Source organism: Psychrobacter namhaensis, from assembly GCF_016107545.1.
GTDB classification, from domain to species: domain Bacteria; phylum Pseudomonadota; class Gammaproteobacteria; order Pseudomonadales; family Moraxellaceae; genus Psychrobacter; species Psychrobacter namhaensis.
Map to the genome: position 1 here is coordinate 230,685 of NZ_JABASS010000002.1, position 115,343 is coordinate 346,027.

Below are 115,343 nucleotides of genomic sequence, written 5' to 3' on the forward strand. Positions count from 1 at the left end.
GGTATTATGGTTGGTTGCTGATACATTATCGGCGTTACTACAGAGCCTAGTGCAACTTTTGGGCAGCTATGGTTGGCTACCCAACTGGAGTTATTCTTTTTTACCGATCCTATTTTTGGTGCTGTTTTTATGGCAGACATTAGCCTTACTATGGATTTTTTCTCGTCGCCTGCGCATACCTTGGTGGGAGCGGATTATCGTATTAATAGGTGCTGTCGCGCTCTTGACGATTTGGCAGCGAAATGTCGCAGACCAGCCGATATTTAAGCAGATTCCTGTAGAGCCAGTGTTAGAAGAAGCGGCACTTTATGAGCAGCCGCGTTTGCTACAGCAAGCGTTAAACAGCATTGATCCTAGTATCTCAGGTAAAACGGATTGGTATTTTATGGGTGTGGCTGGGTACGCTGATCAAAATGTTTTTCGTTCTGAAATTAACAAAGTACGAGAGTTGTTTGATGTGCGATTTGGCACCAGTGGGCATTCGCTCTCATTGATTAACAATACTTATAGTTGGCTGGATGAGCCGATAGCCACCAAAACCAGTATTTTACGTGGCTTGAAAAAAATTGGTCAGCAGATGAATGCGGATGAAGATGTGTTATTCCTAACCCTCTCTTCACATGGTAACCAAGACATCCTCCAATTGGCAAACCCGCCGCTGGCAATGGAAAATCTAGACGCAACGTGGTTACGTGAGACGCTGGATGCGTCGGGTATTCGCTGGCGGGTCATCGTGGTATCCGCTTGTTACTCAGGTTCATTTATCGATGAGCTCGCCTCACCGACCACGGTGGTGATTACCGCATCAGCCGCTGACAAGGCATCGTTTGGCTGTACCAATAGCGCTGAGATGACCTATTTTGGGCAAGCTTTTTTTGCAGAAAGTCTGCGAGGCAATACCAGTTTTGAGTCTGCCTTTAAAGAGGCCCGTATCAGAGTTGATGAGCGTGAGCGCTCAATGGGGTTTGAGTCATCAGAGCCGCAAATGGTCATTGGTAGCCTCATGGAGACGGCACTGCCAGCATTCGAGCAAGTGTTATTTGATAAAACGCGACCACCAGTCGCTAGTATTATTAATCATAACAATTCTACCGCCATTAATATCGTACCTGACGGCACTTCCAATCAGCCCGTGGACAACACAGCAGCGAGCGCCCATTAATGCGGGCGCACTACGTGAGTGTTTGGAAGTATTAGTACGGCCTTATCAGTACTTTTTATCAGTCATCGTGTATTTTACTTTGGACAAAAGGAATATCACTCATGAATCGTTCTTACAATCACAGTCTATCTGTCAATTCGCAGCTCACACAAAAGAGTGTGAACCGCTGCTTTGATGGTGAGCAACATTATTATAGTCATCAATCAACGTCTACCAAGACGCCGATGACGTTTAGCATTTATCTACCAGATGAGGCGCTTGCTGGTCGCCGCTGCCCTGCGGTTCTATACTTATCAGGTCTTACTTGTAATGCGGACAATGTCACGCACAAAGCACATTTTCAGCAAAAATGTAGCGAGCTTGGTATGATATTTATTGCGCCAGATACGTCTCCAAGAAGTAGTGACAATATCGAGGTGCCAAATGATGAGCGCTACTTTGTCGGTCAAGGAGCAAGCTATTATGTCAATGCGACGCAAGCTCCTTGGGCAGATAATTTTAATATGCAAAGCTATATCGTGGATGAGCTATACGACTTGCTACGTGCTGAGTTTCCTATTGATAGCATAGGTATTACCGGGCATTCGATGGGTGGTCATGGGGCATTGTTATTGGGCTTTAAATTTCCAGGAAAGTTTGTCAGCGTCTCCGCGTTATCGCCTGTCTGCGCGGCCAGTGAGTCAGCGTGGGGACAAGCAGCCTTTACAGAGTACTTCGGCGATGATAAATCACAATGGGCGCAAGCAGATGCGGCAAAGATGATTGAAAAAGTCGGGCAGCAGTACGCGAGTATCTTGGTCGACCAAGGCGCGGCTGATAATTTTTTGGCAGAAGGACAGTTGCAAACGCCTAAATTACAAGACGCTTGTGCAAAAGCCAAACAGCCTTTAACATTACGCTATCAGGCGGGTCATGACCATAGCTATTATTTTATTCAAACCGTGATAAACGACCATATCGAACATCATTGGCGTATGGCTCAGCTTAGCTAGACTTTGAAGTAGGCTGTGCCTGTGGTAAGACTTAATATAAACAGCGTTAGTGATTTGAGCGTGACGCGTCAGTATTGTAAAAGCTTAAAAACACTTAAGCCGGTGGCAAGTTTTTTTAGTTTGTCAGTATTTTATATAAACCTAAATTAGGTAGCTTCATTATGATCAGTTCTGCTAAACCCTATCTTATTGCACCCTCGATACTTTCAGCAGATTTTGCGCGCTTGGGCGAAGAAGTGGAAAAAGTACTAGAGTCAGGTGCCGATGTCATTCATTTCGATGTCATGGACAACCACTACGTGCCCAACTTGACTTTTGGCAGTATGATTTGCAAAGCGCTGCGTGACTATGGCGTTGATGCGCCAATCGATGTCCATCTGATGGTTTCACCGGTCGATAGTATGATTGAGCAGTTTTTGGAAGCAGGGGCGAGTATTATCACCTTCCATCCAGAAGCCAGCTCTCACATTGATCGCTCGCTTCAACTTATCAAGGATGGCGGGGCTGAGTGTGGTTTGGTGCTGAATCCAGCAACGCCGCTGCACTATCTAGACTATGTGATGGATAAAGTGGATCAGATTTTATTGATGAGCGTAAATCCTGGTTATGGTGGACAGTCCTTTATTGAAAGTACCTTAGACAAGGTCCGTCAGGTTCGTCAGCGTATCATCACCAGCGGTCGAGACATCAGATTAGAAGTCGATGGTGGTATCAAAGCCAGTAATATCCGGGCGATTGCTGAAGCGGGGGCTGACATGTTCGTCGCTGGCTCAGCGATATTTAACCAAGAAGACTATAAGGCTGCTATCGATGCCATGCGTGCAGAGCTGGCATTGGCTAATGGTAGTCATTAGCAGTAGCGCCGGGTCATTAGTGTATAATGTTGAGATACGCCGATAACTTTATGCCATACGAAGGTGACTTATGGACACGCAAAAACCCGTCAACGACTCAGCAACCACTGAGCAAGTACCAACCAAAGCGTCTCAGCCTCGACAACGCAGTTTGGTGCCAAAAGGTATCACTATTGGCTTAGCGCTGTTTGCGCTTGTTCTGAGCCTAGCAGGTTACGGTTTTCGCTTAATGGTCGGCGATGATGTCGAGACCGTACTGCGACACGCTGCCGTCATCGTACCTACCTTTGTGATTGGCATTCCCCTGTTTTTTTGGCTGGGGTCGCGTGTGCTTAACAAAGTCCGCGGTATGCACATTGAAACTCGCAATGCATTGACCCTGGGCTGGCTAACAGCGTGTGTGTCGATGCTGTGGTTGATGGGTACTTATAGTTAAGCGTCTGTCTTGATCTTGTCTACTGATTAAAAATTTTTACTCACCAATAAGTCATGCTGTATGAGCATGACTGGACGCTAGTATGTCAAAAACATTTACCAACATTACCGACACTATCTTTCCCAAAGACCTACCCAACAGTTTGTTTATCGCGCTGATTATTGCCTGTTTACTCATGGGTTTGGCCTCGTTGCGGCACGGTACCGATTTACAAGGCTGGCTCAATGTCATTGAAAACTGGCTAATTATGCTGTTGATATTTCCTACTGCCACGGCTACCGTGGCATTACCGTTTAAATATCGAGATCCAACGTTAGAGTTAAAGCTCATGTATTATTTGGGCATGTTTGTTGCCTTGTTATTTACGATAGCAAAACTTCGATACTGGCGTTAATTTTATGGGCTCACTCACGTTTAAGTGTCCTTTATATAGAAGACTTATGTGACAGCCCTTGAATTTCAAGGTTGAAGCGTCCATTGTATGAGTAAGATATTTTTACCCGCGTTACTGTAAGATGATAGCTTTGCTACAGGATATGCTCTTTGCAAGTATGAGACGGGACAATAAGGAATACATGAATGCCATACGATATCGATAATGAGATAGAAGTAGAAACCGATAGTACTGACCAATTTGCAGGATTTGGAAGAGAGACCACGCTTGAGCTGGTAGAAGCCGAGGATGGGCGACTGCTGTTACGTGATGCCGAACAAGATGAAGCGCCGCTGATGACCATTGATTTTTCTGAAAAACTCAAAGAGCTGCTAGGTAGCGACACCCAAGCGATTGGTCAGCACATGATTCATGCAGCGATTCAGGTCATTATGCAAAAGCAGATGAGCCAATGGCATGCGCATGTTTATGATAAAGAGCCAACACACTATAGTTAAAGTTAATTTGTGATTGGTGTGGCTTCTAAATGGTTTTGTGAGTCACTAATCAACTAAATTTATGACCAAAAAAAGGGTTTATCTATTGATAAACCCTTTTTTATGTTCAAATAAAGCGTGTTTAAAAACAGCCGTTATTTGATTTTAGCTTCTTTAAAGATCACATGCTGGCGTACTTTTGGATCAAATTTTTTGATTTCCATTTTGCCAGGCATAGTGCGCTTGTTTTTAGTAGTGGTGTAGTAATACCCAGTACCAGCTGTTGATACTAATTTAATTTTATCTCTCATGATAGCTTTCCTGTAAATGAGGGGTCTTCAAACGATAGGTATGGGTCTAAAGTATTAAATTGCCACATAAGATGTAGCAGAAAAGCAGCTTAAAGGACGAAAATTATCGTTGTCATTAAGCTGCCAGTCTTTACTTAAACTTTTTGACCTTGTGCGCGTAGATCTGCTAACACTTTATCAATACCAAGTTTGTCAATAATGCGCATACCTTTGGTAGACACACGTAGACGGACAAAACGATTTTCAGACTCTACCCAAAAACGATGGTTGTGAAGGTTTGGTAGAAAGCGACGACGGGTTTTGTTGTTTGCGTGCGAAACATTATTACCCACCATAGGGCGCTTTCCAGTCACTTGGCAAACTCGAGACATGGCGAACTCCTAATCTATGAGGTATGAGGTTTTCTCATACCAGTCTGGGCAAGTTGCACGTTTTTGCGGCATGGACACAGCAAGCGGCAGCTTTGCACCAAACAAAACTATATGAAGGTTGAGCTGGTTTTGCTGTTATCTAAAGGCAAATAACAGGCTGACCAATTCAGAAAATTTTAAAGCCGACATTTATACCATAAAACAGATGAATACTCAAATATTTTTATGATTATTGTTGGTCTAAAGGGTAGCTATTATACCCTGAAATGCACATCCTATGTTGTTGATTATTTAAAAGTAAAGATTAATTTTTAGTTGTAACTTTTGACAAAAGTCAGTAAAGTTGCTGTTATATATTTAATACAATCGGTTAATAAAACTGGCCTGAATGTAAAACTATGTATCATTACCAATCTGTTAGGATCTTGTGTAATGATTTTTGCTACCTGCTCGTATCAATTACTGCCCACGCGGAGTCTAAAACATGTCATACCCCTCACTACCGTTTACTTCTAAGCTGTTTCAGCTGACAGCGCTCACATTATCATTGGCTTTAGCTGGATGCGGCGGCGGTGATGGCGGTACAGACATTCTTCCGCCAGTACCGGACGTAGGTGTGCAGTCTGGCACAGATGGTACGGGTGTGGCCGTTGGTGAGGTGAATATAAGTGCTATTACCTTGACTGATACAAATGGCAATATGACTAATGTAGTAACTTCAGCTGGCGCTAGTGCTAAGGTAACCGTGACTGACGAATCAAGCGCGCCGATAAGTAACGCTTTGGTCACTTTTGCAGGTGATGGTGTCATCTTTGGCACTAGCAATGCCACCGTGTTAACCAATGAGAACGGTGAGGCAAGTATATCTATCAGTCCTATAGATAGCACGACAACGGGTGCTTACCAAATGACGGCAACGGCCAGTTATAATAATGAGACAGCGACGACGGCTGGTTATAATTTTTCTCTACAACCTGTGAACGTGTTACTTACCGATCTAGTGCTATCCTCAATCAATCTAAACTCCGGTGCTAGCACCAACCTGACGCTCAAGACTAAAGATGCAACCAATAACGTGAATCAAAATGGGATTACCGTTGATTTTGATACTACCTGCGGCACTTTTGACAGTGATAGTGTGGTCTCAAGCAATCAAGGCGATATTTCGGTCACTTATAAGTCTATCGATGCTGATGGTAATCTATGTGAGGGTAACCAAACCATTACGGCAACACCTGCGAATAATACAGCTGCCAAACAAACAGTATCAGTTACTATTGCAAGCATAGAAGCCAACTCAATAGTATATACCACGGATAACAGTGTAGAATTGGGTGCTAGCAATAGTGGCTCATCAAGCTCAGGACAGATAGTCTTTACGGTATTTGCAAATGGTATTCCAGCCGCCAATCAGCAAGTTACGATTAATAAAGTATTTGCACCTGCTGATTTAAGCTTTGTGACTTTAGGTAATCGAAGTTCTAAAACAGTGACTAGTGACTCAGATGGTAACGTAACGGTCAATCTTTATCCTGGGGCATTGCCTGGACCAGTTGAAATAAAAGCCTCGCTAGTACTTGACCCAACTATTTTTGCGTTATCTAAAGATGTTTCTGTAGCAACAGGGCGAGCGACACAAAGCGGTGTTAGTATCTCTTTGAGCAAAAACGTACTTGCCAATAGTGTTGACGGCGATACTGCGACGGTTACCGCTCGCTTAGTCGATAGAGTAGGCAACCCTGTGTCGGATGGTACGGTTGTGAGCTTTGTGAGTGAAGGTGGCCGCGTAACGCCAAACTGTGCAACAGCCAATGGCGTGTGTTCGGTTGAATTTAGTACCCAAAATCCACGCCCAGCAGACAGTCGAGTGTCTGTCATTGCGTTTGTCGAGGGTGACAAAAGCTATACTGACGTAGATGGTGACAATCAGTTTAGTGTTGGTGATATATTTACCCACAATATTGGTGATTTTTTCCGTGACGATAACGAAAATAATCAATATGATTCACCAAATGGCGAATTTGTTTATAGAAGAGGCGTTAGCGGTGCTACTTGTGCTCCGTCATCATTCAATCAACCTAATATTTTGGGGACTTGTGATGACAAGCTAACCGCAACGTTACGTTACCAGTTCGTATTGGGTCTCGCGGATAGCGCACCGTTATATTCAGGGCTGCCTTCTACTCTAGCTGCCAGTGCAGGCACGGCTGTCTTTCAGATGTATGGTAACTCAGCGCGGACGATATCGATGGCATCAGGCACTACCATCAGTGTTGAGGGTGATGGCCCTAGCGGTACTTGTGAGGCAGAGATTGTCGCTGGTTACGTCACCGTTCCTAGTATTGTTAATTTACAAGGTGGCACTAGCGTCGTTGATATCGATGCTGTCAGCTACGCCTTTAGTTATTCCGATTGTGTCGCTGGTGATAAAGTTAAGGTCACCGTTCAGACGCCAGCACCTGCTGCAACGACAACGACGACAACCATATCTATAACATAAACAGTAGCTAGTGCGTTATGTTGTAATAGCCCTCAGGTAACGCTGGGGGTTTTTGCGTTACATCTTCTCAAATATATAAATCATCCTAAATAAATAAAAACAACCAACTCGCTCAGCAAAATAGTACAAAAAAGATTAAAATAACTGGTTTACTACGCTGTCAGTAGTTTTCAGCGATAAGTTATCATTTTTTATATTGGGCGTATTATGTCAGACAATACCAAAACGACTTCACTATCTAACACAGCTTCACAGAGCAAACAAGTCACCACTGCTATCGATACCGCAACGCTTTTGATCAAATGCAAAGATCAAGCCGGTATCGTACAAGCAGTATCTGAGTTTATCCATCGTTATGGCGCGAATATCATCACGCTAGATCAGTATTCGACCGCTCACGAAGGCGGTCAATACTTTATGCGTTTAGAATTTGCCTTAGCAGGACTAAGCGAGATTATTGATAATTTTGAAGTCAGCTTTAGCCATACGGTCGCCAAACGCCATAATATGGAATGGCGACTACATAACAATGCGGTCAAGACCAAGGTGGGTATTTTGGTGTCCAAGTTTGATCATGCGTTGTTAGATTTATTGTGGCGACACCAACGCGGCTTGCTTGATTGCGAAATTACTTGCGTGGTCAGTAACCATCCTGACTTACGTCAAGCCGTAAAAAACTTTGGCATCACCTTCCATCATGTTGCTGTGAGCAAAGACAATAAGGAACAGGCAGAAGAGCAGATTCATAAATTGATGGAAGGGAATGATTTGCTGGTATTGGCCCGCTACATGCAGATACTGTCGTCTGATTTTGTGAAGCGCTGGCCGATGCAGGTGATCAATATTCATCATTCGTTCTTGCCTGCATTTGTGGGGGCAGACCCTTATCGCCAAGCGTATGATAAGGGCGTCAAGCTGATCGGAGCGACCGCGCATTATGTCACAGCTGAGCTTGATCAGGGGCCAATCATTGAGCAAGATGTTCATCGGGTGACCCATCGCCAAGGTGTGGCGGAGTTACGGGCTATTGGCCGTGATATCGAGCGTAACGTGCTGGCGCGTGCCGTGAACTGGCATGTACAAAACCGTGTGATTGTCGCAGGTAATAAGACGGTGGTTTTTAACTAAGAAAAAAATCAGTAGTGCATAAAGTAGTAACATGGCGGTCGGTACTATTGCTACAGACCGTCATATTGTTATGACGCTATCCCTATATCAGCATCTCTAACACAAACTTGCTACCAACAAAACCAATGGCCAGCAAAATAAAGGCATAGATGGTCATGTTGGCGGCACGTTTGCCTCGCCATCCCGCACGCCAGCTACCAAATAATAGCGCACCAAACAGCAACCACGACAGCAGACTGAAAACGGTCTTGTGCACAATGTGTTGCGCCATCAAGTCTTCTACATAGACAAAGCCAATGCCCAGCGCGATGCTAAGTAAGACAAATCCGACCAAAAGCATATCGAATAGTAAGCTCTCCATACTTTGCAATGACGGCAGTTTATTGACCCAAAAGCGGTGAACGGTATGATGTTTAAGCTCACGGATTTGTAGACGTAAAAACAGCGCTTGTACCGCCGCCATCAGCAGTACACAATAGGCGGCAAGAGAGAGCAAAATATGAGCCTCAAGCCCAATACTGATATCAGCAATGGGCTGATAAGGGGCGCGGCCAATACAGCCGACTATCATGCCTAGTAGGGCAGTGGGCGCGGCTAAGATGCCAAGGCTCACCACGGGGCGGTATAAACAAAACAGGACGTAAAAGAACAAGAAAAACAAACTGATTAAGCTAATCACATTAAATAAGTTGAAATTTAGACCATAAAGGGTCACAACGTATGGATACAGTAGCGCCGCATGTGCGACCATACCGCCCATCAATACGCCTAAACTGATGCCTTTATGAATCGGCTTATCTAGAAACAGCGCCCAACCAATGTAAACGCTGACTAAGATATAAGCTAGGCTAGCAAGTAAGAATGCAAGGTGCACAGATATAAAGCCTCATCTTATATTGAGCCCATAATGCCCGCTCAATGCAATGCGAAAGTGATATTATCGGAATGATTAGAATAATTGACCAATTTATCATAAAATGGTCACCAATTGAGCACCATCTTGCTTATTCCTTACAAATGCTTGGCTAAGTCAACGTGAACCAAATACGCCATGAATAAATGATAAGCAGAACCCCCAAGCCTTTTGTAAAACGAGTGTCATTTTTGCAGCCTCTTAATGCTATAGTATTGATAGTAGACTGTTTTTTATCATACTTTTATAAAAAATCGGCCTCATATTTGAAAATGTACTCATATGGTTTGTCAGCCATTTTAATGGTGCTACTGAAAATTATTTTAACTAAGAATTATTTTAACTGAGAGTTATTTATGTTTGATACCTTAACAGAACGCTTATCGTCAAGCCTGCGTAACATCGTGGGTACTGGGCAACTGACTGAAGATAATATCAAAGACACTTTACGTGAAGTGCGTATGGCGCTGTTAGAAGCGGATGTGGCGCTCCCTGTCACGCGTGACTTTGTGAAGCGTGTGAAAGAGCAAGCGCTTGGTGCTGAAGTCCTTAAAGAGCTTGCGCCCGGTCAAGCGTTTGTCAAAATCGTTCATGACGAGCTGACCGAAATGATGGGCAGTGCCAACCAACAGCTTGAGATGACAGGCAAGCCGCCGGTTGTCTACTTGCTGGCAGGTTTGCAAGGGGCGGGTAAAACCACCACGGCTGGTAAATTGGCCAAATTTTTACAAGAGCGCCATAAGAAAAAAGTCATGTTGGTATCCGCCGACGTCTACCGCCCAGCGGCCATCAAACAGCTTGAGCAAGTAGCAGGTCAAGTGAATGCCAAGTTTGTAAACTCAAGCACTGAAGAAAATCCGATTGATATCGCAAGACGCGCTATCGAAGAAGCCAAAATACAGTATCAAGATATTTTGATTATCGATACCGCTGGTCGTCTACATATCGACGACACCATGATGGACGAGATCAAGGCGCTGACTGCCGCAGTCAATCCATCAGAGACGCTGTTTGTCGTTGATGCCATGACCGGTCAAGATGCGGCCAATACTGCCAAAGCCTTTAATGATGCGCTGCCACTGACGGGTGTTATCTTAACCAAAACAGACGGTGATGCGCGTGGCGGTGCCGCGCTTTCTGTACGTGCGATTACTGGTAAGCCGATTAAGTTTTTAGGTCGCGGCGAAAAGTTAGATGCGTTAGAGCTTTTCCATCCCGAACGTATCGCTCAGCGCATCCTTGGTATGGGTGATGTGCTAAGTTTGGTTGAAGAGGTTGAGCAAAAAATTGACCGCGATAAAGCCGAAAAAATGGCGAAAAAGATGCAAAAAGGTGGCGACTTTGACCTTGAGGATCTATTGACCCAGTTCCAGCAAATGAAAAGCATGGGCGGTATGGCAGGTTTCTTAGATAAGATGCCAGGTATGGGCGGCTCTGACATGCAAAAAGCGGTCGAAGATGCCAAACCAGAAGAAAAAGTACGGGAGATGGAAGCATTAATTAACTCAATGACACCATTTGAGCGCAAAAATCCTGATAAGATCAATCCCAGCCGTAAGCGCCGTATTGCTGCTGGTTCTGGACGCGAGATTCAAGACGTCAACCGTTTGCTCAAGCAGCACAAGCAAATGGCAAAAATGATGAAAATGATCTCAAAACCCGAAGGCATCAGTAAAATGATGAAGTCTATGCAGGGGTTGATGGGTGGTGGCGCCTCTGGCGGCGGTGGGCCTTTATTTGGCGGCGGTGCTCAACAAGGCGGTGCCAAAGATGTGAATCCAGAGCAGATGGCAAAGCAAATGGGGCTTGATCCTAACAATATGCCGAGCACTGAAGAGATGCAAAAGCAAATGCAAGAGATGCAAAAGCAAGCGCCAAAGAAGTTTAAAACACGTTTTTAGGTAGTCGCTGACTTTATCAGCAGTCACTACGCAGTAAAAACCTCAAAGCTGACACAGTTTGAGGTTTTTATACGTTGGCCCTATTTAAATAAATTCTTATAGATAAAGTAAGAAAAACGTAGAAAGTCACAAAAATAGCCTGTTCCAAGTGCTATGATAGGCGCTGATTTATGAAGCCAGTGCTTTTTTATAATGCTAAGTAGTGTAAGCCGAGGTGATGATGTTTTTAGCAATGGATACCGTGTTTGATCAGTGCTCGGTGGCGATTTTAGATTCGAACGGTCAAGTGCTGTCGAGTCATACCGAGACAGGTAAGCGCCAGCAGACGCAGCAAATCCTCCCTATGATTGATGCGGCGTTGTCTGAAGCCCAGTTGCGCCTTGCTGATGTACAAGCTTTGATATTTAACCGAGGCCCTGGTGCCTTTAGCGGTATCAGAATCAATACAGCAGTGGTGCAAGCATTGTCTGTGGCACATGATCTTCCTTGCGTGGGTGTCTCAAGCTTGCAGGCGATAGCGCAGAGCGCGTATCAACAGTATGGTCTGACTGAAGTATATAGCGCCCTTGATGCGCGTATGCAGCAAGTTTATTTTGGTCAATATGCCATAACAGATAACCATCAAGCAGACCGTACCGTCATGCAGCCTGTGTTGAATAGTGACAGCGACAGTACTGAGCAGTTATTAGACTATGACAGCCAAACCGCGCTTAACATTCCTATCGTGGGTAATGGCTCACTACTGTTAAAAGGACAGGATGGGCAAGTATCTCATGAAGATGTCTGGCCAGATGCGGTGGTAATCGGGCAATTAGGTATCGCCCAATTTATCACCTCTGGCGGTACCGATGCTGCAAATGCGTTACCTAAGTATTTGCGCAATCAGGCATGGAAAACACTCAAAGAGCAAGGTAAAGCATAGTGATGGCCAGTGCTGTCTCGGTATACTAAAAATTAAAACCGTATTACGCAACCAGTAGGTCTGTGTCTAGGAAAGCCATTGTGGATATCATTTTATTAATTCAAGCTGTCATCATGGGTATCGTTGAAGGTATCACTGAGTTTCTACCCATATCCAGTACCGGTTATATGATTCTATCAGCAGATTTGATGGGATTTTGGACCAAAGAGAAAGTTGATTTATTTGTCGTGGTGGTACAGCTTGGCGCTATATTGGCGGTGATTTATGACTACTGGGGCAGATTGTGGCAAGCGTTAATGGGGTTGCTGACTGGTAAAGCAGAAGGCATGACCAACCCAAGGCAACTTGGGCTTAGCTTGATTGTGGCGACTATTCCGGTCATGGTCGTGGGCTTTACCTTTGCAGACGAAATCAAAGCGTATTTGTTTAATCCTATCGTCGTTGCGATTATGCTAATCATTGGTGGTTTGCTGATATTTTATGTCGAGAGTCGGCCTAAGACCATCATTGCGCAAGAAGCAGAAGATGTTGGGTTAAAAACGGCGTTGATGATTGGTCTACTTCAGTGCCTTGCCTTGATACCAGGCACCTCACGCTCAGGAGCCACTATTATTGGGGCGCTATGGCTTGGCGTCTCGCGTAAGGCATCAGCTGAGTTCTCCTTCTTTTTGGGAATTCCGGTGATTGTGGGTGCAGCACTATTGGACTTGATCAGCCATGGCGATGTATTGACCAACAGTGAAGATTGGCTGGTGCTGGGAGTCGGCACGGTAGTGTCTTTTATCGTGGCGTTATTGTGTATCCGTCTGTTAGTGGCGTGGGTGAGTCGTCGTGACTTTACTATTTTTGCTTGGTTGCGCATTATTACTGGCATCATCGTATTGGTTGCTGCTTGGGGCTTTGGATATCAGATGGCAGGCTAAATGTTTATGGTGGGTTGATGGCGCGTTCGATAATAGAGGTAAGTGGTAAAAAGGATGATGGTTATGACGGCTTTGCCCCAAACGTGCAATAAGACGAGTGCGCTTATACATTGCCAACTGCTTTATGTTGATGACAATCAGCACGCACAGATTGAGAGCCTACAAGCATTGATCACTGAGCACAAACTGCCACTTGCTTTACACACTGAGCGTTACACAGATAAATTAACGCAAAAACAGCGCCAACATCTTAGTCAGACCGCAACGCACCCTATATTGTTGTTGGATAAAAAAAACACGCTGTCATGGCTAAGTGGTGGACTGAGCGTCTCACCTGAATGGGATAAACTACAACGCCGGGTGGTGAGCGCGGGGCGTAAATCCGAGTTATTGCTACAAGCGGCGAAAATCACATCGGACAGCCGCGTTATAGATGCGACTGCTGGTTTTGGCCATGACAGTTTGATACTAGCCAGTACGGGTGCTCAGATAGTCATGCTTGAGCAGCAGCCCTTGATGGCGTTGCTATTGCTCGCAGAGCAGCAGCGTATGAACGCATTGGCAAATTGGCAAAAGCTCATGGCGCGTTTACAGATTATTAACACCGATGCTCTCGCTTATTTTGCAAGGGTGAACAACGCCTCTGTCTCTGACAATCACAAGGCAGTTGACGCGGTGTATCTAGACCCGATGTTTCCAGAAGACAGCTATCAAGATAGCAAAACGGGTAAAGGCGCTAAAGTGGGTAAGCACATGCAAGCGCTGCATCAACTGGCACAACCTCCCACAGCAGACGAAGAGCTGCAATTGCTGCAAAGCGCGCTCGCAGTGGTAAGTCAAAATGGGCAAACATCTGGCCGAGTCATCGTAAAGCGCCCGCAATTTGCGCCGCTACTTGCTAATCAACCAGTCAGTGAAAGCTGGCATAATGAAGCAGTGCGTTTTGATGGTTATTTTGTCTAGCGGTTATTTTGTCTAATGGTTATGGCGATGAACGATGACGCATCATGCTTAAATAATATAGTTAAAAAGCTTACCGTTAATGGATGTAGGAGCAAGGAATGTCAACGCTAATCATTTGGATCATGGGCGCCATTTTATTACTAATAAACATCATGTTACGTACTCGAATTCTGCGGCTGGAAGCACGTCTAAAAGCATTGAGCAATCCACAAGAGCAGTTGGCATTTTTGCGTCAGCAAGCATCAAAAAAAGAGAAGGTTGCCGCTATCAAAGCGTTACGAAAACAGTATCCTGAGATATCGCTGATTGAAGCAAATCGGTTATGGCAGCAAATATAGAGACCCGCACACAATGATACAAACTCGCGCCCCCCTGATGTCTAAAGAAAAAATCTATGCCTACCTACAGCTGACGCGCTTCGACAAGCCAGTAGGTATTGAGCTGCTCTTATGGCCAACGTTATGGGGGGTGCTGCTAGCAGCAATGGGTCAGGCCCAGCAGCAAGGAGTGACGGCAGGCCTACCCAGTCTTAAGATATTTGTGATATTTGCGCTAGGCGCGACTTTTATGCGGGCGGCAGGGTGTGCGATTAATGATTTTGCCGATCGTAAAGTAGATGGTCATGTGACTCGTACCAAAGGTCGACCGTTAGCCGATGGCCGTTTGTCTGCTCAAGAAGCCATCGCGGCTTTTTTAGTATTGGTATTACTGAGTGCCAGCCTGCTATTACTATTACCTGTTGCCGTGTTTTATTGGTCACTTGCGGCCGTCATACTGGCGTTTATTTATCCCTTTATGAAACGCTACACGCATTTGCCACAAGTGTTCTTAGCGGCGGCGTTTGGATGGGCGATACCGATGGCTTATGTGGCGGTGCAAGGCGCCCCTGATGTTTGGTGTTGGCTGTTATTTCTCGCGTATATGTGCTGGACAGTGGCCTATGACACCCAGTACGCCATGGCTGACCGCGAGGATGATTTAAAAATTGGGGTTAAATCAACGGCGATATTGTTTGGTCGCTATGATGTGGTCATTATCTCTATACTACAGACCTTATTTTTACTAATGATGGGGGCGGTACTATGGCACTATTTTGCGCCCACCAGCTTGGGTATTACGCCCATATTTGGTTTGGCGTTAGTGGCCATGATGTTTGCCAAACAAAACAGCGCTTGTACCAGTCGCCAGCCTTTGGCCTGTTTTCGGGCGTTTTTAGCCAATATCTGGGTAGGGCGCTACATCTTTGCGCTCATAGCAGTCGCTTGTATATGGACGAGCTTTAATGGATAGACTTTCAAAACTAAAAAAGTCCTCTAACCCTCATCCCTCTGTCATGGATTATCAGGCCAAGCTCGCTGAGCATGGGTTAACACGTGAGCAAGTCATCGCCACCGAGCGTAAACTGGCGAAGTTTGCCAATACGATGGATTCTCTCGTGCGCATTCCTTTTACCAAGCAAGGGATGGGTGCCGATGCAGCGCTTTCAACCATTCCGCTGGCAGGAGATATAGCGGGGTTGGTGTTAACCGGTTATGCCTTTATATTGGGTCGTCAACTGGGGGTGCCCACGCACAAAATGACGCCTGCCGTTAGACTGGCGCTGATTGACATGGTTGTTGGTATCGTGCCTGGGATTGGTACGTTGCTGGATATTTTTATTCGTCCCAGCCGTAAGACCTTGGGCATCGTGCATGAGCATCTTCAAGTCGAGTATGGCATCACTGAAACCATGCATATGGATCGACCATTTTTGCATGAGTCGCTAGAAAGTAAGCAGCAGCAAAGTCGTTTTTGGCGCAACCCAGTCATTGCTTGGTTATACTTGCATATTCCTGATATGCTGGGATTGATCGTTATTGTGTTCGTTGCTTGGGGATTGTGGGCCGTTATCAGTTGGCTTGTCAGCCTGTTTGGGCAAACAACGGGATTTGGTTCAGTGAAAATCACCTACTAGTAAGCATAGTCAGTTGAAAATAAAATCGATACGTTAATATCATCGTGCGAATGGGATAAATTTTTCTTGCTTGCTGTTCGCAGACGTGACAGAGGCTGCAAAAAATTCATCCCATTCACTCTGTATCGGTTTTAAATAGAATCGACTATAAGATGACAATAAAAAGGCGACAACGATAGTTATGGTTGCCGCCTTTTTTTGGTCTAAAATATGGTGGTCATAGAAACGTACGCGCAGTGATTATTCAGTGATGACTTCTGCTTTAGCACTAACGGCATCAAAGCTGGTGACGTTGTTGTTTTGAATAAAATCGATGGTGCCACCACCCGCATGACTGATCAGCTGAATACTCTCATCACTTGAGCGATAAGTAGGGTTGTTACCTTGGCCTTCGGGTGCGCTTAGCGTTATTTTGGGTTTATTGGGTAGCGTCACAATGGCATTAAGCAGGCCCGCTGCTGACGTCTCGAAGACAACGGACAAAGACTCTCCTGCGGCGCTTTTATAGCGCACATCAGTGATTTGTGCGCCTTTGATGGCTTGCTCAGGATTGGGCGCAGCACTAGTGTTACTTGATGTTGGCTCATTAGCCTCAAGGTTGTCTTCTAGTTGAGTTAGGTCGATATCGCGCTCAGCATCTGGTACGGACTGAGCTGAGTTGTCCGTTGTATTTTCACCATCACTATTACTCTCAGGCACATTGATATTGGTTGTTATGGGTGTCGTTTTTACTTTTGGTTCAGCGTGCGTCTTATTGGCTGTTTCAGATTTTGGCGACTCTTGGCAGGCCGTTAGCAGGAACAAGCTTAAGAGAGCTGCAAGGAGTGGTGGATAAACGGACTTAGAGGCTAGGGGGTTGGTGTGACTCTTCATGTTAAGGTTTTCGTCCATTAAGCGCGCTTTACGCGTTGTGTTAGCAGCACAGTACGGTGTCTACAAGTGGTTCATCTACCCTAAGTGCTAACCGTGATCACCAGCTTGCGCCCGCCACCATGTTTTTTCATATGGTCTCTATGTTCACACAAATAAATACCTTGCCACCTTCCTAATCCTAACCTACCGTTAATCAGTGGCACGGTTAAACTGACCCCAAGCATCATGCTTTTAAAATGGGCTGGCAGGTCATCCGAGCCTTCTAGCGTGTGACGATACTCCGGCTGATTGGCGGGTGCGATTTTATTGAGCCACTCTTCGGTGTCGAGCCTGACATCTGGATCGGCATTTTCATTGATCGTCAGACTGGCTGATGTGTGCTGCAAAAACAGATGTACCAACCCTGCTTTAGAAAAAGGCGGTATCAACTCCTCGAGTGCCTCGTCAATCATTGGGGTGATGATATGAATACCACGCGTATAGGCAGGGAGAGTAAGGGTGGTCTGATGATAGGGCATGTAGCTCTCGCGTTATTACAATCAATATCAATACTACAAGATCGTCGCAGTCGTTGAAAGCGGTGGCACAAATAATTCAAACGCTACTCAAATTTCTCTAATCGAGCGGCGTCTGCAAACGCGTACGATGGGGCGATAGACGTGCCAACATTGCCGTTGATAAAGGTGTAAACGTTCCCAACATCATGTCTGTCAGCGCCTCAGCGCATAGTGGCGCGATGGCATATCCTTTAGCGCCCATCGCGCTCATGACCCAAGTCCGTTTGCTGTCGATTAGTGGGCCCACTATTGGATGATAATCGGGTGTTTGAGTACGAATGCCCGCGCGCCCTTGCCACACGCTAACGTCGGTTGGAATAATAGACGCCATTTCAGGAATGGCGGTCACCAATTTATCGCGGCTAATCTGATGCTCTTCACGGCGGATATTTGTATCGGTGTCATTGCGTATAAAGCTTGCGCCTAATAAAAACTGAGGCTGACATTCTTCAATATCGTTCAGCTGTCCGTCCCCCGTTTGCGCGGTAAACAGCGCACAGTAACCGCTATATTTCAGTGGTATTTTGGGTAATTTCGCGAGTTGCTCAATCGTGGGCGTAAACCAAGAAAGTTGACCACGAATTTTACGGCAATCAAAAATACGTTGGTCTAGCTGATGGCTCTCAAAAGCTGCGCAAATCACCACATTATCAGCAGTCATAGACCGCTCAGAATTGTCCGGATCACTCCCGTGAATACAGACATGGTGCTCTGACTCGCTAATACGATTGACCTTTAATGGCTGAAAGCAGATGAAAGGATGCGTCAGTATGATGTTTTTTAACGCTTGTGGATTGACCAACCCAGACTGTGGTAAGTATAAGTTTTCTGATAAATCTTGCTTTTTTAAGCCAGTAATATTCTGTGCTCGTTCACTAGGTAGCGTGGTGGCCATGTCATCGGGATAATCAGCGATTTGCTCTGGGCCAATATTGGCTTTAATCAGCAGGTCAAGGGCGCCAGTTGGTTCAATTACGGGTGCTAATTGCTGTTTTTCAGCACTTTTATTAAACTGACGATATAGTCTGCTGCTATAAAGATAACCCATCGTATGCAGGTGTTCATCGACATGATGAATCGGTGTCATCTTAGGGGCGAGTAGGGCGCGAGGGTTGCCTGATGCGCCTGCCAACGGAGCAGACTTGTCTAACAAAGTGACGTGAATACCACGATTGGCGAGCGCCCAAGCCATGAGCAAACCTGAAACACCAGCGCCAATAACGACGCTATGAGTGGGCAGACGATCAGCGTTGTCGATAGAGCCTGAGTCGCGGGTACTATCCTCTAAGCTGGCAGCATCAGCCATGATTGCGGTTAGCATCTCACGCTTGCGCCCAAAGCCTTTGACCTTAGTAATTTGAAAGCCACATGCTTTTAACGCACGCTTAACCACACCGGCACAGCTATAGGTGGCCGCAGTCGTAGTGGGACGTGATAAGCGCTGTATTTGGGCAAAGATACTGTCAGCCCACAACGTACTATTACAAGAAGGGGCAAACCCGTCTAAAAACCAAGCATCAACATAGGGGGCAGGTTTAGTCGACTGATCTGATGCCAATTTGCTCAAGCTCTCAGCGGCATCGCCAAACCACATATCCACGGTTAGGTTATCAGCAAAGAAGTTCAAACGATGACAGCCTGCGATAAGGGGCGGGTAAGCTGCTAAAAGTGGCGCAATAAGCTCTGTAAGTTCAGGCGCGCGCTGCCCCCACAAAGCAAGTATCTGCGTTAATTCTACAAGTGGTATAGGGAATTTTTCAGTGGTGATAAAATGCAAGCGTGCGCTCGCTAACTGTGGATGCGTATCGCGCAGCTGACGCCAGAGTTGCCACGTTGCCAAAAGATTTAACCCAGTACCAAAACCCAATTCAGCAATCGTAAAGCATTGCTTCGGTCCAAGCGTTGCCAGTCGTTCTGGCAATTGATTGTGTGCTAAAAACACATGACGTGATTCTGCTAGGCCGTCCGCGTGCGAGAAGTACACATCATCAAACTCACCTGATACCGGCACTCTATTGCCCGTGTCATCCATTTGCCAGTCAATATTGGCAGGAGTAATGATGTTTAAGGGGTCACGATTTGGCTTTTGAGTGGTAGACATGGGGCGTTTCTTAGGAGCGTTGGTGACTTGGTTAAGGGAGCTTAGGCTTGATTAAATATCAGACTGGCAAATACAGCCCTTATATAGAATGCGTTCATAAAAACGAGCCATACTACCAACGTTCACGGCGGACAAACACCAGCCAAGAGATAAAGATGCCGACCAACAAACTGATTAAGACAGTAAAGGCACCGTACAAAAACAACTGACCTTTACTCTCATAGACTAAGATGTTTGCTTGGGTCTGTAAGTCGTTCACTTGGCGTTGAAGCTGGGCGTTACGGCTTAGTAGTTCTTGATTGGCGTCAGACAGCGCCTTATTAGAGGGCTGTAACTGTGCCGCTAATAGTGTGTTGACCGTGTTTGGGACAGCGGGCGTCGGCGTCGCGGTGCCCTCTTGTTCTGCTACCGTAGGCGGCGTCGACGAGGGGGCGGCATTATCAGTCGTATTGGCGGTTGGCGCCGCATACACTGATAGAGTCGCCAATAAGATCACGCTTGCGAAGCCGGTTTGATAGACACGACGGTTTAGTGAAAATAACCCCTGACTCACGATGCGGCTACCTTTTCTGACGGCTTATTTTTAGGTGGATTTTCAGGCTGATTACTAGGTGCTGGTAACGCTTGAACAAAGGGTTTGACGTCCACATGACTGTAGACGCCATCACGCAAATAGGGTTCGGCGCTTGCCCAAGTCTGGGCGGCATCGAGGGAGTCAAAGTCAGCAATAATCACACTGCCTGACATCTCATTTTTACCGTGTTCAATGGGGGTTGGACCGGCAATGATTAATCGTTGCTCGCGACCCAATGCTTGTAAACGCTCAACATGCTCAGCCCGTGTCACTTGACGTTGCGCACTGCTGCCGGCGACATCGTGACCGATAATGGCAAATAAGGACATGGTGCTTCCTCAATAAATAGGTAAGAATAAAACGCTATCATCCTTAACAACACGTGTAATCAATATTTATGATTAATCATTGTCGGTATTAGAATTTAGAAATAGCTGGCTGTTATAAGACAATATAAAGTAATACAAGTTATTTGACGGTTTTGTCAGTCAGTGCGGGGTTGAGATGCTTTTTTAACACAGCAAACTGAGCGACAACGAATACCAGCATAATTGGAATCCAGCCGTAGGTCTTAAAGTTAATCCATGCCTCATCTGACATCGTAAACGCTGTGATATAATGCAAGAAGCCCATAAAGGCAAAAAATAGGGCCCAAGCGACCGTGAGTTTTTTCCAGCCGCTTAACGTCAGCGTAAATACCTCTTTCATCGCAAGCTGCATCAGAGGCTTATTAATAGCGGCACTGATGAGTAGTGTCAAAGCAAATATACCATTGATAATTGGTGACTTCCAGCGCAGATAAATATCATCGCGCAAGAGTAATGTGCCCCCACAGAACAAGATGGTTAGGAGTAAGACAACCCACTGCTGCTTATCAAATTTGCCTTTTTGGCGGATAAAGTGAATCGCATAAACAACAAGGGTGGCAACGAGCAACGCGCCAGCTGCTGCTAAAATACCGTTATAACGAGCGGCAACAAAAAAAGCAATTAACGGAATGAAGTCTAATAAGGCTTTCATAGCAAATAGGATGTCCAACAAAAACGTATGGGGTAGTTTACACGTCTACTGCACCAAAAAAAAGCAGTCAACACTATAATCGTCTTATATACCATACCTTAGCCTTTTTCCACATATTTTGCCGCAGTACTACTCATTGTCGCCAGTACCTTTAACTTGACAACCCACTTAAAATCTTAAGGCCAGCTTTATGAAAATCGATTTACATTGTCATAGTACTTGCTCTGATGGCACCTATAGCCCAACGGAGGTGGTACAACGTGCCCATGCGGCCGGCGTCAATGTATTGGCGTTGACCGACCATGACACGCTGGCAGGAATTGATGAGGCGAGAGCTGTGGCTGCTGCCTGTGATATGCAGCTCATCAATGGCGTTGAAATCAGCTGTGAGCACACGCTAAGCGGTGGTTATGGCAAAAACAAATCCACCAATAAAATCATCCATGTGCTTGGGCTCGATTTTACGGATCGCGAAAAAATGCATGCAACCTTACAGCAGTTGCAAGACAGCCGGGCGTCCCGTGGGCAGCGAATTACCGAAAAGCTCAGTGAGTTATTAGACATCAACTATGACGAGCTATGGCAAGCCGTCCTTGATAAGGCAGGCGGCAATGCACAGGCAGTAGGGCGTGCTCATATTGGGCAAGTATTATTTGAGCGCGGTGAGGTAAAGACCGTCCAAAAGGCATTTGATAAGTATTTAGCTGATAATAAACCCGCTTATGTGGCCATAGAGGCGCTGACGATGCAGCACGGTATCGAGCTGATACATGCTTGCGGTGGTAAGGCTGTGCTTGCGCATCCAACGCGCTATCAGCTTTCAGCGACGAGAGTTCGTAAGCTTATTGAGGAGTTTGCACAACTTGGTGGCGATGCTTGTGAGCTGCCTGCCAACAGCGAGCCGGTAAGCACTCGAAGAATGGTCGATCGCAGTATCGCTGAGCACAATCTTGGCGCATCGATTGGCAGCGACTTTCATGGTAGTAATATGCCGTGGCGGCGTCTAGGCGATGTTCCTGTTTTGAACGCTGAGCAGCAAGGGGTTTGGCAGTCTTTTGCGCGACTGTCTTAGTGACATCTATAACAAATTGTCATTAAGCGTAAATAGCCAGAACGCAGTCTCAACATTGGCACGGATTAAAAGAAGGCGGCATGTGTTGACGCATGAATCAATGAAGCGTATTGATAACTAAGACAAAAGTTGCCACACTAAATATATTAGCTTGCAAAGACAGGACAATTTTACCAATTCTCTGTTAAACACACTCGGTTAAAATGACTAAACTGATTGTTTTAACAAAGATCCGTCTAAAAAAGAGTCGCTGTCAGTGCTATGGTTGAACATTCAAGACCTCTCATAACTCTCACTGTCTGTGGTAGCCCTATTATGGCTGTATCAATATCTCATCTCGGCTACAGAAAACTCTCTCGAGTGATTTTTGGGTGGCAAGCTGCTGATAGGACCTCACTGCTGGCACTGTTTATATTGATGGAAGTCGCCTCACATTGGCTCTGGTGTTTGGTCGTCTGGTGGCGCCAAGATGTGTATGCCCCTTATGTGAATGTGACACTGCTGTACCCTTTATGGATTGGGGTGACACTGATGGGGGCGTACTCTTTTTGGATGGTTAGCCGCTTATCGCCCATTCGAAAAGACAATGACGCGTTGCATCAATGGCAGGCCATCTTAGTGACACTCTACAGCACTTATATTGCTGTGGTCATTGTGGTCATGGGTCATAGTAGTTTGGTGGCTGGGGTTTCGCTGGTCGGTGGGGCGATGTTGGCGATGATGCTAGTACAGCGGCGCTATGTATGGCGCGCGTTTTTAGGGCACGCTGCTGTGATCTTAGCGGTCACTCTCCTGCCTTACTTCGGCGTGACGTTACCCAATCTACGTCAAATGTCCATTAGCTCTTTTCCCTTAGGTACTTATAGCTATCTCACCTATAGTGAGATGACAGCGATCGAAAATGCGGTCTCTGCTGCTGCTTTGCAAAAGGGTGCGCTCAGCTGGGACAGCTTGAGTCAACTGCGCTACTCGTCCGCATTTTTTTGGCGCGCCACTCACATCTATATGGCGCTACCAAAAGCCATTTTTATCATTTATATATTTCGTGCGCTGTTGTCTATATTAGATGAAAGTAAAAAAGAGACGCTACAGCATGCCAATCAAGATGAGCTGACCCAGCTCAACAGTCGCCGTTATGGTTTGACCCAAATGAAACAAGCGTTGAAGTCGGTCGACAATCAGCAAGACTTTAGCGTGATTCTACTGGATTTGGATTGGTTTAAAGACATCAATGACAATTATGGTCACGATGTTGGTGATTTGGTGTTGGCGGAAGTGGCACAGACGCTACGACAGTTTTTCACTGATGAGGCGATCGTTAGTCGCTATGGTGGTGAGGAGTTTTTGATTGTGCTGCCAGACACGAAGCACGATAGCGCCATGCTCATTGCTGAACAACTCAGGCGCAGCATTGCTGAGCAGGTGATAACGGCCGATGACGATATCACCTTTAGGGTGACCGCCAGTTTGGGGTTATATACCCTGACGCATGGCGCGCGTTCCTGCATCAAGCAAGCACACGCAACGCTGGTCCAAAAAGAAGCGGAGAGTGAGCTCAATCAGTCCCAAAAGGTTAAGTTGCGCCCCAATAAACGCGGCGCTAGAAAAATCTTAACCGCGCAGTTGCCTCAAGATATTTGTCAGCGCTTAATCAGCACTGCCGATAAAGCACTGTATGAGGCGAAAGGCCGTGGTCGTAATCAAGTTGTGAGTGCCAATGCGATGTTGGCAGAAGAAGATGTTGGCAGAAGAAAAAAACAGTGTGGAGGCACTTTATAATAACTAAAGGGCTGATGTTACTGACTTTCACACGTTGTCTTTGCCGCTGTGACCTGCTTAATTAGGACGTCAGTTGCTGTACCAAGCTTGCCAAGACGCTGGTCGCAAAGCTACCGGTCGTTAAAGTAAAGCTCAATACAAGCGTCTGCTCGTCTGACCACTCCCAGCTCATTGCGGCAACAGGCAATCGCAGTGGTCGCCGTTGTGCTTTGATATCGCGCTTCTCTAAGCCTGTGGCTAGTTGTGTTAATAGGGGACTGTTCTGCACAGTGTCATTTTCGATGGCTGCCGCTGTGCCACTGACTTTATCGTTACCCACGCCCCATAAAACGCCCGTTGGATGAATGTCACCACTGGCAAGCCGCGCCCGCAGGGTCGCGTCTACGTCTTCACTCGTAAATATCGATCCCGAGCCATCTAAGTTAAACACTTCCCCTGTTAGACCCTCATTCCAACTGTCATCTCTGACTCGTGCTGCCAGTATCTGATTAAATATCAAACTCCGCGCAGCCGATAGCTCCATGGTGTTTTGCTCACGCGGCGCGCGCTTGCGTTTGCTTTTTTTGGGCTGCGGTCGACTGTCTGGTAGAGGCCGCGCAAACAACGCCAGTGCCTCTCTAATATTATTACCGTTACGTCCAAAGCGCTGCGGGCCAAAATAATTGGGCACGCCACTTTTAGCGATGTGCTTTAAATGCTGCTCGACGCTTTGCTTATCAGACAGTCCAGTGTGTTCCTCGTTAGCACTTGCAAACTGGATATTGCGCAAAGTGATGACAAACTCATTGGCTTTGTGGGTGCCGCGATTGAGCTTTTTGTTATGCCACTGTTGGGCGAGAATGGTGACTGATTCATGCTCTGCGACATCTAGCGGGGCAAACTCAGAGGCTGGCAACTGCTTTTTGGGAATGCGCAGGCTAAACCACTGCGTGGTCAATGCATGGCGGTCCTTGAGTCCTGAGTAACCCACATCACGTAATGGAATCTCGGCCCACTCTGAGAGTAATTTGGCAAGATACGCCGTGTTCATTCCTGACTTTTGGATGTGTAGCCATAAATGCTCTCCCTCGCCAGTGAAGTCTAATGGCAAGAGTTCGTTGACCACAAAGTCGGTTGCATAGGCTTTATAACGTGCTTGTTTTAACGGCTGCTGCGTCGGCTGGGGTAGGTGTGCGGTATCAGTGACGGCTGCAACATCGATATTTGAGATATCAAATGCCTCATCCTCAAAAGCAGACGGAGAGTGGGCGGTAGGGGTTATGTTTTTATCTGGAGAAGTCATAAAAGGATCTTTTATTTTGATGATGCGTTTTAAAGAGAGGGCGTAAAAGTAAGAATGAAAAGTCAAGCATTACGTTTTGCAACGCAGTCAGCATACAAAAAAACATCGCGCATGAAGTGGGCTTGCTACTATCAATGCATCGCGTGTGTAAAAAGTCGGTGAAGAAACAATCGGATAAGTTAAAAGTGTCTGGTTCAGTGTGCTTATTTTTAATCCGACTAAAGAGGACATTATTATAACGGTTAAGGACGCATTATGACCAAGGCAATGATCAATACAGTCACTATTAATAAAGCCGATATACCAAGTGGCGGCATGAAATCCTACAAACAAGATGACGATAGTATCATTTTGGTCACTCGTGATGAGAATGAGTTTAGTGCATTTGATGGCAAATGTCCGCATGCTGGGGCAGACTTAGGCGACGGCTTACGCTGCGGCAATCGCGTGATTTGTCCTTGGCATCATGCGACTTTTGATAGCCGCGATGGCACATTGCTAGAGCCTGTTGCCACTATAGGGCTTACCCAATACGAGCTGACTGATGAGGGTGATAGCTTGACTGTACATACCTCAGCGAGGATAGATAAGACGGTGGCAAATGACAAGCTGGCAGACACACATACTATGATCGTTGGTGGCGGCGGGGCGGGATTTATGACAGCCAATCAGCTGCGCCGTACCGGTTATGCGGGTAAAATCACCATCATTAGTGCGGATGATAAAGCCCCTTATAATCGCCCATTATTATCCAAAATGTTTTTAACCGGCGACATGGATGAGCAACATTTAATGCTGGGCGGGGCAGACTGGGCCAATAAAAACAACATTGAGCTGCGTTTAAATCAAGTGGTGAGCGAAGTATTGCCGAATGAGTGCGCCATAGTGATGGAAGACAATAGTGGTCATAGCGAACGACAAACCGCCGATTTTTTGGTGGTGGCGACAGGGGCTGAACCCAAGATACCCCCGTTTAAAGGGAGTGAGCTTGATGGTGTGTATACACTACGCAGTATGAATGACGCCAAAGGCATCAAAGCGGCAAGTCGCGGCAAGCACGTCGTTATCGTCGGGACTGGCTTTATCGGTATGGAGGTGGCCTCATCGCTGATGCAAGTAGGAGAGATAGCCTCTATTACGGTCGTTGGTCGTAGCGCGCGGGTACTGAGTCATATCGTCTCCGAGAGCATTAGCAATGCTGTGATTGATCTGCATAAAGAAAAAGGTGTTATGTTTGCATTCGGCGCGGACGTTGACGAAATTCATGAGGATGGTGGTAACGTCAGCGGCGTAACCCTGTCTGATGGCACCAAAATGGACGCCGATATGGTCATATTAGGTACAGGCGTGACCCCGCGTACCGCTCTGCTAAATGAGGTCAATGATCCAGATGGCGTGCAAGTAAATGAGCGCCTGCAACTGCGCGATGGCGTTTATGCGTTGGGCGACATCGCCCACGCGACCAACCAGATGGGGCGCATGCGTATTGAGCATTGGCGCGTGGCTTTGCAGCATGGCATGGTAACGGCAGCGGCTATCTTGGAGGAAGATAACGTAAACGCTTTAGAGGAGCGTATTCCGTTTTTTTGGACCGCGCAGTACGGTAACAGCTTGCGTTATAGTGGACATGCAACGACCCATGATAAGGGGATTTTGTTTGGTACACCCAGTAAGTTCGACTGTATCGAATACTACTTTGATGATGAAGAAGAGAACACACGGGCAAGCGCTGCCCTCTCACTGGGACGCGACAAAGAGCTGGTTGCCTTCTCTGAGCTACTCCGCCGTGGTCATGCCCCAACGCGCGCTCAAATTAAGGCTGGATTTGACATGATTGACCAAGCGCATGCGTTATCGCGCTAGCACTCAAAACGGATAAGGATTAGTATTTAGGCGGGCTTAGTGAACTGAGCCAGTTTTTTACTATACAGATAAAAAAGGAAAATCATCATATGGATAAGGATTCGGTATTTTTACGTCAGGCCAAAGCGGATGACATGGAGGCACTTGAGCAGTTACTCAACCGTTGTTATCGGCAGACAGAAGGGTGGACCAATGAGGCGGATTTAATCGGTGGTATCCGGATTACGCCAGAGGAGCTGGCGAATACCATTGCTAATCCAACGCATTATCTCTTCGTCTACCCGAAAACGACGACAGGCAGTCGTGATGGCGAGGAGACAGGTGCGTTATTAGGCTGCATCGCGGTCGATATAAAAGCCGATCATGACGTAAATAACAGTGTCTGTCATAAAAAAGCCTACATCGGCATGTTTGCGGTCCATCCTGAACTGCAAGGGCAGGGCGTTGGTCATCAGATATTGCAGGCAGCAGAGACGTTTGCAGCGCGCCATTTGCAGACAGAGATGCCAACGCCTCATAAAAAATCTGCGCGTCTGACCATGTCTATATTAAGCCATCGGCCTGAGCTTTTGGCTTATTATCAGCGCCGTGGCTATCAGTTGAACGGTAATAAGATGCCGTTTCCAAATGATGGCAACAATGGCGAGCCAAAGCGTCAAGATTTAGAGTTATTAGAATTAGAAAAATTCGTTCACGCATAAACGTGTGCTTGGTTAACCCCAAAAATGGCCAAAAGTCATAAACAGGCCAATACTCAGCAGGATAAATGCCACAATAATTAAGCGCTTAAACCAGTTAAACGCTGGCAAGCGCGTGGCATTGTCGTCAGACATAAGATAAGCAAATAAAAACAACAAGCTTGCTGCCAAGGTCATGATTCCAAGACCAATCGGTAATATAAACAAGTACACCTGCCACACAGTCATCTCTCAACGATCATTATTAATCGCATCATAGCAGTAACGTGATTGTGCTGTCAGTATGAATAGCACAAAACCAAGCGCGTGCTATTATCCCGCCAAAAACCGCCCACCCCCTAAACGATCGCCCGACGTCTATAAAACAGTAGGCCAGGAATGGACAAGCCCAGCACCAATCCTGAGGTCACAAACAACGCCTCAAATAAATACACCATCATTTGGCTAAATAACTCATCTGAAAAGCCAAAATAGCCAATCTGCACCATACTGACCATCGCTTTATAAGCGGCGATACCGGGCATCATACAGATGACGCTGGGTGAGATTAAGGCTTTGGGCGGTAGGGTGTATTTCTTAGAAAAGTACACGCCCAAAAAGCTGGCAAGCATCGCCCCAAAAAAGCTGGCAACCACGATGTGTACATGCTGATAGACAAGGGCAGTCTTTAGTCCAAAGCCAAAAGCCGTCATGAGCAAACACGGCAAAATATAGCGTCTGGGGAGCGTAAACATAAGCGTCCAGCCAAGGGTAATGATGCAAGACAGTACAACGGTTTCAATGAACCACATCTCAAAACCCCCAGTGCTGTATTTGCAGTAAAACCAGCGCCATCACGATGCCAACGCAAGCGGACAAAGTGAGCATATAAGTAAATACCGCACGGCCAACGCCAATATTGACATAGCCTTTTAAGATATCTGAAAAAGAATTAATCAAAGGAAAGCTTGGTACCAGTAGCAGCACGCTGGACGCCACGGCAATATCGGCATTATTGCCAATATCAAAATAATAGGTCGTCGCCCCAATTAGTGAGGCAATGAACGCGGTCGCGATGACTGCTATAAAAGGATTAAAATGGTGTTTGGCCAGATAGATACGAGTAAACATCGCGACCATACCCGCGATAAACGTCACGGCGGTGATCGACCAACTGCCGCCGTTCAGATAGGCAAACGCCGCGCAAGACGCACCAACAAACACGCCCACCAGCCAGGTTGGATACACCGTCTTATCTAGCTCATCAAACGCAAGCGTGGTGTGGTCAGTCAGTTCAGGCGTGAGCTTGTCGTTATTTATAGCAGCTTCGGTTTTATTGACGATTTGCTGTATTTGCACCAATAAATTGACGTTGATGCTCTGATTGATCGTGTCCCGAGTGGTGGTAATACAGCGTTCATCACAGATAGTGGTCAGCGTCAGGGCATTGAAATTGAGCGAACACTCTACGCTGTTCATCCCCAAGGCCAGCCCTAGGCGTTTGGATAAGTCCACCACCACGGCAGACTCAGCACCATACTGCATAAGGAGTAATCCGCAGCGCACGCACAATCGGGTAATGCGCTGCTGCTGGACGTAGCTGATAGAAGTCATGGATTGGATACGCAACTTGGTTATTGATACGCTATTATAAAGGGTCTAGGTACTGACGCGCAGACAATATCAACCATTATCAGCCATTATATTTGATGCTACTATAAAAGTATAAATGGTTTTGGCAAGGAGCATAAAATGCATATCGCTATTTTGACACTGACGTTTTCGTTGCCCGGATGCGGCTCGCTAAAAGAAAAACGCCAACGTATGGGCGGCTTACATGCGCGCTTTGGCAATACGCCAAGTGTCGCGGTATGTGAGAGCGGCGGCCGCGCGCGCCATGATGCCAGCGAATGGACGTTTGTGATAGTAGGACTGTCCAAACGTGAGGTCGAGTCGCAGTGTAGTCAAATTGAAGAGAAGCTAGAACGTACAGTAGATGCACGGGTGATGAATGTTGAGAGGGAGTATGTTTAGGAAGTGGCTTTGTATCTGTAGAGAGCCTTTTTTTCTCTAGACAACTATTTTAGTCGAAAGCTATAATAACTATGACTAGAACAGGTTTTTTGTTAAATTATCAGTACTACTTAACCACATTTTGATAGGCGCTTCACTCTCTGGACTCATACTTATTTTTTCGTCCAAAAGCACTATTATCCACTGTCTTACTTCTTCTCTTTTTCCTTCAATTTCATTTAGCACTGGATGTAAAAGGATTGAATGAATAAAATGCTTTCGATATTTTTTATCATCAAGGTCTGCCCAAACTAGTTCTTCTAAAATGTCCTTATCTATCATTGATATGATATCTTTATCACTAGAATTCCACCCGTTACGATTATTGTCATGAAATTTTAAGAATATGGTAGAAATAAGGCTAGATTTGATATTTGGTATCCTATAATTTTCAATTTCATTTTTGATGAAATCATAGAAGCGGTCGTGGGGCTGCCTGCCGAACCGGTACCAGTCATCAATAGAAGGTTTTGATTGTGATGATTTTATTCCATTTTTGATAAACTGCTTAGTGTGACTCTCTAACTGTTGCGCTAAATCTGCCCTGTTACAGTTTTCAAGTATGTCACAATAAAAGCTAATATTATTCATCTCAGGTTTTTGGATTTTAGTACAGGCTGAATAATATAGGCGTTCACAGAAATTAGGCCGAAGCTCAAGGCTATGAAATTCATCTATAACTTTTTCATGAGCTAATTCATCTTGAAGTTGCATCTCTGATAAGACGTCTCTTCTCAGTAAATCTTGTATAGACTCTTCTGAGATATCATGGTTGGTAAGCATACTTATAATATGCTTAGCCCAATTATCAAACAAAAATAAAGGATAAAATGCATCGAGGTAACGTCTAAAAGCTTTGAGCTCATCACTCTGATTTAAAAAATCATCATCCGACATTATGATGAAACTTCTATTACTATCATGAAATAAATCTAAGGTAGCTGTAAAAAAATTCTTATCATCATCTAGCGGTATTTCTGGTTGAAATTCATCTATCCATCGGATAACTAGAAGGTTTTTCAGTATATATTCTTTACTGGTTTTGCTTAGTGAGTTTATAGAGGTGACAATCTGCTTATAATTAATAAATACCTTATTATAAAATCTTAAATTTTTGACATTCAGTGTACGATAGAATAGTTGCATAACATCTAGTGCACGTTTATCTGTTATAAAAGTTTCTAATATATCTAAGTTATCATCAAGAACGAGAACATCATCAAGCACCTTTTCTTTATATTCTTGAAATTGTTCATTCGCTTTAACATCATGTAAAATTATAATGATTTGGCAGTCTTTCTCTAGCTTCAAATCGTTTAGTAAACCCATGACATCTTTTAGTGAGAGACTGTCTGAAATTCTTTCGACATCATCAATACAGATAGTAGTCTTAGATACCAAGCTAGAAAGAGCACTAGTTATTAGGCTTTTACCTATATTAAGGCTTAATCCTTTCCCTTCTACCTTAGATAGATCTACATTGTCTAAAGCTTTATTGAATAGTGATTTAGCTCCTTGCATTCTGTCTTCTGGCTGATCAATTTTATGAGTTTTAACTGCTATTTCATACTTCAAAGAATCTAAAGAGTCAATACCGAATAGAGATACATAGGCATATTTTCTTAGTTTAAATTGGTTATGATACTTTTCCTTAAAGTTATTCCAGAAATGAGTCTTACCAATTCCCCATTCGCCAGTCAATGCAATAGAAAATGGGCTTTCTTTATCAATTAAATCTGCAAGTCGTTTTTCAAGATTTGCTACATTTGCCATTGCTTATTACCTTACAGATGTTCTTCAGTTAATAGTTATACTAGCACTTAACTTAAGACTCGCCCAACAAAAAAGGCCACTCCCTAAAGAGCAGCCTTTCAATCACTATTTAACCATTAACAAACTAGCTTACGTCCTTTAACCCTTGCTCTAGCATCGGCTTTAAGAATACACCCGTATAGGATTCTTTGACTTCCGCCACTTCCTCAGGCGTGCCTTCAGCGATGATCAGTCCGCCACCTTTACCGCCTTCAGGGCCAAGATCAATCACCCAATCTGCCGTTTTGATGACATCAAGGTTATGCTCGATGACCACGATGGTATTGCCCTTATCGCGTAGGGTGTGCAGAATATGCAGCAGCTTATCAATATCATGGAAATGCAAACCTGTGGTTGGCTCATCCAAGATATAGAGCGTCTGTCCGGTATCACGTTTGGCAAGCTCACGCGCCAGTTTGACCCGCTGCGCTTCACCGCCTGATAGCGTCGGCGCAGACTGTCCAAGACGGATGTAGCTGAGACCGACATCCATTAAGGCTTGCAAACGGCGATAGATCGCTGGAATGGCTGAAAAGAACTCAGTGGCATCTTCAACGGTCATATCGAGCACATCAGCGATGGTCTTGCCTTTATAGTGAATCTCTAAGGTTTCGCGGTTATAGCGTTTGCCTTCACAGGTATCACACGGCACATACATGTCTGGTAAGAAATGCATCTCAACTTTGATCAGACCGTCGCCTTGGCACATCTCACAGCGTCCGCCTTTGACGTTGAAACTAAAGCGTCCCGCTTTATAACCACGAGCACGCGCTTCTTGCGTTTGCGCAAACATTTCACGCACAGGGGTAAACACGCCGGTATAAGTCGCTGGGTTTGAGCGCGGCGTACGGCCAATGGGGCTTTGATCGATGTCGACCATTTTATCCAAATGCTCAAGACCGCTGATGCTCTCAAACTTATCTGCAATCAACGTGGAAGCGTTATTTAACTGAGTCGCTGCCAACGGCATTAAGGTGCGGTTGATTAGCGTCGACTTACCCGAACCGGATACCCCAGTGACACAAGTCATCACGCCGACTGGTATGGACAAATCCACATCATGCAGGTTATTGCCGGATGCGCCTTTTAGCTCAATCGTCATCGGTGCTTTTTTGGCTTTGGCTTTACCTTTGACTTCGACATCCATGGTTTTGGCTTTGTGTCGAACGGTTGGAATCTCGATTTTCTTCTCGCCAGACATGTACTGTCCAGTGAGCGAGTCTTTATTTGCCATGATGTCATCGACTGTGCCTTGGGCGATAATATGACCGCCATGGACACCCGCGCCGATACCGATATCGATGACGTGATCTGCTTGGCGAATGGCATCTTCATCGTGCTCAACGACGAGGACGGTATTGCCCAAGTCACGCAAGCGCGTCAGCGTCTTTAGCAGGCGATCATTGTCACGCTGATGCAGACCGATGGACGGCTCATCGAGCACGTACATCACGCCCATCAGACCAGCACCGATTTGGCTGGCAAGCCTGATACGCTGTGCTTCACCGCCCGATAGCGTCTCAGCAGAGCGAGCAAGCGTCAAGTAATCAAGTCCAACACTGACGAGGAAGTTTAAACGCTCATTGATTTCTTTAAAGATTTTTTCGGCAACTTCGCCTTTATGACCGCCAATCTTTAGCGTTTTATAATAGTCAGCCGCATCGCCGATAGACAGCTTGACGATTTCGGCGATGGTTTGATCATCGACACGGACATTGCGCGAGATTTCGTTTAGACGTGCGCCATCACAGACGTTACAGGTGGTATCTGCTAAGTATTTGGCCAGCTCATCACGCACCAGATTGCTTTGCGTTTTGGCATAGCGACGCTCTAGATAAGGCAGTACGCCTTCAAAGGGTACGGTTTTATTGGTCTTGCGGCCACGCTCATCGGTAAAGTTAAAGGTGAGCTTTTCTTTGCCGGAGCCGTGCATGATGATATCTTGCTGTTCTTTTGACAGGTCTTGCCACGGCGTATCCATGTCGATTTTGAAATGCTTGCAGACGGTGCTCAGCAAGCCAAAGTAGTAAGCATGACGTTTATCCCAACCATTGATTGCACCTTGATTGAGCGATTTTTCATGATGGGTGATGAGCTTTTCGGCGGCGAAGTACTGACGTTTACCGAGACCGTCACAGCTTGGGCACGCGCCATACGGGTTGTTAAAACTGAACATACGCGGCTCAAGCTCAGGCACCGCACGATCACAGACAGGGCATGAGTGCTTGGCTGACATGACTTGATTGTCATCCCCGCCTTCTTTGGGATTGCCATCCATAAAGTGTAGCGTGACCAGTCCTTGACCTAAACGTAGGGCGGTCTCTAAGCTCTCGGCCACACGGTTGCCCAAATCATCACGGACTTTAAAGCGGTCAACCACCACTTCGATGGTATGTTTTTTCTTTTTATCGAGTGTGGGTAGCTCATCGGTATCGTAGACATCACCATCGACGCGCACACGGACGAAGCCTTGACCAATCAGTTGCTCAAGCAAAACGGTATGCTCACCTTTACGCTCACGAATCACGGGTGCCAAAATCATGATCTTGGTGTCATCAGGCAAGGCCATGACCTGATCGACCATTTCGGTGACCGACTGTGCCACCATGGGCTCGCCATGTTCAGGACAGTATGGCGTACCGATACGCGCATAGAGCAGGCGCAGATAGTCATAAATCTCGGTAATCGTACCGACGGTCGAGCGTGGATTATGGTTGGTGGATTTTTGCTCGATAGCAATCGCCGGGGACAGACCCTCGATGCTATCGACATCAGGTTTCTCCATTTGTGAGAGAAACTGGCGCGCATACGCCGATAAGCTCTCGACATAACGGCGCTGCCCTTCGGCATACAGCGTGTCGAATGCTAATGAAGATTTACCAGAGCCAGATAGACCCGTGATCACCACAAATTTATCCCGTGGAATATCTAGGTCGATGTTTTTTAGATTATGGGTACGTGCGCCGCGTATTGCGATATGGTCATGTGCCATCGGTGATAGGTTTCCTATTTGCTAAAATGGTATTTAAAAAGATATCTAACATATAAAAAGGTCAATTAAGCTAAGTGAATGAATTCTTCGAAAGCGTGAATGAGTATTTACGTGTGGTTTATTTTAATTTTTAATTTTACTAAGCGATCTTACTAAGCGAATCTAAAACAAATAAATGTTAAGTAACAGGTGGTGTTTGTTATAGATTTAACCCAATCCTGTCATTTTATCGAGGCGTTCGTCATAAAGCAGATGAGGGAATAGCATTTATGACGCCTTACTTTATTGTCATGATGGAGGCATTATTCAAGGTATGATCCAGCCTTAGATGCACTTGGTAACAAAATTATCGCGCAATATGAATGACTTGGGTGGCTGTCATGTGCGATACCGAATCAGCAAGACAAAAGTCTCGGCAACCAAACGATGAATGTCTTATACTAGGGGCTTTGATTTATAGGCTGATGCCTTGATAAACCAGTAGTGCTAAATCAGCAGTACAGCCGTGATAAACCAGTAATGATCAACCAGTGAGGCGAGTATGAATAGCGTAGAGAGACGAGCAATCCTCGGGGTCGGTGGTATTTTTGCCTTGAGGATGATCGGCTTGTTTATGATTGTGCCCGTGTTTTCTGTGTATGGTAACAATTATGCGCACGCGACGCCGTTTTTGATCGGCTTGGCAGTCGGTATTTATGGATTGGGGCAGGCTATTTTTCAAATACCAATGAGCCTTGCTGCTGATAAGTTTCCGCGTAAACCGATCATATTTTTGGGTTTAATTCTGTTTGCCATCGGCGGTATGATCGCCGCAAATGCGACGGATATTTATGAGGTGATTATTGGTCGTGCGCTGGCGGGTAGTGGCGCTGTCTCTGCTGTCCTCATGGCGTTGTTGGCAGATGTGACACGGGAAGAGATGCGTACCAAAGCGATGGCGACGATGGGATTGACCATTGCAACCTCTATCATGCTGGCCTTTGCCTTTGGTCCTTTATTGGTCGGGTCGCTCGGTATCTCTGGGCTGTTTTGGTTAACGTCGGGCTTTGCTGTGTTGGCAATGTTATTATTACTGGTGGTGCCCACACCCCTACGCGTACTCAAGCACAACTTAGACAACAAATCGATTGGTCAACAATTAAAGACTGTGCTTAACATAGGGGATTTAAACCGCTTACACATCGGTGTTTTTGCCTTACATCTAACGATGACCGCGATATTTGTTATTTTGCCGCACCAGCTTAATGAGGTGATGGGGTTATCGGTACGTCAGCAGGGCTTGGTTTATTTGCCATTATTGTTTATTGGCTTTGCCGTTGCGATACCGTTTATCATTATCGCCGAAAAGAAACGCAGAATGCGCCAAGTGTTTTTGGGAGCGATTGCGCTCATGACTAGCGCTTTAGTGTTGCTTGCGCTCGGTAGTCAGATGGGTGTCGGTATTATATTGGGCTTGCTGCTGTACTTTATGGGCTTTAATTTGCTTGAGGCGACGATTCCTTCGTGGATCTCGAAGCGGGCCCCAGTCGCTAATAAAGCCACCGCGATGGGGCTTAACTCCTCTAGTCAGTTCTTTGGAGCATTCGTCGGTGGGGCGATGGGTGGACTGTTATTGAACCAGCCTAACTTGTTGGCATGGGGCATACTGGCCATTATTATGGGTGCATCACTACTGGTTATTATTCCGATTGCCCAGCCCCCTTATCTGTCAAGTACGACCGTGACTATTCCTAAAAACATCAATATACAAGACTGGTCACGCCAAATATTGGCGGTAGATGGGGTTGATGAGTTGGTGGTGATGGCAAAAGAACAGGTCGCTTATTTGAAGCTGGATAAGACGCAGCTGACCGATGATTCGCGACAAACCCTGTCGCGTTTGGCACAAAGCCCCCTAGATATTTAAACAAAAATTGGTTAAAGTAAAATCATATTATAGATAGTATTTATTGGTACTATTAAATAAACATCAAACAGATTCATCAGATTACTCATAAGTAAGAGGACGGTACCATGCGCGGAGTTAATAAAGTTATCATTATCGGTAACCTTGGAGCAGACCCTGAGGCACGTCAATTCAATAATGGCGGTAGCGTGACCAATATTTCGGTTGCGACATCGGAGCAGTGGACAGACAAACAAAGCGGCGAAAAAAGAGAAGCGACGGAATGGCATCGTATTTCACTATTTAACCGTTTGGGAGAGATTGCTGCACAGTATTTACGTAAAGGCAGCAAGGTCTATATCGAAGGCAGTTTACGGACGCGTAAATATCAGGATCAAAACGGACAAGACCGTTATATTACCGAGATCCGTGCTGAACAAATGCAAATGCTAGATGGCATGAGCGGTGGACAAGGTGACAATGCTTTTGGTGGTCAAAACCAAGGCCAAGGCGGTTATGGCAATCAAGGTGGTCAAAGCAATCAAAATAACTTTGGCCAACAAGCAAACCATCAGCAAGGCGGCTATAATCAAGCAGGCAACGCCGCTCAAGGGATGGCACAAGGTGGCAGACAAAATAGCTTTAATAACAACCAAAGTGCGCCTGCTCAGCAAAATCAATTTAACCAACCGACGCAGCAGCCTGCACAGTCAAAACCTACTGCCATGCCAGATGGTCCCGTAGATGACGATATTCCGTTCTGAGGAATACATAATTAAGTAATGTTGTATTTATAACTATGTAGCTCATTGATAATAATATCATTGAGCTATTTTTATATCTAAAGATCAGGTCTTAAAATAAACGTAAAAGGTAAACTAGGAGCGTCATGTTGAGAAAAGCAATTGTGTTTAATTAATAGAGTGTATTATCAAGAAAAATAAAACCTTTGTTTATTTTTAATTTAACTCTCTTTTATTTACTATCAATAGTTTGTCATAAATTTATTCTTAAACAGTTTAGTTAGTATAAAACACTAGTAAACATTTATTTACAAAGTCAAAGCTATCACACGTCTATTGATACTATCTGGTCAGGTTGAATAGAAAATCTATAGTCATTACAGTGAGTTATTGACCTAAATTTTCTGTGCGTGCTTTACAACTGCGACCCATCAGAGACTGTGTAAATCCTGTCCCCGCCGCCCTATATTTTTTTATGCTAGTTAGCATTTTTTATATTGAAATTTAGAAAAACTACCACTCATATCCTATATCAACCGTTCATTCTATTGGTAATGATTAATGCTAACAGTCCATTAAAAGAGATTGATATACTCCCTTCAAATTAATGGCGCAAACAATATTAAAGGTTGAACTACCAGTTAAAACCACTTTTTATTACGAATAGAAAGTCAGAGTTTGACCATCAAACGGCTTAAAACATAAAAAATATTTGGTCGGCAGCTGACGATAAAGGTGCCTACTTTACGGTTAGGGTTGGGTATAAAGCATGAATGACAGTGATGTGTTTCGAAAAACGGATCTAGGTAGAAAGGAAGTGAAATCTCAAAGTCTAGGGATACTACCGCGAGACGCCAGAACATTACTCATTATGATTGATGGCAAACGGAGTTATCGCAGCTACCTTGATACGCTTGATAGCAGCAAGATGTTTGCGAGCTTTGGGGGCGTGACGCCAATTTTTGAGCTGCTTTTAGAGCTTGAATACATTGAAGTTGCTGGCGCTGATAATGCTGCTACCCAAACGCCGATAGCCTCTCAGTCTCAATCGTCGCCACAATCTACTACTACAGACGTTGATACGGAGATTGATCGCACTTTTCGGAGTAAAGCTGCAAGCAAAATGTCAGCAATAGGCAGAAAGTCAATTGGTAGCCTCTTCAAAAACAAGATGCCGTATGCCAGTTATGAGACGATAAAGTCAGATTTGGCTGCCTACATCGAAAGACATGCGCCTCCTGTAGAGGCGTGGGGTTATTTACTTATGTTAGAGCAGTGCGAGGGTAGCCGACAATTATTGGTTTTGGTACAAGAGATACAGAGTACCAGTAGTGGAGAGCTGGCGCACGGTATGAATGAGTTTACCCAAAGAATTCAATATTAATGGTGAGACGATCATAAGCAAACAGACGTGATTCATTAAAGGGATCTTTCTCTTGATAAGTGGCCACTGTTATTAAATGCAGTAAAAAACGATTATAAGCAAGGCAATGGCTGATCTATAAACGTTATATTTCTGGACTGTTTTTAGTTTGATGGAAGCGTCATTGGTCGTTGTTTTAACAGAGTAAGGCTGCTAACAGGGTTATAATTTTTAACCTTCTATGGATTTATGTTTATTTATAGATAAGACGTACGGTCTTTCAGTGTCACTCCAAAAATAATATTTTTTGAATTTAAAAACAACAGTACGTTTTTATAAAAAGGCTTAACTAAAAAACGGATTTTTACTTAAGTTTACTTTCTACTGATAGTCAGTGTAAAACTATAATAATTTACTATTGTTTTAATATCTGTTTTTGTTTATATTGTCTGCGCTTACGAATACTAGGATTGATCCTATTTTCATCCACAAAAAAGACATTCATTCACAAAGTCTATCATTCTGTTTAATGAATGATGAATGAGCAATTCTTAGTTCTTAATAGTTAACAATATGCCTATTAAGGTTATCTCTCTTATTTTACAGTTGGATTCACTATGAGCAAAAATAACGCAATTGATTTAGACAGTCTAAACGTTGATGAGCTACGCGCCATCACCGAAAATGCCCAGCAGCTTATCGCTCAAAAACAACATCAGCGCTTGTATGATGCTTACATGCAGTTTGAACAAATTGCCGAAGACAGCAATGCGACTATCGAAGAGATTTTAAAAGCTGGTGAAAAGCTAGAGAAAAAACGCAGTATTAAATATCGTAATACCAATAATAACGAAGAGACGTGGACTGGCCGTGGTCGCAAGCCAACGTGGTTGGTTGACGCTCTAGCAGCCGGTCGTGATCTTGAAGATTTTGCTGTTTAACACGGCTTACTTAGCCATGCAAGATTGCACATGCTGTGTTGCTTTTTAGGTTGATATCTAGGGATTTATTTAAAAGTATTAAGCGGTATTGTAATCAGCCCCAGAGCTTATCAGTAGACAGAAGCCAGTATCTTTATTACCAGTATTTTGGTAAAAAGATACTGGCTTTTTTGCTGTCATCTATAGGCCATTGTTTGTTATGATAATGACGTTTTTGTCTTATATAAGAGTTGTGCCATCGTGCCTCAAATATCTGCGTCGTCTCATAAGCGTCCTCGTAAGCTGTGGTGGCTAGTCGGGTTTGTATTGTTTGCGCTATTTGTCGTGTTGCAGATGCCAGCGGTGTGGCTCCTTGAGAAGTATGCGCCAAATACGCCTTATGTACAGCACGTGTCTGGTAATGTGTGGCAAGGCTCAATCATTTGGCAGGTACCTTTATCAGCGACAGCGCTCACAGGTACGGCTGAGTGGTCGTGGCAGCCATGGCAGCTGTTATTAGGTAAGCTGGGGGCAAAGGTCGATATCCACTCAGGACAAACCCGTCTCAATGGCCAAGTCAAAATAGGGTTTAATTCGTGGCAAGTAGATAACATGAGCGGAAAAATTGCCCCTGAAACGTTAGCCCGTATGGTCAATTGGCAATTGCCCAATACGCCGATTCAGGTCAATAACGTCGCGCTAAAACGCCAGACAGGCTCAAATGCAGCAAACAACGACGCAGACAAAAAAATCGCTGGATTTAGTCAAGCGGATGGTCAGTTGACATGGGTTGGCGGTGAAATGGGGTATCCTAGCGGTAATAAGGTCTTTTACATCACGATGCCTACGATGCGTGCTGAGCTAAGTGTGGAACAAAAGAATCATCAAAACCTGTTGCACATCAATCTGTTAAACAACCAAGATAAGCGCTTAGGGGACTTATATATCGATGGCGACAATATGCTAGATGTCAGTTTGACGCAGCGTCTGTTAGAAAATATGCCTGAGTATAAAGGACAAGCGCCGCAAGATACGCCAGTCGTCAGTGTCCGGCAGCCGCTACTAAGTGGGTTGGGGACACGCTAGATGAGGAATGTTGCCACCAGTGTAAAACCCCTGATTAATATCCTTAACCGCTGCTCAGGCTGGTTGCTGTTATTAGCCATTGCTTGGTTATGCTGGACCGCCGCGCGATTGTTATGGTTATTGTTGGCCGCGCCATTAGCCCCCGCATTGCCATTAGCGCCTTTACAAAGCAGCTCTGCCTCTGACAAAGACTACAGTGGCTTGTTCGCTATTTTTTCTGATCCCGATCCTGTCACGGCGGCCGTGCAGCCGCCGCCTAACGTGGGTTTAAAAGGGGTATTATTGGCCATACCAGAGAGTCTGTCTTCAGCATTATTAGACGTCAATGGTGAGGTAAAAAATTATCGCATCGGTGATGACTTAAAAGACAGTCACTATACGCTTGTCGCTGTCGATTGGAATTCGGTTATTATCGCTGATGCGAACGATAAGCAAACCGTCATTAGCATGCCAGAAGCCATGCCACTAGACCAAAGTGCGATGCTAGCAGGCGCAGTGAGTAACCAGCGTTTGCCAGATACCAGCATGCCACCGACCGCTCCTCAGCCTGCGCAAGATATTGGGGCTGAATCGACCGAGACAGGTAGTGAAAGCAATCCGCAATCGGCCATTGAAGAGGCGGTCACGGCATTGCAAGAAAATCCAGCCAGTTATCTGAGTAGAATGGGGGTGATGGCTGCAGGGGAAAGTTATCAAGTCACAGCGGCCATGCCCTCTAAACTGCGTAACCGCCTAGGGCTTGAGCCCGGTGATAAGGTACTAACCGTAAATGGGCAGAGTGTGGGTAACAACCCTGCACAGGATGCTGGGGTACTCCAACAGGTACAGCAAGCAGGTGAAGCGCAAATAGAAGTGCAACGTGGCGAGCAAGTTATTACCATTCGTCAGCAGTTTTAGACCCAATAAACTGCAGACAGCCCCTATGTTAAATAAATAAGCAGTGGGTTCGTGCTGCGGCAAGCGGGCGAGCGCTTAGTCATTTCAGCACACAATAAACTCAGTACATACGAAGCATCATCACGGTAGGTAATCATCCATATGGTCAGTTTTCATAATTTTTCAGTCACGCCTTTGCACCATGTTTTGCAGCGTCTGATGCGGCTGTGTCGTCCTCTTTGCCTAGCCGTGCCATTGTGGGCCGCCAGTATAGGGCTTGCGAGTGCTGAGAGTTGGAAGGTTAACTTACAAGACGCTGATATCAAAGCCTTTATCAATGAGGTGGCCACCATTACTGACCAAAACTTTGTCCTTGATCCACGTATCAATGGCAATGTCACGGTGATCTCCAATAAAGCCTTGTCCCGTGATGAGATTTACCAGCTGTTTTTGAGTGTGATGCAAGTGAACGGTGTGGCCGCAATCGAGTCGGGAACCACTATTAAACTGGTACCAGACAATATTGCTAAGCAATCAGGCGTGGCTGTAGATTTGCGCGGTGACAGTGTCGGGGAGGCTCTGGCAACCCGCGTTATTTATTTGACCAATACCCAAGCTGCTGAAGTGTTGGGTGTTATTAGACCACTGATGCCGCAGTCCGCTCATGCCGCTGCCGTGCCTGGAGTCAATGCACTGGTGTTATCCGATCGTGCAGACAGTCTTAACCAGCTGACAGCACTTATTCGAGATTTGGACAGTAATGTTAATGATAGCTTGCGTGTGATACCACTGCGTCATGTCGATGCTGAGCGTATGATGGATCTGATCAGCTCACTGGTAGCAAGTGCTGCTGGTGGTCAGGCACAAGGGGGTAATCAGCTAAAGGTGATTGCTGATACGGCCAGTGATAGGCTGTTGGTTAAAGGCAGTCCTGAGATGATTGCTAAAGTTCAAGAAATGGTCAACGAGTTAGATACCACGCCCACAAGACGGTTAAGTGGTCTGCGCGTCTTTCGATTAAAATATGCCAGTGCCGGTCATATTGCAGAAATGCTACGTGGATTGCTTGCCAATCAGTCAATTAATAGCAAGGGTGCCACCTCTTCGTTAGAGTCGGCGTCACTGAACGATGCGAGTAGTACAGGAGCGGCTTTAGCTAATGATGCTAGTACCCTTAATAGTAGTGCTACGACCTCAGCGACATCCAGCACAAGCGCAAATAGTACGGGTACAGGGGTGGGTGGCCGTCCCTTTAGTATTATCGCTGATGAAACGCAAAACGCCATCATCGTCAATGCGGCACCTGAGCTGATGTTTGAGATTGAAGAGGCGGTCAATCAGTTAGACAATCGCCGAGCGCAAGTATTGATTCAAGCCGCTATCGTCGAAGTCTCAGGTGATGATGCAACCCAGCTTGGCGTGCAATGGGCGCTAGGCAATGCCAATAGTGGCTATGGGGTGATAAACTTTAACAATGTGGGGGCAAGTGCCGCCTCCCTTGCCGCCGCTGCCTTATCAGGTGGAGGTACAGCCGGCATCAGCGCAGCAGCAGGCTCGATAGCTGGGGCGTTAATTGGTATCGGTGATAGCAGCAAAGACAGCCAAGGGAATACCCAGTTTTATGGGGCTATCTTGCAGGCGCTTGATTCTTCTACCAGTGCAAACCTGTTGTCTATGCCATCGATTTTGACGTTGGACAACGAAAAAGCCAGTATTTTGGTTGGGCAAAACGTGCCTTTTGTTACGGGCTCCTTTACCACCAGTGGCAACAATTCAAATAACCCGTTTCAGACCATTGACCGTCAAGACATTGGTATTAACCTAAATGTCATACCGCACATTGGTGACAATGGCACAGTTCGTTTGGAGGTCTCGCAAGAAGTCTCGTCGGTTGTCCCTGGCAGTACGGGCAACGCGAGTGGTTTGATCACCAATAAAAGCCTTATTAACACAACGATTTTAGCCGATGATCAGCAGACCATTGCGCTCGGGGGGTTGATGCGTGACAACACCACCACACGTCAACAAAAAGTTCCGGGCTTGGGTAATGTACCCGTCATTGGCCGCCTGTTTCGCTCTGACAATGATACGACGCAAAAAAGCAACTTAATCATCTTTTTACAGCCAACCATCCTTCGAGATGGCGGGGCGGTCGCTAGTGTCACTGAGCGCAAGTTCAATCAGATGCGCGTACTGCAGTTGGTCATTGATAAAAACGGTACGATCAAACAACTGCCATTGAGTGGTACAGAAGGCTGGGATGGTAAGGTCAGTGCGGATTATGAATTGATGCCGCTTAACCCGCTTATTCCTAAGCGCAATCAGACACCAAAAGCCGCCCCTCAGGGCTTCACTAAAGTGGATAGCCCGAGTGGTGGCATAACCACTTATCCTTTGAACCGTTAATGTCTCAACAAATGGCTGTTTCATGCTCCTTTAATTAAATGACCGTCTCTTCTTGCCACCACCTTTAAAAGTATGGAGTAATGTGACAAGACGCCTTGAACGTAAGTGATATCGCGTCTTGATTTGCGTATTGATAACACAGATAAACACAGTACTTTTTATTTCCCCGTATACTAGCTACTAGTTAGGCATTGATGATGAACACTTGCTGATAAATCCTATAGATAATGATATAAAGGTAGAGGTGAAGACATTGACAAGCCATCCTAATACAAAAAAGTGGTTGATTTTAGGAGTGATTGCTACGGGTTTATTGGTGATTCCTCGGCGTAGCAGCCAAAAAGCTGATATCAACTTATCTGAAAAAAATACTGTAAAAACCAAAAGTAACATCGTTAATGGTGATCAAAGAGCAGCTAAATAGCGGCGTAGAAAAAACGCCTTTAGTAACCGTGACGGTTTTGTGGTTCACATAACGCCGCACCTTGTGAAAAAATATTAATTTGGAGTCTAACCATGACCCCTAACGACTTATCTACCGTGTCTACACAGACGCCACCTGATATTTATCCTCTCATCGACACTCATACTCATTTTGATATCCCAGTGTTTGACGACGATAGAGAGCAACTCATACAGCAGGCCTATAAGCAGGGTGTGCGACACCTTGTATTAGTCGGTTATTTATATCGGCATTTTGAGCGTATGTACGATACGAAGCAATTACTGAATAAGCGGTTGCCATCTTCTACACTAGAAGCTAACGGACAAGATCAAACCCATACCAACATTCATATTGCGCTAGGTTTACATCCTTTTTATATTGAACAGCATCGCGAAGACCATTTAAAAGAGATGGCAAAAATGATTGCTGAGCAGCGGCCGCTCGCAATCGGTGAGATTGGTTTAGATACTTTTACTGATGTTATGAAAACGCCGGAGATGTTTGCCAAGCAAGAGCGTTTTTTTAAGGCGCAATTGGATATGGCAGTGACTCATAAGCTGCCAGTGATGTTGCACATTCGTAAGGCCCACGCAGAAGCACTGGCCATACTAAAAGCACATGACTATGATGCTCATAAGATAGGCGGGATCGCCCACAGTTTTAGTGGCGGCGAGCAAGAAGCAAAGGCGTTTGTGAAGTTGGGATTTAAGCTTGGGGTTACTGGTCAAGTCACCAACCCAAACGCTAAGAAACTGCGTCGCGCTATTCAAGCAGCCGTTGACAGTTATGGTATCGAGTGCTTGGTGATAGAAACCGACTGTCCGGATATGATGCCTATTATGTGTCAGACATGGGAGGAGGATTCATCAGCGCTTAGCAGCAGTCCGACCAATGAAGAGCGTGCTACGCCAGCACATAATAGGAATGTACCAGCCAATCTAGCGTGGGTGGTGCTGAGCCTAAGTGAGTTACTTGATGTACCACCGTCTACTCTGGCCGAACAATTATGGCACAACAGTTGCAACGCTTTGCAAACGACATGGGTTTATTCTCCCTAGGCGTTGCCATCACTACCAATAGCGGACACTACCAAACGTGATTTATGAGGAGCCATTTATTGGGAGTCACTGAAACGCGAATGAAGTAGTAACGAAAGCCAGTACAACCAGAACCAGAGTAATCAACACAATCTAAAAGAGCCTATAATCTGTGATGAGTGAAACCCAACCATTTGACCAACCAATGACAGAACCTGTCGACACTGACTCTTCTGTCATGCAAGATACCAATACAACTGCAGAAAGTGAGCAGTATGAACGCCGTTTCCAAGGAACACGGACACTCTACGGCGCGTCTACAGTGGATACTTTTGCCGCCGCCCATGTCTATGTTATTGGCATCGGGGGCGTTGGCTCTTGGGCAGCTGAAGCGTTGGCTCGAACGGCAGTCGGTACGGTTACGTTGATTGATTTGGACGTGTTGGTGGCCTCTAACGTCAATCGGCAGCTACCAGCGCTAGACAGTACCTTTGGTCAAAGCAAAATTGCAGCGATGGCAACGCGTATGCGTGAGATTAACCCAAAGGTAACCCTAAACTTAATTGATGATTTTTTGACGGTAGACAATGTAGAGAGAATACTGCCCAGTCGTCATGAAGCAAAATCCGCTGCAGCAGCAGGCAGGCCTATTGTGGTGCTAGATTGTGTCGATGATATGCATGCTAAGCTCGCCATTGCCCTGCATTGCCGTTTTAATAAACTAAAGCTGGTCTGCGCCGGCGGGGCTGGTGGTAAAACAGACCCGACTCAGATCAGGGTCAGCGACTTACGCGAGAGTTACCAAGATCCACTGCTTGCCAAACTACGGAATAAGCTACGCCATGAAAAAGGCATCAATAGCACGCTAAAGGAAAAGTTCGGTATCAAATGTGTGTATTCTGTAGAGCCGCCGCGCGTAGATAAACACTGCCAAACAGGTGGCCTGCACTGTGGCGGTTATGGCTCAGCAGTCGTTGTTACATCCGTGGTAGCGATGATGATGGTGAGTGAAGCGTTACAGTTGCTGATAAAACAGACGGTGTGAGGCTGCGCGCCTGATATTATTTAATGGAGTCTATCTTGTCTATGTTTAACTCACCTACACACAGTTACCCAGTAGCGGTAGATGAAGAAGAACGCATTAATAAGCTGAGGAAGTATCGGGTACTCAATAACAATGATGAGCCTGCTTTTGAGCGCCTTATTGCGCTGGCAAAGCTGTTTTTTGACATGCCAGTAGTTGCCATCTCCTTCATGGATGAAGATACCCAATATTTAAAATCTGCCCTTGGACTTGATGGGGTGTGCCAAACGACGCGTGAAATCGCTATTTGCAATTATACGGTACTCTCTAACGAGGTTTTTATAGTACCGGACTTAGCAAAAGACAGTCGGTTTAGCCAAAATCCGTTAGTGACAGGGTCTCCTTATTTGCGGTTTTATGCGGGCGCGCCCATCATTTTGCATGAGAACAATAAAAGCTACCGTTTAGGCTCTTTATGTGTGATGGATATGAAGCCGAACCATCACTTTGATGACCAACAAGCGCAGGTATTGGCTCAATTTGCGATGATGGCAGCCGATGCCTTGCAACTACAGGATAAGCAGCGCGAAGCTAAACATGCCAATGAGATGAAGTCAGATTTTTTGGCCAATATGAGTCATGAAATCCGCACCCCAATGAATGGTATCATTGGTATGGTAGAGATGCTAGGGGAGACTACACTTAGCACTGAACAACAAGAGTACGTGGATAACATCAAAGTGTCTAATGAGCATTTGATGGCCATTATCAATGGGATTTTAGACTTATCGAAAGTAGAGTCGGGAAAAATGACCATTGATTCTGTGCCAGTTAATTTGTCTGCATTGTGCAATGAGGTGGTCAGCCTCTTTGCGGTCAAAGCCCGTCAGCGCGGTTTGATTTTAGACTACCACTATACTGAGTCGTTATCGACTTATGTGCAAGGAGACCCAGTACGCCTCAAACAAATCCTAGCAAATCTCGTCAATAATGCCATTAAGTTTACTCGTGAAGGTGGGCGAGTGAGTATCGATGTCAAACACGTGCCCAACTGCCATTGTAACGATCATGATGACCAACGTTCTAAAGAGTATGAATTTACGAGCGCTCAAAAAAGCAGTTCGGGTAAAGTTACCACTACCAGTGTGCCTAATGAAGCCATGACCTTATGTATCGAAGTCACAGATACGGGGGTGGGTATCAAAGCCGAATCATTGGAGGCGATATTTGATGCCTATGATCAGGCAAATAAATTCACCCACCGGCTCTATGGCGGTACTGGTCTTGGGCTGTCTGTGTGTAAATCGTTGGTTGATTTGATGGGGGGCTATATCGATGTAGATAGCAAAGTTGGGGTCGGTACGACTTTTAGTGTTTTATTGCCGCTACCTTCTATCGATGAGCATCAATATGAGGCGTGGCAGGGCTTAAACGATTTGTCCATCATTGCGCCCACCCATGAGCGTGCGGGGCATATATTATTGGTTGAAGATGATACGGTCAATGCGATTATCGCTAAAAAAGCGCTAAACAACAGTGGTCATACCGTCACTCATGTCACGGATGGACAACAAGCCATTGAGATTTTTGCTTTGTCGCCTGAGCGCTATGACGTTATTTTGATGGACCATCACATGCCAATTTTGGATGGTGTACAGGCCACAATCAAACTGCATGAACTCTACGATCCCCAGACACTACCGCCCATTATTGCTTTGACTGCCAATGCGATGGATGGCGAGCGCAAAAAATATCTAAACGTTGGCATGCAGGATTATTGCACTAAGCCTTTTAAACAAGAACAGTTGAATGCGTTGGTTCAATACTGGCTGATCCAAAAACAATCCTCAGCAGAAGAATAGGGGCAAAGTGCTCTATTAAGGGGCATCCATAGTGACCGCCCCACGTAAAAAAAGCGGAGCCACTTATCACGTGGTTCCGCTTTTTTATTGAGAACTAGAGAACAGCCATTTATTGTTTAAAGGCGATGCTATAGTTTACAGGTGATTAGTTGACGCGAGTTTGGTAGTCACCAGTGCGAGTGTCGACACGTACAATTTCGCCTTGTTGTACAAACAAAGGTACACGTACTACCGCACCGGTTTCTAGCTTAGCAGGCTTACCACCACCGCCAGAGGTATCACCGCGCACGCCAGGATCCGTTTCCGTGATTTGTAATTCAACAAAGTTAGGCGGGGTGACTGATAAAGGCGTGCCGTTGAATAAGGTAATAACGCATAGGGCATTGCTATTTTCTTTTAGCCATTGAGGCGCATCACCCATCGCATTTTTGTCCGCTTGGATTTGCTCAAAGCTCTCTGGATGCATAAAATGCCAAAACTCACCATCGTTATATAGATAGTTCATTTCAGTGTCCATCACGTCAGCAGCCTCTAAGCTGTCGCCTGATTTAAACGTTTGTTCCAATACTTTACCACTACGAAGATTACGCAACTTGACGCGGTTAAAGGCTTGGCCTTTACCAGGTTTGACAAACTCGTTTTCAAGGATGGCGCAAGGATTGCCATCGAGCATAACTTTTAGACCAGCTTTAAATTCATTCGTAGAAAAACTTGCCACAAGAGACTCCTAGGGGTTGTAAATATGATGATAGGTCGTGCTTACTGTACAAAATGCTGTGGTTACGCCAAGTGCTTAGAAGGTAACGGCTATACTTTGATAGGGTACACCGTAAGGGCGTATAATAACGCCTTTTAGGCACAGATAGTAGGCTGTCATGATAAACCATTTAATCACACAAAAAAACTGGCAAACGCAATTATCCGAAGCCATTACCTCCGTTGATGAGCTGCTAAGCATCCTACAGCTCGAATCCCTACGCGCAGAGGTCTATGTGCCTAAGCACTTTGAGCTGCGAGTACCGCGCGATTTTGTGACAAAAATGACCATTGGTGATCGTAATGATCCTTTATTAAAACAGGTTTTGCCAGACCAACGTGAGCAGATCAAGGTAACGGGCTATGTGGCGGATCCCCTAAGCGAGAACACGCAAAATCCAGTAAAAGGGATGCTTCATAAGTACCAGTCGAGAGTGTTATTGACCATTACGGGCGCTTGTGCGATTCACTGTCGCTACTGCTTTCGTCAGCATTTTGACTACAGTGCCAATATGCCAACGGCGGATGCGAAAGAGAATATTATTAACTACATTACCGCCCATCCTGAGATTAATGAAGTGATTTTAAGTGGCGGCGATCCGTTAAATGTGACAAACAGGCGTTTATTTGCGTGGTTAGATACGCTAGAGGCCATACCGCAGCTCACCACAGTTCGGCTACACACTCGTCTGCCTCTGGTCATTCCAGCGCGTTTAGACGAGGCACTATTGGACCGACTGTCTCAAAGCCGCTGTCATATCGTGATGGTGATTCACTGTAATCATGCCAATGAAATCGATGTCATGACGGCACAGTACCTACAGCGCGCTCGGGTAGCTGGCGTTACTCTGCTCAATCAAGCGGTCTTATTAAAAGGGGTTAATGACAGCGTTGAGGCTCAAACACAATTGAGCCAGCGTTTGTTTGCCTCTGGGGTGCTGCCTTATTATTTGCATGTCTTAGACAAAGTGGCGGGTGCAGCTCACTTTGATCACGAGGTGCGCTCGGCAGTTGCGCTCTATTGGTCATTGCTGGCGGCACTGCCCGGTTATCTAGTACCTAAGCTGGTCAGAGAGCTGCCCAATAGACCTTTTAAGGTGCCGATTGATATTTACAGTGACACTTAATAAGAGCGCTGTGTTATATTAAAAAAATTAGTCAACAAAGAGTGGTTATTAGGAAGTAGGTAGATCAGTTTGGTTGTAAGGCGCGCGGGTTCAACAGTAGTATTCTCTACGAGTAGCCAAACCTTATGTTATGACTAAAATTTGTCTCATTTGTAGGTTAAAATGAGGTCACGCCCTAGTTACTAGGAATACTGATGATCACTTTATCGACTTTGCAAGCGTATCTATCTGCTCCAGAATCCCTATCCCCTTCCACGAATCAGTCGGTCAATGGCCAAGCGCATTATTTGCTCAAGTTGTTGACCACCTTACCTTCACAAACACAAGCGAGACAAGCTGAGCACTTAGAAAAAGTACTCACGATATTACGCGGGACCAATATAGACGAGCAGCAACGTCTTAAACTCACAGCGGCTGTGATCGCAGCCTCAGACCAACTGATTGCCACGCTACGGCAGTACTATATTTACGAAACAGGAGCGCTCAGTGATGCTCAGTTAGCGTATGTGGCTCAGACAAAGTCATTGTACTATCTCACTATTATGGTCTATGACACAGTGATACGCCATAAAACAGCACGGCTAAAATCTCAGCACAAACCCTCCAAAAACAAAGGCTGGCAGCGCTACTTTAAGACCGATAAGCCGGCATCAATGACGCTTGCTGTTGCTATTTACCAAACACTGCTAATGTACCAAAAACTACTGGGTGAAGATGCGATTTGCTATCAAGCCGCCTCACCTTACTTATGGTCAAAAATCAATCAGCTGTACCATCTTGCTTATCAGTACCACCTAGCTGACATTGATGTGAGAGCAACTGGGATCATAGTCACCCACGCTGCTAACACGATACATCAGTTATACTGCCAAATTTGTTTGCACAGCTTGTTAAATATGTGTGCCATGCGTCGTCCGCATATCCTACTCGCACAACGTTTGTTACCTGACTGGGCCAAGCACCTCGTTGCAACGATAGAGCCAAAAACTGAGACACGGGTATTTGTAGACTTGCAAGGTAATCATCCGCCCACCTATCTGACGGCCAATTCCGATATCAATCCATACGACGATTGCTGCCACTATTTATTTATAGACTTGGTACCGATGGTTGAGTATTTTGAATCCCGTATAAAGGCCTTATGTAGTGAGAACAGCGAAGGGGTTGAGTGTTATTTGTTAAATAAAATATCGATGATGATCGCTTATCGATATTTACAGCGACCATTCACGCAAGCGGCTAAGACTCAGGCCAAACGAGCGGCCACTTTGGTTACAGGCTTTAACAACATTCATTACCGTGTGAGTTGTTCGCCCAGCTTTGCAAGCTTGATTGCTACGGAGCAGCTGCCGGAAGAACAGCGCCCTCGTTACGATACCGTTAGTCAGAAACAAGCCAGTATTGACGTAGTCATCAGCGAAGCTGTTGATGGTCACGGTGATAACTCCGTGTTTCGTACCCTACAATTATCAGAAACATCAGACAGGGGATTGGCTGTTAAAAAAGGGGTATTACAGACAATATCAAGTTGTGCTGATGTCGTAGCGTGTGACACAGGTGTGCTGAATAAAGAGCCGCGCCGCAACGAAAAGGTTAATGCTGTGGTTGTTGATAATGATGTGGCTACGACGGCACCGCCATCACTATACATGATGAGTCTGTTTTTAGTTTGCCGATCTGACCCGATCACACCACCTGATTGGACACTGGGGGTCGTGCGCTGGCTGAATCTTGATACTAAGCGTCCAATGATTGAGTGGCAAGTGCTGGGACATAAGCTAGTGGCTTGTGGAGTGCGCTTAGAAGGTAGAAAAACGCGTGGTCGTCATTTTGTCCCAGCGTTTATTGTTGGTAAGAGCGAGCAGCTACAAACCACGGGTACCCTGATAGTGCCGACCTCCTACTTTCAGACGGATGATAGAGTCATCATGCGTGTTAACACGAAACAAACCCCGCTGCGTCTGGGGCCCAGATTGTTTATCACGGATGAATTTAGCCAGTATGAGGTGGTCAGACTATAGACTGTTTATGGTTTTATTAAAAACAGCCATGTAGTGATATAAAGAAGTGACTCCTTAGATTTTCTTTTATACTCTCCCACTAGATAATGATGATAAGTTAACCTGCAACCCGTTGGATTATTGTCTATAATGACTGGTAGTATTACGCCAGTCTATGTGTTGCCTTTGGCTGACCAGCATGGCATCCTAATCTCAACAAGCATGCCCGTATGATAAAAGTCGCTTAGCCTAATTCCCATAGTGCTTGCTTGATTTTTGCCAAAGGTATCCGGTTTTAATAGTCAGACATAAAAAAGATCACAAGATTCAAAAGGCTTCTTATGCGCACTCAGTCCGTCTTAAACCTATTAGTCATCGATGACGATCAGCTCTACGCTGAGCGCCTTGTGCACTTGTTAGATGGTTATTATGACACCATAAACTTGGGGTTTTTAGACGATAAAGAGGAGCTGTTAAAGCTGCTGCGGCAACCTTGGGATGTATTGGTATTTGGCAACGCCTATGATATGAGCTTTACGGATGTCGTGGGCATCGTACAAGAGCAAGGTGTTGATCTGCCGATGATCTGCCTGATGAATGAAGAGATGGCAGCGAGTGCTAATGATGACGAAGGATTCCCTGATATTATTAGCGGTACGATGGTCAAGGCTCTTAAAGTAGAGCAAGAAATGGCCGTGGTGATGTCTATTTGTTTGCAGCACGACAACTTACGTAGTCGCCGCGAGCTCAAAATGTTACGGCGTGTACTCTCTGAAGCAGAGCAACGTGCGAATGTCTTGATTAAAAACTCTAAAAGTGCGGTTGCCTACATAGACCAAGGTATCCATATCTTTGCCAACGATCCTTATCTGCAGCTTTTTGGTTTTGAGTCGATGAATGATGTCATCGGCGTGCCTATTATTGATCTGATTGCTGGTGGTGATAACGTTAAGGGTTTCAAAAAATTCTTACGTCAATTCGATAAAGGCAGCCGTCAAGAAGTCGAGTTTGAGTTTGAAAGCGTGCGGACGGACGGTAGTACCTTCGAGGCGAAATTACAGCTGGCCGCTGCGACCTTAGATGGCGAGCCGGTGACTCAGGTCATTATTCAACAGAATAACACTAACAGTGCTGAGGTTGCTAAGCGGTTGGCAGAGGCTGAGCGTAAAGACAGCTTGACTGGCATTGACAATCGCCGCGGCTTTGAAGAGGAGATGGCAAGAGTACACCAGCAAGCGCGGCAAGGTCAGCTGACGGCGGCACTATTATATATACAGCTCGATAATATCGGTAAGATTAGCAGTAGCTTGGGTTTGCAAGGAATAGATGCGACCGTGAAGCAGGTCGCCTACACGTTAGATGAATTGATAACAGACGGACATGTGAGCCGTTTTAGCGACACTGGCTTTACTGTATTGGTAGAAGATAAGACAGCCGCTGAGCTTAAAAAACTGGCTGAGGTTATTGGTTCGCGTATCCGCGACATGCTTATCGAAGTGGATAAGCGTACGATCAGTACCACTGTTAGTATTGGTATTGTCAAAATTGAACAAAATACAGCAGAGCCTAGTGTGGTGCTTGAGCGTGCTATGGATGCTATTCATCAGGTCATGGTGGAAACCTCTAATCATGGCGGCACTTATCATATGTACGACCCAAGCGAACATGCCAATAGTGATGATCACGCGCTTGCTGAGTCTTTGATTGATGCCATTGCCAATAATCGCTTTGAGCTTTCATTTCAACCAATATATGACATTAATAATGATCGTAGTGATTTCTTTGAAGTGTATCTGAAATTGCCGCTGGCAGATGCTGACAACACAGTATTGACCCCTGATCAGTTTATGGGCGTTGCCAAGACCCATAACTTGCTCGAAAAGATAGATCGCTGGGTGTTGATTAATGCGTGTAAAAAAGTCAATGAGGTACGTAAGAACCATCCTGAAGCCCGTCTGTTGATGCAATTGACCAGCGCTTCATTAATCGATAAAAAGCTTCCCAATATTGTCAGTCAGCTGATAAAAGCGGTGGGCGGTGCCGCTGGTACGCTAACTCTTCAGTTTAACGAAAAAGCTATCTCGGATCATTTAACCGTCGCGAAAACGCAGTTTTCCGCACTGAGTCAAGTCGGCTGTCAGATGGGTATTAACAACTTTGGTTCTTCGGCCAAATCTATAGAAATCGCCAGCTTTGTACAGCCAGACATGGTGCGTTTGGCCCGCAGTTATACAGAAGGTCTTGAGTCAGCGGATAATTTGGAAGCGGTTAAGTCCCTTATCGTGCGTACCAACGACATCAATGTCGATGTGTTGATGCCTTATATTGAAGATGCCGCGACCATGTCCATTTCATGGAGCGTGGGCGCGCGTTATCTGCAAGGGTATTACTTAGAAGAGCCGAGCAGCACTATAAAGGTTGTGAATTAAACTAAATATTGCCTAATAGTTTGGTGGTCAGGTCCAGCCAACCAGTATTACTGCTGTCGTTTAAGCGTTATTTGTTGGTGTAAATACTGATAAATAACGCTGTATTTTTATAAAAAGTTATTGATAAGTGACAAATGATTTTGCTTTATACGTGCTTGCTCATGGCATCATGATTTATGTCGCTCACTCATGACTGACACTCCTCAACCAAAGATTGCCAAAAATGTTTAAGATCAGTAATTGTCAAGTAAGCGCTCTTTTTGCCGCTGTTTTATTACTCACTGCTTGTGAGCGTGTGCCCCCTGATCACCGTGCTCCTGTGACATTGCCTCTATATACGGAGGGTGATGTTGATAATGGGGCGATCATCTATCAAGACGCCTGTGGCCAGTGTCATCAGCTCAATGCGGGTCTCAATAAAAAAGGGCCACAGCTGATGAACATATACGGAGCGCCAGCCGCTGACTTAGAGGATTTCACCTATAGTCAAAGCTTAGAGCAATCAGGTTGGGTCTGGGACGCAAAAACCCTTGATCCTTACATTGCCGATGCCCAAAAAGTCATGCCAGACTCAAAAATGCTGTCAAACCCTATGCCTGATGCCAAAGAGCGTGCCGATGTGATCGCTTATCTGTCCTCGCTCCGTGCTGCGCCGCCGATCGTAGAAGACAGTACAAAGTAACCTTTAATTGATCCTTCTGATTCCCATAAATAAATGAGCCAGTAATTGACTATGACCCATGCAGCGACCGACTATCACCACAATCAGCAAAAAATCGCACAGCTAATGGCGCAGTTAAATCAAATTGTGCTAGATAAGCCGCAGGCGGTTAAGTTGGCGCTCAGTGGCATACTGGCCGGGGGGCATCTGTTACTGCAAGATTTGCCAGGGATGGGTAAGACGACTTTAGCGCAAGGATTGGCACAGCTGCTGGGCTTGAGTTTTAGCCGAGTGCAGTTCACCAATGATATGTTGCCTGCAGACATCTTAGGCATGAGTATCTATGACCAAAGTAAACTGAATTTTGAGTTTCGTCCTGGACCCATTTTTACGCAGCTGCTGCTTGCCGATGAGATTAACCGCTCTAGTCCTAAGACGCAAAGTGCGTTGCTAGAAGCCATGGAGGAGCGACAAGTGACGCAAGACGGACAAACCTATCGTTTGCCGCAGCCATTCTTTGTGATAGCGACGCAAAACCCGCTGCAGCAAGCGGGTGTCTATCCCCTCCCTGAATCGCAACTTGATCGTTTCTTACTGTGTCTATCATTAGGTTATCCATCACCTGCGGCGGAGCGCGAACTGTTAAAAGGCCAAGATCGCCGTGAACTGTTAAAAGAGTTGGACACTGTGCTTGATACAGAGGCTGTTTTGTTAGCCCAGCAAGGGGTCAAGCAAGTGTATGTCGCGGATGTGGTATTGGACTATCTACAAAGGCTGGTTGCCAAAACGCGCACCAGCCAAGAGTATCATGGCTTATCACCGCGTGGTGTGTTGTCCCTGCAGCGTGCCGCCCAGGCATATGCCTATGTATCGGGACATATGGAGATGACGCCTGAAGACATTCAAGCGGTATTCGCAGCGGTCACTGACCATCGTTTGGGACAGCGTTTTGTCCCTGCGCATGTAACGGGTGGACAAGCACCGCAGACCATCGCGCAACGTATCTTGGCAGAAGTGCCCGTTATTGTCTAAAAGCTTGTTGTCTAAAAACTGTCGCCAAATATCATCATTATCGTCAATTCTAGGGTAAGGGTAGGGTCGTCATGAACTTTTTACCAAAAGCCTTAACCGTCCCCATTTCCTCAGCATTAAGTCGTTGGTTTGCCTCGCGCGCGCCCAAAAAGGACAGTGCGACGCTCAATTTGCGTAATGTCTATATATTTTTTAGCCGTGAAGGTATGCTGTTTGCGGTGTTATTGGTCATCACCTTTATTGCAGGTATCAATTATGGCAATAATTTGGTGCTGGGTTTGTGTTTTTATCTTGTCAGTGTTTGGCTCATCAGCTTTCATGTGACCTTTGCGCACATCTCAGGCCTGCAAGTACGCTTGTTAGAAGTAACGATGGCTGAAGCAGGTGCGTCTATCTGGGTCACTTTGCAAATACGTAGCGATAGCCGCCAGCCAAGACGACAGTTGTTGTTCAGTTTCGAGCAGTCCCATCATAAGACTGATAAAAGGGCTAAGAAAAAGACTAAGAATAATGAGGATAGTCAGCATTCTGTCTTGGTGACACAGCTACAAGGTGAGCAAGTGATTCGTTTGTCTGTGCCGACTCATACTCGGGGACAGCTTGAATTACCACGGCTAACAATAAAAACGGTTTATCCTTTAGGTATCATGCGTGCGTGGTCCTATGTGTATTTTGCGCGTACCACTTGGGTCTACCCAAAGCCAGAAGCCTTTGATTGGCAAACGCCGCACACCGTGGCACACTTAGAGGATTTGCCAACTGGCGGACAGTATCGGCAAGGGCAAGATGATTTTGAGCGACTAGACAATTATGTCGAAGGGGAGTCGCTGGCTCGTGTTTCCTGGGGGCATGTGGCACGCGGTCAGGGTATGTTCACCAAGCATTTTGCTGATCCTGTCGGTCATGAGCAAACCTTAGATTATGTTGATATGCCCGCAGCGCATCATGAGCAAAAACTGTCACAACTGGCCTATGGTGTGATAACACTAGGACAGCTAGGCGTCCCATTTACAGTGCGTTTACCGAATGACGAGCCCTCTGCTGTACCGATGGGTGAAGGCGACGGCTTTGCGCAAGCTTGTTTGCTAAGATTGGCGAAAGTACCATGACCGACTCTCAACGTTTCATAAATACGCCTGCTACAAACGCATCTAGAGAAGTATCTGCTGTCAGCACGGCGGGTTTTGAGCGTTTGGCACTGGGTCAAAGCCCTGTTGAGCGAAGCAACCTTGCTAGCGAAGACAAATGGTATCGCAAGCTATTGGCGTTGCCTGCCTATTATTGGGTGCTAATTACTCAAGTTGTGGTTGTTTTACCTCATGCTGCTCACTTGCCATTATGGCTAATGGGGTTTGCGGTCGTCAGTATCATGGCCCAAATGCCACAGGCGAAGGCACGGTTTAGAGAAATACGCCACTTAAAACGTGTGTATCAAGGCATGCAAATGCTTGGATTTTTATTGGGCTTGGTAGGCTTATGGTTGACCTATAACACGGCATTTGGGCTGGACATGGGTGTGGCGTTTTTGGTGCTATGTCTTATCAGTAAGCTTTGGGAGCTCTATAAGCGCCGTGATGCCTATGTGATATTGAATTTATCGCTGTTTGTGCTTGCTGCGCTGTTTTTAATGGATCAAGGCCTGGTGACTACGCTAGAAGTGATCGTCGGTGTGGTGATTGTGTTGTTAGCATTCATTGCGCTAAACGACGACGGCAATACTCGCGGTGAGGGCCGCTTGCGTACTTTAGGCGTACTGGGTATTGGGGCATTGCCATTGTTGGTTGTGCTGTTTTTGTTCTTCCCGCGCTTGCCACCGCTATGGTCAGTACAATTATCAGGACAGCAAGCGACCACGGGTGTGTCCGATAGCATGTCGCCTGGTGACTTTGCCAGCTTAGGTCAATCAACGGAGCTGGCTTTTCGGGTGGCGTTTGCAGATGACCGTCCACCGCAGCAGCAGCTTTATTGGCGAGGGTTAGTCTTTAGTGATTTCGATGGCGTCACATGGCGCCCAAGCTCGCAGCAGAGAAAATGGCAACCTTCACGGCCAGTGCCTACTTGGATCGAGAATGCATTGACGACCGTCCCTGACGAGGTAAAAGCCGCCCCTACCAGTTACGAGGTTATTTTAGAGCCCACGCAACAAAGCTGGCTATTTGGACTCGACTATCCTTTTACTCAGAGGCAAGACGTCAGTATCACCTCAAACTTTACCTTGCTCAAAGATCAACCCGTCACCCAGCAGCTTCGCTATGATGTCTTACAGTTTGCGCCGATGCGTATCGACCCCATTCTAGATAGCGAGTCACGGCAGCTAAACCTTGCACTGCCAGCTGATGGTAATCCACAAGCAAGAGCACTGGCTAAGCAGCTTTTTGCCCAGTCAGGGTCAGATCCAGTTCGCTATATGAATGCTATTGAGCGCTGGATTCATCAAACGGATTTTCGCTACACGCTATCACCGCCCCGACTAAATACCAACCGTATCGATGAGTTTTTGTTTGAGACCAAAGCGGGGTTTTGTGAGCATTATTCTTCCAGCTTTACCTTTATGTTGCGGGCAGCGGGTGTCCCAGCACGAGTAGTCGCGGGCTATCAAGGTGGTGAGCTGAGCCGCGGCGGCAATGTCTGGGAAGTGCGACAGAAGGATGCGCATGCTTGGACGGAGGTCTGGCTTGAGGGGCAAGGCTGGATGCGGGTAGATCCGACGGCTTTTGTTGCGCCTGAGCGCGTGGAGCAGGGTATGGATGCGGTGACTCAGTCACAAGGAGCCGCCATGTTTGGGGATGGCGCTGAGGCCCAAATCAGTTATCAGCAGTATCAAATGCTCCAATCCTTGCGGCGTTTATCGGATCAGGCCAGCTATTATTGGCAAAAAGACGTGGTCGGCTATGATCAGGATATGCAGGCAGATTCGTTGTTAAAGTGGTTCAATATCCGCTCAATCATGCAGCAAGTTGTCTGGTTAGCTGCTAGCGCGATTATCGTCATGGTGGTTTTGATATTCATCATTTGGCAACGTCGACGCAAACGTTGGCATCCAGCAGACCAGCCGCTCGTGCAGCTCTCTAAACGTCTGAGTAAGCGTGATACTTTGCTGGCGCGAGAGGATCACGAAGGGCAATTGGCTTGGCTTGAGCGCTTGATAGCAACGGTTGATAACCGCGACAGTCATGCAAATACTAAAAATGATGCCGTTAATAAGTCAGAAAAGCGGGCTAATCCAAAAGACAGGCAAGCAAAAATGGTGCGCATTCAACAAGATTATCGACAGTTACGCTATGGGCGTCTAAGTACGCTTGAAATCAGTCACAGTGAGTACCAAAAAGCGCTAAAGCAGCTAAAGAAAAATGTACGCGAATTACGCTAAGCGCTTTGTTTTACGTTAGATCATAAACAGCTGCTGCTGATGACTGTATGTAATCAATAATGTGAGCCAATAAACCCATTAGGAAGTTTTATGCGTACCACTAAAGACCGAATTCGACATGCCTTAGGGTTCGAAATTATAGGTCTGCTGATCTTTGCCCCATTAGCCAGCTTGGTGTTTGGCTTCGAGTTACATCTAATGGGAATGATGGCCTTGGTGGGTTCTATCGTCGCTACCATTTGGAATTATTTTTATAATATTTTGTTTGACCGCGGCATGCTCAAACTGTGCGGTACGCTACAGAAGACGGTTCTAATTAGAGTGCTGCATGCGATACTGTTTGAAGGTGGGCTACTACTGTTATTTTTACCCGTCATCGCTTGGTATTTAAATATTAGCCTCTGGGAGGCATTCAAGATGGATATCGCAATGGCAACCTTTTACCTAGTCTATGCCTTTGTCTATAACTGGGTTTATGACCAGATATTTGCTATCCCAAAACACAGTTAAAGGGTGTTTTTGACGTTAAATAAGATGTATATGAGGGGCTGTGTTATGGCGATATATGTGGATTTTGTCCGTATAGAGTTTAGAGGGTTTAAGTGGTGTCACATGCTGGCCGATACGTTGCAAGAACTGCATGACTTTGCGGCATGGATTGACGTCGATAAGCGTTTGTTTCATCGCAATGCCAGTTATCCACATTATGATATTACGGTACAAATGCGCGAAATAGCGATTGCGCACGGTGCTATCCCAGCCGATAGACACAAGATCATCGAGTGTGCCAAGAAGCTAAAGGTAGAGTTAAAGGGTCAAACAGGGCTATCCGAGCTTTCTGAGGTCAGTTATTCTGCGAGAAATCGGTAATACGGCTTCGCTTAAATTGGCAATCAGCTTTAACGATTGTCTAATTATTGTCTAAAGATTTTCCTAAAAATGTCTAATCTAAATGTTCTGCTAAATAGTCAACGAGTACTCTAATCTTTGGTGATAGATGACGGTTGTGGGGATAAACGGCCCAAATACTTTCCTCGGGCTCCCTATAGCGATCCAACACACTCACCAGTTCACCGGATGCGATATACTTTTGCACATAGTAATCAGGTAGTTGCACAATCCCCAAACCTTTTAAAGCCGCATCAACCAGACTATGACCGCTGTTATATTGCACGGTTCCAGTCACCCGTAGATTTCTTTCTTTATCTGTTTTTTGACTGGCACCTTTAGCCGTGTCGATAAAATGCCAATAATCACGAGTACCCAACAAACAGTTATGCTGATTCAGTGCGCTTAGCGTATGCGGAGTACCGTGTTTTTCAAGGTAAGCGGGCGCTGCACAGACAAAGTTGGTGCGATGACTGAGCTTTTTGGCCATCAGGGTCGAATCGCTTAATTTGCCGATGCGAACCGCTAAATCGTAGCCGCCCTCAACCAAATCAATCTTTTGATTGCTTAAAAAAGCCGTCACTTCGATATCGTGATATTGCCTCATGAAGTCATTTATCAGCGGCAGTAATTGCTGCTCACCATACGTCACAGGTGCGGTCAGTTTAATCCTACCTTGAGGTTTTGATTGTAAGTGACCGACGGCTTGCTCGGCCGCGTCTAAGCCATCGAGCACCCCGCGGCAGTGTTGATAAAACACGCGGCCTTCTTCTGTGAGTGAGACTTTGCGCGTTGTCCGATAGAGTAATTTGATGGCAAGTCGCGTCTCTAACGCACTTATCTGCCGACTGACTTGCGCGGTGGACAACCCCAACTCTTTTGCCGCGCGGGTAAAGCTTTCGTACTCCGCGACATAAACGAACTCGCTAATACCATCCCAGCGCATGATTATTACCATTATGTAAAAGACATTTGCAAATATAGCATATTGTTATCCTCAGAGAAAAAACTATAATGGTCACTATTAAAGCAAAGCACAAAACGCTACTGCCTGGCAGCTTGCCTACACTTGCCTGTGCTTGGTAAGCAAGATAAGCTAGCATTATTATCAATTGAGCCAGTCGCTTTGTAGCCCTTTTAAAGTGACACGACTATATCCCATAAAAACAATCCATTAAAAAAAGAGAGCATTGATATGTCAGATAAATTTATTAAATCCAAAGCCGCTATTGCATGGGGCCCAAAGCAACCACTATCGATCGAAGAAGTGGATGTCATGCTGCCCAAAAAAGGCGAAGTATTGGTAAAAATCGTAGCCAGTGGCGTTTGTCACACGGATGCCTTTACCTTATCTGGCGAAGATCCAGAAGGCGTATTCCCAGCGATCTTGGGTCATGAAGGCGGCGGTATCGTTGAGCAAATCGGCGAAGGCGTGACCAGCGTTGAAGTTGGCGATCATGTCATTCCTTTGTACACAGCTGAATGCGGCGTCTGCAAAATGTGCCGCTCAGGTAAAACCAACCTGTGCTCTGCGGTACGTGAGACGCAAGGTAAAGGACTCATGCCAGATGGCACCACGCGTTTTTATAAAGACGGTGAGCCAATCTATCACTACATGGGTTGCTCAACTTTCTCAGAGTACACCGTTTTACCAGAGATTTCTTTGGCTAAAGTCAACAAAGAAGCACCGTTAGAAGAAGTGTGCTTGCTAGGGTGCGGGGTCACCACAGGCATGGGTGCGGTCATGAACACAGCGAAAGTTGAAGAGGGCGCAACGGTTGCCATCTTCGGCCTAGGCGGTATTGGACTGTCAGCAGTGATTGGTTCTGCGATGGCAAAAGCGCGCCGTATTATTGCGATTGACATTAACGAAAGCAAATTTGAGCTGGCCAAAAAATTGGGCGCCACTGATTGCATCAATCCTAAAGACTATGACAAGCCGATTCAAGAAGTCATCGTGGATCTAACCGATGGCGGTGTTGATTATTCATTTGAATGTATCGGTAACGTCGATGTCATGCGCTCAGCGCTTGAGTGCTGTCATAAAGGCTGGGGCGAGTCGATCATCATCGGGGTCGCAGGTGCGGGGCAAGAAATCTCTACTCGTCCATTCCAGCTGGTCACAGGTCGCGTCTGGAAAGGTTCAGCATTTGGCGGTGTCAAAGGTCGCACCGAATTACCGGGCTATGTTGAGCGTTATTTAGCGGGTGAAATCCCACTTCAAGATTTTATTACGCACACCATGCCATTAGAAGACATCAACGAAGCGTTTGACTTGATGCACAAAGGTGAGAGTATTCGCTCTGTGGTTCATTTTACAGAGTAAGCGATCACTACAGCATCAACGCCATAAAATAAAAATGCTACGCCTATTATTGGGGTAGCATTTTTTTGTTTTAGGAGAACGTTGTTGTGTTGTTGTGAGAGTACAGCGGCGCGTTTTACAGACGTTTTTAGTCAGTCTCTAACGCTGGCTGATATTTAACTTTGTTTTTGAGCAATGATCTCATCGGCAAGTGCGGTCAAAGTTGCTGCCGTAAAGTCAGGCACTGGCACATTGGTTGCCGGAAGCATGGCGTTATGCGGCCGCGTCAGAAAAGCGGCAGAGCAGCCAGCCGCTTGTGCGCCGATGGTGTCCCACAGATGACAGGCCACAAGACACAAATCGGACATGTCAACAGACAACGCTTTGGCGACCAGTTGGTACGTGTCAGCTGCAGGCTTAAACTTACTGACCGTCTCAACGCTAAAAGACTGCTCGAAAAACTCACTCAGTCCCGCTTTTTCCAGAGGCGTTGGGGAGGGACTGCTTGCTGAGTTGGTCAAAGTGACCAAGCGAAACCCCGCTTCACGCAAGCGAGTCAATGCTGGTATTACGTCGGGATGAGCGGGCATACTGCTCATGCGCTCTTTTAGCTCAGCAATGTCGTCCTCTGTCAGCGTCGTCTGATGAATATCAGCGGTCATGCGTAACGCGCCGACGCCAAGCTCACCAAAAGGGGTATAAAGACCGGATAAGGTCATGGTTTGTGAATAAAGCACCATCTGCGCAAACCATTCTCTGAGAACAGTCTGAGTACCAAAAACACGTGTAAATAAAGGCGCAAGCGTATTGATATCAAGTAGCGTTTCATTAACATCGAACACAATAATCGATGGGGCGTGAATAGAGGGAGAGTGGTCAGAGGCCATAAAAAATCCTTTTTATCATAAATGATGTTTTAGTCAGACATATTAGCCAGTTGCTCTAAAATATTAACGTAATTATCGACCCCTTGCGCCCCGCTGACCAAATGGCGCTCATTAAAAATGATTGCTGGCACGCTTTGAATGCCTTGCTGTTGCCAATGCTGCTCCGCCGCTCGTACTTCCTTAGCAAAAAACTGACCTTCTAACACTGCCAGCGCCTCACTACGATCAAGGCCAGTCTCTGCTGCAATATCGGCAAGCACGTTGATGTCGGAGATATCTCTATTATTGGTAAAATGCGCTGCAAATAATGCTTGTTTCAAATCATGCATGCGTCCTTGCTGATCAGCGAAATGTAGAAGCTGATGCAAGTTAAAGGTGTTGTGCATACGCGTGTCGTCAGTGAAGTTGAACTCAAAACCAACCTCTTGACCGGCTTCAGTCATTCTCTCTCGGCTGGCGTCTGATTCTTGCTTGGTTGAACCATATTTCTCAATGATATGTTCACGCAGATTTTGACCCTCGCTTGGCATATTGGGATTTAATTCAAACGGATGCCAATGAATGGTATGAGCCGTATTAGTTTGCTCAAGCGCTTTTGCCAGTTGACGATAACCAATGACGCACCATGGGCAAACGACATCTGAGACAATGTCTATGCGGAGTGGCTTTTCTGATTGTTTCATAATTCCTCGCAGGTGTTGTTATTTGTTTTTTGTCTAAGACGTCTGTCTAAAGTGATCTCTATCTAAAGTGTTATTAAGCCATCCTAAGAGAATGTGCAGACTATTACAATGCCATCTAAGTTACGACTTAAGTAGTGCAAATGTAACCAGTAATAAGGCGCTGATAAGCCGCATCTCTAAGGTTTTTATTTGTGAAAATAGCGATGCTTTAAGCCGCCATCAATAGGCATACTCACTCATTGAAAGTCTGCCTAATAACAAATCAGCGGCCAAAAAGTCTTCTGTTTTAGGGACGTTTTAGATTAAAAACTATACCTTAAGGACTACAAAGTAAAAACAAAACCCCCTTTTTGTTCAGTCATAATAAATGGATCAGCGCGACTGTTGAGGCGCGTTTATCACCATTCTTTTATGTTTATCTGCCAGCGAGAAGCCAGCATGTCTACTTTGACGTTAACCATTAATAAGCAGGATTATCAGCTCGATAATCTCGACACGCGCACGACACTGCTCGATGTCTGTCGTCAGCGCCTACAAATCACTGGACCCAAAAAAGGGTGTGACCACGGCCAATGCGGGGCCTGTACCATTCTCATCAACGGACGACGGGTCAATTCTTGTTTGACACTCGCTGTCATGCATGAGGGCGATGAGATTACGACCATTGAAGGTATTGGTATGCCTGAGTCGTTATCGGAGTTGCAGCAAGCCTTTAAAGATCATGATGCTTTCCAATGTGGTTACTGTACGCCTGGGCAAATTTGCTCAGCGACCGCGTTGATAGAAGAGATCAAGCAAAACTGGCCAAGCTATGTGACCACTGATCTGCAAAATCCTAATGGGTTGCTGGTACAAGAAATTGCTGAACGTATGAGTGGCAATATTTGTCGCTGCTCCGCTTATCCCAATATTATCAAGGCCATCTCACAAGTGCTTGAAAACCAAGTCAACGATCAGTCTCCAAGCTCTGAGACTCGGACAATGCAAGGGTCAGAAGTCACGGGCATTTGGTCACCGCCGCCTAGTGAAGCGCAGCTAAGCAGTTCATCGCAGAATACCGCCCACACGAAGGTAGCAGGAGGCCGCTCATGAAACGCTTTGAATATAGCCGTGCCGACACACCAAAACAAGCCGCCACTTCAGCGAGTCCAAAGGATGCCGCATTTATCGCTGGTGGTACCAATCTGTTAGATTTAATGAAGTATGAGATTGAGACGCCTATTAAGCTGGTGGATGTGACACGCTTAGAATTAGAGCAGATAGAGCCTACTGCTGACGGTGGTCTGCGTATCGGTACGCTAGTGACCAATAGTGATTTGGCGGCGCACCCTGATGTTGTGGCCAACTATCCGGTGTTATCAAGAGCGATTTTGGCTGGTGCCACAGGGCAGCTGCGTAATAAAGCGACTACCGGCGGTAACTTCTTACAGCGCACTCGTTGCTATTATTTTTATCAGACAGACAGTCCCTGTAACAAACGGGAACCAGGAACCGGGTGCCCCGCAATCAACGGCGAGAACCGAACCCTGGCTATTTTAGGTACGAGTGAGGCGTGTATCGCTCAGCACCCCTCTGATATGGCTGTCGCTATGCGGTTACTCGATGCGAAGATTGAGACTGTTAAAACAGATGGCAGCACTCGCACCATTCCTGTTAAAGACTTTTATTGTCTACCAAAAGACACCCCGCATATCGAAAATGTCTTGGAGAGCGGCGAGCTTATTACTCATGTGGTACTCCCAGCGCCTATCAAAGGAGTACACACTTATGACAAAGTCCGAGACCGCGCGTCTTATGCCTTTGCGCTAGTTTCTTGTGCTGCCGTAATAAACGTGGATGACAGTGGCAAGCTAACCACCATCCGTTTGGCGTTTGGCGGCATTGGCACGGAGCCTTGGCGTAATGAAAAGGTCGAGGCGCTACTAACGGATACAGATGGCAACAGTGATGTTATTAGACAGGCAGCAGATTTACTATTAAAAGAGGCCAAAGGTAATGGCCAAAATGATTTTAAAATACCACTGACGCGACGTTTATTAAAGCAAGTCATTCAGCGCGCATTAGCCGGCGAAGGAGCATAATCATGTCATTATTGGACTCAGTACTTCCATCAGAACCTACCAAAAAAATGATGATGAATGAGCCTGTTGGTTCCTTGTTTAGCGAGACGGCAAGCAATTTGGTTGGCAAACCCATTAATCGTGTGGACGGCTCCCTAAAGGTCAATGGTCAAGCGCCTTATTCAGCAGAGATTCATCGAGACAATCAAGTTTATGGCGTCTTGGTGAGTGCCAAGATTGCCAAAGGGCAAGTTGAAAATATCGATAGCAGTGCTTTAGAGGATATTCCTGGCATCATAAAAGTTGTGACGGATCCCAAACAGTTTTTGCGTAACCCCCAGCAGGGCGGCGAAACCAAAGCGCCAACGCAAGGTGTCAGCGAGATTTTTTATCATGGTCAGCCGATTGCCGTGGTCATCGCGGAGACTTTTGAGGCGGCAACAGAGGGGGCGCACGCTCTCGAGGTCAGCTATAAAGACGAGACGGAGCAAGCAGCATTAAACTTTACCAAAGAGCTGCCTAATGCGCATGAGGTCAATGAAAAAAAAGGCTCAGATAAAAACGCCGTAAATGGTGATCCAGAGCAAGGGCTGGCAGATTCTGAGGTGACGCTCGATCGCTTCTATCATACCCCAAGCCAGAGCAACTCTCCTATGGAGCCGCATGCGACCTTAGCCTACTGGGAAGAAGACAAGCTCATCATGTATACGTCCAATCAAATGATTGCTTCTTGTAAGCAACAAGTCATGGACGCTTTAGACTTAAATAAAGATCAGGTGCAACTGATATCGTATTATGTTGGTGGCGGCTTTGGCAGTAAACTGGGCATTGCGCCTGAATCGATTGCAGCGGCTATTGCTGCGAAAGAGCTGGACCGTCCTGTACTGATTTGTATGGCTCGCTCGCAAGTCATGGAAGCAACCGTCAGACGTTCAAATACTCGTCAGCGTATCGCGATTGGCTGTGATAAAGACGGTATTATCAACACTATGATTCACGATACTGTTAGCAGCAACTTGCCAGGGGAGGCTTTTTTTGAACCCACTGCCTTATCGACTAAGTATTTATACCGCGGTGAAAATCGCCGAGTAAACTACAAACAAGTTGATGTCAACCAAGTGCTATCAGGCTCTATGCGCGCCCCCGGTGAAGCGGTGGGTATGATTGCGGTTGAGTGTGCGATGGATGAGTTGGCCTCACAGTTGAATATCGACCCCATTGAGCTGCGCCGCCGTAACGAGCCTGAAAAAGACCCAACTCAAGATATTCCTTTTTCAACCCGGCAGCTTATTGCCTGTATGGAGCAAGGGGCCAAGCAGTTTGGTTGGGAGAAACGCAATACTAAGCCCGCCAGTCAGTTGGAAGGCGATTGGTGGATAGGGACGGGGATGGCAGCATCTGCGCGCGGTAACCAATTAAAACCTTCAGAGGCGCGAGCAACCTTACAAGTCGATGAAACAAAAGCGCTGGGTGTCAAAACCGTTATTGAAACGGACATGACTGATATTGGTACCGGCTCTTATACCGTGTTTTCGCAGGTAGCGGCTGAGATATTGGGCCTACCGATAGACCATATCGAGATGAAACTGGGTGATAGTAGTTTTCCTCCTGCTTCAGGTTCGGGCGGTAGTGTGGGTGCTGCCAGTGCGGGTAGTGGGGTTTATCTCGCGTGTGAGCAGCTGCGTGACATGCTGGCAGAAAAAGTCGGTCTTTACCCCGATACCATTCAGCTTGATAAAGGCCAGATTAAACGATCAGGTGAGCACCATCTAAGTAAGACAGAAGCGGCTGTTGAGGCGGTTAAAAATAAGACAGAAGGGTTAAAGCAGAAGGTCAATAAAAAAACGGGTATCGCGTTACCAGAGCCTGCCACAAGAGTATACGACTTTAGCAATTTTCAATCCTATGCTTTAGCAGATATCGTCGCTGAATATGATGAGCAAAAGCTCAGTGCCAAAGGACAAATCAAACCGGGCAAAAATGGCAAAAGCCATCGCCAATCGTCTTTTGGTGCCAACTTTGCTGAAGTTGCGGTACACAAAGTCACTGGGGAAATACGTATTAAACGTATGACAGGTGCCTTTGCAGCAGGACGTATTCTCAATCACAAAACAGCGACCTCGCAGTGCTACGGTGGTATGGTGTTTGGGATTGGTTCAGCCTTGATGGAGGAGATTATTCATGACAAGCGCGACGGCCGCATATGTAACCATGATCTTGCTGAATACCATGTCCCAGTCAATGCCGATGTACCGCAACTAGAAGTGATCTTAGTAGAAGAAGACGATCCTTATACCAACCCAATGCATATTAAAGGCATTGGGGAGACGGCGATTTCGGGTGCTGCCGCTGCTATTGCGAATGCAGTCTATAATGCTGTGGGTGTTCGGGTTTATGACTTTCCTATTACCCTCGACAAGCTGCTTTACGAGATGCCAGAGTGATTTTCGATCCCCGTTATTTTATAAAAACCCGCTTACTTGGCGGGTTTTTATAGCCTGAATATTTGTCACCCACCATTAAAATGAGAGGCGTTATGAACCAAATAGCTGACATTCTTAAGCTGGCAAGTGAAGCGCAGCAACAAAACGTTGATGCGGTACTAGCGACTGTCGTGCGTACGGACGGGTCAGCGTATCGTCGTGCTGGTGCCATGATGCTCATCTGTGAAGATGGCCGCTCAGTTGGGATGATTAGTGGGGGTTGCTTGGAGCCACATATCATTAAGCGCGCTTTTTGGCTCACTCGTCATGGCGCTACTGTACAAATCTATCAAACGGGTGAGGACATTGAGTATACGGAAAATGGCGACCCAAAAGAAGCTACTCAGGACAATGAAAAATATAAAAATGAGCATGAAGAGACAGAGTTACATGATGGCTTAGGGGATAACAGTGATAGCGAGTTAGATGAGTTGAATTTTGGGCTAGGCTGTAATGGACGGGTTCATGTATTATTCGAGCGGTTGGCGACTGCACAGCCGTTGTTGAATACCATCACCCAAGTTCGTCAAACGCAGCAGTCTGTCACAATAGCCACATTAATTCGTTCTAATGGCAGTCAACGTCAGACTTCTGAGTTAAAAGTTGGCACGCGATTCAATCTAGACGACTATCGTCATTCAGGAAAACTGGCAGCGCTTACTTCTGATAGTGCTCTTTCTCTAGCGGAGTCTGATGCTCCGATCAAGCTTAATAATGTGGTGGCAAAACTGCTGGAATATGAGCTGTTTGATAACAACGCTGAGTACGTTGTCTTAAGCGACGCGGCTGTATCTACCGAATGGCTAGTACAACGACTGCGCCCACAACCCCGCTTGTTGGTTTGCGGTGCTGGCAATGACGTAGTACCACTCGTCACTATGGCAAGGCTGCAAGACTGGCACGTGACGGTAGTAGATAGTCGCATACAATATGCGACGCGCGCGCGTTTTCCGCAAGCAGATAGGGTGATACATCTACCGCTGCCGAGTACGGAACAACTACTTAAACTGAGTCGTAATGCTGCCGTCGCTTTGATGTCGCACAGTCTGAGTCAAGACCGTGCTCGTCTCGCCGTACTGCTAGAGCATCCCGAGCATTATAGATATATGGGACAATTGGGCCCCCGCTATCGCACGGAACGCTTGATTAATGAGATTAGCGTGAGCAAAGCCGATCCGACCACTTTGGCTGAGGGTATTAATAAACTGCATTATCCTATAGGTTATAAGTTAGGTGGAGACGGGCCTGAAGCACTGGCACTTGGCATCATGGCACAGATAAACGCAGTTATGTATCAGCGGACGGCACCCGCAGAGTTTTTAGACACTGACCCTATCAGTGAAAAGGTCGCAAATACAGCTACTAGCAGTGATACGGCAACAAGTCTCGCATGATTAGTAACCCTTCCATGCAGATACCTGACAAACAATCGGCATCAAATCACGCCGTTATTGTTTTGGCGAGTGGTCTTAGCCAGCGTCTCGGTCAACCTAAACAGCTCCTCTACAAAGGTGGTGAGCCATTAATACGTTATATGACCAAACTGGCAGTGACGACAAATCCGCAAGGAGTCTTTGTCGTCATTCCTGATAACCATCCCGCGATTACTCATGCCATTTCTGACTTGGTGTTTCAGCATCCAGCAAGTCAAATATTGGTGAATAAAATGCCTCAAACTGGCATGGCACACAGTTTGTCTCTGGGTATTGCGGCGATAATGGACACAAGCTCAGCTATTGATCGAGTATTAATCATGGGTATCGATCAAATATTGCTCGATGCGCACCATCTAATGAAGTTGCTGGCAGGTAAGACATCTGTGGTGGCGAGCGGTTATCACAATTGGCCTCATGCAGATGAGGCAGGTGTTAGCGACATACTCAAAAAAGACATCATCGGATTGCCTTTAGTAATTGATGACGAGCTACTAAAAAAATGGCAGCCAGCACTAATAGGGGATAAGGGTTTGCGTCATTTGATTAGAAGCTTGCCGCCCAGTCAAATAAATACAGTTACCAATGCGCAGCTGAGCTATGATATTGATATACCCGAGCAGCTTGTTTATGCGCAGCAAAAAGGCTGGCTGGATAACAAGCCTTAACTGTACCAAAGTAATATCAACCCTTAAGGGAAAACAATGCCTGTGATAGAAACAGATCGCCTTTATCTTAGACAATGGCACACAAGCGACTTTGCGATATTCGCTGAGATGAATGCCGACCCTGAGGTGATGCACTACTTTCCTCAGGTACTATCGACTACTGTGAGCAACACCATTGCCAAAAAGTGTCAGCAGCTTATTAAAGACAAGGGTTGGGGATTTTGGGCGGTTAGCTTAAAAGACGCTACAGAGCCACGTGATGCTTTTATTGGTTTTGTAGGCTTGAATGAAACGCATGCGGATATGGCTTTTGCCCCTGCGGTCGAGATCGCTTGGCGACTCCATAAAGCTTATTGGGGACAAGACTATGCGACAGAAGCGGCACGCGCGGCGTTACATTTTGCTTTTACCGAGCTGGCACTTGATGAGGTTGTCTCATTTACCGCTGTCATCAATAAGCGTTCACAATTGATTATGCAGCGTATTGGTATGACCAAAACACAGGGCAATTTTTACCACCCTCTGCTTGATGCCAAGCATCCACTTGCTGAGCATGTGTTATATAAAATAACACGGCAAGAGTGGCAAAACGCTGTCGCAATGTAAACTTACTCACACGTGCCTTTTATGGTTTTTAGTTAGTATGATCCCGTGAAAACGTTAAAATGTGCCCCTTAAACGGCAACTCTAGATAAGTCGTATTTTCAGGTTTGACGTGCGCGCTGCTAAAACCAAATTCTATCATCTTACTGGTCAGCTTGTTTTTGCGTCCACGGCCAGGGTCTACCACGATGACCTCACAGGTTGGCCGCGCATGACGCGCGATGAATTCGGCCAAGATATCGATATGTTGATCTTCATAGAGCAAGTCGCTGCCGATAATGATATCAAATTGACCAAGGTGGCTATTGTCTTCTGCCCAATCTAGGCGCTCAAAACTGATTTCTTTATTGTTGTTTAGCGTGGTGTTGCGATCGAGAAAGTATTCAACCGTTGGATGATAGTCGGTCGCTGTGATATCTGCATGTCGGTGGTTAAGGAGTAAACTCGATAACGCCATACCGCAGCCCACTTCCAAAATCCGCTTGCCTGCAATGTCATAATCAAGCATATGATTGGCTAGCACCAAGCTTGACGGCCATATGACCCCAAACATCGGCCAAGAAGCCGAGCAAATACCCAGCTTTAATGCCTCATCGTCAGGGTCACTAAATTGTTGATTGTCACGCAGGGTACAGAGGTGGATATCAGTGTTGCCAATTTCAATCGTTTGATAACGCACGCGCACAGTGGTCAGCGAAGTCATAAACTGTCCTAAAAAAGAAGCAAGAGTGCAAGGTCTGGCAAGAGTTGCCACTTTCAAGAAGGTGTGTTTCTAAACAAAGTCATGTAACGTTGAAACTTTAATGCAAGGGAAGGGGTGGGTTTTACACGGTCATAACAGTATGACCTAACATGTGATAAGTTGTTGTTAATTCTCAGGGTATTCTTATTGCTATGAGTCAGTCGCCCACTGTATCTATTTTAAATAGAATGGACGATAGAGCACAGGGTTTTAAAGGAGGGTGATGCGCCTATTTTAAAGTTAGGCGCATTTGCTATGGTGATTGATAAAGGGGGTGAGGTGACATTAAAGCGCGCGTAAAGCCCTCGCTTGGTTTAATTGAGAAATCTTAAGCCAGACGTTTTTAGTGCCCATACCAATTCCACAAAGGCACGACTGTTGGTCAAAGGCTCACCATCGATGATCAATACGTAACCTGAACCGTCAATCCATAAAAATACAAAACTGGTCTCAGGAATGAGCAAATCGACTTGCTGAAAAAACGAAATCGCTTGGCTTTCTACTGCCCAGCCCCGTTGTTTTTGGCGGAGCATAAAGCCTGAAAAATCGGCAGCCGCCACACTTAGCATGTCCGCTTCTTCTTGGCTGTAGCCAATCCGTGCGAGGCAGAACCCTTCATCAGAGCCGATGGCGGCACGGCGCTTACCAGACAGACTGGCTACTACATAAGGCAAAAACTGGTCTAGGGGCAGGTTGGGGGCAGGTAAAAATAAAGACAGCTTTTCAACCCAGCCTTTTTCTATAAAGCTCTGTAGCCATTCGTCAGAATAACGCTCAAGCCAGTTGGCGGCAAGCAGTGTCTGCTCATAGGACAATAAGTCTTGTAAGGACAGCTGTTCATCAGTGGGTTCACTTTGTGAAAATGCCTCAAAAATACCGGCTGGAGTTAGGGTCAAATACGTTTTATCAGCATTTAAGTAAGAGGACATAGCGGCTACCATTGTGATGAAAGTTATAAATAGGCGATAAATTAAGGTTTGACGGTTTGATCAAGGCTTTGTTGACAGTTGTTCCAACGTTCATCGAATTGCCAGTCGCTTTTGCCCAAGCGAAACCATACTAAGGAGAAGGCCAGTCGATCATTACGAGCGATACAGTGAGCAAAGAACTCATTTTCGATATGCTCAATCGTGCCCCAGTCTTTATCATCACGCGCTTGCATCAGCTCGGTGGCGATATCTTTAGAAATTTCTTTGGCATCGTCACTACTGATCCGTAGGCGCTGTTTTTGTTCATTGAGCGAAGGGGATACCAATACACTCCAGCGAGTTGCCAGCATACTGTTGCGCTGGATATACCTTTTTTTAGCAATACAATCGCGAAACCCTTGTTGAACGTGAGGGTACAGGCGATCCTTGATACGGGTAAACAGATTGTTTACATCATAAGGAATATCATACCAGCAGCCATAAAAAAAGTCTGCGACAGCCCCTTGCAGTGGCTCTTTTTCTGTTAACAGTAAGGCTGCATTGATACGTTGCTCATGAAAATGACGGTTATTGGGTGCCAAAAACACTTTACGCGAGTACAAGCGAAACACTCGGCGCGCTTCCATCTCATTTTCTTTGATGAGGTCCAAATCAGACATAATAGTGTCCTTTAAGTCATAGTGGCTATGCTATCGCTAATATTATATAGCCACTATTGAGCTGCTGTAGGGTATGACCTAACTAAACAAGATGCGGCAAAATGTTAACTGATGGCTAATCAAGTAAGGTCTGCATCAAATCTATCATAAATTCAGCATCTTCTTCCGTCATTGCTTCAAACCCTTGCGGCATACCAAGTTCAGTCAAGGCTTCTTTGCCTTCGTCATCGTTATGCAAATTAAGTATGGCATCCATAAAAATCTGTGTATCAGAAAACCCATCTTTGATCAAAAGCACATGGCTAATATCAGCCAAATCACTTTCGATGAGGACGGTTAGCTGAGTTTTGGTCAGACGGGAGAAGCTGTGAAAAATCTCTGCCAAGAAAAAGGCGGCTTGGGCGTCACCTTTGATGACTTTACGGGCGGCGGCTTGATAAGTTTCAGTGACGTCCCACTGCAGGTCGGCTTCTTCTATGTCGACGGCTTCTAACAGTCGCAAACCGATCAGCTTAACATCGCGGTTATCTGCCATCGCTACGGTCGCACCAGCCTGAATATCTTCTAGGCGATTGATCTCGCTGTTTGCCCCCGCTGCAATGACCATCTCATCTGATTTTCCGATGGGGCGTGCAACGGCGCGGTATCCTTGCTCACGGATCAGGGTTGCGGCATCAAACGGATTGGCGTAAATGACCTGAATATCGCCTGCATTAATGACTTGCTCTTGTTCGGCATGTGATGCTGGGATGTTCAGGTGCATATTTAGATTAGCGCGTTTCTGAATCAACGTATTAAACATGTGCCAGCCTGCAAAACGCTCAGGCGAAAAATCTGGGGCGATTAACATATTGTGTGTCGTCATGATTTAGCCTTCCTCATTTTGTTTCATTTGGGCATACTGAGCCATCGCAGCTTCAATTTTACTGCGTGATGGCTTGCGGCGTACAGAGGTATAACCCACTGTTTCGCCGCGACGAATATTTGGTACGACGGTCGCATAGACCCAATAATGGCTACCATCTTTGCACAAGTTTTTGACATAGCCGTGCCATTTTTGTCCAGCGGCGGCAGTGTCCCACAAATCTTTATAAGCGGCTTTGGGCATGTCAGGATGACGCAAGATATAGTGCTGTTGACCGATCAGCTCATCAACATGGTAGCCGCTAATCTCGACAAACGCATCGTTGACGTGTGTGATGACACCGTTCAAATCGGTACGTGACACAATCAGCTTGCCATCAGGATAGGCGCGTTCAATACCAGTGTCGTAGACAGGCCGTGACGTACCATCATGGTAAGTCAAGGTAATCTGTTCAGCTGGCAACTCAGGTTTATGTGCATCAGGGATTGGAGAACCCATCGTAATCTCCTTCATTTATCGTTATATTCACAATGATTAAAAAACCAATCTGGTATGGTACTCGTCGATAACATCACTTATTGTGAATCGGGTGTTTAGTGACTAGCAGCCCTCAGCACACATTCGCTGTTCATCTGACATAAATAGTGTGCGTTACCTTAAATAGTTTTTATAAGACAGTCACACAGTTTTGATTTAAAGTAGTACGGATTCAGTCAGGTGACATAGCGCCTAATACTAGTGTGCTATCGACAAAAATCTGACGTTACCAATCAGATAAGTTTGGCAAGGGCTTCTGAGGCACGTTTGATGTCCAAAAATATCAAACCAAGCTTCGCATTTGGCTTCGCCATAATAGTGAGCACCGCTTCATCTCCCGATGAGGTCATGATCACATAGCCTTTTTCACCTTGAATCATAATACGATCGATACCACCACGTGCCAGCTCACGACCTGCACGGTCACCCAATGACAATAAAGCCGCTGACATAGCACCAACGCGATCTTCATCAACGCCGGTCGGTAGTGCTGAGGCAATCATAAGGCCATCGTTAGAAATGAGGGCAGATGCTTCTACATCCGCTGATGAGCTGTTTAGGTCTTCCAAAATTTGCTGGAACGAATCTGTACGCATATCGATTTCTCTATGACGGGTTATTCAGTTGATAAAATAACTGTTAATAAGGGTGGAAATAATGTTGACTAAGTTCGTTATTATAAACCCTTACTGTTAATATTGATATAGATTGAGACAGACAAAAAGCTAAGTTTTTGGATTTTTATACCGTTCGAGTTGGATTATTGACCGCTCGTCCGTTTTTCATGTATAAAGGTAGATGCTATGTATACGTTCAAACAGGCTCAATGATTAAAAAGAGCTCTACAGTACCGTCAGGCTAAATGGATACAAGCCAATCCATCATCGCTTTAGAGTTATAAGACCCAGCACCAATCAGCTTTATCAATCCCATCGTCTCTGTACTAAATAGCGTGTAGAGGCAAATCCAGTCTTATATTGGCGTCCACAATCCTCTCGTTGTCTGTTAGACGAGACGACGTTGATGTAAGTAAACATGTTCACCATTTTTACCTTAAGGAAGATATATGAGTATCAGTCAGGCCATCGAAAAAGTCGAAGCACGTTATGCCCATCAACCTGAGTTTGTGCAAGCGGTAAAAGAAGTTGCCATTACTATAGCGCCGCTATATGACGCACATCCAGAATACGATACTTTTAAAATATTCGAGCGCCTCGTTGAGCCTGACCGTATTATTTGCTTCCGTATTAACTGGGAGAATGATAAAGGCGAAGTTCAAGTCAACCGTGGCTGGCGCGTACAGTTCAGTAATGCCTTAGGCCCTTATAAAGGCGGGGTTAGGTTTCACCCTACCGTCAATCAATCTGTTCTCAAGTTCTTAGGTTTTGAGCAAATATTCAAAAACGCTTTGACTGGCTTGCCAATGGGCGGCGGCAAAGGCGGCTCTGACTTTGATCCAAAAGGCAAAACGGACAGTGAAATCCGCCGTTTTTGTTATGCGTTTATGCGTGAGCTGCATCACTACGTGAATAAAGACATTGATGTGCCCGCAGGTGACATTGGTGTGGGTGGACGTGAAGTCAGCTACATGTTTGCGATGTACAAAAATTTAACGCGCGAATACGGCGGTGTATTAACGGGTAAAGGCGTAGGTTTCGGTGGTAGTTTGATGCGTACGGAAGCGACAGGCTATGGTGCCGTGTATTTCCTAGAGAACATGCTGGCTGTGCAAAACGATGATATTAAAGGCAAAAGAGTACTAATCTCAGGGGCGGGTAACGTCTCCTTACACGCAGCGGAAAAAGCTCACATGCTTGGCGGCATAGTCGTCACTGTTTCAGACTCACAAGGTACCTTGTACGATGAAGCAGGGCTGAATCAAGAGAAAATTGATTGGCTTAAAGCGCAAAAAGCAAAAAGTAAGCCATTGGCTGATTATGTGGATGTCTATGGCGGTGAGTGGCTTGCTAAACAAAAACCGTGGCAAATTAAAGGGGATATTGCCATCCCATCAGCGACGCAAAATGAAGTCAATGAAGGCGACGCTCAGCTCATGGTCAAAAATGGCATCAAATACGTGGTCGAAGGCGCTAATATGCCCCTGACTGCTGAAGCGATTGACTACATTCGTTTGCACCGCGTTCACTATGCGCCAGGCAAAGCCGCCAATGCAGGCGGGGTGGCTGTATCTGCGCTTGAGATGTCACAAAACTCAGTCCGTCAGTATAAAACCTTTGAGCAGATAGACTTGCGCCTCAAAAACATTATGAAAAATATTCATGATAGTGCTGCCGACGCCTCAGAACAGTATGGTCAAACCGAGAATGGCTATATCAACTATATGGCGGGTGCAAACATTGTAGGTTTTAAACGCGTGGCCGATGCACTGGTCGCTTATGGTATTTTAAACTAAGCAGCATATAATCTTGAGCATGATATAACTACCACGACATCATACCGCGTCTACTAAAATGAGTAGGCGCGGTATTTTTAATACTGTCCGATTGAGCGTTGATGGATCAACCCAGATGGTGTCTAAAAACACGTCATTGGAATAAGGTACGCTTATAGCTACGCAACATGGTCGAGATGACGCATACCGTCCATCAAAAATACGCGGCTTAAGTTCCTAATCGCAAACTATGTGCTTAGCGGCGACAAAGTCTTTTATGCTTACCAATAGCAAAGCCCCAATCCTATGATGATTGGGGCTTTTTTGCTTTGCCTATTTTTTTGCTTGCCTGCCTTTTTTGCTTGGTCTATACGGCCTTACGCCATTGTCCTTGCGACATAATACCTTCAATAGGATTAAGCCCTATCTGATAGGCCAGATCGGCAGGGCGAGTAATATCCCATAGGGCCAAATCCGCATCGCAGCCCACCTCTATTTTACCTTTATTTGACAACCCTAATGCTTGTGCGGCATGTAGCGTTGTCCCCGCCAATACTTCCTCAGGCGTTAAGTAAAATAACGTACAGCCCATGTTCATCGCCAATAATAATGACGTGAGTGGTGAAGTGCCAGGATTGCAATCGGTTGAAATCGCCATCGGGACTTGGTACTTACGCAAGGCGTCAATCGGTGGCAATTTGGTATCACGTAAGGTATAAAAAGCGCCCGGTAATAGTACCGCCACGGTATTGCTTGCGGCCATTTTTTTGATGTCTGCTTCTGATAAGTGCTCTAGATGGTCACTTGATAGACCTTGGTACTCGGCGACCAAGGCGCTACCGCCTATATCAGACAACTGCTCAGAGTGCAGTTTGACTGGCAAATCCAATGAGCGTGCAACCTCAAACACTCGCTTGATCTGTGCGGTGTTAAAGGCAATGTTTTCACAAAAGCCATCGACCGCATCGACTAAACCTTCTGAATGTAGTATTGGCAGCCACGCGCAGACTTGTTCGATATACTCATCTGCACGGTCCTGCATGTGAGACTGATATTCAGGGGGCAGAGCATGGGCGGCCAGATAGGTGGTGCTCACATGAATCCCGTGTTTGTCACCAAGCTTACGAGCGACTGTGAGCATTTTGCGTTCAGTGTCTAAATCCAAGCCATAACCGGATTTGACTTCGATGCTGGTGACGCCTTCTTGAATGAGCGCGAGCAGACGTTTTTCACTTTGGGCAAACAGTGTCTCGATGCTCGCCTCGCGTGTGGCACTAACGGTTGCCACAATACCGCCGCCTTGTGCAGCAATATCTTGGTAGCTGACCCCTTGCAGACGTGCTTCGAACTCATTGCTACGGTTGCCGCCATAGACGATGTGAGTGTGACAGTCGATAAGCCCTGGTGTTAGCCATTTACCATTGCCATCTGTGATTTGCTGGTCTTGATATTGAGACAGGTGAGGAGTGATTTGCTCATGTGCGCCAATCCACGCAATCTTGCCGTTTTTGATACCGAGGGCTGCATTCTCTAGCTGGCCGTATGGACTGCTATCAGTGCGATCACTTGCATAAATATCGAAACCATACTGTGCTGAAAAAGTTGCGATATTGGCATTGATAATGATGTGATCAAACGATGCGACACTGATATCGTCGATAGGTGTGTGTTCCATTGTGTGTGGCGTCATTGGGTTTGTCGTATTCGTCATACTATGCTCCTGATTATTTTGCCAGTGCGTTTAGCTGACAAGTAAGTGCTGTTCTACAATAGTTGCCAATAAACGAGCAGCGACTTTACAGCTGCGGTTATCAACATCAAAGGTAGGGTTAATCTCGGCAATGTCTGCCATTTTTACTTTGTTTGATGCCATGATACGTTTGACCATGCGCTCAACGAAACTGAGCTCAATACCATAAGCGGCTGGCGCACTGACACCAGGGACGACGCTGGAGGGGAGACAATCCATATCAATGGTCATATAAAGCACATCAACCTGACTGATAAAAGTATCAATCTGCTTAGCTAAGCTCTCCCAAGGCTGATAATGGCAGTCCTCGTCACTGATGACCTGTACGCCTAGTTGCTCGGCGCGATCAAAGAGGGCGGCGGTATTCGAAAACCGACTGACCCCAATGCAGCAATAATGAAACGGCTGATCATGGGTATCAAGGTGCTCAGCAATTTGGCGAAACGGCGTTCCAGAGGTGGCTACATCCGACTGGCGAATATCGAGATGCGCATCAAAATTAATAACTCCGATCGTAGGTGTTGTCCTTGTGACGGTTTTACTATTTATAGCGCTCTCATTAGTATCATCATGCGTCTTCGTTAACGCCTGCCACAACCCTAAAAAACTGCCATAAGCGATGGCGTGACCACCGCCAAGTCCGATGGGTAAGCCGCCTTGTTTAATAATGTGGCTGACCTTATCGGCATACGTGGTTTGAGCCGCCTCAAGGATGCTCGCCGCAAAATCATCATTGTCATGGCAGTGGATATCGCCTGCATCACCCAATAAGGTTGGCAATTGACCATCAAAGCGTTGTTGTAACTCTTTGATGACAGGGAGCGCAGCAAATGCCTGACGGATGAGTGGCGGTGCTGCTCTTGCACCCACGCGCCCTTGATTGCGTCTGACACCTTGGTCACAAGCGAAACCAATCAGCCCAACAGGTTGCTGCTCATAAGGCTGAGCTAGCTGATACCAGTAGCGGGCACGCGCCGTCTCAAACGGCTCTGCGCGCCCTGTCCAGCGAGTCATATCGGCGACAGTGTGGCTAACAGTTGCGATGGTCATTGTCGATCTCCTTAGCATAAGCTCAATGAGCCTTTATTTTGACTCATACCAATTACTGCGTAGTGCTTGCCAGTGCTCAGTCAGCGTGCCATCTAATACCAGCTGTTTGGCCGCTTCGATATCAGGCGCTAGGTAGCGGTCTTTGTCATAAAAAGCCACTTGCGCGCGTAGTTTTTGATGTGCGGTCGTCAACATCTCTGAAGTTTCTAGGCCGCGATGAAAGTCGATCCCTTGTCCAGCCGCCAATAGCTCAATACCGATAATGGTTGCCGTGTTTTGCGCCATCTCGTATAGACGTCGTGCGCAATAGGTCGCCATCGATACATGGTCTTCTTGGTTGGCAGAAGTCGGGATACTATCGACACTGCCGGGATGCGCGATGGATTTATTTTCTGAGGCCAGCGCTGCTGCTGTGACATGGGCAATCATAAAGCCTGAGTTCACCCCAGCATTATCAACCAAGAATGGTGGTAGTCCACCGGATAAAGTTGCATCAATCAGCAAGGCCACACGGCGCTCAGACATAGAACCAATCTCGGCGATTGCCAAGGCTAAAGTATCCGCGGCAAAGGCAACGGGTTCAGCATGAAAGTTACCCCCTGAGATGGCAACAGGGCCGTCTTCATTATTAAAAATGAGTGGGTTATCGGTCACGGCATTGGATTCAATGAGTAAGGTTTTGCCAGCTTGATTGATGATATCAAGGCAAGCGCCCATCACCTGCGGCTGACAACGCAAGCAGTAAGGATCTTGTACTCTATCGTCTTGCTCGCCATCATGCGAGGCGCGAATGGCACTACCTTTGATGAGCTGGCGGTGTGCTTTGGCGATTTCAATTTGACCATGATGGCCACGTACTTCATGAATACGGGCATCAAATGGCGAGTCTGAGCCTTTGGCCGCGTCAATAGACATGGAGCCGACGATGGTTGCTGTCTCAAGTAGGTCGCGCGCTAAGAAGTAGCCACGTAGGGCGAGCGCCGTTGAGACTTGTGTACCATTGATGAGGGCAAGACCTTCTTTGGCCGCTAGAGTGATTGGTTCAAGTCCGTGCTGGGCTAAAGCGTCGGCCGCGAGGACTTTTTTACCATCAACGTAAACATGGCCTTCACCCATCATGGCAAGCGTCATATGGGATAGAGGCGCTAAATCACCAGACGCGCCAACTGAGCCTTTGGCAGGGATATTGGGGGTAATTTGATGGTTGATTAAGCCAAGTAAGCTATCGACCACAGCGCGACGTACGCCAGACACCCCTTGCGCTAGGCTGGCAACTTTCATCACCATAATGAGGCGAACCACACTGTCTGGCAGCGCCTCGCCCGTACCCACTGAGTGAGACACGATCAGGTTACGTTGCAGCAGCTCAAGCTGGTCATCACTAATACGGGTCTTTGCTAACAGGCCAAAACCAGTGTTGATACCATACGCGCTTTTGTCACGCGCAATGATGGTCTGTACATCTGCATGGGACGCATCTATCGCCTCATAAGCGCTATCAGGCAGGGTCAGTACCACAGGCTGCTCATAGATATCGCGTAGCATCTCAAAGCTAAGCTTACGCGGGTGTAGTGTGAGTTTTTTGATATCAGTCATGGGGGTAATCCTAATTTTATAAGCGATAGTAGTGATTTGCTATCTATACAGTGGTTGCAGGTATGGTATCTCAGTTTTTTGTCCAATCTGGTGTTTCTTATCCAATCCAATTTAGGTACATGGCCAGCTGTCCAAATGCGGCAGCCAGTAAAATACTGAGAACCACGCGCTCAAACCAAATGATGACCATTTTGCCAACAGAGACTGGGATTTCGGTTGCCAGTACACACGGAATCATGGCAGAAAAAAACAGCACACTGCTAATGGAGATAACGCCTGCCACGTAGCGTGTCAATATATCGGCCTCACTGAGTAATAAAGCTGGCAAGAACATCTCCGCCAACCCTGCTGACATACCTTTGGCAGCCACCAGCGGCTCTGGTAACCCGCCAAGCCATGTAAAGGGGTAGAGTAGTAAACCTAATGCGTCAAACACTGGCGTGTACTTGGCCAATAGTAATCCTGTTAAGCCCACAGCGATAATGGAAGGCACAATCGCCGCTGCCATGGTGAGACCGTCACGAAAGTTCGACCATAAAATCTGTTTGAGATCTGTTGCGCGACGTGACGTCGATAAACCCAAATCAAACGCTGCTGCCAGTCGGGTGCCACGTGTATGGTCGAGGTCGGGACGCTCAACCTCGTCATCAAAAAGGCTGATCGGCGGAATACGGGCGGTAATGGCAGTGACAATAAATGTAATCACCAATGTCGACCAAAAGAACACATTCCAAAATTCCATCAGACCGAGCGTTTTTGCCACAATCACCATAAACGCGGCTGATACGGTCGAAAATCCCGTTGCAATGATAATGGCTTCACGCGCTGAATACTGCTTTTGCAGGTACACGCGATTGGTGATCAGTAGACCAATAGAGTAGCTACCCACAAAAGACGCCACCGCATCGATTGCCGATGACCCCGGCGTTTTCCAGATAGGTTTCATAATGGGCTGCATAAGAACGCCAACCATCTCTAACAAGCCGAAACCGACGAGAAAGGCCAAAATTAACGCCCCAAGCGGCACAATCATGCCGACGGGTAATGCCAGTTTTTCAAATAAAAACGGCAGCATGTCGGTTTCCATCATAACGGCAGGCGCGGTACCGGTAATATACATCACTGCTAGTATGAGACCGATGACTTTGAACACAGTCATAATCATATGGGTGATGTTTTTGCGCCATGAGCCATCTATAAATGGTTTACTGACCCCATAAAGCATCAATAAAAATAGCAAGGTGACAGATAATGTATGCTGCTGATTTACTAAGTAGGTCGCGCCATGATCGAACAAGATCGTGCTTTTTTCACCAATGGTAAACGGCACGAAAAACATAATTAAGCCAATGGCACTAAACACAACAAGCTGTATCAGCGCCACAGGTTTGGACAGTAGTTTTTCTGGTGGGGGTGGCGCTGCCGCAGCGCCGATCGTGGTAGCCGTATTTTGCTCGATCATGTTATCCTCCTTGATAAACGGTTTTAGATGATCTACTTAATCATCGGCAGGTTTAGACCATACTCTTTAGCGGTTTTGATGGCGAGCTCATAACCTGCATCTGCATGACGCATGACCCCTGAGCCGCAGTCATTGACCAGTACGCGTGCTAAGCGTTTGGCGGCGGCATCCGTACCATCAGCGACGATGACCATGCCAGAGTGCTGCGAGTAACCCATGCCAACGCCGCCACCATGATGCAATGATACCCAAGTCGCACCGCCTGCAACATTGAGCATGCCGTTCAATAGCGCCCAGTCAGATACTGCATCTGAGCCATCTTTCATGCTTTCTGTTTCGCGGTTGGGGCTAGCAACCGAGCCTGTGTCTAAATGGTCACGACCGATGACGATAGGGCCTTTTAGCTCACCATTTTTGACCATCTCGTTAAAGGCGAGGCCTGCTTTGTCACGCTCACCCAGACCTAACCAACAGATACGCGCAGGCAGACCTTGGAATTGAATGCGCTCTTTTGCCATGTCAAGCCAACGATGGACATGGGTGTTTTCAGGGAACAGCTCTTTGATTTTTTGATCGGTTTTATAAATGTCTTCTGGATCACCTGACAGTGCCACCCAGCGGAACGGGCCTTTGCCTTGGCAAAACAGCGGGCGAATATAAGCGGGGACAAAACCGGGGAAATTAAAGGCGTCTTTCACCCCTTCATCAAACGCCACCTGACGGATGTTGTTGCCATAGTCGGTTGCAGGAACCCCCATCGCTTGCAGATCTAAAATCGCCTGTACGTGTGTGGCACAAGAAGCCGCGGCGGCTTTGGTGAGGGCTGCGTGTTGCTCAGGGTCTTCTTGAGCGGCTTTCCATTCTTCAACCGTCCAACCACTTGGCAGATAGCCATTGATCAGGTCATGCGCTGAGGTCTGATCGGTGACCAAATCAGGCTTGATGTCACCTGCGCGGGCGCGTTTGACCATCTCAGGCAATATATCTGCGGCATTACCAAGTAGCGCGATGGATATGGCTTCACCAGCAGCCGTATGCTGTTTAATCAACTCATAGGCGTGGTCCAGATCATCCGCTTGCTTATCGACGTAACCGGTGCGCAAACGAAAATCGATACTAGATTGTTGGCATTCGATGTTTAGAGAAGTCGCACCAGCAAAGGTCGCGGCTAGTGGCTGCGCGCCGCCCATGCCACCAAGACCAGCGGTCAAAATCCAACGTCCTTCCCAGCTGCCATCATAGTGCTGACGACCCGCTTCGACAAAGGTTTCATAAGTACCTTGAACGATGCCTTGCGTACCGATATAGATCCAGCTGCCAGCAGTCATCTGACCGTACATAAACAAGTCTTTGCGATCCAGCTCATTGAAGTGCTCCCACGTCGCCCAGCGCGGTACAAGATTGGAGTTGGCAATCAAGACACGCGGCGCGTTTTCATGAGTCTGGAAGACACCAACCGGTTTGCCTGACTGTACCAATAAGGTCTCGTCGTCTTCTAGCTCTTTGAGAGACGCTAAAATTTGGTCATAGCTTTCCCAGTTACGCGCAGCACGTCCGATACCGCCATAAACCACCAGGCTTTTTGGGTTTTCAGCGACATCAGGATGCAAGTTATTTTGTAGCATGCGATAAGGGGCTTCGGTCAGCCAGCTCTTGCAGTGAAGTGTACTGCCAGTGGGTGCGGCAATATCACGACTCTCATCACGGCGGGTGAATTCAGCGCTGTTACTCATTCCGTTCTTGGTAGTCATGCTCGGTCCTTGTGATTGTTTATAGAGGGGTTGTTTACACAGTTTTTAGAAAGATTATTTGGTACAATGAATAAGTTGTATATACAAATTATCAAAGATTATTTTTTCATGCAAGGATTTTTTTATTGATGCCCTCATTATTTTTGTGATCGATTTAGCAAATACCGAGCGCTTTGGGGTATTGGCTGAGGCTTGTGGCGCAGTCTCATGATATTATGGCGCTATTCTTACTAGCAGAACTGACGGTTAAAGACGGATATGAAAAAAACGATACCGGCGTATCAACGAATAAAAAACGCCATACTAGACAATATCCACTCTGGTAAGTGGCAAGCGGGCAATGCGATTTCTACAGAAATGGCACTGGCTGAGGAGTTCGGGGTGTCGCGGATGACGGTCAACCGCGCCTTAAAAGAGCTGAGTGAGGAGCGGGTGCTGGAGCGTCGGCAAGGGTCGGGGACATTTGTCGCACAGCAACAGTTCAATCACACCTTTGTGGAGGTGCGTAATATCGCGCAGGATCTAAAGTCGGCCAATCGTGACTATGAAGCGAAGGTTGTGAGCAAGCGTGCGGTGACGGCTGATATGCTCGATGAGGAGCTGCGACGTAAATTTGATATAGAGAAAGATCATGGCGTAGATAACAGCAGTCATGCGCCCGTGCTATATGAGGTAAAAATCATCCATTTTGCGGATGGTCAGCCCATCCAGTTCGAAGAGCGCTGGGTCGACGCCCATAAAGTCCCAGAATTTATGGCGCAAGATTTTAGCGTGGTCAATACCAGTGAGTATTTAATTGCCAAAAGTCCATTAGAGCGGGGCAGCTATACCATTCGAGCAATAGCAGCACCTGACGAGATCGCCCGTTTTTTACAAATCGCACCGCAGTCGCCGACCCTAGTGTTGCGTCGCCAAACCTACTCGGCAGGTCAAGTGTTGACCTTTGTCAAAATGTGGCATGCTGGTGATCGTTATCAATTCTCAGGCGAACTGTAAGCACCTGACGCACGCTCACGGTTTTTGTACGTTTATTCTCACTTAAGTGCGCTATAGTCGTTTTAATTAAAGAACAATACCGTGCCTCTGAGATGAATGGTTCGCAGCCTCTGTTTGGCCGAGTGTTGAGGACGTTCTAATTCACTGGCGCTAAAGTTAAAAGATTGCCTAAAACGGTCTAAAATTTCACAATTAATGTAAAAACAGCATTGAAAAATATGCTGTGTATCCTCAAATCGGGCAGCCAAAGCCAAATATTGTAGGACAAATATGTGTTTTAATATCTGTCTGGGCGGGTTTTCTCCTTATTAGCTGTTATTTATACACGCCGATTTACTCATTCACTCTTATAAGGACGTCTTATGAAACGTCGTACTCTTTTAGCCCTAGCCGCCAGTACACTGTTACTTGCTGCTTGTGGCCAGTCTACTAGTGATACCGATAACAATACGACGGACAGTGCTGCGACAGGCGGTTCGGACTTGCTGCAACGTATCAATAATGGTGGCACCATCAACGTTGGTACAGAAGGGACTTATCCACCGTTCACTTATCATGATAAGAGTGGAAAACTCACAGGCTATGACGTCGAAGTGACACGTGCCGTTGCTGATAAGCTAGGCGTAGAAGTCGAGTTCAAAGAAACCCAGTGGGATGCCATGCTGGCAGGTTTGGATTCAAAACGCTTTGATATGGTGGCCAACCAAGTCAGCTTGACCACGCCTGAGCGTAAAGCGAAGTATGATAAAGCCATGGCTTATAGCTGGTCAGGCGCGGTGGTCTTGGCCCCAACTGATGACAATCGTTATGGCTCTTGGGAGGACTTAAAAGGCCTACGCACTGCGCAATCACTCAGCAGTAACTATGGTGAGCTGGCAGAACGTTATGGTGTAGAACTCGTCCCTGTCGATGGTATGGCGCAAGCAATCCAGTTGGTCAAACAAGACCGTGCTGACTTTACCATGAACGACAACCTTGCTGTATTGGATTATCTAAAAAAATTCCCAGATGCGGAGCTTGAGATTAAATTGACAGCGCCTGCGAGCGAGCAACGTGGTTCAGGTTTGGTGCTCATAAAAGGGGACGATGCCGTTGTAGCAAAACTGGATGAAGCGATGGCAGAGTTGGCGGCTGATGGTACGCTCACCAAACTTAGCGAAGAATTCTTTGGTGCTGATGTAAGTCAACAAAAATAATGTCAGGGTCTATCATGCCAGCTTCTATTATGTCTGTGTCGTGGTTTGCGGATTTATTGGCATTATTGCCGTTCATGAGCCCTGATCGGGCGCAGATTGTTATCTCGTCTTTTTGGCCCATGCTCAAAGGTGGTATCTATTATTCGATACCACTGGCATTGATCTCGTTTGCTATTGGTATGGTGATTGCGCTGACAGTGGCGCTGATTCGTATCGTTCCACGGGCAGGCTGGTTTCATGAGATTGTTTACAGACTGGCGCGTATTTATGTGTCCGCCATTCGCGGGACACCCATGCTGGTTCAGCTGTTTATTATCTTCTATGGTCTGCCAAGTGTTGGCGTCAAGCTTGACCCCTTTCCTTCAGCGATTATTGCCTTTTCGCTCAATATTGGCGCTTATGCGTCAGAGACAGTGCGTGCCTCAATTTTGTCTATTCCAAAAGGCCAATGGGAAGCAGGATCGACCGTTGGTTTGACGTACTTACAGACCTTTCGTCATGTCATTTTGCCACAAGCACTCAGAGTATCGGTGCCGCCTTTATCCAATACGTTTATTAGTCTGGTAAAAGACACCTCATTGGCGTCATTGGTGTTGGTGACTGAGCTGTTTAAGCAAGCGCAGATAATCACGGCGCGTAACTACGAGTTTATGCTGGTCTATACCGAAGCGGCGATTATTTACTGGGGTATCTGTCTGTTCTTAACCTTTATCCAAGGTAAGCTTGAAACCCGTCTTGATCGTTACGTGGCAAAATAGCGGATGGCTCACCTTTCAATATTTTTAATTATTCCATAGTTTCAGTATCCTTTGTAGCACAGGAACCTTTATGATCAAAGTCACTAATATCCACAAAGCCTTTGGGAGCAATCAAGTGCTCAAAGGCATCGACTTGACGATTCATAAAGGGAAGGTGGTCGTCATATTAGGGCCATCAGGTTCGGGTAAAACCACTTTTTTGCGTTGTCTCAATGCGCTTGAGATTCCGGATCAAGGCGTTATTGCCTTTGATGATGGCAGCTTAACCGTTGATTTTGCCACCAAACCTAAGAAAAAAACCTTACTGGCGCTGCAACGTAAGTCGGGTATGGTTTTTCAGTCTTATAATTTGTTTCCGCACAAAACAGCAATCGAAAACTTAATGCTTGGTCCTACGGTGGTACAAGGGCAGAGCAAAGCGCAAGCCCGTGAGCAGGCATTAGTGCTGCTGGATAAAGTGGGGTTGTCGGATAAAGCGGATCTCTATCCGTTTCAGTTGTCTGGTGGTCAGCAGCAGCGTATTGGGATTGCCCGTGCGCTGGCTATCGAACCGTCGTTATTACTGTTTGATGAGCCGACATCTGCACTTGATCCAGAGCTGGTACAAGATGTCCTTGAAACCATGAAGCAGCTGGCCTCTGAAGGCTGGACGATGGTGGTGGTGACTCACGAAATCAACTTTGCCCGTGACGTGGCGGACCATGTGGTGTTAATCGAAGACGGGCATGTGGTTGAAGAAGGCAGTGCTAAGCAATTATTTGAGGACTCAAAACACCCAAGAACGCAGGCATTTTTACAGCGTATCGAGCAGTAACCCGCTTAAGCTTGGTCGCATGGTTGAGCAAATCACTGATGCGTGGATCCTTGATGGGTACGGTCAATCTTGAAAAAAGAAAGCCCCAACTGTGCTGGCACGGTTGGGGCTTTTTGACGAAAGCGGCTATAGAGGCTTTCTAAGTAGTGAGACCGCGTGACTAAGCTTTTTGCCGTCTTTTTAGCCACCGTGGTACGCGAGTTGTGCTGCCATTTAGTACCGCATTCAATAACGCGGCTAACAAAATTAACACCACGCCCAAATATTGAACCAACGACAGGGATTGATGGAGTAGTAGGATGGCAAGGGCAATCGCGGTCAACGGCTCAAATATAGTAAACACCGATGCACGAGTGGCAGGGAGCTTTTCTAACGCTTTCATATAGAGTGCAAAGGGCACGACGGTGCCAACCAAAGACAGTCCCAAGGCGTATCCCCACGTGTGCAATGGTAAAGTCAATAACTGTTCATAAGTATGATAGGTTTCTGGTAGTAATAACAGCACGCTGGCACTGATGATAATAGAGGTAAAAAACACCAAAGGTGCCGGGTGTGCGTAGTGCATGGCGCGCTTGCCCAGCACCCCGTATAAGGAGTAGCACATACCTGACAGTAGCCCCAATATAATCCCCCAGTTTACCTGCGCCTCATCGCCTAACATCGTCAAGCCGACACCAGAGACTGCCATGAGTGCCAATAATGCTGACTGCCGCGTAATGGTTTCATTGAGTAAAAAGGCTGAAAACAATAAGCTAAAAACTGGGGCAGTGTACAGCAAGGCAACGGCAGGGCCAGCGCCGACGTAGATCACGGCAAAGAAATAGCATACCGACATACTCAGGACACCTATCAAAGATTGAAGCGCCAGCCCAAGCCATTGCTTTGGACGGAGTTTGATAAGATGGGGCCACAGCTTGGGTAGCATAACTAAAACAAGCAACGCGGCAGTGACGATGCGTAAGATGGTGATTTGCCAGCCACTAAAGCCGATCTGGTTGAGGTAAGTCGAAAAGATACCTAAAGTACCCCAGCAGATTGCTGCTGTAATGATCTGAATGGTGCCGATCCATGACTGCCGCGCTGCCGTTGCGCTGTGGGAGTTTGCCATATCCTGTCTCTTGTTTTTATCTGAGTGTCGCAATGCTCCACGATGTTATAAACGGTTTCAGTCCTCTAAGACAAGACTGAAGACCACACTAAAATAAGAAAAAAGACAACCCGGTTGAGGGCTGCCTTTTATACGTTTTTTCAGTGTCTCATTAAAGCGTTAATCAAGTCCTAACGCAAGTCCGTTTGGTCTAAAATCTGCATAACATGTTTTGAATGGCAGTCTGCTCTTTATTGCCCTTTAACATCACGTTTTAAAATTTGAATGTCTCGCTTTATACCTGCAATAAAAAGTTACTTAGCAAACGCTTAGCGCCTTCGGTGGCAAAAGACTCTGGGTGAAACTGTACGCCTTGAATCGGGTAGTCTTTGTGCGCCAGTCCCATTATTTCATCACCAGCCAATGCCGACTCAGCCAAGCTTAGCTCTGTACGCGCCTCATTGGCGACGACGGCAGTGACGGTTAGGCAGTCCGGTAGCGTGTCCGCTTGTACCATTAAAGAATGATAGCGCATGATTTCAACCTCTTGTGGCAATCCTTGATAGATGCCTTCACCATTGTGGCGAATCGCTGAAACCTTGCCATGCATCGGCACACTGGCACGTATCACGTCGCCGCCAAACACATGCGCAATACCCTGCATACCTAAGCAAACGCCCAATATGGGTGTTGTTTTACCCAGTGTTTCAATCACGTCTGCACAAATACCAAAATAGGCGGGATCATCAGGTGCGCCAGGACCAGGTGAAATGATGATACGGTCAAGATTCATCGCCTGCACCTCTGCTAAAGTCACCTCGTTATTGCGTTTAACGATGACGTTGGCAGCTTTACTCCCGTCCATTGTCTGCAAAATCTCGCCGATATATTGGTAAAGATTAAAGGTAAACGAGTCGTAGTTATCGATAATTAAAACATTCATGGGTTATAAACTCTCTAATAAAATATAGTCAATTTACGGATGCATAAAACTGTCTAACACCACTTTCATCGCCGACAGTTTGCGGTGAATCTCTACATATTCATCCGCTGGATTGGAGTCATAAACATTGCCACCGCAGGTTTGCGCGTAAGCCGACTCGCCGCTGATAAATAAGCTGCGGATGGGAATGGCAAAGATACAATCCCCATTAAAATTAAAGGAGCCGAGTGCACCGCCATAAGCGCCGCGACCATCCGGTTCTAACTCATTGATGACTTTGATGGCTTCCACCTTGGGCGCGCCTGACAGGGTGCCGGCGGGGAAGTTGCTCGCGAGGGCGCTAAACATATCTTCGTTAGGGTGTAAGATGCCAACGATTTCAGAGGAGATATGTTGTACGTGTGAGAAGCGTTTGATGTCCATTAAGCTACGTACTTTTACGGTGCCAAACTGTGCCACGCGGCCAATATCGTTGCGATGTAGGTCGACTAACATATTGTGCTCAGCAATCTCTTTAGCATCATTAAGTAAGGCGCGGGCGAGCTTACGATCTTCGACCACATCCGCGCCGCGCTTGGCAGTACCAGCTAGGGGATAGGTTTCCATCTCACCTTGACGCAAGCGAAAAAGCAGCTCAGGAGAGGCACCGATAATGCATTGCTGGGCAAATTTCATAAAGTACATATGCGGTGATGGATTGACCGTTCGCAGTTTTTCATAAATTGGCATCTTGTCACCAGTAATACGGTATTTAGATTTAAAACCCACCTCGCATTGAAATATACGTCCAGAGATAATGTCTTCTTTTACTTGCATGACGGCCCGGGCATGCTCCACTTGACTCATGCCATCACCCAAAAATTCAACCTTGGGTGGCTCATAGTTTGGTGTTGGCGCATCAAGTAAGGCTTTGATTTGCTTGATACGGTTGTCTTGCTGAGCGGTGGGATAATAAAAATAGAAAATCTCACCGGTCATCTTATCAAGCGTTAAGCCATCCAAATACACACCAAATTTAAATGGCTCAAAGTCATCGCTGGCTTTGGCATTGAGACTCGGCTCAAAAAAATTCACACTGTCGTAACCCAAATAACCGACCAGACCGCCACTTTGATCACGAGCAATGACGTGCTGCGGCGTAATCTTGCGCAGTAATTGATAAGGATTGTCGGTTTGATAGTGGCGTGTTTCAGCCGTTTTATTGTCAGTGATGGCAAGGGTAGTGCGATCTAGGGCGGCAACGGTCATGACAGGATCAAAACCAATGGCGTGGTGACGTGATATGTGACTCTCTTCGCCCAATGATTCGAGCAAATAACACGTCTCAAAAGCCCGCTCAATACGTTTGAACAAAGCAAAAAAGTCAATATCTTGCGTAAGCTTTATGCGCTTCGGTTTGCTGGGAATGTCAATAGGCGCAGGTTGGCTGTGCTGGGGCGTCGTAGAAGTCATAACAAAATCCGAAATCATTTAAATGGGTGTCAGCTAAAAAGAAGAAAAATGTCGACAGAGTGCTTGCGTGCCTCAAGAACCTTGCCTATGGGTCGCGAGCAAGGCACTGACGTCATGACTTTGCATGGCTTTAGCGCCTCGCGAGACCGTGGCAATACCGACGCCTAACTGCTCAGCTATATCACGCTGGGTTGCACCGCACTCTAACAAGTCAAAAATACGGATACGATTGGCAATCTCGTGTTGCTCTTTGTCCGTCAATAGCGCCCTGAATAGCACTTCGATATCGGTGCTGTCATGACAATTGGCTAAATGTTTCAATAAACTGTGATAGGGGTTAGTACTCATAATAGGTGTGCTTCATAAAAGAAAAAAATAGAGCGCTAATCATTAGCTTGTTTCAGTATTCTAGTACAATAGTACATGAAAAACAAGTCATGAGTAAGGACGCTCGTAAACTACCGTCATAAAACCGCTTATTCCTCTCAAATGAGTGCCACTCTACAGTTTTAAAAAAAGCCATCACGCCTCTAACTTTACATAGCTGTCTGTACCTGTGCTTCTATCCTTATCGTCTCAAGAGTTAAGTAAGACAAGGTAGGAAATTTCTCACATTAATTATTGCCATATTGTTAATACTTCGTTATTATGCCTCTCTTTATTGAATGCTAACAATTATCATTAACATTGCTATTTGTGTGCAAAGTTTGGTGTTATCAAGACGCCAAACTGTCTAAAAGACAGTTCTCAAAAATAAACAGACCTCAAAAATTCTAATCCTGATAATAAAGCGAGTGTGTGATGCGTGAAGTAAAGCTAGCTAATCAATTGACGGTATTGTCCATGGGCGTGGCAGCGGTACTATGGTCACAAGCAGCCAGTGCCGCCACGGCAGAAAACCTACCAAATACCACCTTACAGACCATCACCGTGACTGCCAATAGCTCGGTACGTGACAATGTGCAAGAGGGCTCTGTTTATATAGATGATTACACTCCAGCTGCTCAAGCAAGCCATTTGAGTGATTTTTTAGAGGTAGTCCCAGGTGTTAGTGTCGGTGGCACGTCGTCGGTTAACCAGCGTATACGGGTGCGCGGACTTGATGACACCAATCTAAAAGTAACGATTGATGGCGCTCGTCAAGAGGGTGCTTTGTTTTATCATATGGGCGACGTCACGATTGATCCAGATTTGTTAAAACAAGCCGAGGTCGCGGTTGGTAATAACTCAGTGACACTTGGTAACGATGCCATCGGTGGTGCCGTGGCTTTTGAGACAGTGGATGCAGCAGACTTGCTTAAGCCGGGTCAAAAAATTGGCGCCAAATTGCACGCAGGCTATGGCAGTAACAATGATGAGCTATTGACCTCTGCCACCGTCTATGGTGCCCCAGCAGAGAACGTCGATTTACTCGCGTATTATGGTAAGCGTGATGCCGAGGCGGGCGAAGACGGTGAAGGTCGCAAGATTCAAACCGAAGACAGTGAAGGCGAAAACATCCTATTAAAAGCTGGTGCTCATATTGCCAATGACCATCGTGTTGGTGCTAGCTTTAGCCGTACTGAGAACAAAGGAAAGTTCCCCCTACGTCCTGATTTTCCTGCCGGTGGTTGGAACCCCATTATTCCGCAAGAAGTCAAGCGTGATACTTATGCACTCGATTATACCTATAACCCAAGTAATCGCTTAATCGATGTTGATACCAATGTGTATCAGTCAAAGACTCAGATTTTACGTGATTCTGATTATCTGAAAAATCCTGGCTTTGAGTTTGATGCACAGGTGAAAACCACAGGCGCTAAGGTACAAAACACCAGTGTGATAGACAGCAGTATTATTGATGGTATCACTGGTACACATAAGCTGATTGCTGGTATCGAGCATTATAAAAAAGAGTCTGACTATAATAGTGTCCAGCGTGGTACCACCATACCTGTCAATGGTACGGATGACGCAAAAAACACCTCCGTTTATTTAGAAGATCAATGGCAGGTGGGCAAACTGACACTAACGCCAGGTGTCCGTTACGATCGTTACGAGTCACCTGAGTTTGTCTCTGGCGGCAAGACTTATGACAATGTCGTCGGCGCGCTCGCTGCCAGTTACGAAATTGCGCCTCGTACACAAGTTTTTGCCAGCTATACCGAGCTGTTTAATGGCCCAGACTTAAGCCAAGCTATTTTTAACTCAAATGGTGCCGGCACTTATGTCAACAGTGACCTAAAAGCAGAAGAAGGCGCTAACGCGGAAGTGGGTATTACCACGACGCTACGCGACTTGACCATCGCTGATGACGCGCTCCAACTAAGTGCTAAGTACTTTGAGACCGATATTGAAAATTATATTGAGTTTGTGCGCGCAGGGGACGGTAGAGTTGGTTTAGATTGTACGACAGGACAATTAAACGGTAGCTGCCAAGGCGTCATCAATAAAGACGAAGATTATAAGATTAAGGGCGTAGAGCTTGCTGCTGACTATAGAACGAACAATTTTAGCATGGGTCTAAGCTATGAACGTGCCCGTAGTGAAGGTGAAGATACTGGTTATAGCATCTCCTCAGTAAGCGGAAGCAGCTCTGAATCAGGTGACAAATACATGGTCAACCTTGGTTACGCGCCAACAGACACGACAGAGCTTGGCTGGCGCAGTACCTATGTTGCTTCATTGACGCCTAACACTGGTGGTGATGATATTAAAAAACCCAACTATGATGTGCATGACATTTTTATGAGTTATTCACCAAAACAAGTTGAGGGCTTAAAAGCGACGGTTGGGGTGTATAACCTCTTTGATGAAACCTATGCCAGCCATGCATCACGCATCGTTAAGCCTCGGGAAGATGGTGCTTTAAGAACTGACTTTGAGATGGGTCGTAACATCAAAACCTCTTTAACGTATCAGTTTTAGTACCACGGTAACCTAATGGTAGTTAAAAAGTCAGCTGTCTTTATAGGAGAGCTGGCTTTTTTATTGCCAGTGAGTTTTTAACGAGGGGATAGCCGTTATAAAAACCATTTTTAACAGCCCATTAAAATAATCACTTAATAAAGAACCAAGATCAATGATTTCATTTCATATGCGCCAAAGCTGCCTTTGGATTCATCGTTATACCGGACTGGCTATGGCAGCCTTTTTAATTATCACTGGTATCACAGGTACGCTTTTGGCATTTCATGACGAGCTGGATGAGGTGTTTAATCATAAGCTTTCTCACATCGAAGCGCAGCCAAAGCCGCTGCTACCGATAGCTGTACTGCATGATGGTGTGATCAGCGCCTATCCAGACTATAAGTTTTCTAGCATGCCAACCTCACTATCGACCACCCAATCAGCAGTGTTTTCGGTAGATAGGGTGCGAGGGCAGGCTGCTAAAAACACTGTTAAAGCGCCATTTCAGGAAGTGTATGTCAATCCTTACGACGGCCATATCATTGGTACACGTAATAAGGATGAATGGGCATGGCAAAACACCATGTGGAAAGTGTTTTGGTTGCATCGGGATTTATTGCTTGGCGATATTGGCAAGTCGGTACTGGGTATTGTGGCGCTGGTTTGGACGATGAACTGTTTTATCGGCTTTTATCTTACCTTTCCAAGAGCGGTTAAATCACACAAGTCCAAGCAAGATGCGCGTCAGACTTTATCTGGCAAAAAGCGCGCTTCTTTACTGAAGCGCTGGTTGCCTGCGTGGAAAATCCGGCGTAAAACCAATATCTTTAAGCTGAATTATGATTTGCATCAAGCGTTTGGTTTATGGCTGTGGCTCATGCTATTTGTCATCGCTTGGTCAAGCGTTGGTTTTAACTTAAAGTCGGTGTATCAGCCAGTCATGCAAGCAGTAGTAGGACTAGAGGGGAGAGAAGGGAGAGCACCCCAACCAAGCGCCCCCGTACCAACAGTCAAGTCGCCCAGCAGGACAACGGTCGCTGGTACGGATGTGGTGGGTAAGGCTGATAGTATCGCGTATCTCAGTGCCCAGGCTGAGATCGTCGCTCACCGTCATGGGGCTCGCGTACAAGAACTACTGGGTATACGCTGGATGGAAGAAGACAGACAGTGGCAGATGCGTTTTAAAACGGATAAAGACATCGGCACGCACGGCGGGGTCTCATCAATTACGGTGAATGCAGCAACGGGTAAGGTTGAGCGTGTTCATTTTGGGGATCAAAGCGTATTTGGTAATAAAGTAGACCAATGGTTAGGGGCGCTGCACATGGGCCACATTGGTCAAAGGTGGGGACACCGATTATATCAAGTGTTTTTAGCGATGATAGGTTTGGCCGTGACGGTGTTATCAGGTACTGGGGTTTATCTGTGGTGGAAAGGTCGACAACAACGGGCAAAAGCGTTGCAAAAGGTGACGAGGTAAATGCAAAATAGGGCTGGTGCCAGATACGCCAGTCCTTACACGGTATCGACAATCACCGGACGATCTTGATGACTCAAGACGGTCACATCGACGTTATATAGCGCTTTCATGGTTTCTTTGGTCAGGACATCGGCGGGTTTACCAACCGCCATCACTTGACCGTCTTTCATAGTAACGACGGTATCCGCGAACTGCGCAGCTTGATTGATATCATGTAGGACAATCACGACAGTTTTTTGTTGACTGTGGCTCAACTCACGTAGCTCACGCATCAGACGGCCAGCGTGGTACATGTCCAAGTTATTCAGCGGTTCATCGAGCAATAGATAAGGCGTGTCTTGACAGACAATCATCGCAATTAATACCCGTTGGCGTTGCCCACCCGACAAAGTCGATAAAAACCGCTCGGCTAGGGGCTCAAGCTCAAAGCGTTCGATCACTTCCTGTACTTTTTGCTGATCATCACTTGTTGGTTGCCCTTGATGATAAGGATAGCGTCCAAACATCAATAGCTCATGCACCCGCAAGCGCCCTTGTACTTGATTGTCTTGCCCGAGCATGGCGACGGTTTTAGCCAACACTCTTGCATGACAGCTCGCAATATCATGCTCACCGAAACTCACTTGTCCCGTCTGTAGCGGTTGCAAGCGTGACATGACGGAAAATAAGGTAGATTTACCCGCCCCATTGGGGCCGATTAGGGCAATGATTTGGGCACTTGGTAAAGACAACGTCACGTCATGTAGGATTTGCTGTTTACCAATGTGGTGCGAGATATTATCTATTTTAATCATAGCGTTTCTTGTGTTTATCGAATGGTAAATGGTCTTATTTTTAAGGCAGTTATGAAGTATGAGCGGCGCTGTTTATTAACGACGCTGTTTATTAACGCCGTTGGGTCATAAAAATCAATAATAAAAATACTATCCCGCCTGCTAACTCAATGACGACCGATAGTACCCCGGCCATGCCCAGTACTTGCTCAAATACAGTCTGACCGAGCACTAAGCATATCATTGCCACCAAGCTGACCAATATCAGGCGCTCACCATGATACATATGGCGAGCGATACGGTTGGTCAACGCGCAGACTAATAAACCAAAAAAGGTCACAGGTCCGACCAGTGCGGTGGCAGTGGCGACCAACACCGCGATGACGGTTAGTAGCCCAAATGCTAAGCGTTGATAGTTGATGCCAAGGTTGGTGGCTTGTGCCTTACCTAACATCAATACATCGCACTGATAGCGCCAACGCCAAATAAACCACCCACTAGTGAGACAAATAAATAGGCTGATACCAAGCAGTTGTGGATTCACCGTATTAAATTGGGCATAACTGGCAGACTGTACCACGACGAAATCATCGGGATTAATCAATCGTGCAATCAAGGCCGATAAGCTGCGAAACAACACCCCAAAGATCACGCCTACCAATATCAATCGGGTCAAATCTTGACTGCTTTTGGCAAACAACAACTGAAACAACAGCAATGACGCGCCAAACATAAGGACAATTTCAAGCGTAAATTTGGCAATGGGATTGATACTGGTAAAGCTAATCGCACCCAAAAAGAAAACCAACAAGCTTTGCAGCAAAACATACAGCGAGTCAAAACCCAATAAAGAGGGGGTTAAGATGGGGTTGTGCGTCAAGGTTTGAAACAGTAATGTTGAGACACCAATCGCATATCCGACCACCATCAATGCCAGTAGTTTTTTGCCTCGAAGCGGCAGAGCAAAATCCCAATGCCCATTGACATTGAGCGTTAAAAATAGCGTCATTGAGATAAGCAGTATAACGGCTGCAATTGATTTTGGATGGTTGGCGATAAATGCCCAAAATTGGGTTAAGTGACTTTGTCCCGTAGCCGATGAGTATTGATCATTTATCGCTGGGCTGGTATGGGTAGAGTCAGACTTTGTAGAGCTAGGCCTAGACGGTGAAAGCATGTTAAATCCTATGGTGCCAAGCTTATCTAATCAAACAAAATAACGATAAAATAAAAAATAATAAGCGGCAATAAGTACTTATCGTTCAGAGGGGGCGCGCAGCAATAGCCATAAGAACAGCACCGTACCGACCACACCAAAAACAGTGGCGACAGGCACTTCAAATGGATAACGGATAGTACGCCCAATAATATCGCACAATAAGACTGCCGATGCCCCTAACAGCGCAACTGCTGGCAGGCTACGGCGTAATTTATCCCCCATCACGCGGCTAACAATATTAGGAACGACCAAGCCAATAAAGGGGATCATACCAACCGTCACGACCACCACAGCGCTCATCATCGCCACCATGCCGACCCCAAGCCACGTGACCTGTCGTTTACTAATGCCTAAGTTTAGCGCGATATTATCACCCAGACCGACGATGGTCAGCTTGTCAGCAATAATGTAAGCTAGGATGCACAGTCCGCCCGTCAGCCACAAAAGCTCGTAACGCCCTGCCAAGACCCCAGAAAAATCACCAAATTGCCAAACACTAAGCATCTGTAACGACTCGGTTTGATAAGCGATAAACGTGGTCACCGCCTCAATGATACCGCCAAAAACAATACCAATCAGTGGGATCATCAAAAAATCAGTCGGTGGAATACGGTGAATCAGCAGCATAAATAACATCATGCCAAACACGGCTGCGATGGTGGCCACGCCCATTTTTATAATGAGTGCGCTGGCTGGAAACAGCAAACTGACCACCAACAATCCAAGTGCCGCGCTTTGGGTCGCACCGACCATCGATGGCTCAACGAAGCGGTTTTTTAGTACCACTTGAATGATCATGCCTGCCACTGCCATAGCAATACCAGTCAAGATAATGGCAATGGTCCGCGGCATGCGGCTGACAAGCATGAGTGAGCTATCAGAGTTCGCACTATGGCTGATAACGCTTTGCAACATACCTGCCCACGAAAAATCCGCCACACCAATAGACAAACTTAATAACACTAAAAGCCCCATAATAATGAGGCTACCTGTGTTCATTAACCACGGCGGTATCGCCGCACGTCGATGTGTAAGGCTCAGGCCGTTACTCGCTCTTTTTTGCCAACTTGATGAGGCTGTTGCCAAAGAAGAGCTCTCTTTAACGCTGGTATGAGCACGATGTGAAAATAACGACATAGTGGCTACTGGCTTAGAAAGTGAAATTTATAACGGAAGTTCAGAGCAGGGGCTCGAACAGTGACAGTCTTTATTTAGCGCCAGCAAACGCGTTCTTAATAGTGGTCAAGTCTTGTATCCACTGATAATAGCCACCGAATGCTAGGTAAGAGTCTGGGCTAAGGTATACCACTTGATCTTTACTCCAAGCATTGGTTTGTGCGACCAGTGGATTGTCTAACACCGCTTTGGCACCGACGCCATCTTCGCCAATTGCCGCACTACGATCGAGGACAAATAACCAGTCTGGATTGGTCTTTTGTATGTACTCAAAAGAGACGGGTTGGCCGTGGCGAGCGTCTTTGATTTGATCATCGGCCATGGGGACACCCAGGACAGAATGGATAAAGCCATAGCGTGATTTATCACCATACGCCGACATTTTATTGCCATTGACCATAATGACCAAGCCTGTACCTTTGTTTTTGGTCACGGTTTTAGTGTCGTCAATAAGGGTATCAATATTCCCTTGCAGTTTTGCCGCTTGATCACTTTTACCAAATAACGCCCCCAAATCATGTAAGCGCTGCTTGCTTGATTCATAAATGTTCGCTGTATCAATCGTCATATCTAGCGTTGGCGCGATATTTGATAACTCATCATATTTTTCTGCCATACGTGAGCCGATCAAGATAGCTTGTGGCTGCATCGCGTTTAGGGCTTCAAGATCTGGCTCAAACACGGTGCCGACGCCTTTTGGTTCAGGCTGAGTTTTTGCATGTAAGTTGTCTAACACCAGATTGCTTGGGGCGCCATCGACAGCCACATCAAGTGCGGCCAAATCTTGCATCAAAGTCATGTCATAAACGACTAGCGGCGAGGGATTGATTGCTAAATCAACATCCCCTTTCACCGTATTGACCGCGATGGTCTCAGCAGAGACGGCGTCATTATTGGCAACATTTGAGGCGGCATCAGCGGTTTGGTTTTCAGCCTTGCTTTCTGCTGGCTCAGAGTCGTTCGACTCAGGCGAGCTACAGCCTGTCACACTAATGGTGGCCACAAGCGCTGTCATGATTGCAGTCAAGAGCGGGCGTTTAAAGAGAGGGGCAGTAGAGCGGTTAGAAAATAAAGTCGTAGACATAAATAACTCGGTACATTAGATGATTAGGAGAGATGTGAATAAAACAGTGGCCATGTAAAATAAAAAGCGTTGGTTTGGTGCAGCTGTCCACACCATGGAGAGCTTGTTGTTACAGTATTAAAAACTATCCACTTTTATGACTTGGTTTTTTTGTATTTATATTTTTGGCGCTTGTGTTTTTATCATCGTAAGAATTTTTAACATTATAAGATGAGCATCCAAGAGGTGTTTATGATAAATTAATTGAGACTCATTATCAATACAAATGATAATGATTTTTATTAACGCTGTTGCTGTATCTAAAGTGAGCCAATACAAAAAAGCTACGCGCACTTGTATCAGCAGTCGTTAGCTTTATTATACTGACCGAGCAAAATTTTTATAATTTATTATTGATAATAATTATCGTTTGCATTATTATCTACGCCATTCTATTTCAGTTAATTAATATTAGGGTGTTATGAGTTCAACGGATTTAGGGGCGCCACCACTTAGACTGATACTTACAGCTATTGTTGTAGCTGTGGGGTTGCACTTATTGACGGCCATAGCACTAGTGGCGATCAAAACACCTGAACTAAAAATTGCGTCAGAAAAGAACCCGTCGCCTATCGAGATAGAGCTGGTCACGTTGCCTACTAAAGAGGCCACCTCTGAGGTGGAGGTGAAAGAGGTAACTCCTATAAAGGAACCCGCCCCTCAGGTTACAGAGCCAAAACCAAAGACCGTACCAGAAGTAAAACCCCAACCAAAAAAACCAGTCGTGCCAGTAGTAAAAGAAGAGAAAGTTAAGCCTAAAACAACACCGGTAGTGCCAGTAAAAAAACCAAAGGCTGAAGAGCGGCCAAAAGAAACCCTGGTAGAACCCAAAGCTGATGCGAATGAACAACGTAAAATCATAGCGGCACAGGCTAAAGCGGCGCAAGAAGCGCAAGCTAGGGCAGCACAAGAAGCCCAAGCGAAAGCAGCACAAGAAGCGGCAGCCAAAGCGGCTCGTGACGCTCAAGCCGCCGCTGATGCCAAAGCAGCAAGAGAAGCCGCCGAGTCGGCTGCTCGAGCCAAAGCAGCAAAAGAGGCCCAAGCGGCTGCTCAAGCAAAAGCCCAAGCGGCTGCCGCTGCCAGTAATACGCCTGTGAATTTTACAGCGAGCGCTGCAAATTGGGCCTCTGCGCCAAACTTTAGCTTTCCGGATCGTGCTGCCCGTAGAGCTCGATCAGGCGATGTGTTAGAGGTGGTGCTGGTATTAAGAGTGAATAAGCAGGGCGGTATTGATAGCGTACGTGTGGCTCAATCCTCAGGCAATACTCTGTTAGACAAAGAAGCCCAGCGTCAGGTCCGTTCTGGTACATTTAGACCCTTTACAAAAAATGGTGCACCCGTTGTGGGCAATGTCACCTTACCTATCGCTTATAAGGTGCCGTAATACATAGCTGCATTACTTTAAGTAATGCCACTTTAAATAACGCCACCGCGATAGACAATCAAGTAACAGCAATGAAATAACAACTCAAGGAGTCTGACATGGACTTTACAGCTTATTGGCAATACAGCGACATGGTGACCAAAAGCCTGTTCTTTGTACTTTTGGCCCTATCCGTCATTTCATGGGTAACTGGCATCATTCGTGTGTTGCAAAGCCGCAAATTGGCTGCCAATGTTGCAGACGATTTGAGTCAGCAGATTCAGCCAAAACAAGCCGAGCTAACAGAGTCGGATGCTGCTACGCGGCGTTTGGTCACTGAGCAGACCTTGCTCAAGCACATTGGTCGCTACCGTTTTGCCAGTGAGCGCGGGCTGCCTATCCTTGGTACGACAGCAGCGATTGCGCCATTTATTGGTTTGTTTGGCACGGTGTGGGGGATTTTTCACGCACTGCACAATATTGGTATGAGTGGACAGGCAGGATTGGGACAGGTGGCAGCACCAGTAGGTGAGGCACTTATTATGACTGGTCTTGGTATCGCGGTCGCTATTCCAGCTGTGGTGTTTTACAACCTTGCGGTACGCATCAACCGCCGTGTGATGTACCACGCCAACGACAGAGCGCACGATCTATTAGCAAACTCTGCAAAATTGGCCGCTAGCCCCCAGTCTCGAGCAAACAGTACGCCCATCGCCACTCAAGCTCAGTCAGCCAAAGATCAGCATATAATGGCAGAGGGTGTGCAGCAAGCCGGACATTATAGTCGCTCAGCTTCGTCATAGTCATGGCAAGAAGCGATTGATCAGGTTGTCAGTCAAGAGAGAAAACAGCTAGCAGTATTGTGAATAACGAATTGTATTGAGAGTAACTATGGCATTTCAATTGGGTGATGATGACGTACAAAGTATGAATGAGATGAACCTCATTCCGCTTATCGATATCATGCTGGTATTGATGATTATATTTCTACTGACTGCGACCGTACTAAATCCGACGGTGCCATTAGACTTGCCGAAGACCAGTGCGGCGGTGAATGAGACCCCACCAGAAGCCATTCAAATTAGTATTGATAAAGACGCAGGAATATTTTGGGACAGCGATCCGATTAGTATGGAGGAGCTAGAAGCACGGCTACAGGAACAAAGTGTGGCTGGTAAAGACCCCTCTGTACAACTGCGAGCTGACAAAGAGAGTAAATACGATACCGTCGCTCAGGTGTTGGCAGCCACCAGCCAAGCTGGACTTACCAAAGTAGCCTTTGTCAACGAGTAGCTATCATCAGTAAGCCGTGTAGGCAACTACATGACAACGGTTTTATAGCAACGGTCTAATAGTGACAGTCAGACCTTCTATATCAGTAAGCTGCCCAACAAAATCAGTAAACTGATTAAGAGAAAAATCAATAAAACAATAAGAAGAACCATTAAAATAATAAATTTCTCCTTCAACCTCGTTTGGGTAACCTTGCGAGGTTTCCTTAGTTTTTAAGGTGTTTCTGGTTTTTAGAGACAGTCGATAATCCCAGTGCATCTATGTCTAGAGTCTAGCATTTACCAGCCGAAGCCAAATGGATGGTAGCCGTAACCAAAACGCCCAGGCCCATAGCCAAATGGGTAGGGTGAACGTAAATAATCGAGATCGCGCTGGCGGATATAATAGTAGCGTCCTTGAGCGTAAGCCTCTTCTAGCTTTTCGATCCCCTCGAGTGGGCAAACAGGCTGCCAATCATATCCTTCACGTCCGAGCTTATAAGCATTGAGTTCGGTACAGTATTTTTTGAGGCCCTGCAGGCGACCTTGCTCCCATTGTATGCGGTTGGGCATGACGCCGCCGACACGCGCACAGCGATCGGCATAGTGTCCAAAGTAAGCTCCTGAGCGCCCCTGTAGGCCGTCCGCATAGCCGACTTCTTGCCAGTTGCTGTCCTGACACTGCTCAGGGGTTAGGCTTTGGGTCGTGGCACAGCCTGATAAGGTCAGCAATGCGGCGCTTATTAAGGGTATGGTCATACCAGATAGGCTGACGGATTTATTGGCCAATTTACTAGAAAAATCAGCGATTGATGAGTTCAGCTCAATAAGATAATTCATAATAAACCTGCGCGCGTTTAAAATTATGGTTTATCATAGCACTTTTTTATACTGACAATTTTTTATATCTTGTTATTATGTTGGTATTTAGTGGCGCTAAGTGTTTGATATATCGTTATAAATAGCAGCGTTGGTGTGGGCTGAGTGAGGGATGTTTTGAGGATTAGACAGGCACTGTGCTTGATTTTTAATGGTTCATGCTCATTATAAGTCCCTATATACTAGCGACTTCTCTTATAGACAGATGGTTAAATAATGGCAGTTGTGTGGTTAGCGTTACTTTAATTTAGTCAAAAGGTCAGACTATCATGGGAATATTGATTGGCGTTGTCATTGTACTATTCGTATTAGGGAGTATGATGGCGCTCAAACCTAACGGTATCGATCAGCGTTTGGATAAGCTGCGTATGACCGCGCGTCGACTACAGCTAAATCCAAAGCTCGTTGCGTGCCCTGACTGGATAAAGGGCCGGGACAATGAGTATGGTCGCGGCATGATGGGGCAATATTGTTTGGTTCTAGAAAATACGCAGTTGCCGCACACACGTTATCAAGTAATCGATGGACAATGGCGACCAGACAGCAGTTTTGTTGATACCACTAAAGAGGATGTCAGGCTCAATATTCCAAGTGCCATTCGTTCGACTCAAGGCCATACCAATACGGTACTCAAGAAGACCAATTTTAGTCTGGACAAAACACCGCTGGACTTACCAGTCAGTGTTGAGCCGTTCGTCAAGGGCTTATTGACTAAGGCAAATAGCATCATTATTTATTGGGAAGATATTGCCTACGTGCGGCCCTCAACCAACCCCGCTTATCAGCAAAAATTGATTGAAACAGACTTGTTGGTGCTGAAGCAAAACCTTGAAAATTGGGCGCTACAGATGCAGAAAAAGACTGCGGAGTAATAAAGTGTTTTTAATCTCCAATAATAAGCAATATGCAAGCACTTTTGGCAAACGCCCAGTCATTTACAGTTGACAGTTTAACGCTTAGCAGTGTAACGTCTTTATAACTCACTCTTTAACTTATGGTTATTGTTTGTTTTTTAACCGTTTTTATGAGTCACTATTATTACAATAATTCGCTGAGCTGTTATAACTAACGATTATAAATTGCCATGCTGCTGAATTTATCCTTACTTTTAATCTACTTATATTATGGTGTCGTCACATATGGCAAAAACCACAACCAAAAAAAGTCCAGCCGCGGCTGCTGACAGCCCAAAGGGTAAGTCTTTGGTGATTGTAGAATCACCAGCCAAGGCAAAAACGATCAACAAATACCTTGGTGATGACTTTATCGTACGTTCCAGTATCGGTCATGTCCGTGATTTGCCGGTCAATGCCAGTAAAAGCGCTAAAAAAACAGCCGCTGCTAAAAAAGATGACAGTCTGAGCAAAGAAGAAAAAGCACAGCAAGCATTGGTGCGGCGCATGGGGATAGACCCAGAGCATGATTGGGCGGCCGTCTATGAAGTACTGCCAAACAAAACCAAAGTCATCAAAGAGCTCAAAGCCTTAGCCAAAGACGCTGACAAGATATATCTCGCAACGGATATGGACAGAGAAGGGGAAGCGATTGCTTGGCATCTAAAAGAAGTCATTGGTGGCTCTGACAGCAAGTATCAACGTGTGGTCTTCAATGAGATTACCAAATCGGCGATTCAAAATGCCTTTAAGCAGCCATCAAAGCTCGATATCGACCGCGTCAACGCGCAGCAAGCAAGGCGCTTTTTAGATCGAGTGGTCGGTTTTATGGTATCACCACTCTTATGGCAAAAGATTGCTCGCGGTCTGTCGGCAGGCCGTGTACAGTCGGTTGCCATGCGTTTGGTGGTTGAGCGTGAGCATGAGATTCGCGCCTTTATTCCAGAAGAGTATTGGCAGATTCATGCCGATACCCATATCGCTGATAGCAAAGCCAAAAACACCAAAGACGCTGAGCAAATCGGTATTCGTTTGGAGGCGACCAAGCAAGGTGGTAAAACGCTCAAGCTCGTTAATAAAGAGCAGACCGATAAAGTATTAGCAGTGCTTAAAGCAAGCGACTTTATCGTCAAAGAACGCGAAGAAAAACCAACGCAGTCACGGCCAAGCGCGCCGTTTATCACCTCGACTTTACAGCAAGCCGCCAGTACACGATTGGGTTTTTCTGTTAAAAAGACCATGATTTTGGCTCAGCGTCTATACGAAGCGGGTCACATCACCTACATGCGTACCGACTCGACTTTTTTGTCTGGAGATGCGTTAGCGGCCGTGCGTGGTCATATCGAAGATAGCTATGGCGCTAAGTATGTGCCAGAAAAGCCTAACTTTTATGGCAATAAACAAGGCGCACAAGAGGCGCATGAAGCCATTCGTCCCTCTAATGTCAATATGAAGTCAACCCAGCTTAAAGGGGTTGAGCGTGACGCCATACGTTTGTATGAGCTGATATGGCGTCAGTTTGTTGCCTGTCAGATGCTACCTGCAAAATATCTATCAGTGAATTTATTTGTGGGTGCAGACGATGTTGAGCTAAAAGCGCGCGGTCGTACCATGGTATTTGATGGCTATACAAGAGTCATGCCACCAGCCAAGACCGACGATACCTTATTACCTGATGTCAAAAAAGGCGATAAATTAACGTTAGATAAGCTCGATCCGAGTCAGCACTTTACCAAGCCGCCACCGCGATACACTGAGGCAAGCTTGGTAAAAGAGCTTGAGAAAAAAGGCATTGGCCGTCCATCGACCTATGCTTCTATCATCTCGACCATTCAAGATCGCGGTTATGTGAAGCTTGAAAATAAGCGCCTATTTGCCGAAAAAATGGGTGATATCGTTACCGATAGACTGACGACCAGCTTCCCAGACTTGATGGATTATACCTTTACGGCGGCATTAGAGGACAAGCTCGATCACGTGGCAGAAGGTGATAAAGACTGGAAAGATGTGCTTGATAGCTTCTATGGTGAGTTCAAAACCACCCTTGAGCACGCCAAAGAAAAAGACGGCATGCGTCCGAATGATCCAACCGATGTGCCAGATGTCCATTGTGATATTTGTGACCGTCCTATGCAGCTGCGCACTGGGTCAACGGGAGTGTTTTTAGGGTGTACGGGCTACAACCTTCCGCCAAAAGAGCGCTGTAAAGGCACCAAGAATTTGATGCCAGTCGAGGCTTTTGCCAATCTTGATGAAGGCGACGCGGCCGATGAGACTGCCGAAGTCAAAGACTTGATGGAGAAAAAGCGCTGTCCGAAATGTGGAACAGCGATGAATGGCTATATCGTCGATGGTGGTCTCAAGTTGCACGTCTGTGGTAACAACCCTGATTGCGACGGTTATATCTTAGAAGAAGGCAAGTTCGAAGTGCCTGGCTCAGACGCACCGACCATCGACTGTAACAAATGTGATGGGCAGATGGAGCTAAAGACGGGACGTTTTGGTCCTTATTTTGCTTGTCAGAAGTGTGATAACACTCGTAAAGTCCTCAAAACAGGCGAAGCTGCGCCGCCGCGTATGGATCCCATTCATATGCCGGAGCTAAAGTCGACCAAGCATGATGATTACTTCATTTTGCGGGAAGGGGCGGCTGGTATGTTTTTAGCGGCATCTAAGTTTCCAAAAGTCAGAGAAACACGTGCGCCAAAGCTTGCTGAGCTGAGAGAAATTAAAGATAAGATGGAAGATAAGTTCCAGTATCTGTTTGAAGGCCCAGATGAAGATCCGGAGGGGAATCCAACGATACTGCGCTGGTCGCGTAAGAAAAAAGAGCAGTATATTGGCTCTGAGAAAAACGGCAAGGCCACCCGTTGGGGTGTGTATTGGCGTAAAGGTGAATGGGTAGAGGAGTAATTCTCCTTTGTCTTTCGGCTTCATATCGAATGTATAGCCTGCCATATTGTTATTGTTTGAGCCACAAAAAAACCTCTTAGGATACTAAGAGGTTTTTTCTGATTAAAGTAGTAAGTAAATATACAAATTTTGCTTAATCTTAAATCACTGTGCTTAATATTAAGCCACTATATCTTAAACCATTATGAGAATTAGGTTTTTTCGATGATACCACAAGCGATGCGTTCACCAGCATTACCAGATGGCTGGCTCTGATAGTCGTCAGCGTTAGCGTGGACGATAAATGCCAAGCGATTGACGCTGTATTTGCCTACTTCAGCGGCAGAGACTTTTTTATTCACATAATTAATCGTAGCAACGCCATCTTCATTGGCAGTTAAGTTTGGCAAGTCGCCAGCGTGCCCATTCATATCATCTGGATGGGCGTGTGGGTTGTTATCTGGGTTAAAGTGGCCACCTGCCGCTTTGCCCATATTGGCACAGCTACCCGTTTCATGAATGTGTAGGGCAACTGTTTTGCCCGGTTGTAAGTTCATAAGTTTGCCGTACACTTGGACACCGCCATCAACTGGGCGTAAAAATACTTGACCAACTTCATTTTTATTACCATCAACTGCTTTGATCGTTGACTTTAAAACAGGCTGGCTCAAAGGATTGCCAGTTTGCATTTGATCTGCCACTGTTTGGCAACCAGTCATCGCTAAGGCTGAACCACATAGTAAGGCACTTGCAAGCATTGTCTTATTCATTGTTATCTCCATTTATCGTTAATCATTATGACGAATATATTTAGCTATAATTTTATTTAAAATGTTCGAACATTCCTTATTGTCACGGATTAGTATAGCCAAGCGCTCGCTATAGTTATTCATCAAATGCGCAACAGTCGGTTAATAAATGTAAGTAACGTATGGGTTTGAAAATTGTTTTAGAAAAGAGGTATCAGCATCACCTACTCATATTACGACCACCATTTTTATTTAGTATCGTAAACTCTCTTTGGTAGTTCTTGGTTTTGCCAGACTAAGGTTTCACCTGATTCCATCGTTTGCAATAAATTATAGCTAGGCATGTCTGTTTGGTTTTTTGATGATGTTGACATTTCCTCTGAGGATTGCAGACTTAAGCTAAGCTGGCTACTGCTATCACGCATTAGATTAAAAAGAGCAGTTTCAATGCGATTGCCCGTCTCACCGCAGCCCATCATCGTGCTGATAATCATGCCAATTTTTAGCGTATTATCGTCCAGTAGAAAATAAGGGGCACCAGAGCCGTTACAGCCAGAATTAAATGATACGTATGTTTGGTCAGAATCGTCTCTAAAGGTAACAGAAATAGGCCAGTCAGAATGATAGAAATTACCTATAGGTTTTCTAGAAACAAGCTGCCCTTTGTCATCGTAATGATTATCGACAGCACTGACCAAATGCCAGTCATAGCGCTTTAATAGTTCAGCATTTATCGGTAAACTCGTAGGTGCAGGTAGCGTTTTTGCCATCCCTGTAAAGACAAGTTGATTGCCGTTTTCCATGATAAGTGCAAGGCGCTTTGGCGCAGCAAACGTATTACCTTGTGAGGTTGATGGTACTGTAGGTAGCAACTTAATCCCAAAAAGATACGTGCCGTAGTCCTGAAACAGCGTGCGGATATTGTGGTCATCAGGCCTACTTGTCGTGCAGGTCGCTGGTAACTGTACAATATAGCTGGCATAACTGTATGGAGGCGCGCCAGTAAATAGATCGATTTTATCGTGATTGCAACCTTGATAAAAATGCAGGCTACCTGGGTCAATAGCCAAACGGATAGGATCTGTACCGTGGATAGTGATGGGCTGACCGTCATATCGCGTTACCTCTGACAGTTGCCAGTTGTAGCCACTGCTCCATTGCATCACTTTATTCTCTGGAATCTCGACTGTATCGGTTTGTGCAATACTGTCTGACATAGATAATGATGTGTTACTCATCGATTGGCAACCTGATAGTGCAAGCAATGTACTACAAAACATTACGCTGGCAAGTATTACTTTTTTCATTATAGAATCCTTTTTATTTTTCTTAATGATCTATCCATTATTTAGAGGTATTTTTCCAAATGAGTGTCTCGCCAGAATCTAGCTGTTGAGTCAATAAGTAGCTTGGCTCTGATTGCTCAGTAGCACTAGTTGGTGCATTATCTGCGTGCGTTAAGATCAGTTGACTCGTGCTATGGGTCATCATACGTCGAAGCCGTGATTCGATATCATCAAGAGCATCGCCACAGCTCATCATGGTGGAAGGAGAGCTGCCAGTAAGTAAACTTTGATTGACAGAGAGGGCATAAGGCCCACCAACGCCGTTGCAGCCCACAGACACACCAAAGCTTTGACCATATATACCTGACTCAAAGCCATTTTGTTTGTCACTTTCATCGCCACTATAGTTATTCAAACCATAGGAAAGTATAATAGGCTTTTCTGTTTGCGTAAATTCGCTCATGACTGCGCCTGCTTTGTTCGTCACTTGTACCAGCTGCCAGCGATAGCTCTCTAATAATTCATTGGTGAGTGGTATGCCAGCTCCCAAGTGTTTAGGTTTTGGTGTGCCCGTAAAGACAAGGGTTTTGCCCTTATCCGTCTTCAAAGCCAGCTGTTTTTCTACGGTTTTGGTAGCACGTACTGACTGAGGCCGCGCGGGGTCAAATGTAAAATCTGTTCCTGCATAGGGCTTAAAAATCGTGTTTAACAGATGTGCTGTATCGCTAGGGATGATTTTATTACCGCGCCAGTCTTGGGTGGTTGCTTGATATATCGCAGTGCAGTCAGCAGCCGTGACTGGTGATTTGGCCATATCTTGTATTGATGCCTGTGTATAAGGGTAAGGTAGAGGCAGCCACATATCAAAGGACACAAGGTATCGGTAACAGCCATCATCAAAGGTTAATAGGTCTGGGCGAACGTCCATCGTTAGGGGTGGCTGAAGGTTGGCGCGTATGAGCTTGTCTTTATCGTTACTGACGTGGGTCAATTGCCAGTTATAGCTTGTGATGTTCTGAAACAGCCTAGGCTTTAGGGTAGCGGCTGACCAGTTTTTATTGTCAATGACGGTACCGGTTTGTGCTGAATTATTAACACTATTGGACTGACAACCCAATAAAGCGATTGGTAGTAATGTGCTTATTACAACTAGAGACGCCCTTAAACGGTTTAACATTATATATTCCTACTTAATGGACATTTGTTTGAAATATATCATAATATTTTAAGGACATTGTTTTTTATTATTGCCAAAAAAAATCCGCCCACCATAACAGTGAGCGGATTTTTACTTTTAAGACTTAACTAATGACTCATCAATTAGTTGTGTAGCGCTTTGCCAGAGGTTTTATCAACGGTTACTTTGGCTGGCTTAAGTGGAATTGGCATACTGACCAAAGCCACTTTTAATATCTCATCAATCGTCGCCACTGGTTGAATGGTCAAACCTGCTTTGACATTGTCAGGGATATCAGCCAAGTCACGCTCATTAGATGCTGGAATCAAGACGTGTTTGATACCACCGCGATGGGCCGCGAGTAACTTCTCTTTGAGACCGCCGATGCGCAGGATTTTACCGCGTAAGGTGATCTCACCTGTCATGGCAATGTCTGGACGAATGGCGATACCCGTCAAGGCAGAGACCAGTGCGGTTGTCAGAGCGCCACCGGCAGATGGACCATCTTTTGGTGTTGCACCTTCTGGCATGTGCACGTGGACGTCAGTTGTTTTGACCGTTTCATAGTCAATGCCTAGGCTGTCACCGCGGGCACGCACCACACTCATGGCAGCGCGAATAGACTCTTTCATCACATCACCGAGTGAGCCCGTAAAGCTAAGCTCACCTTTGCCTTTCATCGCAACTGCTTCGATGGTTAAGAGCTCACCACCGACTTGTGTCCATGCAAGCCCCGTAATACGACCAATCTCAGGCTCTTCTTCCGCCAGACCGTAGTCATACTGATGCACCCCTAGATAGTCATCGATGTTTTTGTCATCGACCACGACCAGTTCGCGTTCTGCTTTTTTCGGAGCGCGAGCACCATGCGTCTCAACCGAACCGCGTACCACTTTGCGGCAGATTTTATTCACTTCACGCTCAAGGTTACGAACGCCAGCTTCACGCGTATAGCTACGTACGATGCTATGCAATGCCGCTTCAACGATCTCAATTTCGCCTTCTTTGAGACCATTTTGCTTAATCGCTTTTGGCACTAAGTATTTCTGCGCGATATTGACTTTTTCTTCTTCGGTATAACCCGGCAAGCGGATGACTTCCATACGGTCAAGCAGCGCAGGCGGGATATCCATGCTGTTGGCCGTACAGATAAACATCACTTGTGATAAGTCTAGGTCCATATCTAAATAATGGTCATTAAAGGTATCGTTCTGTGATGGATCTAATACTTCAAGCAACGCTGACGCTGGGTCACCGCGGAAGTCTTGCGCCATCTTATCGATTTCATCCAACAAGAACAGCGGGTTTTTGACTTCAGCTTTTGCCAGTGATTGCACGATTTTACCTGGCATGGCACCGATATAAGTACGGCGATGACCACGAATCTCTGCTTCATCACGTACGCCGCCCAATGCCATACGCACAAACTTACGGCCTGTTGCACGAGCGATCGATTCACCCAGTGAGGTTTTACCCACCCCTGGCGGCCCGACGAGACAAAGAATCGGACCACGCAGTTTTTTCACGCGTGACTGAACGGCGAGATACTCTAAGATACGATCTTTCACATCTTGCAAGCCGTAATGGTCTTCATCTAAGACGGTTTTGGCTTTGTCTAGATTGATAGATACTTTGGTCGTCGCATTCCACGGCGTATCCAAAATCCATTCGATATAGTTGCGTACCACTGAGGATTCACTCGAAGCAGGCGGCATCATTTTGAGTTTTTTAAACTCTTGCTCGGCTTTTTTGCGTACATCCTCTGGCAAGTCCGCTTCTTCTAGACGCTGTTCTAGCTCGGCCACATCATCTTCACCATCGAACGCGCCGTCATTCATATCTGACAGCTCATTTTTGATGGCTTTCATCTTCTCATTTAAGAAGTATTCGCGCTGATTGTCTTCCATTTGCTGACGCACGGCATCTTGGATATCTTGTTCGATGTTTTGTTCAGCACTTTGCTTAACCAAGTACTCAGTCAAGGTGTTGATATGCGTTTTGATATCGTCTTGTTCTAAGAAAGACTGCTTTACGTTAAGATCCATCGAGACACGGGTTGAGATGAAATAGACCAGCTCAAGTAAGTCGTCAATACGCTTCGCCACGCGCGTCAACTCACGCGCATTACGCAGACGCGCATCTGCATAGCTTTCAAACAACGTGGTCAAAGCTTGTATGGTGTTTTTCTGTTGGCTTTCATCCATGCTGACATCAAGATCAGCCCGCTCAAAGCTCGCCATTAACAAATCGTCGTGATTTTCAATACTATCGACGCGTGCACGGTACTGACCTTCGATCAATACTTTGATGCAGCTCTCATCGCTATCATGCGGCATGGTACTGACGATGCGGCACACCGTACCATATTGATATAAGTTGTCTTGATCGATGTCTTCCGTTAGCGAGTCTTTTTGCGCCACGACCAGTACCTTGTTGCCGTACTCGGCTTGGGCCAACTCGACGGCTTTCACCGATGGCGCACGTCCCACAAATAGGGCAATTTGCATGTGTGGATAAACGACAACGTCTCGCAGTGCCAGTAATGGTAAATAGTCTTCAGTACCATCGTTTTTGACCGTACTGTCATGATTATCATTGTCTGTAACAGTATTCGAGGCGGCATCTAACTCGTTATCAGACGAGCTTTCTAGCGTGCTGTCTTCTGCGGCAGTAGATGAAACGTCGATATCGATGTCGATATTGTCTTGGGCAATTTTATGTTCACTCATATATTCTTCCTCGTTCACCAGACTTGTAAAGTCAAGTTCGTGGTTCATGTTTAGATAAATGGTGCTCACAGATAAAATTGCAAGGCTTATTGGTCAAGTCACCTGCTTATATTCGTGAAATTGTTGTACATGTCTAAATATTAAAATAAAGAACGTAATAAGTTGAATGCGTTACCGCACGTCCATCATAAAATCGATACTCTCGACTGGTATAAATTTTCCTTGCTTTCTGCTGTCACAGAGGCTACGAAAAATTTATCCCAGTCGCCTATAGCGATTAACGTAACGATTTTATTTGTAACTGGCTATAGCATGCAGCTAATGCCTATTAGGTTCTATACATAGGTTTTATAGGCAAAATAAGGTAAACTGACGCGCGCCAATATTAGCGTCTCACTTTTACTTTATAACGACCATAGAGGTCGTTTGAGACGCTAAGGCCGTATTCACAGGTTTTAAGTTATTCATAGGTCGCAATCAGACCAAACAGAGCGATCAGACCGAACAAAGGACAACACATGGCAATCAATGCAGTACTGCTGGCAGTCATCATCATGC

At 46.1% G+C, this 115,343-nt stretch carries 102 protein-coding genes (2 of these 102 cut by a window edge); 59 read left to right on the forward strand and 43 right to left on the reverse strand.

Annotation, left to right across the window (positions count from 1 at the left end; all coding sequences use genetic code 11):
* The 6 genes from JFC06_RS02900 to JFC06_RS02925 form a co-directional block, all read left to right on the forward strand.
* Positions 1–1,162 carry the 3' portion of a C13 family peptidase gene (locus JFC06_RS02900; protein ID WP_198333901.1) on the forward strand. The gene continues 320 nt to the left of window position 1, outside the view, so the window shows 1,162 of its 1,482 coding nt (coding positions 321–1,482); the start codon falls outside the window, past its left edge; the stop codon is at positions 1,160–1,162.
* Positions 1,163–1,263: 101 nt separating this feature from the next.
* Positions 1,264–2,154: an S-formylglutathione hydrolase gene (gene fghA / locus JFC06_RS02905; protein ID WP_198333902.1), complete on the forward strand. Its 891-nt coding sequence runs from the start codon at positions 1,264–1,266 to the stop codon at positions 2,152–2,154.
* Positions 2,155–2,315: 161 nt separating this feature from the next.
* Positions 2,316–3,008 (forward strand): ribulose-phosphate 3-epimerase, encoded by a 693-nt coding sequence (gene rpe / locus JFC06_RS02910; RefSeq protein ID WP_193004751.1) that lies wholly within the window; start codon positions 2,316–2,318, stop codon positions 3,006–3,008.
* 70 nt (positions 3,009–3,078) lie between these two features.
* Positions 3,079–3,444: a hypothetical protein gene (locus JFC06_RS02915; protein ID WP_198333903.1), complete on the forward strand. Its 366-nt coding sequence runs from the start codon at positions 3,079–3,081 to the stop codon at positions 3,442–3,444.
* Between the two features lie 82 nt (positions 3,445–3,526).
* Positions 3,527–3,838, forward strand: a complete 312-nt coding sequence (locus JFC06_RS02920; protein WP_198333904.1) for a hypothetical protein — start codon at positions 3,527–3,529, stop codon at positions 3,836–3,838.
* A gap of 185 nt (positions 3,839–4,023) precedes the next feature.
* Complete coding sequence (locus tag JFC06_RS02925) at positions 4,024–4,335, forward strand: hypothetical protein (RefSeq protein WP_193004748.1); 312 nt, start codon at positions 4,024–4,026, stop codon at positions 4,333–4,335.
* 134 nt (positions 4,336–4,469) lie between these two features.
* Here the strand turns inward: JFC06_RS02925 and rpmG are convergent, their stop codons facing one another.
* Together rpmG and rpmB are read right to left on the reverse strand one after the other, a co-directional pair.
* Positions 4,470–4,625: a 50S ribosomal protein L33 gene (rpmG, locus tag JFC06_RS02930; protein WP_010201403.1), complete on the reverse strand. Its 156-nt coding sequence runs from the start codon at positions 4,623–4,625 to the stop codon at positions 4,470–4,472.
* A 134-nt stretch (positions 4,626–4,759) separates the two neighbouring features.
* Complete coding sequence (gene rpmB / locus JFC06_RS02935; RefSeq protein ID WP_057761372.1) at positions 4,760–4,996, reverse strand: 50S ribosomal protein L28; 237 nt, start codon at positions 4,994–4,996, stop codon at positions 4,760–4,762.
* A gap of 484 nt (positions 4,997–5,480) precedes the next feature.
* Between rpmB and JFC06_RS02940 the strand changes: the two genes are divergently transcribed.
* Together JFC06_RS02940 and purU are read left to right on the forward strand one after the other, a co-directional pair.
* A complete protein-coding gene (locus tag JFC06_RS02940) occupies positions 5,481–7,496 on the forward strand; it encodes an Ig-like domain-containing protein (RefSeq protein ID WP_198333905.1) in 2,016 nt (671 codons plus the stop codon).
* 207 nt (positions 7,497–7,703) lie between these two features.
* Positions 7,704–8,624: a formyltetrahydrofolate deformylase gene (gene purU, locus JFC06_RS02945; RefSeq protein WP_198333906.1), complete on the forward strand. Its 921-nt coding sequence runs from the start codon at positions 7,704–7,706 to the stop codon at positions 8,622–8,624.
* Positions 8,625–8,706: 82 nt separating this feature from the next.
* Here the strand turns inward: purU and JFC06_RS02950 are convergent, their stop codons facing one another.
* Entirely contained in the window at positions 8,707–9,498 is a 792-nt protein-coding gene (locus JFC06_RS02950; RefSeq protein WP_193004746.1) for a cytochrome C assembly family protein, read from the reverse strand.
* Positions 9,499–9,893: 395 nt separating this feature from the next.
* Between JFC06_RS02950 and ffh the strand changes: the two genes are divergently transcribed.
* The 7 genes from ffh (at position 9,894) to JFC06_RS02985 (ending at position 16,200) form a co-directional block, all read left to right on the forward strand.
* Positions 9,894–11,438 (forward strand): signal recognition particle protein, encoded by a 1,545-nt coding sequence (gene ffh, locus JFC06_RS02955; RefSeq protein ID WP_193004745.1) that lies wholly within the window; start codon positions 9,894–9,896, stop codon positions 11,436–11,438.
* Between the two features lie 220 nt (positions 11,439–11,658).
* On the forward strand, positions 11,659–12,360 hold the full coding sequence (tsaB, locus tag JFC06_RS02960) for a tRNA (adenosine(37)-N6)-threonylcarbamoyltransferase complex dimerization subunit type 1 TsaB (protein ID WP_193004780.1): 702 nt from the start codon (positions 11,659–11,661) through the stop codon (positions 12,358–12,360).
* Positions 12,361–12,440: 80 nt separating this feature from the next.
* On the forward strand, positions 12,441–13,283 hold the full coding sequence (locus JFC06_RS02965) for an undecaprenyl-diphosphate phosphatase (protein ID WP_198333907.1): 843 nt from the start codon (positions 12,441–12,443) through the stop codon (positions 13,281–13,283).
* Positions 13,284–13,346: 63 nt separating this feature from the next.
* Positions 13,347–14,246, forward strand: a complete 900-nt coding sequence (locus tag JFC06_RS02970; protein ID WP_198333908.1) for a class I SAM-dependent methyltransferase — start codon at positions 13,347–13,349, stop codon at positions 14,244–14,246.
* Positions 14,247–14,344: 98 nt separating this feature from the next.
* The gene (locus JFC06_RS02975; protein WP_193004742.1) at positions 14,345–14,584 is read left to right on the forward strand and encodes a hypothetical protein; all 240 of its coding nucleotides are present in this window, start codon (positions 14,345–14,347) and stop codon (positions 14,582–14,584) included.
* A 13-nt stretch (positions 14,585–14,597) separates the two neighbouring features.
* On the forward strand, positions 14,598–15,536 hold the full coding sequence (gene ubiA / locus JFC06_RS02980; protein ID WP_198333909.1) for a 4-hydroxybenzoate octaprenyltransferase: 939 nt from the start codon (positions 14,598–14,600) through the stop codon (positions 15,534–15,536).
* Between the two features lie 43 nt (positions 15,537–15,579).
* Positions 15,580–16,200: a DUF4112 domain-containing protein gene (locus tag JFC06_RS02985; RefSeq protein ID WP_227670111.1), complete on the forward strand. Its 621-nt coding sequence runs from the start codon at positions 15,580–15,582 to the stop codon at positions 16,198–16,200.
* 240 nt (positions 16,201–16,440) lie between these two features.
* Here the strand turns inward: JFC06_RS02985 and JFC06_RS02990 are convergent, their stop codons facing one another.
* The 6 genes from JFC06_RS02990 to JFC06_RS03015 all read right to left on the reverse strand — a co-directional run bounded on the left by JFC06_RS02990 (position 16,441) and on the right by JFC06_RS03015 (position 21,325).
* Positions 16,441–17,073, reverse strand: a complete 633-nt coding sequence (locus tag JFC06_RS02990) for a hypothetical protein (protein ID WP_198333911.1) — start codon at positions 17,071–17,073, stop codon at positions 16,441–16,443.
* 80 nt (positions 17,074–17,153) lie between these two features.
* Complete coding sequence (locus JFC06_RS02995) at positions 17,154–17,591, reverse strand: secondary thiamine-phosphate synthase enzyme YjbQ (protein WP_198333912.1); 438 nt, start codon at positions 17,589–17,591, stop codon at positions 17,154–17,156.
* 97 nt (positions 17,592–17,688) lie between these two features.
* Positions 17,689–19,731 (reverse strand): tRNA (5-methylaminomethyl-2-thiouridine)(34)-methyltransferase MnmD, encoded by a 2,043-nt coding sequence (mnmD, locus tag JFC06_RS03000; protein WP_198333913.1) that lies wholly within the window; start codon positions 19,729–19,731, stop codon positions 17,689–17,691.
* Positions 19,732–19,843: 112 nt separating this feature from the next.
* A complete protein-coding gene (locus JFC06_RS03005) occupies positions 19,844–20,284 on the reverse strand; it encodes a hypothetical protein (RefSeq protein ID WP_193004736.1) in 441 nt (146 codons plus the stop codon).
* Entirely contained in the window at positions 20,281–20,634 is a 354-nt protein-coding gene (locus JFC06_RS03010; protein WP_193004735.1) for a YciI family protein, read from the reverse strand. The genes JFC06_RS03005 and JFC06_RS03010 overlap by 4 nt, the downstream gene beginning before the upstream one ends.
* Positions 20,635–20,773: 139 nt before the next feature.
* A complete protein-coding gene (locus tag JFC06_RS03015) occupies positions 20,774–21,325 on the reverse strand; it encodes an inner membrane-spanning protein YciB (RefSeq protein ID WP_193004734.1) in 552 nt (183 codons plus the stop codon).
* A gap of 190 nt (positions 21,326–21,515) precedes the next feature.
* Between JFC06_RS03015 and JFC06_RS03020 the strand changes: the two genes are divergently transcribed.
* On the forward strand, positions 21,516–22,397 hold the full coding sequence (locus tag JFC06_RS03020; protein ID WP_198333914.1) for a PHP domain-containing protein: 882 nt from the start codon (positions 21,516–21,518) through the stop codon (positions 22,395–22,397).
* 315 nt (positions 22,398–22,712) lie between these two features.
* Complete coding sequence (locus tag JFC06_RS03025) at positions 22,713–24,176, forward strand: GGDEF domain-containing protein (RefSeq protein ID WP_193004732.1); 1,464 nt, start codon at positions 22,713–22,715, stop codon at positions 24,174–24,176.
* Positions 24,177–24,237: 61 nt separating this feature from the next.
* Here the strand turns inward: JFC06_RS03025 and truD are convergent, their stop codons facing one another.
* Positions 24,238–25,458, reverse strand: a complete 1,221-nt coding sequence (gene truD, locus JFC06_RS03030; RefSeq protein WP_193004731.1) for a tRNA pseudouridine(13) synthase TruD — start codon at positions 25,456–25,458, stop codon at positions 24,238–24,240.
* A gap of 255 nt (positions 25,459–25,713) precedes the next feature.
* On the opposite strand from truD, the gene JFC06_RS03035 reads away from it, so the two are divergent.
* Both JFC06_RS03035 and JFC06_RS03040 read left to right on the forward strand, forming a co-directional pair.
* A complete protein-coding gene (locus JFC06_RS03035; protein WP_198333915.1) occupies positions 25,714–27,321 on the forward strand; it encodes an FAD-dependent oxidoreductase in 1,608 nt (535 codons plus the stop codon).
* 89 nt (positions 27,322–27,410) lie between these two features.
* On the forward strand, positions 27,411–28,022 hold the full coding sequence (locus JFC06_RS03040; RefSeq protein ID WP_198333916.1) for a GNAT family N-acetyltransferase: 612 nt from the start codon (positions 27,411–27,413) through the stop codon (positions 28,020–28,022).
* Between the two features lie 12 nt (positions 28,023–28,034).
* On the opposite strand, the gene JFC06_RS03045 is transcribed toward JFC06_RS03040, so the two are convergent.
* From JFC06_RS03045 to JFC06_RS03055, 3 genes are all read right to left on the reverse strand, one after another.
* Positions 28,035–28,247, reverse strand: a complete 213-nt coding sequence (locus JFC06_RS03045) for a hypothetical protein (RefSeq protein WP_193004728.1) — start codon at positions 28,245–28,247, stop codon at positions 28,035–28,037.
* Positions 28,248–28,357: 110 nt separating this feature from the next.
* The gene (locus JFC06_RS03050; RefSeq protein WP_198333917.1) at positions 28,358–28,810 is read right to left on the reverse strand and encodes a threonine/serine exporter family protein; all 453 of its coding nucleotides are present in this window, start codon (positions 28,808–28,810) and stop codon (positions 28,358–28,360) included.
* A gap of 1 nt (position 28,811) precedes the next feature.
* Complete coding sequence (locus JFC06_RS03055; protein ID WP_198333918.1) at positions 28,812–29,612, reverse strand: threonine/serine exporter family protein; 801 nt, start codon at positions 29,610–29,612, stop codon at positions 28,812–28,814.
* Between the two features lie 138 nt (positions 29,613–29,750).
* Between JFC06_RS03055 and JFC06_RS03060 the strand changes: the two genes are divergently transcribed.
* On the forward strand, positions 29,751–30,032 hold the full coding sequence (locus JFC06_RS03060) for a DUF503 domain-containing protein (protein ID WP_198333919.1): 282 nt from the start codon (positions 29,751–29,753) through the stop codon (positions 30,030–30,032).
* Between the two features lie 75 nt (positions 30,033–30,107).
* Here JFC06_RS03060 and JFC06_RS03065 read toward each other — a convergent pair whose 3' ends face one another.
* Both JFC06_RS03065 and uvrA read right to left on the reverse strand, forming a co-directional pair.
* Positions 30,108–31,844 (reverse strand): AAA family ATPase, encoded by a 1,737-nt coding sequence (locus tag JFC06_RS03065; protein ID WP_198333920.1) that lies wholly within the window; start codon positions 31,842–31,844, stop codon positions 30,108–30,110.
* Positions 31,845–31,968: 124 nt separating this feature from the next.
* A complete protein-coding gene (gene uvrA / locus JFC06_RS03070; protein ID WP_198333921.1) occupies positions 31,969–34,875 on the reverse strand; it encodes an excinuclease ABC subunit UvrA in 2,907 nt (968 codons plus the stop codon).
* Between the two features lie 541 nt (positions 34,876–35,416).
* Here uvrA and JFC06_RS03075 point away from each other — a divergent pair.
* The 10 genes from JFC06_RS03075 to JFC06_RS03120 all read left to right on the forward strand — a co-directional run bounded on the left by JFC06_RS03075 (position 35,417) and on the right by JFC06_RS03120 (position 48,522).
* On the forward strand, positions 35,417–36,781 hold the full coding sequence (locus JFC06_RS03075; protein WP_193004720.1) for an MFS transporter: 1,365 nt from the start codon (positions 35,417–35,419) through the stop codon (positions 36,779–36,781).
* A gap of 107 nt (positions 36,782–36,888) precedes the next feature.
* On the forward strand, positions 36,889–37,524 hold the full coding sequence (ssb, locus tag JFC06_RS03080; RefSeq protein ID WP_193004719.1) for a single-stranded DNA-binding protein: 636 nt from the start codon (positions 36,889–36,891) through the stop codon (positions 37,522–37,524).
* Positions 37,525–38,272: 748 nt separating this feature from the next.
* Positions 38,273–38,887: a hypothetical protein gene (locus JFC06_RS03085; RefSeq protein WP_198333922.1), complete on the forward strand. Its 615-nt coding sequence runs from the start codon at positions 38,273–38,275 to the stop codon at positions 38,885–38,887.
* 596 nt (positions 38,888–39,483) lie between these two features.
* Positions 39,484–39,807: an H-NS histone family protein gene (locus JFC06_RS03090; protein WP_198333923.1), complete on the forward strand. Its 324-nt coding sequence runs from the start codon at positions 39,484–39,486 to the stop codon at positions 39,805–39,807.
* A gap of 240 nt (positions 39,808–40,047) precedes the next feature.
* Complete coding sequence (gspN, locus tag JFC06_RS03095; RefSeq protein WP_198333924.1) at positions 40,048–40,872, forward strand: type II secretion system protein N; 825 nt, start codon at positions 40,048–40,050, stop codon at positions 40,870–40,872.
* Positions 40,873–41,769 carry a type II secretion system protein N gene (locus JFC06_RS03100; RefSeq protein ID WP_198333925.1) on the forward strand — a complete coding sequence of 299 codons (897 nt, stop codon included), beginning with the start codon at positions 40,873–40,875 and terminating at the stop codon, positions 41,767–41,769.
* A 141-nt stretch (positions 41,770–41,910) separates the two neighbouring features.
* Complete coding sequence (gene gspD, locus JFC06_RS03105; RefSeq protein ID WP_198333926.1) at positions 41,911–44,154, forward strand: type II secretion system secretin GspD; 2,244 nt, start codon at positions 41,911–41,913, stop codon at positions 44,152–44,154.
* A 516-nt stretch (positions 44,155–44,670) separates the two neighbouring features.
* Positions 44,671–45,657, forward strand: coding sequence for a TatD family hydrolase (locus JFC06_RS03110; RefSeq protein ID WP_198333927.1), 987 nt, complete (start codon positions 44,671–44,673; stop codon positions 45,655–45,657).
* Positions 45,658–45,874: 217 nt separating this feature from the next.
* Positions 45,875–46,681 (forward strand): tRNA threonylcarbamoyladenosine dehydratase, encoded by an 807-nt coding sequence (locus JFC06_RS03115; RefSeq protein ID WP_227670110.1) that lies wholly within the window; start codon positions 45,875–45,877, stop codon positions 46,679–46,681.
* Between the two features lie 41 nt (positions 46,682–46,722).
* A complete protein-coding gene (locus JFC06_RS03120; protein ID WP_227670089.1) occupies positions 46,723–48,522 on the forward strand; it encodes a GAF domain-containing hybrid sensor histidine kinase/response regulator in 1,800 nt (599 codons plus the stop codon).
* Positions 48,523–48,667: 145 nt separating this feature from the next.
* On the opposite strand, the gene efp is transcribed toward JFC06_RS03120, so the two are convergent.
* Complete coding sequence (gene efp / locus JFC06_RS03125; protein WP_193005443.1) at positions 48,668–49,240, reverse strand: elongation factor P; 573 nt, start codon at positions 49,238–49,240, stop codon at positions 48,668–48,670.
* Positions 49,241–49,397: 157 nt separating this feature from the next.
* On the opposite strand from efp, the gene epmB reads away from it, so the two are divergent.
* The 9 genes from epmB (at position 49,398) to JFC06_RS03170 (ending at position 60,767) form a co-directional block, all read left to right on the forward strand.
* Positions 49,398–50,405 carry an EF-P beta-lysylation protein EpmB gene (epmB, locus tag JFC06_RS03130; RefSeq protein ID WP_198333929.1) on the forward strand — a complete coding sequence of 336 codons (1,008 nt, stop codon included), beginning with the start codon at positions 49,398–49,400 and terminating at the stop codon, positions 50,403–50,405.
* A 194-nt stretch (positions 50,406–50,599) separates the two neighbouring features.
* Positions 50,600–52,426 carry a hypothetical protein gene (locus JFC06_RS03135; protein WP_198333930.1) on the forward strand — a complete coding sequence of 609 codons (1,827 nt, stop codon included), beginning with the start codon at positions 50,600–50,602 and terminating at the stop codon, positions 52,424–52,426.
* A gap of 320 nt (positions 52,427–52,746) precedes the next feature.
* Entirely contained in the window at positions 52,747–54,834 is a 2,088-nt protein-coding gene (locus JFC06_RS03140; RefSeq protein WP_198333931.1) for an EAL domain-containing protein, read from the forward strand.
* Between the two features lie 223 nt (positions 54,835–55,057).
* Positions 55,058–55,516 (forward strand): c-type cytochrome, encoded by a 459-nt coding sequence (locus tag JFC06_RS03145; protein WP_193005439.1) that lies wholly within the window; start codon positions 55,058–55,060, stop codon positions 55,514–55,516.
* 51 nt (positions 55,517–55,567) lie between these two features.
* Positions 55,568–56,527, forward strand: a complete 960-nt coding sequence (locus tag JFC06_RS03150) for an AAA family ATPase (RefSeq protein WP_198334034.1) — start codon at positions 55,568–55,570, stop codon at positions 56,525–56,527.
* Between the two features lie 71 nt (positions 56,528–56,598).
* Positions 56,599–57,636: a DUF58 domain-containing protein gene (locus tag JFC06_RS03155; protein ID WP_198333932.1), complete on the forward strand. Its 1,038-nt coding sequence runs from the start codon at positions 56,599–56,601 to the stop codon at positions 57,634–57,636.
* Positions 57,633–59,897 carry a transglutaminase family protein gene (locus JFC06_RS03160; protein ID WP_198333933.1) on the forward strand — a complete coding sequence of 755 codons (2,265 nt, stop codon included), beginning with the start codon at positions 57,633–57,635 and terminating at the stop codon, positions 59,895–59,897. The genes JFC06_RS03155 and JFC06_RS03160 overlap by 4 nt, the downstream gene beginning before the upstream one ends.
* 90 nt (positions 59,898–59,987) lie before the next feature.
* Positions 59,988–60,407, forward strand: coding sequence for a PACE efflux transporter (locus JFC06_RS03165; protein WP_198333934.1), 420 nt, complete (start codon positions 59,988–59,990; stop codon positions 60,405–60,407).
* A gap of 45 nt (positions 60,408–60,452) precedes the next feature.
* Positions 60,453–60,767, forward strand: coding sequence for a DUF4031 domain-containing protein (locus JFC06_RS03170; protein WP_198333935.1), 315 nt, complete (start codon positions 60,453–60,455; stop codon positions 60,765–60,767).
* Between the two features lie 73 nt (positions 60,768–60,840).
* Here JFC06_RS03170 and JFC06_RS03175 read toward each other — a convergent pair whose 3' ends face one another.
* Positions 60,841–61,731 carry a LysR family transcriptional regulator gene (locus JFC06_RS03175; RefSeq protein ID WP_198333936.1) on the reverse strand — a complete coding sequence of 297 codons (891 nt, stop codon included), beginning with the start codon at positions 61,729–61,731 and terminating at the stop codon, positions 60,841–60,843.
* A 249-nt stretch (positions 61,732–61,980) separates the two neighbouring features.
* Between JFC06_RS03175 and JFC06_RS03180 the strand changes: the two genes are divergently transcribed.
* A complete protein-coding gene (locus JFC06_RS03180) occupies positions 61,981–63,111 on the forward strand; it encodes an S-(hydroxymethyl)glutathione dehydrogenase/class III alcohol dehydrogenase (RefSeq protein ID WP_226949422.1) in 1,131 nt (376 codons plus the stop codon).
* Between the two features lie 155 nt (positions 63,112–63,266).
* Here JFC06_RS03180 and JFC06_RS03185 read toward each other — a convergent pair whose 3' ends face one another.
* Both JFC06_RS03185 and JFC06_RS03190 read right to left on the reverse strand, forming a co-directional pair.
* Positions 63,267–63,977, reverse strand: coding sequence for a haloacid dehalogenase type II (locus JFC06_RS03185; RefSeq protein WP_198333937.1), 711 nt, complete (start codon positions 63,975–63,977; stop codon positions 63,267–63,269).
* Between the two features lie 29 nt (positions 63,978–64,006).
* The gene (locus JFC06_RS03190; protein ID WP_198333938.1) at positions 64,007–64,660 is read right to left on the reverse strand and encodes a DsbA family oxidoreductase; all 654 of its coding nucleotides are present in this window, start codon (positions 64,658–64,660) and stop codon (positions 64,007–64,009) included.
* A 438-nt stretch (positions 64,661–65,098) separates the two neighbouring features.
* Between JFC06_RS03190 and JFC06_RS03195 the strand changes: the two genes are divergently transcribed.
* The 6 genes from JFC06_RS03195 to JFC06_RS03220 all read left to right on the forward strand — a co-directional run bounded on the left by JFC06_RS03195 (position 65,099) and on the right by JFC06_RS03220 (position 71,910).
* Complete coding sequence (locus tag JFC06_RS03195; protein WP_198333939.1) at positions 65,099–65,752, forward strand: 2Fe-2S iron-sulfur cluster-binding protein; 654 nt, start codon at positions 65,099–65,101, stop codon at positions 65,750–65,752.
* Positions 65,749–66,741 carry an FAD binding domain-containing protein gene (locus JFC06_RS03200; RefSeq protein ID WP_198333940.1) on the forward strand — a complete coding sequence of 331 codons (993 nt, stop codon included), beginning with the start codon at positions 65,749–65,751 and terminating at the stop codon, positions 66,739–66,741. Before JFC06_RS03195 ends, JFC06_RS03200 begins: the two co-directional genes overlap by 4 nt.
* A 2-nt stretch (positions 66,742–66,743) precedes the next feature.
* Positions 66,744–69,164 (forward strand): xanthine dehydrogenase family protein molybdopterin-binding subunit, encoded by a 2,421-nt coding sequence (locus tag JFC06_RS03205; RefSeq protein ID WP_198333941.1) that lies wholly within the window; start codon positions 66,744–66,746, stop codon positions 69,162–69,164.
* A 92-nt stretch (positions 69,165–69,256) separates the two neighbouring features.
* On the forward strand, positions 69,257–70,597 hold the full coding sequence (locus JFC06_RS03210; protein ID WP_198333942.1) for an XdhC family protein: 1,341 nt from the start codon (positions 69,257–69,259) through the stop codon (positions 70,595–70,597).
* Positions 70,594–71,304 carry a nucleotidyltransferase family protein gene (locus JFC06_RS03215; RefSeq protein WP_198333943.1) on the forward strand — a complete coding sequence of 237 codons (711 nt, stop codon included), beginning with the start codon at positions 70,594–70,596 and terminating at the stop codon, positions 71,302–71,304. Before JFC06_RS03210 ends, JFC06_RS03215 begins: the two co-directional genes overlap by 4 nt.
* Before the next feature lie 36 nt (positions 71,305–71,340).
* On the forward strand, positions 71,341–71,910 hold the full coding sequence (locus JFC06_RS03220; protein WP_198333944.1) for a GNAT family N-acetyltransferase: 570 nt from the start codon (positions 71,341–71,343) through the stop codon (positions 71,908–71,910).
* Positions 71,911–71,938: 28 nt separating this feature from the next.
* Here JFC06_RS03220 and JFC06_RS03225 read toward each other — a convergent pair whose 3' ends face one another.
* The 6 genes from JFC06_RS03225 to JFC06_RS03250 all read right to left on the reverse strand — a co-directional run bounded on the left by JFC06_RS03225 (position 71,939) and on the right by JFC06_RS03250 (position 76,235).
* On the reverse strand, positions 71,939–72,610 hold the full coding sequence (locus tag JFC06_RS03225; RefSeq protein WP_198333945.1) for a class I SAM-dependent methyltransferase: 672 nt from the start codon (positions 72,608–72,610) through the stop codon (positions 71,939–71,941).
* Between the two features lie 353 nt (positions 72,611–72,963).
* On the reverse strand, positions 72,964–73,578 hold the full coding sequence (locus JFC06_RS03230; protein ID WP_193005424.1) for a hypothetical protein: 615 nt from the start codon (positions 73,576–73,578) through the stop codon (positions 72,964–72,966).
* 41 nt (positions 73,579–73,619) lie between these two features.
* Positions 73,620–74,237, reverse strand: coding sequence for a hypothetical protein (locus JFC06_RS03235; protein ID WP_193005423.1), 618 nt, complete (start codon positions 74,235–74,237; stop codon positions 73,620–73,622).
* Positions 74,238–74,352: 115 nt separating this feature from the next.
* Complete coding sequence (locus tag JFC06_RS03240; RefSeq protein ID WP_193005422.1) at positions 74,353–75,102, reverse strand: PhnD/SsuA/transferrin family substrate-binding protein; 750 nt, start codon at positions 75,100–75,102, stop codon at positions 74,353–74,355.
* Between the two features lie 3 nt (positions 75,103–75,105).
* Positions 75,106–75,600 carry a PAS domain-containing protein gene (locus JFC06_RS03245; protein ID WP_198333946.1) on the reverse strand — a complete coding sequence of 165 codons (495 nt, stop codon included), beginning with the start codon at positions 75,598–75,600 and terminating at the stop codon, positions 75,106–75,108.
* Between the two features lie 272 nt (positions 75,601–75,872).
* Positions 75,873–76,235 (reverse strand): roadblock/LC7 domain-containing protein, encoded by a 363-nt coding sequence (locus tag JFC06_RS03250; protein WP_179797756.1) that lies wholly within the window; start codon positions 76,233–76,235, stop codon positions 75,873–75,875.
* Positions 76,236–76,705: 470 nt separating this feature from the next.
* On the opposite strand from JFC06_RS03250, the gene gdhA reads away from it, so the two are divergent.
* Positions 76,706–78,052 (forward strand): NADP-specific glutamate dehydrogenase, encoded by a 1,347-nt coding sequence (gene gdhA, locus JFC06_RS03255; RefSeq protein WP_198333947.1) that lies wholly within the window; start codon positions 76,706–76,708, stop codon positions 78,050–78,052.
* Positions 78,053–78,398: 346 nt separating this feature from the next.
* Here gdhA and hutI read toward each other — a convergent pair whose 3' ends face one another.
* From hutI to hutU, 5 genes are all read right to left on the reverse strand, one after another.
* Positions 78,399–79,721 (reverse strand): imidazolonepropionase, encoded by a 1,323-nt coding sequence (gene hutI, locus JFC06_RS03260; protein ID WP_406947914.1) that lies wholly within the window; start codon positions 79,719–79,721, stop codon positions 78,399–78,401.
* 51 nt (positions 79,722–79,772) lie between these two features.
* The gene (gene hutG / locus JFC06_RS03265) at positions 79,773–80,831 is read right to left on the reverse strand and encodes a formimidoylglutamase (protein WP_198333949.1); all 1,059 of its coding nucleotides are present in this window, start codon (positions 80,829–80,831) and stop codon (positions 79,773–79,775) included.
* Positions 80,832–80,864: 33 nt separating this feature from the next.
* Positions 80,865–82,427, reverse strand: a complete 1,563-nt coding sequence (gene hutH / locus JFC06_RS03270) for a histidine ammonia-lyase (RefSeq protein ID WP_198333950.1) — start codon at positions 82,425–82,427, stop codon at positions 80,865–80,867.
* A 97-nt stretch (positions 82,428–82,524) separates the two neighbouring features.
* Positions 82,525–83,889, reverse strand: coding sequence for a YjiH family protein (locus tag JFC06_RS03275; RefSeq protein ID WP_226949421.1), 1,365 nt, complete (start codon positions 83,887–83,889; stop codon positions 82,525–82,527).
* A 32-nt stretch (positions 83,890–83,921) separates the two neighbouring features.
* Positions 83,922–85,622 (reverse strand): urocanate hydratase, encoded by a 1,701-nt coding sequence (gene hutU, locus JFC06_RS03280; RefSeq protein ID WP_198334035.1) that lies wholly within the window; start codon positions 85,620–85,622, stop codon positions 83,922–83,924.
* A gap of 276 nt (positions 85,623–85,898) precedes the next feature.
* Here hutU and JFC06_RS03285 point away from each other — a divergent pair, with 276 nt between their 5' ends.
* The 4 genes from JFC06_RS03285 (at position 85,899) to JFC06_RS03300 (ending at position 89,404) form a co-directional block, all read left to right on the forward strand.
* Positions 85,899–86,636: a UTRA domain-containing protein gene (locus JFC06_RS03285; protein ID WP_198333951.1), complete on the forward strand. Its 738-nt coding sequence runs from the start codon at positions 85,899–85,901 to the stop codon at positions 86,634–86,636.
* Between the two features lie 362 nt (positions 86,637–86,998).
* A complete protein-coding gene (locus JFC06_RS03290) occupies positions 86,999–87,832 on the forward strand; it encodes an amino acid ABC transporter substrate-binding protein (RefSeq protein WP_198333952.1) in 834 nt (277 codons plus the stop codon).
* A gap of 14 nt (positions 87,833–87,846) precedes the next feature.
* Positions 87,847–88,590, forward strand: coding sequence for an amino acid ABC transporter permease (locus JFC06_RS03295; protein ID WP_287022324.1), 744 nt, complete (start codon positions 87,847–87,849; stop codon positions 88,588–88,590).
* A 70-nt stretch (positions 88,591–88,660) separates the two neighbouring features.
* Positions 88,661–89,404, forward strand: coding sequence for an amino acid ABC transporter ATP-binding protein (locus tag JFC06_RS03300; RefSeq protein ID WP_198333953.1), 744 nt, complete (start codon positions 88,661–88,663; stop codon positions 89,402–89,404).
* 160 nt (positions 89,405–89,564) lie between these two features.
* On the opposite strand, the gene JFC06_RS03305 is transcribed toward JFC06_RS03300, so the two are convergent.
* The 4 genes from JFC06_RS03305 to JFC06_RS03320 form a co-directional block, all read right to left on the reverse strand.
* Positions 89,565–90,512 carry a DMT family transporter gene (locus tag JFC06_RS03305; RefSeq protein WP_198333954.1) on the reverse strand — a complete coding sequence of 316 codons (948 nt, stop codon included), beginning with the start codon at positions 90,510–90,512 and terminating at the stop codon, positions 89,565–89,567.
* A gap of 274 nt (positions 90,513–90,786) precedes the next feature.
* Entirely contained in the window at positions 90,787–91,434 is a 648-nt protein-coding gene (locus JFC06_RS03310; protein ID WP_198333955.1) for an anthranilate synthase component II, read from the reverse strand.
* Between the two features lie 33 nt (positions 91,435–91,467).
* The gene (locus JFC06_RS03315) at positions 91,468–92,886 is read right to left on the reverse strand and encodes an anthranilate synthase component I family protein (protein WP_198333956.1); all 1,419 of its coding nucleotides are present in this window, start codon (positions 92,884–92,886) and stop codon (positions 91,468–91,470) included.
* A gap of 72 nt (positions 92,887–92,958) precedes the next feature.
* A complete protein-coding gene (locus tag JFC06_RS03320; protein ID WP_198333957.1) occupies positions 92,959–93,234 on the reverse strand; it encodes a Trp family transcriptional regulator in 276 nt (91 codons plus the stop codon).
* Between the two features lie 453 nt (positions 93,235–93,687).
* Between JFC06_RS03320 and JFC06_RS03325 the strand changes: the two genes are divergently transcribed.
* Both JFC06_RS03325 and JFC06_RS03330 read left to right on the forward strand, forming a co-directional pair.
* On the forward strand, positions 93,688–95,793 hold the full coding sequence (locus JFC06_RS03325) for a TonB-dependent receptor domain-containing protein (RefSeq protein ID WP_198333958.1): 2,106 nt from the start codon (positions 93,688–93,690) through the stop codon (positions 95,791–95,793).
* 169 nt (positions 95,794–95,962) lie between these two features.
* A complete protein-coding gene (locus tag JFC06_RS03330) occupies positions 95,963–97,255 on the forward strand; it encodes a PepSY-associated TM helix domain-containing protein (RefSeq protein WP_227670239.1) in 1,293 nt (430 codons plus the stop codon).
* A 35-nt stretch (positions 97,256–97,290) separates the two neighbouring features.
* Here JFC06_RS03330 and JFC06_RS03335 read toward each other — a convergent pair whose 3' ends face one another.
* The 4 genes from JFC06_RS03335 to JFC06_RS03350 all read right to left on the reverse strand — a co-directional run bounded on the left by JFC06_RS03335 (position 97,291) and on the right by JFC06_RS03350 (position 101,507).
* A complete protein-coding gene (locus JFC06_RS03335) occupies positions 97,291–98,049 on the reverse strand; it encodes an iron ABC transporter ATP-binding protein (RefSeq protein WP_198333960.1) in 759 nt (252 codons plus the stop codon).
* A gap of 91 nt (positions 98,050–98,140) precedes the next feature.
* Positions 98,141–99,205, reverse strand: a complete 1,065-nt coding sequence (locus JFC06_RS03340; protein ID WP_198333961.1) for an iron chelate uptake ABC transporter family permease subunit — start codon at positions 99,203–99,205, stop codon at positions 98,141–98,143.
* A gap of 78 nt (positions 99,206–99,283) precedes the next feature.
* A complete protein-coding gene (locus JFC06_RS03345; RefSeq protein WP_227670240.1) occupies positions 99,284–100,246 on the reverse strand; it encodes an ABC transporter permease in 963 nt (320 codons plus the stop codon).
* 208 nt (positions 100,247–100,454) lie between these two features.
* Complete coding sequence (locus JFC06_RS03350; RefSeq protein ID WP_198333963.1) at positions 100,455–101,507, reverse strand: siderophore ABC transporter substrate-binding protein; 1,053 nt, start codon at positions 101,505–101,507, stop codon at positions 100,455–100,457.
* A 460-nt stretch (positions 101,508–101,967) separates the two neighbouring features.
* On the opposite strand from JFC06_RS03350, the gene JFC06_RS03355 reads away from it, so the two are divergent.
* From JFC06_RS03355 to JFC06_RS03365, 3 genes are all read left to right on the forward strand, one after another.
* Complete coding sequence (locus JFC06_RS03355) at positions 101,968–102,930, forward strand: energy transducer TonB (protein WP_198333964.1); 963 nt, start codon at positions 101,968–101,970, stop codon at positions 102,928–102,930.
* 98 nt (positions 102,931–103,028) lie between these two features.
* Entirely contained in the window at positions 103,029–103,712 is a 684-nt protein-coding gene (locus JFC06_RS03360; protein ID WP_198333965.1) for a MotA/TolQ/ExbB proton channel family protein, read from the forward strand.
* Positions 103,713–103,800: 88 nt separating this feature from the next.
* Positions 103,801–104,202, forward strand: coding sequence for an ExbD/TolR family protein (locus JFC06_RS03365; protein ID WP_198333966.1), 402 nt, complete (start codon positions 103,801–103,803; stop codon positions 104,200–104,202).
* A gap of 278 nt (positions 104,203–104,480) precedes the next feature.
* Here JFC06_RS03365 and JFC06_RS03370 read toward each other — a convergent pair whose 3' ends face one another.
* A complete protein-coding gene (locus JFC06_RS03370) occupies positions 104,481–105,020 on the reverse strand; it encodes a DUF2799 domain-containing protein (RefSeq protein ID WP_227670238.1) in 540 nt (179 codons plus the stop codon).
* A gap of 308 nt (positions 105,021–105,328) precedes the next feature.
* Between JFC06_RS03370 and JFC06_RS03375 the strand changes: the two genes are divergently transcribed.
* Together JFC06_RS03375 and topA are read left to right on the forward strand one after the other, a co-directional pair.
* Positions 105,329–105,931, forward strand: a complete 603-nt coding sequence (locus JFC06_RS03375) for a hypothetical protein (RefSeq protein WP_198333967.1) — start codon at positions 105,329–105,331, stop codon at positions 105,929–105,931.
* A 267-nt stretch (positions 105,932–106,198) separates the two neighbouring features.
* Entirely contained in the window at positions 106,199–108,865 is a 2,667-nt protein-coding gene (gene topA / locus JFC06_RS03380) for a type I DNA topoisomerase (RefSeq protein ID WP_198333968.1), read from the forward strand.
* 191 nt (positions 108,866–109,056) lie between these two features.
* Here the strand turns inward: topA and JFC06_RS03385 are convergent, their stop codons facing one another.
* The 4 genes from JFC06_RS03385 to lon form a co-directional block, all read right to left on the reverse strand.
* Complete coding sequence (locus JFC06_RS03385; RefSeq protein ID WP_198333969.1) at positions 109,057–109,614, reverse strand: superoxide dismutase family protein; 558 nt, start codon at positions 109,612–109,614, stop codon at positions 109,057–109,059.
* A gap of 227 nt (positions 109,615–109,841) precedes the next feature.
* On the reverse strand, positions 109,842–110,900 hold the full coding sequence (locus tag JFC06_RS03390; RefSeq protein WP_198333970.1) for an META domain-containing protein: 1,059 nt from the start codon (positions 110,898–110,900) through the stop codon (positions 109,842–109,844).
* 37 nt (positions 110,901–110,937) lie between these two features.
* On the reverse strand, positions 110,938–112,056 hold the full coding sequence (locus JFC06_RS03395; RefSeq protein ID WP_198333971.1) for an META domain-containing protein: 1,119 nt from the start codon (positions 112,054–112,056) through the stop codon (positions 110,938–110,940).
* 143 nt (positions 112,057–112,199) lie between these two features.
* Positions 112,200–114,785 (reverse strand): endopeptidase La, encoded by a 2,586-nt coding sequence (gene lon, locus JFC06_RS03400; protein ID WP_198333972.1) that lies wholly within the window; start codon positions 114,783–114,785, stop codon positions 112,200–112,202.
* 518 nt (positions 114,786–115,303) lie between these two features.
* Here lon and JFC06_RS03405 point away from each other — a divergent pair.
* Positions 115,304–115,343, forward strand: partial view of a Na+/H+ antiporter family protein gene (locus JFC06_RS03405; RefSeq protein WP_227670144.1) — the 5' portion only. Its footprint extends 1,322 nt past the window's final position; 40 of the gene's 1,362 nt are visible here — the first part of the coding sequence; its start codon is at positions 115,304–115,306; its stop codon lies off the right edge, out of view.

What these genes read in the sequence shown, in the direction of transcription:
- JFC06_RS03360 (WP_198333965.1), top strand. Translation starts at nt 103,029, where the DNA reads ATGGACTTTACAGCTTATTGGCAATACAGCGACATGGTGACCAAAAGC.
- JFC06_RS03140 (WP_198333931.1), top strand. Translation starts at nt 52,747, where the DNA reads ATGCGCACTCAGTCCGTCTTAAACCTATTAGTCATCGATGACGATCAG.
- JFC06_RS03120 (WP_227670089.1), top strand. Translation starts at nt 46,723, where the DNA reads ATGTTTAACTCACCTACACACAGTTACCCAGTAGCGGTAGATGAAGAA.
- JFC06_RS03190 (WP_198333938.1), bottom strand. Translation starts at nt 64,660, where the DNA reads ATGAAACAATCAGAAAAGCCACTCCGCATAGACATTGTCTCAGATGTC.
- JFC06_RS03035 (WP_198333915.1), top strand. Translation starts at nt 25,714, where the DNA reads ATGACCAAGGCAATGATCAATACAGTCACTATTAATAAAGCCGATATA.
- JFC06_RS02925 (WP_193004748.1), top strand. Translation starts at nt 4,024, where the DNA reads ATGCCATACGATATCGATAATGAGATAGAAGTAGAAACCGATAGTACT.
- JFC06_RS03170 (WP_198333935.1), top strand. Translation starts at nt 60,453, where the DNA reads ATGGCGATATATGTGGATTTTGTCCGTATAGAGTTTAGAGGGTTTAAG.
- fghA (WP_198333902.1), top strand. Translation starts at nt 1,264, where the DNA reads ATGAATCGTTCTTACAATCACAGTCTATCTGTCAATTCGCAGCTCACA.
- hutH (WP_198333950.1), bottom strand. Translation starts at nt 82,427, where the DNA reads ATGACTGATATCAAAAAACTCACACTACACCCGCGTAAGCTTAGCTTT.
- JFC06_RS03350 (WP_198333963.1), bottom strand. Translation starts at nt 101,507, where the DNA reads ATGTCTACGACTTTATTTTCTAACCGCTCTACTGCCCCTCTCTTTAAA.
- JFC06_RS03315 (WP_198333956.1), bottom strand. Translation starts at nt 92,886, where the DNA reads ATGACTTCTACGACGCCCCAGCACAGCCAACCTGCGCCTATTGACATT.
- rpe (WP_193004751.1), top strand. Translation starts at nt 2,316, where the DNA reads ATGATCAGTTCTGCTAAACCCTATCTTATTGCACCCTCGATACTTTCA.
- JFC06_RS02990 (WP_198333911.1), bottom strand. Translation starts at nt 17,073, where the DNA reads ATGAAGAGTCACACCAACCCCCTAGCCTCTAAGTCCGTTTATCCACCA.
- JFC06_RS03220 (WP_198333944.1), top strand. Translation starts at nt 71,341, where the DNA reads ATGCCTGTGATAGAAACAGATCGCCTTTATCTTAGACAATGGCACACA.
- JFC06_RS03275 (WP_226949421.1), bottom strand. Translation starts at nt 83,889, where the DNA reads ATGATCGAGCAAAATACGGCTACCACGATCGGCGCTGCGGCAGCGCCA.
- JFC06_RS03100 (WP_198333925.1), top strand. Translation starts at nt 40,873, where the DNA reads ATGAGGAATGTTGCCACCAGTGTAAAACCCCTGATTAATATCCTTAAC.
- hutG (WP_198333949.1), bottom strand. Translation starts at nt 80,831, where the DNA reads ATGACCATCGCAACTGTTAGCCACACTGTCGCCGATATGACTCGCTGG.
- JFC06_RS03230 (WP_193005424.1), bottom strand. Translation starts at nt 73,578, where the DNA reads ATGTCCTCTTACTTAAATGCTGATAAAACGTATTTGACCCTAACTCCA.
- gspD (WP_198333926.1), top strand. Translation starts at nt 41,911, where the DNA reads ATGGTCAGTTTTCATAATTTTTCAGTCACGCCTTTGCACCATGTTTTG.
- hutI (WP_406947914.1), bottom strand. Translation starts at nt 79,721, where the DNA reads ATGACGCCACACACAATGGAACACACACCTATCGACGATATCAGTGTC.
- JFC06_RS02915 (WP_198333903.1), top strand. Translation starts at nt 3,079, where the DNA reads ATGGACACGCAAAAACCCGTCAACGACTCAGCAACCACTGAGCAAGTA.
- JFC06_RS02920 (WP_198333904.1), top strand. Translation starts at nt 3,527, where the DNA reads ATGTCAAAAACATTTACCAACATTACCGACACTATCTTTCCCAAAGAC.
- JFC06_RS03010 (WP_193004735.1), bottom strand. Translation starts at nt 20,634, where the DNA reads ATGTCCTTATTTGCCATTATCGGTCACGATGTCGCCGGCAGCAGTGCG.
- JFC06_RS03110 (WP_198333927.1), top strand. Translation starts at nt 44,671, where the DNA reads ATGACCCCTAACGACTTATCTACCGTGTCTACACAGACGCCACCTGAT.
- JFC06_RS03165 (WP_198333934.1), top strand. Translation starts at nt 59,988, where the DNA reads ATGCGTACCACTAAAGACCGAATTCGACATGCCTTAGGGTTCGAAATT.
- ffh (WP_193004745.1), top strand. Translation starts at nt 9,894, where the DNA reads ATGTTTGATACCTTAACAGAACGCTTATCGTCAAGCCTGCGTAACATC.
- JFC06_RS02940 (WP_198333905.1), top strand. Translation starts at nt 5,481, where the DNA reads ATGTCATACCCCTCACTACCGTTTACTTCTAAGCTGTTTCAGCTGACA.
- uvrA (WP_198333921.1), bottom strand. Translation starts at nt 34,875, where the DNA reads ATGGCACATGACCATATCGCAATACGCGGCGCACGTACCCATAATCTA.
- JFC06_RS03395 (WP_198333971.1), bottom strand. Translation starts at nt 112,056, where the DNA reads ATGTTAAACCGTTTAAGGGCGTCTCTAGTTGTAATAAGCACATTACTA.
- lon (WP_198333972.1), bottom strand. Translation starts at nt 114,785, where the DNA reads ATGAGTGAACATAAAATTGCCCAAGACAATATCGACATCGATATCGAC.
- rpmG (WP_010201403.1), bottom strand. Translation starts at nt 4,625, where the DNA reads ATGAGAGATAAAATTAAATTAGTATCAACAGCTGGTACTGGGTATTAC.
- JFC06_RS03215 (WP_198333943.1), top strand. Translation starts at nt 70,594, where the DNA reads ATGATTAGTAACCCTTCCATGCAGATACCTGACAAACAATCGGCATCA.
- topA (WP_198333968.1), top strand. Translation starts at nt 106,199, where the DNA reads ATGGCAAAAACCACAACCAAAAAAAGTCCAGCCGCGGCTGCTGACAGC.
- JFC06_RS03175 (WP_198333936.1), bottom strand. Translation starts at nt 61,731, where the DNA reads ATGCGCTGGGATGGTATTAGCGAGTTCGTTTATGTCGCGGAGTACGAA.
- JFC06_RS03235 (WP_193005423.1), bottom strand. Translation starts at nt 74,237, where the DNA reads ATGTCTGATTTGGACCTCATCAAAGAAAATGAGATGGAAGCGCGCCGA.
- JFC06_RS03195 (WP_198333939.1), top strand. Translation starts at nt 65,099, where the DNA reads ATGTCTACTTTGACGTTAACCATTAATAAGCAGGATTATCAGCTCGAT.
- JFC06_RS03185 (WP_198333937.1), bottom strand. Translation starts at nt 63,977, where the DNA reads ATGGCCTCTGACCACTCTCCCTCTATTCACGCCCCATCGATTATTGTG.
- JFC06_RS02975 (WP_193004742.1), top strand. Translation starts at nt 14,345, where the DNA reads ATGTCAACGCTAATCATTTGGATCATGGGCGCCATTTTATTACTAATA.
- JFC06_RS03115 (WP_227670110.1), top strand. Translation starts at nt 45,875, where the DNA reads ATGCAAGATACCAATACAACTGCAGAAAGTGAGCAGTATGAACGCCGT.
- JFC06_RS03065 (WP_198333920.1), bottom strand. Translation starts at nt 31,844, where the DNA reads ATGGCAAATGTAGCAAATCTTGAAAAACGACTTGCAGATTTAATTGAT.
- JFC06_RS03155 (WP_198333932.1), top strand. Translation starts at nt 56,599, where the DNA reads ATGAACTTTTTACCAAAAGCCTTAACCGTCCCCATTTCCTCAGCATTA.
- mnmD (WP_198333913.1), bottom strand. Translation starts at nt 19,731, where the DNA reads ATGTCTACCACTCAAAAGCCAAATCGTGACCCCTTAAACATCATTACT.
- JFC06_RS03225 (WP_198333945.1), bottom strand. Translation starts at nt 72,610, where the DNA reads ATGACTTCGCTGACCACTGTGCGCGTGCGTTATCAAACGATTGAAATT.
- rpmB (WP_057761372.1), bottom strand. Translation starts at nt 4,996, where the DNA reads ATGTCTCGAGTTTGCCAAGTGACTGGAAAGCGCCCTATGGTGGGTAAT.
- JFC06_RS03330 (WP_227670239.1), top strand. Translation starts at nt 95,963, where the DNA reads ATGCGCCAAAGCTGCCTTTGGATTCATCGTTATACCGGACTGGCTATG.
- JFC06_RS03335 (WP_198333960.1), bottom strand. Translation starts at nt 98,049, where the DNA reads ATGATTAAAATAGATAATATCTCGCACCACATTGGTAAACAGCAAATC.
- JFC06_RS03345 (WP_227670240.1), bottom strand. Translation starts at nt 100,246, where the DNA reads ATGAACACAGGTAGCCTCATTATTATGGGGCTTTTAGTGTTATTAAGT.
- JFC06_RS03090 (WP_198333923.1), top strand. Translation starts at nt 39,484, where the DNA reads ATGAGCAAAAATAACGCAATTGATTTAGACAGTCTAAACGTTGATGAG.
- JFC06_RS03075 (WP_193004720.1), top strand. Translation starts at nt 35,417, where the DNA reads ATGAATAGCGTAGAGAGACGAGCAATCCTCGGGGTCGGTGGTATTTTT.
- JFC06_RS03050 (WP_198333917.1), bottom strand. Translation starts at nt 28,810, where the DNA reads ATGTGGTTCATTGAAACCGTTGTACTGTCTTGCATCATTACCCTTGGC.
- JFC06_RS03145 (WP_193005439.1), top strand. Translation starts at nt 55,058, where the DNA reads ATGTTTAAGATCAGTAATTGTCAAGTAAGCGCTCTTTTTGCCGCTGTT.
- JFC06_RS03250 (WP_179797756.1), bottom strand. Translation starts at nt 76,235, where the DNA reads ATGCGTACAGATTCGTTCCAGCAAATTTTGGAAGACCTAAACAGCTCA.
- JFC06_RS03285 (WP_198333951.1), top strand. Translation starts at nt 85,899, where the DNA reads ATGAAAAAAACGATACCGGCGTATCAACGAATAAAAAACGCCATACTA.
- JFC06_RS03045 (WP_193004728.1), bottom strand. Translation starts at nt 28,247, where the DNA reads ATGACTGTGTGGCAGGTGTACTTGTTTATATTACCGATTGGTCTTGGA.
- JFC06_RS02995 (WP_198333912.1), bottom strand. Translation starts at nt 17,591, where the DNA reads ATGCCCTATCATCAGACCACCCTTACTCTCCCTGCCTATACGCGTGGT.
- JFC06_RS03020 (WP_198333914.1), top strand. Translation starts at nt 21,516, where the DNA reads ATGAAAATCGATTTACATTGTCATAGTACTTGCTCTGATGGCACCTAT.
- JFC06_RS03160 (WP_198333933.1), top strand. Translation starts at nt 57,633, where the DNA reads ATGACCGACTCTCAACGTTTCATAAATACGCCTGCTACAAACGCATCT.
- JFC06_RS03305 (WP_198333954.1), bottom strand. Translation starts at nt 90,512, where the DNA reads ATGGCAAACTCCCACAGCGCAACGGCAGCGCGGCAGTCATGGATCGGC.
- purU (WP_198333906.1), top strand. Translation starts at nt 7,704, where the DNA reads ATGTCAGACAATACCAAAACGACTTCACTATCTAACACAGCTTCACAG.
- JFC06_RS03365 (WP_198333966.1), top strand. Translation starts at nt 103,801, where the DNA reads ATGGCATTTCAATTGGGTGATGATGACGTACAAAGTATGAATGAGATG.
- JFC06_RS03060 (WP_198333919.1), top strand. Translation starts at nt 29,751, where the DNA reads ATGCATATCGCTATTTTGACACTGACGTTTTCGTTGCCCGGATGCGGC.
- JFC06_RS03370 (WP_227670238.1), bottom strand. Translation starts at nt 105,020, where the DNA reads ATGAATTATCTTATTGAGCTGAACTCATCAATCGCTGATTTTTCTAGT.
- JFC06_RS03320 (WP_198333957.1), bottom strand. Translation starts at nt 93,234, where the DNA reads ATGAGTACTAACCCCTATCACAGTTTATTGAAACATTTAGCCAATTGT.
- JFC06_RS03375 (WP_198333967.1), top strand. Translation starts at nt 105,329, where the DNA reads ATGGGAATATTGATTGGCGTTGTCATTGTACTATTCGTATTAGGGAGT.
- JFC06_RS03240 (WP_193005422.1), bottom strand. Translation starts at nt 75,102, where the DNA reads ATGACGACACACAATATGTTAATCGCCCCAGATTTTTCGCCTGAGCGT.
- JFC06_RS03290 (WP_198333952.1), top strand. Translation starts at nt 86,999, where the DNA reads ATGAAACGTCGTACTCTTTTAGCCCTAGCCGCCAGTACACTGTTACTT.
- JFC06_RS03025 (WP_193004732.1), top strand. Translation starts at nt 22,713, where the DNA reads ATGGCTGTATCAATATCTCATCTCGGCTACAGAAAACTCTCTCGAGTG.
- JFC06_RS03340 (WP_198333961.1), bottom strand. Translation starts at nt 99,205, where the DNA reads ATGCTTTCACCGTCTAGGCCTAGCTCTACAAAGTCTGACTCTACCCAT.
- tsaB (WP_193004780.1), top strand. Translation starts at nt 11,659, where the DNA reads ATGTTTTTAGCAATGGATACCGTGTTTGATCAGTGCTCGGTGGCGATT.
- JFC06_RS02985 (WP_227670111.1), top strand. Translation starts at nt 15,580, where the DNA reads ATGGATTATCAGGCCAAGCTCGCTGAGCATGGGTTAACACGTGAGCAA.
- gdhA (WP_198333947.1), top strand. Translation starts at nt 76,706, where the DNA reads ATGAGTATCAGTCAGGCCATCGAAAAAGTCGAAGCACGTTATGCCCAT.
- JFC06_RS03355 (WP_198333964.1), top strand. Translation starts at nt 101,968, where the DNA reads ATGAGTTCAACGGATTTAGGGGCGCCACCACTTAGACTGATACTTACA.
- JFC06_RS03210 (WP_198333942.1), top strand. Translation starts at nt 69,257, where the DNA reads ATGAACCAAATAGCTGACATTCTTAAGCTGGCAAGTGAAGCGCAGCAA.
- hutU (WP_198334035.1), bottom strand. Translation starts at nt 85,622, where the DNA reads ATGAGTAACAGCGCTGAATTCACCCGCCGTGATGAGAGTCGTGATATT.
- JFC06_RS03205 (WP_198333941.1), top strand. Translation starts at nt 66,744, where the DNA reads ATGTCATTATTGGACTCAGTACTTCCATCAGAACCTACCAAAAAAATG.
- truD (WP_193004731.1), bottom strand. Translation starts at nt 25,458, where the DNA reads ATGACTTCTCCAGATAAAAACATAACCCCTACCGCCCACTCTCCGTCT.
- JFC06_RS02970 (WP_198333908.1), top strand. Translation starts at nt 13,347, where the DNA reads ATGACGGCTTTGCCCCAAACGTGCAATAAGACGAGTGCGCTTATACAT.
- ubiA (WP_198333909.1), top strand. Translation starts at nt 14,598, where the DNA reads ATGATACAAACTCGCGCCCCCCTGATGTCTAAAGAAAAAATCTATGCC.
- JFC06_RS03040 (WP_198333916.1), top strand. Translation starts at nt 27,411, where the DNA reads ATGGATAAGGATTCGGTATTTTTACGTCAGGCCAAAGCGGATGACATG.
- JFC06_RS03385 (WP_198333969.1), bottom strand. Translation starts at nt 109,614, where the DNA reads ATGAATAAGACAATGCTTGCAAGTGCCTTACTATGTGGTTCAGCCTTA.
- JFC06_RS03300 (WP_198333953.1), top strand. Translation starts at nt 88,661, where the DNA reads ATGATCAAAGTCACTAATATCCACAAAGCCTTTGGGAGCAATCAAGTG.
- JFC06_RS03390 (WP_198333970.1), bottom strand. Translation starts at nt 110,900, where the DNA reads ATGAAAAAAGTAATACTTGCCAGCGTAATGTTTTGTAGTACATTGCTT.
- JFC06_RS03015 (WP_193004734.1), bottom strand. Translation starts at nt 21,325, where the DNA reads ATGAAAGCCTTATTAGACTTCATTCCGTTAATTGCTTTTTTTGTTGCC.
- ssb (WP_193004719.1), top strand. Translation starts at nt 36,889, where the DNA reads ATGCGCGGAGTTAATAAAGTTATCATTATCGGTAACCTTGGAGCAGAC.
- JFC06_RS03200 (WP_198333940.1), top strand. Translation starts at nt 65,749, where the DNA reads ATGAAACGCTTTGAATATAGCCGTGCCGACACACCAAAACAAGCCGCC.
- JFC06_RS03150 (WP_198334034.1), top strand. Translation starts at nt 55,568, where the DNA reads ATGACCCATGCAGCGACCGACTATCACCACAATCAGCAAAAAATCGCA.
- JFC06_RS03085 (WP_198333922.1), top strand. Translation starts at nt 38,273, where the DNA reads ATGAATGACAGTGATGTGTTTCGAAAAACGGATCTAGGTAGAAAGGAA.
- JFC06_RS03135 (WP_198333930.1), top strand. Translation starts at nt 50,600, where the DNA reads ATGATCACTTTATCGACTTTGCAAGCGTATCTATCTGCTCCAGAATCC.
- JFC06_RS03055 (WP_198333918.1), bottom strand. Translation starts at nt 29,612, where the DNA reads ATGACTTCTATCAGCTACGTCCAGCAGCAGCGCATTACCCGATTGTGC.
- JFC06_RS03325 (WP_198333958.1), top strand. Translation starts at nt 93,688, where the DNA reads ATGCGTGAAGTAAAGCTAGCTAATCAATTGACGGTATTGTCCATGGGC.
- epmB (WP_198333929.1), top strand. Translation starts at nt 49,398, where the DNA reads ATGATAAACCATTTAATCACACAAAAAAACTGGCAAACGCAATTATCC.
- JFC06_RS03295 (WP_287022324.1), top strand. Translation starts at nt 87,847, where the DNA reads ATGCCAGCTTCTATTATGTCTGTGTCGTGGTTTGCGGATTTATTGGCA.
- JFC06_RS03180 (WP_226949422.1), top strand. Translation starts at nt 61,981, where the DNA reads ATGTCAGATAAATTTATTAAATCCAAAGCCGCTATTGCATGGGGCCCA.
- JFC06_RS03245 (WP_198333946.1), bottom strand. Translation starts at nt 75,600, where the DNA reads ATGGGTTCTCCAATCCCTGATGCACATAAACCTGAGTTGCCAGCTGAA.
- JFC06_RS03310 (WP_198333955.1), bottom strand. Translation starts at nt 91,434, where the DNA reads ATGAATGTTTTAATTATCGATAACTACGACTCGTTTACCTTTAATCTT.